This is a genomic window from Mesonia ostreae, from assembly GCF_031845265.1.
Classification (GTDB): Bacteria; Bacteroidota; Bacteroidia; order Flavobacteriales; family Flavobacteriaceae; genus Mesonia; species Mesonia ostreae.
In genome coordinates, this window is record NZ_JAVRBG010000013.1 from 1 (window position 1) to 91,378 (window position 91,378).

The window sequence follows — 91,378 nt, forward strand, 5'->3', positions numbered from 1 at the left end:
CCCCCGAAATTTCGAGGCTGTTGTAAATAACTTAGCCACCGAAAAGCATTTTTAAGATTTCACTTCGATTTCAGTTTACTCGTAGTTTGGATACATTCCAAAGCTTCTGGGTTATCAAAAATCACTTAGCCATTCAACTCGTTTTATTTTATTTCAGTATAGTCTATGTTGAAATCTTATATTGTGACTATAATTTATTCATTTTATGGGATGTCTTTATTGGCATAAGAATTGTCCTATATACTTTACGTATGATTATACATACACGAAAGTGAATACGAATTCAATTTATAAATAGAAAACTGTTTTTTACTGACAGTTTGACCAAACATAAAACATGGGAAAATCAAATATATTTAGTATGGACAATTTGTCACTGCAAGATATCAATGAAGATGCAGAATTAATTCCGCTAATGACACCAGAAGATGAAGAAGAGATTGATCGTGAGGACTTGCCTCAAGAATTAGCCATACTTCCTTTAAAAAATACGGTATTGTTTCCAGGAGTAGTGATTCCTATTACCGCAGGAAGAGACAAATCTATTACTCTAATTAATGATGCCAATAATGGCAATAAAACCATAGGAGTAGTTTCTCAAAAAGATGACGAGGTTGAGAATCCTGAAGCAAAAGATATTAATAAAGTGGGCGTTGTTGCTAAAATATTAAGAGTTCTTAAAATGCCTGATGGGAATACTACGGTAATTATTCAGGGTAAAAAGAGGTTTCAGATTGAAGAGATTCTTCAGGAAGATCCTTACTTAAAAGCTAGAATTTCTTCTATTCAAGAAGAGAAACCGGCAAAAGACAATGAAGAATTTGGAGCTATAGTAGAATCTATTAAAGATTTGTCTTTACGTATTATTAAAGATAGTCCTTCAATACCTTCTGAAGCCTCTTTTGCGATCAAAAATATAGAGAGTCCTTCATTTCTAATCAATTTTGTGTCTTCTAATATGAGTCTTTCCGTAAAGGAAAAACAAGAATTGTTAGAGATGACTAATTTAAGAAATAGAGCCTTGTCAACTTTGAAGTTTATGAACACAGAGTTTCAAAAGCTAGAGCTTAGAAACGATATTCAGTCAAAGGTGCAGAGCGATATGAGTCAGCAGCAACGAGAGTACTTTCTGCATCAGCAAATGAAAACCATTCAGGAAGAACTTGGAGGGGTTTCTGCAGAGACGGAAATTGAAGAAATGCGACAGCTTGCTAAGAAGAAGAAATGGAACTCAAAAATTGCAAAGCATTTTGATAAGGAACTTAAGAAGATGCAACGCATGAACCCTCAAGTGGCGGAGTATTCTATACAGCGTAATTACTTAGATTTATTTTTAGAATTGCCGTGGGATGAATTCAGTAAAGATAAATTTGATCTAAAAAGAGCTCAGAAAATATTAGATAGAGATCATTATGGACTGGAGGAAGTAAAGCGTAGAATTATAGAATATCTTGCTGTACTTAAATTGAGAAACGATATGAAATCGCCGATTCTCTGCTTTTATGGACCTCCAGGAGTAGGTAAAACTTCTTTAGGAAAATCTATTGCAGAAGCTTTGGGGAGAGAATATGTGCGCATATCTTTGGGAGGACTTCGAGACGAGGCCGAAATACGTGGTCACCGTAAGACCTATATTGGAGCTATGCCTGGTCGAATTATTCAGAGTTTAAAAAAGGCTGGTACCAGTAATCCAGTGTTTGTATTGGATGAAATTGATAAATTAAGCAATAGTCATCAGGGAGATCCTTCTTCAGCTTTATTGGAAGTATTGGATCCTGAGCAAAACTCTGAATTTCATGATAACTTTTTAGAAATGGGATTTGACCTTTCTAAAGTAATGTTTGTAGCAACTGCCAATAGCTTAAATACGATTCAGCCTGCGCTTAGGGATAGAATGGAAATTATTAACATGACGGGTTATACTATCGAAGAAAAAGTAGAGATAGCCAAACGTCATTTACTGCCTAAACAAATTACAGAACACGGACTTAAACCAGCTCAAATTAAATTGGGCAAATCTCAATTAACCAAAGTAGTAGAGGGTTATACTAGAGAATCTGGAGTACGTGGTCTCGAAAAGCAAATTGCAAAAGTTGTGCGTTATGTGGCAAAAAGTATTGCCTTGGAAGAAGATTATAATATAAAAATAACGGATGAAGATATTGTAACCATTTTGGGTCCAGCCCGATTAGAGCGAAATAAATATGAAAATAACGAGGTTGCTGGTGTAGTAACCGGGCTTGCTTGGACAAGTGTAGGAGGTGATATTTTATTTATAGAGTCTATTCTTTCTAAGGGAAAAGGAAACTTAAACGTTACCGGAAATTTGGGTAAGGTGATGAAAGAGTCAGCGACCATAGCCATGGAATACATTAAGTCTAATGCGGAAGAGTTTGGAATTGATCCAGAGGTTTTTTCTAATTATAATGTTCACATTCACGTACCAGAAGGAGCAACACCTAAAGATGGACCTAGTGCTGGTATAACGATGCTTACCTCTTTAGTTTCTTTATTTACACAACGTAAAGTGAAGAAAAGCTTAGCGATGACTGGTGAAATAACCTTACGTGGGAAGGTTTTACCTGTAGGTGGAATTAAAGAAAAAATTCTTGCCGCTAAACGTGCTCATATTAAAGAAATTATTCTTTGTGAAGAGAATAAGAAAGATATTGCTGAGATTAAAGAAGACTACTTAAAGGGTTTGACTTTTCATTACGTGTCTGATATGAAAGATGTATTGGAAAAAGGACTTACGAAGCAAAAAGTGAAAAACGCCAAAAAATTGTAAGCTTCTTCATTTTGGATAAAAATAAAACCCCAAGATAATTCTTGGGGTTTTGCTTTTTTAGAAAATACGAAGCTTATTAATCTGTTTTCATTTTTTCCTTGGTTACTTCTCCATCTTCTTTTTTTACTTTATACTTTGAGTTTTCGGTCTCAATTTTCTTTTTCTCGACGTTTCCATCCTCGTCTCTTTTGATTTTTACATCAGTTTCACCGTCTTTAATCTTTATTTTTTCACCGTCATCGCTAATGTCAATATCAGCATCTTTGCTCACTTCTACACCTTCTACGGTTTTAGTTTCTTTGTTCTCATCTCTGCAGCTTGTAAGAGAGACACTTAAGATTGCAGCTATTGCTAATGTTCTAACTACTTTTTTCATAATACTATATATTTGGTTTGTCCAAAACTAATCGAAAAAACTGACTTGTAAAAGGTTTTAAGTTTTATTTTAGACTCGTTAGACTTTGCCTAATCGCTTCAATTTTTGCTTCAGCATCTGCTAATTTTTGCTTTTCTATAACCACCACTTTCTCTGGTGCGTTATTTACAAAGCGTTCATTAGAGAGTTTTTTGGTTACAGATTTTAAAAAACCTTGTTGGTAATTTAATTCTTCAGTGAGTTTCTTAATTTCTTCCTCAATATCAATAGCTCCAAGCATAGGAATGAAGTATTCATTAGATTTAACACGGTAAGACATGCTATTAGTTTGCTGTTCTTCCACGTAAGAGATCTCTTCTATATTTCCTAATTTAGCGATGATGCTGTCGTAAGAGGTGCTTAGTATTTCGTTATTGATAACACTCATCTGGATGCTATCTTTAAAAGAGATATTTTTTTCTTTTCTGATGGTGCGAACTCCAGAAATGATTTCTTTTACGGTTTCAAAATCTTTAATAAAACTTTCATCTACTGATGTTTGCTTTGGCCACTGGGCAATAATCAATGCTTCTTCTTTACTTCTCTCGCTTATATTTTGCCAAATTTCTTCGGAAATAAAAGGTACAAAAGGGTGTAAAATCTTTAGGTTATCTTCCAAAAGCGCTACAGCACATTGGTAGGTGGTAGCATCTATTTTTTCTCCAAATGGAGGTTTAATCATTTCTAAGAACCAAGAACAGAAATCGTCCCAAACCAACTTATAAGTGGTCATTAGCGCGTCACTAATTCTATATTTGCCGTAATGATCATCTAATTCTGCTAAAGATTTTTGAAATTTAGCTTGGTACCAAGAGATTGCCGTTTTACAATATGCGGGTTGTGTTTTATCTTGGTCTACTTCCCAGTTAAGGATAAGTCTAGAGGCATTAAAAATTTTATTTACAAATCCGCTTCCTTGCTTACATAAATCCTCTTCAAACATTAAGTCATTTCCTGCAGGCGAAGAAAGCAGCATTCCTACTCTAATTCCGTCTGCTCCGTATTTATCAATCAACTTTAAAGGATCTGGAGAGTTTCCTAAGGATTTACTCATTTTACGGCGTTGTTTGTCTCTTACAATTCCGGTAAGGTAAACGCTGTTAAAGGGTTTTTCTCCGCGGTATTCGTATCCTGCAATAATCATTCTGGCTACCCAGAAAAATAAAATTTCTGGTGCCGTTACAAGATCATTGGTAGGGTAGTAGTAATTAATTTCCTTATTATCGGGTTCTAAAATTCCGTTAAAAACGCTCATAGGCCACAACCAAGAGGAGAACCAAGTATCTAAGGCATCTTCATCTTGAGTTAAATCGGCTAAGCTTAGATTGTCATTTTTGGTCTTTTCTTTGGCTAGTTTTAAAGCTTCTTCTTTAGTTTCAGCAACTACATAATCTTCTTTTCCATCTCCGTAGTAATAAGCCGGAATTTGATGTCCCCACCATAACTGGCGAGAAATATTCCAATCGCGAACATTCTCCATCCAATGACGGTAAGTGTTGATGAATTTTTCAGGAACAAGAGCAACCTCTTTATCTAAGACGGCGTCTAAGGCAGGTTGCGCCAATTCCTTCATCTTTAAAAACCATTGATCGCTCAACTTAGGTTCAATAACCGCGCCTGTACGTTCACTGGTTCCTACTTTATTAATATGAGTTTCAGTCTTGGTTAAGATTTGAAGCGTTTCCAATTCTTTTACAATATCTCTTCGAGCATCAAAACGATCTTTACCTTCGTAATGTAAACCGTAGCTATTTAGGCTGGCGTCATCATTAAAAATATCAATCACCTCTAATTGATGTTTATCTCCTAAATTCTTATCGTTTTCATCGTGTGCCGGAGTTACTTTTAAACAACCGGTACCAAATTCTAGATCTACATATTCGTCTTCTATGATAGGAATAACGCGGTTGCAAAGAGGAACAATGGCATTTTTACCTTTTAGGTGAGTAAAACGCTCATCATTTGGATTAATACAAATGGCAGTATCTCCAAAAATGGTTTCGGGTCTGGTGGTGGCAATGCTTAATACGTCATCGCTACCTTCAATGGCATAATTTAAGAAATAAAGTTTCCCTTCTTTTTCTACATGAATTACTTCCTCATCACTTAGGGTCGTTTTGGCTTGCGGATCCCAGTTCACCATTCTATATCCGCGATACACGTGTCCTTTTTGATGAAGATCTACAAAAACTTTAATCACCGATTTAGATAAGTCTTCATCCATGGTAAATTTGGTACGTTCCCAATCACAAGAAGCGCCTAGCTTTTTTAACTGCTCTAGTATAATTCCTCCATGTTTATGAGTCCATTCCCAAGCGTGATCTAAAAACTCTTCTCTACTGAGATCATTTTTATTGATTCCCTCTTCTTTTAGTTTGTTCACTACTTTAGCTTCGGTAGCAATAGAAGCATGATCTGTACCCGGTACCCAACACGCATTGTAGCCTTTTAGTCTAGCTCTACGAATAAGTACATCTTGGATGGTATTGTTAAGCATATGGCCCATATGCAAGACTCCTGTAACGTTGGGAGGAGGAATTACAATGGTATAAGGTTCTTTTTCGTTTACTTCAGAATGAAAATAATCATTTTTCATCCAGTAAGAATACCACTTATCCTCTGTTTCTTTAGCGTTATAGGTTGCAGCAAAAGCCATTTTGGTCTAATTTTTGAATTAAGAATACAAAAGTACTTATATAAACACTATTTTAAAAGATTATAATTTGTTAATATCATTATTTGGTTTAATTGAAAATAACTTTTATTTTAGCCCAAAATTTAGAAATTATGAAAAATCTTATTATTTGTGCAATTGCACTCTTTACTTCTATAGCTGTTAGTGCTCAAGCTGAAATCAAATTTGATGAGGAAACTGTAGATTACGGTACTATTGAATATGGAAGTGATGGTGTAAGATCTTTTACATTTACTAATGTAGGTGATGCGCCTTTGGTAATTAGTGATGTAAAATCTACGTGTGGTTGTACGGTGCCAGAAAAGCCAAAAGATCCTATTGCCCCAGGAGAGACAGGTGTAATTAAAGTAAAGTATGATACCAAGAGACCAGGACCAATTAGAAAGACAATTACCGTTTATGCGAATGTGGAGAGCTCTCAAATTCCTTTAAAAATCAAAGGATATATTAATAAAAAAGATACCAAAAGCGTTTTAGAGAAATAAACGAGACAAGAATATGAAAAGCCCTTTTAAAGGGCTTTTTTTATACCTAATCGTGAAGGAATTTCTTTTATTTTTTGCAAATTTGCGTAAAAACAATTTTATGCCTTCAATATCCTCCAAAGGTCTGGCCATGCCAGAATCTCCTATTAGAAAATTAGTTCCTTATGCTGATGAAGCTACCAAACAAGGGAAAAAAATATTTTACTTGAATATTGGTCAGCCCGATATTAAAACGCCACAAGTAGCTTTAGATGCCGTTAAGAATCATGATTTAGAAATCGTTTCTTACAGTCACTCTGCAGGTTTCTTAAGTTATAGAGAAAAACTTGCCAAGTATTACCAAAATATAGGATTACCTATTGAGGTAGAAGATATCATTATCACTACCGGTGGTTCTGAAGCTTTATTATTTGCTATGGGAAGTGTAACCGATCCTGGGGATGAAGTGATTATTCCAGAACCTTTTTATGCTAATTATAACGGATTTGCTACTTCTGCAGGAGTGAAAGTACTTCCTGTACAGGCAAAATTTGAAGACGGATTTGCCTTACCTCCCGTATCTGAATTTGAGAAATTAATTACCGATAGAACCAAGGCGATTATTATTTGTAACCCAGGAAATCCTACAGGTTACTTGTACACCAAAGAAGAAATGGATCAGCTTTCCGCTTTAGCGAAAAAGTACGACTTATTTTTAATGGCAGATGAAGTGTACAGAGAGTTTGCCTACGAAGGTTTAGAACACTACTCGGTGATGAACCAAAATGGTTTAGAAGAGAATGCTATTATGATTGATTCAGTTTCTAAACGTTATAGTATGTGTGGCGCTAGAATTGGTTGCATGGTTTCTAAAAATAAAGAGTTAATTGCTACTGCGATGAAATTTGCACAGGCAAGATTAAGTCCGCCAACCTTTGCTCAAATCGCAAGTGAAGCTGCTTTAGATACGCCACAATCTTATTTTGATGATGTGATTGAAGAATATGTAGACCGTAGAGATACTTTGATTGAAGGCTTAAGAGCTATAGATGGCGTAAAAGTAGCGAAACCAAACGGAGCTTTTTATTGTATCGCAGAATTACCTGTTGCTGATGCCGATCATTTTGCAAAATGGTTATTAGAAAGTTATGATAAAGATGGTAAAACTGTAATGGTTGCTCCAGCAGAAGGTTTTTATTCTACGCCAAAAACGGGAATGAACCAAGTGAGAATTGCTTATGTCTTAGAAAAAGAGCATCTTGTAGAAGCGATAGATATTTTAAAATCTGCATTGACTACGTATAATGAGGCTCATGGAGCATTATAAAAATTTTTCTTTAAAGGATTATAATACGTTTGGTATTGATGTTTCTGCCAAAGCATTTGTTTCGGTAAGTAGTTTGGAGGAACTAAAAGAAGTTCTTCAGCAAGTTTACGCTCACGAGTTGTTTATTTTGGGAGGTGGAAGCAATATTTTGCTTTTAAAAAATATAGATCAAACCATTTTACATATCAACCTTAAGGGAAAAGCCCTAGAACGGGAAGATGAAAATTATGCTTACGTACGCGCTCATGCTGGTGAAAACTGGCATGAGTTTGTACGTTGGTGTATTGCTCACAATTTTGGAGGTTTAGAGAATTTATCCTTAATTCCTGGGAATGTAGGTACGAGTCCTATTCAAAATATAGGGGCTTATGGGGTAGAGCTCAAAGATTCTTTTGTGAGCTGCGAAGCCATTCATAAACAAACGTTACAAACTAAAACCTTTACTAAGGCAGAATGTGATTTTGGATATCGAAACTCTACCTTTAAAAATGAGAATAAAGATAAATATATTATTACAAGTGTTTTATTCCGTTTAACGAAAAAAGAACACTCACTGCATACGGGATATGGTGCTATTTTAGCTGAATTGGAGAAAGAAAATATTGATACCCCAAGTATTAAAGATATTTCTAATGCTGTAATTTCTATTCGGCAATCCAAGCTTCCAAACCCGAAAGAATTAGGAAACAGCGGAAGCTTTTTTAAAAACCCGATTGTTGATAAGACTGCTTTTGCTAAGCTAAAGGAGAAATTTCCAGAAATACCTTCTTATACTGTTTCAGAAAACGAAATTAAAATTCCTGCGGGCTGGTTAATTGAAAAGGCAGGGTTTAAGGGATATAGAAGAGAAGATGCTGGCGTCCATGAAAATCAGGCTTTGGTTCTGGTAAATTATGGAAATGCAACGGGCAAAGATATTTACAAGCTTGCGCAAGAAATTCAGAAGAAAATTTGGAATGTTTTTGAAATTCGTTTAGAGATGGAAGTAAATGTTATTTCATAAAAAAAGCAGGTTTTGAATTTTCAAAACCTGCTTTTTAAAATTAATGATTAAACTTTTTAATACATTATTTTACTTTCTCATTAAAACCGCATCAATAGAATGCACATAACCATTAGATCCTTTCATATCTGCAGTGGTAACGTGTGCTTTATTTCCTTTAGCATCGGTTAAAACTACTTTACCATCTTCAACGGTCACATCAATTTTACCATCGTTGGCGGTAACTACAGTATATTTCTTATTTTCACTTGAGTTGATAAGATCCATCATTTTTGTAGAATCTATAGCACCTGGAATAATGTGGTAACTTAATACGTCTTCTAATTTTTGTTTGTTATCGGGCTTCATTAATCCTTCAACCGTTCCTTTTGGAAGCTTGTTAAAAGCCTCGTTGGTTGGAGCTAAAATGGTATATGGTCCTTCAGATTCTAATTTAGCTACCATTCCTGCACCTTGCACCGCAGAAACTAAAGTGGTGTGCTTGTCAGAGTTCATCGTTACTTGTGCCAAATTCATATCAGAAGAGTCAGATGTATCAGAATTCATATCTCCATCCTCATGTTTTGAAGCTCTTTCAATTTGTGGATCCACTTCCATGTCCACTTCCTTCATATCGTCGTCCATTCCAACTTCATTCATATCTTTGTTGTTGTTCTTTTTGTCATCTTCACAAGAAGCAAAGGTGAATACGGACATTAATGCTAATACTACTAATTTGTTCAGTTTCATAATTATATTTTTTTGGTTGAATATGATGCTAAGGTATGTGATTAACAAACGTGTATATTTTTAAACTCCCTAAATTTAAGTTAAATAATGTAAATTTTATATTAAATAAATTAAGAGCTTTTCTGTAAGAAAGTATTGTTGTATTTTTGCATTATGAAATTACTTATATTGACAATCGTATTGTTGGGATTAGCTTTCGCTGGAATTGCTATTAAAATTTGGGCGAAAAAAGATGGTAAGTTTGCAGGAACTTGTGCTAGTGAAAATCCCTATCTTAATAAAAGTGGAGAGTCTTGTGGTTTTTGTGGAAAAACTCCAGATCAAGCTGAATGTGCTAAGGAATCAAATTCATAAGCATAAGAATTAATGTTGCAAGTTCTCTTTATTGCATTTCTATGCATTGTAGCAATTAATTTTTCTTATTTCCTTTTTTTTGGAATTTTCTTCTTTTCTTATAAAGAGAGAAAAATTGAGAATGACAATCAAAATTATATTCCAGTTTCTCTTATTATTTGTGCCAAGAATGAGGCATCTTCATTACAAGAGAATATTCCTTTATTTTTAAAACAATCGCATCCTGATTTCGAACTTATTTTAGTGAATGATACTTCCGCTGATGAAACTCTAGAGGTGATGGAAGATTTTCAAAGACAAGATGCTAGAATTAAGATTGTAAACGTACAAAATAACGAGAGATTTTGGGGCAATAAGAAATATGCACTTACTTTAGGAATAAAAAAGGCGATGCATTCGCATTTAATTTTTACAGATGCAGATTGTAAACCAAAAAGCAACGAATGGTTGTCACTTATGGCTTCCCAATTTAGTGAAACAAAAGAAATTGTTTTAGGTTATGGATCTTACGATACCATAGAAAATTCCTTTTTAAATAAAATGATTCGCTATGAAACCCTTCTCACAGCGACGCAATATTTCTCTTATGCGTATTGGGGTTCTGCTTATATGGGCGTAGGAAGAAATTTAGCATATACATCTCAGCTTTTCTATGATCACAACGGGTTTGTACCACATATGAATATTTTATCTGGAGATGATGATTTGTTTGTAAATGCAGCTGCTACATCAAAAAATGTGGCTTTGGTATTAGAGAAAGATGGATTTACCAAAAGTGAGCCTAAAAATACTTGGCAAGAATGGTACACTCAAAAGCGAAGACATGTTTCTACGGCAAGTCATTATAAACCTAAACATAAATTTCTTTTAGGACTCTATTTTGCTAGTCAGGTTTTATTTTGGTTATTAGGAGCTATTCTTTGGATAGCCGATTCTAATTTTGCTTATTGGATCATAGGTTTTTTTATTTTCAAACTTTTCCTGAAATATATAGTAATAGGCAAAGCAGCAAAAACATTAAACGAGAAAGGACTTCTCTGGCTTATGCCTTTTCAAGAAATAGTATTGCTCGCCACACAATTTGGTATATTTGTACATAATTTGATTTCTAAACCCGTACATTGGAAGTAATGATTTGAGAGAAATTGAAGAACATATCGCCAAAGCTAAAGTTGGAAATCAAATTTCCTTTCTTTTTTTGTTAGATTTTTTTTGGAATGATGTCTTTCGGTTTCAATTAAAAAGAACCAATAATGAATACGAAGCAGAAGAAATTACCATACAAACCTTCAGTAGAGCTTTTGACAAAATTTCTACCTACAATAAAGAATATAAGTTCAAAACCTGGTTGATCACCATTTCAAAAAACATTCACATAGATTCTAAAAGAGTAAAATCAATACCTACTTTAAGTGTAGATAAGTCACTCGAAAAGAATATCGTAGACGAGACTCCTTCCGCAGAAGATCAATTAATTACAGAGCAAAATCTAATCAGCTTATTGTTCCATATCAAACAGCTAAAGCCGCATTATCAAGAAGTGATACGCTATCGTTTTTTTGAGGAAATGTCTTATAAAGATATTGCTGAAACTTTAGATGAGCCCATGAACAACATTAAAGTGAAACTTTTGCGAGCCAAAAAATTACTGGCAGAAAGCATCAAAGAACGCGAATAGAAACTTTTTATATTTTCATTTTTAAATGGAATCAATAAGAAATCAATTCCGTACATTATACTTCCAAATTTATTTATATTTGTGACACAAATTTACATTTATGTCTGTTGAAACTTTAGTAAAAGAAAACACAAAACGTACGCCAAAACCAAAATGGTTACGGGTAAAATTGCCTACTGGTAAGAAATACAGCAACCTTAGAAAGTTGGTAGATAAGTATGACTTACATACTATTTGTACCTCTGGAAGTTGTCCTAATATGGGAGAATGCTGGAGTGAGGGTACAGCAACTTTTATGATTTTGGGAAATGTTTGTACGCGTAGTTGTGGATTTTGCGGAGTTAAAACCGGTCGTCCAGAAAATGTAGATTGGGATGAGCCAGAAAAAGTTGCACGTTCCATTAAATTGATGGATATTAAACACGCAGTGGTGACCAGTGTAGATCGTGACGATTTAAAAGATATGGGATCTATTATTTGGCAAGAAACCGTAAAAGCTATCCGAAGAATGAACCCTAATACGACTTTAGAAACGCTTATTCCTGATTTTCAGGGTGTAGAAAAAAATATAGATCGGATTATAGCGGTCAAGCCGGAAGTGGTTTCACATAATATGGAAACGGTAAAACGTTTAACTAGAGAAGTGCGTATACAAGCAAAATACGATAGAAGTTTAGCAGTCTTACAATATTTAAAAGACCAAGGAATAGAAAGAACTAAGTCTGGGATTATGTTGGGGCTAGGAGAAAGAGAAGAAGAAGTGATTCAAACGCTAAAAGATTTGAGAGGTGTAGGTTTAGATATTGTTACCATTGGACAATACCTTCAGCCTAGTAAAAATCATTTACCAGTACAGCAATTTATTACTCCAGATCAATTTAAAAAATATGAAGAAATTGGTTTAGAGTTAGGCTTTAGACACGTAGAGAGTGGCGCATTGGTTCGTTCCTCATATAAAGCTCAAAAGCATTTAACTTAAGCCTAAAGAAAATATGGCTCATAAAATAAAAATCGGGATTAACGGTTTTGGAAGAATAGGAAGAGGTCTTTTTAGAATCTTACTAAAACATCCTAGCATCGAGGTAGTCGCTATAAATGATTTAGCCGATGCCAAAACTTTATCGCATCTTCTTAAATACGACAGTATTCACGGAGTTTTGCCTGCGGAAGTAAGCCATAAAATCGATACTATTTTAGTAGACAAAAAAGAGTATCAACTTCATAATGCTAGCCAGCCTAAAGATATCTCTTGGCCAGAAGAGGTAGAGCTCGTAATAGAATCTACTGGAAAATTCAAAAAAAGAACCGATTTAGAAGCTCATCTTAAAAATAATGTAGAACATGTTATTCTTTCTGTGCCGCCTATAGAAGATGATATAAAAACGATCGTTTTTGGTGTGAATGATGATTTAATTTCAAAAGAAGATCGTATTATTTCTACCGCAAGCTGTACTACAAATAATGCAGCGCCTATGTTAAAAGTGGTTCATGACGCTTTTCGGGTAGAACAAGCCTATATTACAACCGTGCATTCCTATACATCAGACCAAAGTTTACACGATCAACCTCATAGAGATTTAAGAAGATCTCGGGCTGCAGGTCAATCCATTATCCCAACAACAACAGGAGCTGCAAAGGCATTGACAAAAATTTTTCCAGATTTAGCTTCGGTAATTGGAGGGTGTGGTATTCGGGTACCTGTGCCTAATGGTTCTTTAACAGATATGACCTTAAATGTGAAGCATAAAACCTCTATAGATGAGATTAACCAGCTTTTTAAAACTGCTTCAGAAAATCATTTTAAAGGCGTTTTAGAGTATACGGAAGATCCTATTGTCTCGATAGACATTATAGGAAGTCCTTATTCGTGTACGTTTGATGCTCAAATGACTTCTGTTATCGATGAACATTTAGTGAAACTAATAGGTTGGTATGACAATGAATATGGTTACAGTCATAGAATCGTTGACATGATTTTAGCTCTGAAGAATTAAGTACTAATGATAAAATTTCTTTTTCAAAATTTAAATTTGATTTTTAAAGTACCCTCTTTAGTATTACTGCTAGCTCTTTCTTTAGACATAAGCGAGTCAAATAATGAGGTCTCTTTCAATGATTTAAATAAAGAGGAAGCTGTAAAAGACACACTCCACGTCAAAACTCTATTACAAGATAGTTTAAATCATGTTGCGGAAGATTATTACAATTTAGCAATTGAAAATTTTAAAATAAATGAACTAGGTAATTCGTTTCAGAATGCTGGCAAAATGTACGAGATAGCGCAAAAGAATGGAAATCAACTTCAGCAAATAAAAAGTCTTAAGCTATTAAGTTTAATCTATGAAAAGAAGGGCGATCTAGAAAAAGCCTTAGCGTGTTTAAAGCAGGCTAATACCCTAAAAGATACTTATTTTCTTGAAACAGGCGACTCTAGCTTTTTAGGAAATAATTTTCCTATTATAGAAAATAAAATCTTGCAGCTAGAGAAGGTCAATTCTAAGCAGGAAAAAACTTTAAAATTTAATCAATTAGCAATTATATTAAGTGTTTTACTCATTGTTATACTTTCGTTATTTACTCTTTCTCTATATAAGAACAATCAAATACGAGCAGGTGCAAATAAGTTGCTTCAAAAAAAGAATGAAGAACTTTTTGCAGCCAAAGAAAAGGCAGAACAGGCCAGTAAGATTAAAGAGAATTTCCTTTCAACGATTTCACATGAATTAAGAACACCAATTTATGCCGTTACTGGTTTAACGTATTTATTGCTTCAAGAGAATCCAAATAAAAGTCAAGAAGAGCATTTAAACTCTTTAAAATATTCTGGAGAGCATTTGTTGTCTTTAATTAATAATATTCTAGACCTTAATAAATTATCTGCTAAAAAAGTAAAAAAAATCAATACAGATTTTAATTTGAGATTAAAGATGGCTGATTTTTACCAATCGTTTGTCAAAACAGCAAAAGACAAAAGTGTAGAAGTACATATGCTCATTGAAGATCAAATCCCAGAGGTTTTAAACGGGGACATTCTTAAGGTGTTTCAAGTACTTATAAATTTAGTTTCAAATGCGATAAAATTCACGAATAATGGAGATGTCTGGATTCGTTTATCTTTGGTAAACGAAGAAAAGAAGCAAGTAATGCTACGTTTTGAAATTGAAGATAATGGAATTGGAATCGATAAAAAACATCAAAAATCTATATTCAAAAATTTTAATCAAGGCCAAGATGAAACAAATATACGGTATGGAGGCACTGGATTAGGTCTTCCTATTGTAAAAAATCTACTGCTTTTTTTAGGTAGTAAAATTCATTTAGAAAGTGAAAAAGGTAAAGGAGCAAAGTTTTATTTTGATATATCCTTTGGTAAAGCGCAGCAAGGCAAAGGGGTAGTAAAACAACTAGATAAAAATGAACAAGATTTTTTAGAACTTGATATGCTTAAAGTTTTAGAAGGTAAAAGGATTTTAATTGTAGATGATAATAAATTGAATCAAAAAATCACAGAGAAAATATTATTGCGAAAAAATACTATTTGCGACGTAGCTGGAAATGGACAATTAGCTTTAGATTTTGTTCATAAACATATCTACGATTTAATTTTGATGGATATAGACATGCCAGTAATGGACGGAATAGAAGCTACAGAAATTATTCGGAAAAAAGATAGTAGAACGCCAATAATCGCTTTAACGGCCGTAAGCTTAGAGGGAAAAATAGAGCAATTTTTAAACCACGGATTTACCGACGTGATTCCTAAGCCTTATAAAACCGAATTGTTTTACGAAAAAATCTATAAGGTGCTTAAGCTCGCCCAACGAAGTGCTTAATTTCTTGATCAAATTCTTTTTTGTTTTCTAGAAATACCGTCTTAATAGGAAGGTAAAATAATTTTTCTCTTGGAAAATGATCTTTAAGACGCATAAAATCTTTTTCGGTAGTGACCAAAAGTGGTTCTTTTCTTAAAGTTTCTAATTCTTTTTCAGTAAATAAGTGATGATCTGGGTAGGAGTAGTGTTTCACGTCCAATCCGTTTGCTTTTAAATGATGTACGAGAGGTTTGGGTTTGGCAATTCCGGTGACGAGATTAAATTTTTCCATTAATTGTATAGGAATCCGTTGTACACCATTGGTAAAATAATCTTCATAATGAATCCCAGTAAAAAATAACTTCTGATGTGCTTTAATTTTTAAAGATTTCGTAATTTTTATCTTTTCTTCTTCAGAAATAGTTAAAGGACATTTGGTTACAATAACCACATCGGCGCGGTTGGCTCCAAAAGCAGGTTCTCTTAAATTTCCTGCGGGCAAAACGATGTCATTAGAGTAAAGTTCGTGATAAGCGGTAAGTAAAATAGAAAATCCTGCCTTTACCTTTCTATGTTGGTAAGCATCGTCTAAGAGAATCACTTTGGGAGGAGTTCTTTGAGCTCTTAACTCAGAAATTCCATGTTGTCTATTTTCATCTACAGCGACGAATACTTCGGGGAATTTACGCTTAAATTGAAGCGGTTCGTCCCCTACATCTTTGGCTTCATTTTTAACGTCTAGCAATAAAAAACCTTTTGTTTTTCGTTTATAGCCTCGACTTAAAGTACCCACTTGGTGGTCAGGTTTCAGCAAATCAATAAGATATTCAATCATAGGAGATTTTCCCGTGCCTCCCATACTTAAATTCCCAACCGTAATGACTGGAAAATTGTAAGAAGTAGATGTTAGAAATCCCCAATCAAAAAACTTGTTTCGCAGCCCTACAATTATTCCGTAAAGAATAGAAAAAGGAAAGAGTAATTTTCTTAGTAATTGCATAAGACGAAGGTATAATTTTTATATTTACCTTCTAAAGAATTTTTTTATGAAAGTAAAAGAGATTACGCAGAGTTTGGAGCAGTTGGCGCCTCTCGCTTACGCGGAAGATTTTGACAACGTTGGTCTTTTAGTAGGAGATCATGAGCAAGAAGTAAGCGGAGTGCTAGTAAGTTTAGATTGTCTAGAAGCGACCGTAGTTGAAGCCATAGAGAAGAATTGCAACCTGATTGTTGCGTTTCATCCCATTATTTTTGGAGGCTTAAAATCCCTTACTGGGAAATCTTATGTAGAGCGTGTGGTGATAAAAGGGATACAAAATGATATTGCAATTTATGCCATTCATACGGCTTTAGACAATTGTTTTAAAGGGGTTAATGATATGATTTGTCAGCAACTCAACTTAACAAATCGCCAAGTTTTAATTCCGCAAAGCAACACGATTAAAAAGTTGACTACCTATGTGCCAAAAAAAGATGCAGACAAAATATTAGAAGCCTTATTTAAAGCAGGAGCGGGTGATATTGGCAACTACGAGAATTGCAGTTTTTCTTTGGAAGGAAAAGGTAGTTTTTTGCCTAACGAAAAAGCTAATCCAGTAGTAGGAAGAAAAGGAGAGTTACAAATAGAGGAAGAAAAGCAGTTACACGTTACTTTCTCAAAACACGTAGAGCATCAGGTTTTAGCTGCTTTAAAAGCGAGTCACCCTTATGAAGAAGTGGCCTATGAACTCACCAGCTTAGAAAATACAAATCAGCATATAGGAATAGGAATGTTGGGGGAATTAGAAAGCGGAATGGAAGAAAAAACCTTTTTAAAACACATTAAAGAAGTTTTTAAAACGGGAGCTGTTAGGCATTCTCAAGTTTTAGGAAAAAAAATTAAGAAAGTTGCGGTGCTAGGAGGAAGTGGAGCTTTTGCAATTGAAGCTGCTAAAGCAGCGGGAGCAGACGTTTTTATTACTGCCGACTTAAAATACCACGATTTTTTTAAGGCTGAAAATGAGATTCTTCTAGCCGATGTAGGACATTATGAAAGCGAACAATACACAAAAAACTTATTACATTCTTATCTTACGAAAAAATTCCCTAATTTTGCAATCGTTTTAGCACAAAAAAATACCAACCCAATTCAATATAGTTGATTATGGCAAAGAAAAAAGAGGTTACCGTAGAGGAAAAACTTAGAGCATTATACGATTTGCAATTAATAGATGCTCGTATTGATGAAATTAGAAATGTACGAGGAGAGTTGCCTCTAGAAGTGGAAGATTTAGAAGATGAAGTAGCTGGACTAACAAAAAGACTAGAGAAACTAAATTCAGATTTAGAAAAAGTGGATGTGGATATTAAGGGAAAAAAGATCTTAATTGAAGAATCTAACGGCTTAATCAAAAAATATACAGAGCAACAAAAGAATGTTCGTAACAACCGCGAGTTTAATGCAATTTCTAAGGAAATCGAATTTCAGGAACTAGAAATTGAGTTGGCAGAAAAGCACATCAAAGAATTTTACGCTCAAATAGAGCAAAAGAAAGAAGTGATTGAGTCTACTAAAGAGAAGGTAGCAAAAAGACAATCTCACTTAGATCACAAGCAAAGTGAATTGAATGAAATTTTAGAAGAAACGGAAAAAGAAGAGCAAGCTTTGATCAAAAAGTCTGATGAATACAAAAAAGACATTGAGGAGCGTTTAGTAAAAGCATATACAAGAATTAGGGATAATGTAAAGAATGGTTTAGCGGTAGTGCCAATTGAAAGAGGTGCATCGGGAGGGTCTTTCTTTACCATTCCACCACAAATACAAATGGAAATTGCTGGACGTAAAAAAGTAATTACAGATGAGCACAGTGGGAGAATCTTGGTAGATCAAGAATTGGCCGAAGAAGAAAAATTAAAAATGCAAGCTTTATTTTCTAAAATGTAAGTTGCATATATGTTATACCAAAGCCTCTCTGTTTTCCAGAGGGGCTTTTTTTATTAACATAATATTGAGAACTCTTCTTTCTTCTTTCTCGTAATTTTATAGCAGTAAAAACCGAAGCTATGAGAAAATTAGTGTATTTGTTTATGATTACAATAGCTGTGATAGCCTGCCAAGACGATAAAAAGTCATCTTCAAATGAATCAATAGAAGAGATGGAAGAGGAGAGTGGAGAAGTACAAATTGATAAAAATGAGAAAGAGCAGGACTTTGAAGCTAAAGAAGAGGATAAGGAAATGGAAAGAGATGAAGATTTCGTAGGCGATAAAAGTATGTCTTCAAATTCAGAGAACGATCGTCCTGGTCCTTCTGCTCAGTGGACTGGAGAATTTGTAAAAACGAACGCACTAAATACTGCTGGAGCTTGCAGCTGTAATTGTCTAGATATCGACTTTAACTCTACGAGAACGCTCTGTGTAGATGAGAAATCGGAGATAGATATTCAAGTCAATTACGTATTAAAAGACAAACTCGTTCAAGTCCTTTTCCTTAGCGGAAATGGAAATATTGACGATAATAATCCGATTCCTTGGTCAGAATTTGATAAAAACAGCGTAGTAGCGGAAATATCTAGAACCAACAATCAACTGCAACTAGACTGGAAAGGTTTTACCATAGATAAAAAATTAGCAACCGATTATGCTATATTAGGAAAGAAGAATTTAGAAGGAATTTATAAAAGAAAATAAGTTATGAAATTAATACTGCTGGCTTTTGCAAGTGTATTCTTAGCAAATTGTCAAGACAACAATGCGCAAGATAAAAAAAATCAACAATTGGCTAACGCAACCCCGGTAGAGGTGAATGCAACCGAGCAAGGATATGAAAAAGCCTATTTTGCAAGCGGTTGTTTTTGGTGTGTAGAAGCCGTTTATGAAAGTGTAAAGGGAGTTAAGGAGTCGGTTTCTGGATATGCGGGCGGACATACTAAAAACCCGACTTATGAAGAAAGCAACACGGGTAGAACAGGACATGCAGAAGCGGTAGAAATTATTTACGATCCGCAGAAGATCAGTTTTGAGACTTTAGTAGATGTTTATTTTGGATCTCAAGATGTAACACAAAAAAACGGACAAGGACCCGATAGAGGCTCGCAGTATCGTTCTATTATTTTCTACCAAAATGCAAAACAGAAGGAAGTGATAGAAACTAAAATAGAAGCCTTACAGAAAGAGTATAAAAAACCAATTGCTGCTGAAGTGATGCCATTTCAAAAATTTTGGGAAGCAGAAGCCTATCACCAAGATTATAAGAAAAATAACCCTAACAATTCTTATATTTTAAATGTATCTAACCCTAGATTTGAGCGTTTTAAGGCTAAATTCCCAAGCCTTTTAAAGTAGGTTTTTAAAAGAATTTAATGCTGAACGGGTAGGATGTAGATTCGCCATTATTGGCTTTAATTGCATTGATAATTGGATATACAAATGCGACTATTCCTACAATTGCTAAGACTAAAAAGCCTAAGCCAAATAGGAAAATTAGAGGAACGCTAAGAATAGCGTAAATGAATATGCTAATTCTAAAATTGATAATTTGCTTTCCTTGTTCATCCAATTCAAGAACTTTCTCTTTTTGTGTAGTCCAAATAATCAGCGGAACTATTAAACCTCCAATCCCAGTAATATAATCCAACAATTGACTTAGGTGAGTTAGCATTAAAAGCTGACGATCTTCTCTTTTTTCAGTGATAATTTCCATATAATACGTATTTAGCGGTCTATAAGTAAGACGATAAAAAGATGAATTTGTTACATAGCCTTTTTTTTCATTGATGTTTTTTTTAATCTCTAGTCTCTAGTCTCTAGTCTCTAGTCTATTTTCTTGAGTCTATATTCTAACATCTACAAATTAGGCTTAATTCTACAGCTTTATTACCTTTGCAGCATGATTTTAGAAGACACCATTGTAGCCTTAGCGAGCGCCCCAGGAAGTGGAGCCATTGCGCTTATCCGCGTTTCTGGGCCAGATGCCATTCATTTTACAGCACCTGTTTTTGAAGCTAGGAATAAAGTAAGTTTAAATGAACAGGCGTCGCACACCCTACAATTGGGATTTATCAAGAATAAGCACCGAATTATAGATGAAAGTCTAGTTTCTGTTTTTAGAGGAAATCGTTCTTACACTGGGGAACCAACGGTAGAAATCTCTTGCCATGGGAGTCCGTTTATTCAGCAAGAAATCATCAATCTTTTACTTCAACAAGGTTGTAGAGCTGCACAAGCAGGAGAATTTACACTGCGCGCTTTCCTTAACGGAAAAATGGAATTAAGTCAGGCAGAAGCCGTAGCCGATTTAATTGCGAGTGATAACGCTGCCAGTCATCAATTGGCGATGCAACAAATGCGTGGAGGTTTTGCTACCGAAATTAAGAGCTTACGACAAGAGTTGCTTAATTTTGCTTCTTTAATCGAATTAGAACTTGATTTCTCTGAAGAAGACGTAGAATTTGCGAATCGTGATCAATTTCACGCGCTTATTTTAAAAATTCAGAAAACACTTTCAAGGCTTATCGATTCCTTTGCGGTAGGAAACGTACTTAAAAACGGAATTCCCGTTGCTATTGTAGGCGAGCCCAATGTTGGGAAATCTACACTCTTAAACTCTTTACTGAATGAAGACCGAGCCATTGTAAGTGATATTGCGGGAACGACAAGAGACACTATTGAAGATGAAATTTCGATTGGCGGTATAGGTTTTAGGTTTATAGATACAGCCGGAATTAGAGAAACCAAAGATGAAATTGAAGGCTTGGGAATAAAAAAAACCTTTCAGAAAATGGAACAAGCACAAATTGTCGTGTATTTGTTCGATGCCCAAAAAGTAAAGAACGAAAATTTGAGCTTGCGACAAATTAGAACTGAGGTTGAAAAAATCAAGAATCAATTTCCTGGCAAACCACTTTTAATCATCGCTAATAAATCGGATGTATTGAATGCTAATTTAAAAACAGAGTTTTCTAAGGTATTACCAGAGGTTTTATTGCTTTCTGCCAAAGACAAAGAAGGAGTAGACTTACTAGAAGAAAATTTATTGCAATTCGTGAATACAGGTGCTTTAAAAGGCAATGATGCCATCGTAACCAATTCTAGGCATTATGATGCTTTGTTGAAAGCTCAAATAGAGATTAACAATGTGCAAGAAGGAATGAATATGGGCTTAACAGGAGATCTATTAGCCATCGACATTAGAGAAGCTTTATATCATTTTGGCAGCATCTCTGGCGAGGTAAGTCCAGATGATTTATTAGGCAATATTTTTGCTAATTTCTGTATCGGGAAGTAAGTAAAACAGGATTCGCCCATGATGAATCTGTAGTTGAACTTATCCTGAGCGGAGACGAAGTATCTTTGAGATAGGCTTTTTTTTAAAGAATGTATAAAAAGATTTACGCCGAATAAGAAAGGAATTTGTACTCGAACTTATTATAAGCGTTGAGCGATTTGCTCTCGCTGAAATGTGTAATTCATTTTACAGTGAACAAAACCGAAATACTTTTATTGCATTTGAATTTCTAATTTTTCTTAAAAGTTCTAAATCGCGTTAGAAAAATATAAAACGAACCATAAGAAATAAACCCGATGGCGGTAAGAGCCATTAAAATTCTGCCTAATGTAGATTGATCCATAAATGCAAATGCATCTTGCATGCCCTTTATATCGTTGCTACCAGAATAAATACCAGCTCGAAGAAAAAAATAGGAGATGATCAAAACGACAAAAGCACGAGCATAAAAACCAAATCTTCCCATGGTTTTAATGATGCGATGGTTTTTATGTCCCTCTAAATTAAATTGATCTAGTAAGCCTCCTTTAAATGCTCCTACAATTAAAATAATAGCCTGTATAAAAAGAACAATACCAATACCAATAAAAATATAAGAAATTAGCGTTGGATCTAAAAAACTCATGTAGTTTGTTTGAGAACCTCCTTGGTAAGAACTTGTAAATAAGTGATAAAAAGCCATTATGGCAACGACGGTGTAAACCAATCCAGTAGTGAAAAGACCAAATCGGCGTGATTTTGCTTTTCTATCCGAGCCCATATTTTCGGGATCTTTAATACTTTGTAAAAACATCCAAAAAGAATAGCACAATAATCCTACGCCAATAGACAAAAGCATTATTTGTCCAAAAGGTTGTTTTTTAAGAAAAGTGAGAGCTTGACTGGTTCCAGAATTTTTACCCCCCAGTTGTAAAGAGGCCAATAAAGAAAGTACGCCAATTACAACATAAATGATGCCTTTGGATATAAAGCCAATAATGGCAGCGGTTTTATAGGATTTTTTCATTGGTAAAAGTTATTTTATAAAATTTTAAAGTTACAAATAGTGAGAAAATTAGCATATCTTAATTGATGAAAGTCAAAAAATATATCTGGCAAAATCCCTCTGGTTTATCTTAAGATGTAATATGTTCGTAAAAATTGTGATAGACAGCATTTTGAGAATATTTCTGATTCTATTTTTTCTCGACTACTTCCGTATAAGCTTCCGTAAGCAATTTCACAGCTTCTTCCATCTCTTGTGAATTAAGGTGTGCGAAACCTAATCTTAAAGCAGTGATTTCTCGATTTTGATAAAGACAAATACTCGGAATTAAGAGTCCTCTTTCTTTTGCTTTCACTTGTAAACGAGTTAAAGGAAAAAAAACCTTAAAGCGAATCCAAAAAGCCAAACCTGAATCGGGAATAGTATATAATATTTGATTTTTAAAGTAAATATGGAGCAATTTTGAAAACAATTCTTTCCGCTCAGAAATTATTTTTTTAGACTTTCTTTGATAACGATGAATATCTCCCTGAAGAATGATTTCTCCTAAAGCTTTTTCCATCATTACATTTGGTTTGCCAAAAACATTCAGGTATTTTGTCCCTTCTTGTAACAAATCTTTGGGAGCAATGAGAAAATTCATTTGGAAGCCAGGCATGAAAAACCTTCCGAAACTCCCAATATAAATAACGTGATTTCCTCCATCTTTGCTCAGTAGGGACTCCTTCTTGCTTTTTACGAGTGAAAATTCAAAATCGGTGTCATTCTCAATCACAATGAAATTGTACTGTTCCGCTAGCTCTAACAATTGTATTTTACGATTCTCAGAAAGCTCAACCGTGGTTGGATATTGACATTTAGAGTTGATATACACCAAGCGTATTTCACCGGGTTCAAAGTGGCTTGCCACATAATCTATGTCCATTCCTTCCTCATCTACTGGAATAGTTTTTATTTTTGCTCCCGCCTGATTAAAAACCATATTAGATAGGAAGTAGCTGTATTCTTCTACTAATACTACATCGCCCGAATTAATTAATAAGCGTGATAAGATAGAATGGACTTGTTCTAAACCAGCCACAGGCAATAAAAAGTTTCTGGAAAGATGAAATCCTCGAGTTAGGTTTAGATAATAACTCAATTGATCTCTGAAGAACGTACTTCCAATTCCTGTATTTGGTACTGTTCGTGCTTGCTTTGTCCTCCTTAGTACCGATGTGTAAAACCGAACCAACTCTTCGGAATTGATCATGCGATAATCTGGTGTTCCGTCTGTGAAATGAAGTTTTTCTAGACTTCCTTCTAATGGTGTATCCAAAATGAAATCTTTTCTGAAATAAAACGGAGCCTTTTCAGGAGGCTGACCAAAAACTTTAGTTTTCTGCCCTTGATCCATAGAAAATTCAGGGTTTTTCACGAAAGTACCTTGGTTAGGAAAGGCTTTTACCCAGCCTTGTTCCTGTAATTCTTCTAAAGCGGCCACAATTGTTTTTCGATGAACGCGTAGTTCTAAAGCAATTTTTCTACTGCCAGGGAGTTGATCGTCATTCTCTAAAAGCTTACTCTTCACAGCATTAATAAACTGATACACAATTTGCATATAAACAGCCTCTTTTTTTTGGCGATCTATTTTTATAAATGATTGAAAAGCAATATTAACCGGACTACCCATTATTTACATTTCGGACTATCAAAACTAGTGTTTTTATTCAAATATTTGCAGCTGAATTAGAAATAGTATCGTTAAAGAAAAGTATAGATGAAAAAAGTATTAGCTGCTTTAGGGTTCATAATATCCCTTCCCGTTTTTGCGCAACAAAAAGATACACTTCCAGATTGGAAGAATCAAAACAATGAATTGGAGCAAGTGATTATTCGAGGAAACCGACTAGAAACACCTTTTAATCAAGTTTCTAGAGATATCCAAGTGATTACTCAAAAGCAAATTGAAGCCCTTCCAGTAAAATCGCTCAATGAGGTTTTGTCCTATATTGGGGGCGTAGATATTCGGCAGCGTGGTCCTTTTGGAACGCAAACTGATATTTCTATCGACGGAGGAACTTCTGAACAAACCTTAGTATTGCTTAATGGTGTAAAAATGATTGATTCGCAAACGGCTCATAATATGATGAATATTCCAGTTCCTTTAAGTGCTATAGATCATATTGAAGTTTTAAGAGGTGCTGCAGCGAGAGTCTACGGAATAAATGCCTTAACTGGAGCAATTAATATTGTAACCAAAAAAGAAAAATCCTCTTCTATAACTGCAGATGTTCAAGGGGGAAGCTCTTTTAAAAGTAAAGATGAGGGAGACGGTTCGGGAATTTACGGTGGCGGATCTGCTGAGGTGACAGGAATCTTTGGAACTGAAAATCAAAGTCAGCTTTTCTCATTGGCTCAAAGCAATTACAACGGTCAACGTTACAATTCGGCTTCAAAAAGCACGCATCTTTTTTATAATGGAAACTATGATTTTGATAGCAATAATAGCATTCAGGCTATGGCAGGTTATGCATATAGCCGTTTTGGTGCCAACGGTTTTTACGCTGCTCCAGGAGATATAAATTCCGAAGAAATTGTAGAATCTTCTGTTTTTAGTATTTCTTCAAAACATAGATGGGGTAACTTTATACTTTCTCCTAGAATTAGTGATCGTTACGGAGAAGATGATTACCGTTATTTTAAGGATGATCTAAGTAAAGGCAGGTCTCTACACTACACCAACGCGGTGATGCTGGAATTAAATAGTAGTCTTAAAACTTCTATAGGAACTTTTGGGTTTGGTTTGGAGTCGCGTTTAGAGAAAATTAATAGTTCTAATATTGGAAAGCATAAAAGGAATAATCACGGCGCTTACGCGGAATTAAAAAGTAGTTTGGGAGAAAAGATAAGAGGAACGGTGGGACTCTATGCCAACTACAATACAGATTTTGGTTGGCAAACCTATCCAGGTATTGATTTAGCCTACCTCATCAATCATCACTGGAAAGTTTCTACAAGTATAGGATCGAGCCAGCGAATTCCTTCTTTTACGGACTTGTACTTAGATCAACGTCCTGGAAATTTGGGAAATCCATCACTTCAACCCGAAAACGCTTGGAGTTACGAAGGAAATATTCAATATAATAAAGGTAACTTACAGATAAAAACAGGTTATTTTTATCGAAATATTTCTGATTTTATTGATTGGACTAGAGAAGATTCTTCACAACCTTATACCCCCTTCAATTTGGGAAAAAGCAAAATACAAGGGGTTTACGGAAGAGTTCGACAAGATTTTGATTTGGGCAGTCTACAATCCTTCGGTTACGATATGAGTTATAATTATTTGCATCCCACTTTAGAAACTTCCGCAGAAACCCAGTCTAAATATACCTTAGAATCTTTAAAACATCAGTTCGTGGCAGGAATTCATTACCGCATCAGCAACTTTTCGTTTCATCTGAAAAACAGATGGCTAAAACGCGAGCTTTCTAGTGCCTATGATATCGCAGATATTCGGGTTAATTATCAATGGCAAGATTTTCTTTTATATGCAGAAATTACCAACCTTTTTGATGCAGAATACAAAGAAGCCGGCGCTGTCCCCATGCCTACACGCTGGTTTGGGTTGGGGATAAAATATCAATGGGAGACGAAATAAAGGCAGTTTCTTAACAGGTTTTTCATTTGGGATGGATGTTTTTGTAATTTCCTCCGAAAAAAGAATTCAAAATTTATTTGATTGAAAACTCTAGTGCAATTCATTATTTTTTTTACATTATATACGTACTGCAAAAAAATTTAACTTAAAAACGAAAGATTAATTGGTACGAGTTAGATTTTTATAAGAAAAGAAACAGGATGGAAGCAAATAAGGAAAATTTGTATCGGCATGTGAAATTTTTAACCTCCATTTATCCTTACCGTAACTATAAGAATTTGGAAAGTCTTCATCAAGCAGCGAATTTTATTGAAGCAGAGTTGAAGAAAACGGGTTTGCTCACAACCCGACAAGAATGGGAAGCTGATGAAAATACCTATGAAAATATTATTGCTTCTTACCAGCCAGAGAAAACAAAACGCTTTATCATAGGAGCCCATTACGATGTGTATAAGGAACAGCCTGGGGCAGATGATAATGCCAGTAGTGTTGCCGGATTGATAGAAATGGCAAGGATGCTAACTGAGAACAAGTTAAAATTAAATTACGGAATTGACTTTGTTTCTTTTTGCTTGGAAGAACCCCCATTTTTTAAAAAGAAAGAAATGGGAAGTTATATTCATGCGAAATCTATTTACAATAAGAACAAAGAATATATGGGTATGATTGCGCTAGAGATGATTGGTTACTACCACGAAAAAGAGAACTCTGCTGAAAATACCACATCTAATAAAGGCTACTTAATTGTTTCTGGCATTAAGAAATATGATGAATTTAATAAGAAAATCTCTCATTTGTTGAAGGCTAACGGAGGAATTGATTCTCGACGTTTATCTTATGCCAATAATTACCGAAATAATGGACCTTCTGATCACCGTAATTATTGGCAATTGAACGTTCCTGCAGCAATGGTAATAGGAACTGGTGGTCATGGAAATCCAAATTATCACAAAGTTACAGATACCATTCATACTTTAAATTTCGAAATAATGACCCAAGCTGTAAATAGTCTAGCCTACGCAGTATTTAATTTTCTGAAATAAAGTAGCAAATAAAATTATAATCTCGCACATATAGGATTAACGATATTAAAGGAATTAGTATAAAAGATCTTTTTTATAAAGAATATTTACACTTGGGAGAGATTGCAAGTGTTAAGGATTCCTTGATAGCTCAACGGAAAGAGTTCACTATCTTTGCGCCATACCATCATCAAAAAATGTCTATATGATTCTTAAGAAAAATGTTTTATTCTTTTTATGGATAGTTATTTCCGCTTTAAGCGTAAAAGCTCAAGATTGTTTATCTGCAACAAAAGGCGAAGGTGAAAAAGAACGTCAACTCATTGCTGGTAAAATTATGGGGCAGAAGCTGGAAAGTCTTCTTTTTTGGTCGCAAGAGGAGAAAGAAAGGCGCTTCCCAATGATGCAGGATATTTTTCCTAGTATTTCAGTTTCTACTGGAAATCAGTTGTCAAAACTTGAAAAATCCGAAAGTATTATTCCTCTGTGGCAAGATAATACAACGGTATCTTCTTATATGGATAAGAACCATATCCAAGGAATTATAGTGTTAAAAGACAATGAAATAAGGTTGGAGAAATATGCAGATGGGGTAGATCAAAAAACTGTTTGGACGTCGTTTTCTATGGCAAAATCTGTTTCTTCGATGCTGTTGGGTGTCGCCTTAAAAGAGGGCGCTATTGAAAGTTTAGACGATGTTTTACAAAAATATATTCCAGAGCTAAAAGGTTACGATTACGGAAAAGTGACCGTACGCCAATTGTTAACCATGACTTCTGGAATTGATTGGAACGAAGATTATGAGGATCCAAAATCTGATGTAGCCCAAATGTACCAGAATGCTTGTGAAAATAACGAGTCTCATATTTTAACGTATATGAAGCCATTAAAATTTGCACACGAACCTGGTACCCATTGGAATTACAGTACTGGAGAAACCGATTTGGTAGGAATTTTAATTCAAAAGGCGACTGGAAAAAATTTAGCGGAATATCTATCTGAAAAAATTTGGAAGCCTTACGGAATGGAACATTGCGCTTATTGGTTAGCCGATGAATGCAGTAATTTGAATATGGGAGGAAGTGGTCTTTCGGCTAGTTTAAGAGATTATGCACGGCTTGGAATGCTTATGTTGAACAAGGGTGAACGTGGAGAAAAAAATCTTTTTTCTGAAACCTATTTAGAAAATGCCACTTCACTTTTACACGAAACTAACGATCAAGGTGGCGGATACGGTTATCTGTGGTGGCGTTTTAATAACGGAAGCTACGCTGCAGTAGGAATTTTTGGACAGATGCTGTATGTAGATCCACAAAAAGATCTCGTAATTGTGCAATTAGCCGCTTGGCCTAAAGCTTCTTCAAAAAATCTTGTCAAAGAACGACTTGCTTTTATCGAAGCCGTTCGGCGTGTAATCGATTAAAGAAATAATATTAGATTCGTATCTCTTTTTCTGAAACGGAAGTAATTCGATTTAGTCAATTTTATAATCTAGAAATGCTTATCCATCGGTTTTGACATATATTTCATTGAATTTCTGTTTCATTTCAATGGTTCCCAGCATCACTATTTCAGCACCATATGGGAGCAAGCTATCTGCAGATAGTAAAGTTACCACTTTAGCATTCTCTTTTATGGCAATAACCGAAAGGCCTGTTTTACCACCTATACCAGATTCAGCAAGAGATTTTCCCTCTATTGATGATGGTATGGGAATAATAAACAAAGTAATACCTTCCCCAAGCACGGTTAGTTCTTGATTTTTAGAAATAGATAAAACCGCTTCAGCTCCAAGTGTGGCATAACTCAATACAAAATTAGCTCCTGCTTTATGAATGATATCAATATTTCTAGCTTCGGAAATTCGACTTACTATTCTCAGCTCTCTATTTAATTGTCGGCAGTAAGAGGCGAGATAAATGTTCATCGTATCGTCGTGCGTAGAAAGCAATACAGAAGGAGCTTCGAGGATCCCAGCTCTTTTCAACAGTTCGTAATCAGAAGCATCACCAGCAAATACTTGGTTGCAAAAAGGACTTACTTTTTTGCATACCTCAGGATCTTTCTCCACTACGTTTACCAAAACTCCGTTTTTGTGCAAAGATTCTGCGGCTGCTAATCCTACTCGGCCTCCTCCAATTAAAAGCACTGGATTAGGGTTTACGTTGTAATCATCAAAGAGGTTGTCTACATTGTAAAGTTGTTCTTTATTCCCTATAATGACTAGAACGCTATCGTGCGTTAGTTTTTCATTACCGGTGATAGGTTCTAATTTACCTCGATTCCAAATTCCTACAATACTAACTCCAAATTTTTGTCTTAAGTCTGTCTCCCGAATCATTTTAGAAACCAATGGTGTATTGTGAACAGGCAGTTCTGCGATCAACAAATCTTCATATTGCCCTATAGACTGCGACTTTGCATATTGTGCATTAACTCTGTTGGCTAGTTGTTCACCCAACCATTTTTTTAAAGGCAAGACGTGATCAGCACCGCTTAATTGCTGTACATCTACAGATTCTATATCGGTCGCTATGGCAACAATGGGAATCGTAGGAGATATTTCCCTTATGGTGAGAATAATTTTGGTATTTATAATGTCATTTCTATTGACCAAAATTAGTTTTGCCTCTTTAATTCTAGCAAGATTAAAGGTATTCTCATTGTCTAATTCTCCAAATAGTACAGATACTTGATCATCGTGGTATTCAAGAGCTTTATCCATATCATTCTCGATAAGATAATAGGGAATGTTTTCTTGTTTCAATCGCTCTGTAAGATCTTTCGCTATAACATCATACGAACATAACAAAATATGATCTTTTGTTTTGGCAGGAACTTCGCGAGGAACCTTATTTTTCTTTTTTGATTCTAATAGTGGCACATAAAAATGTCTAATAAAGGCAAACGGCAAAACGATGAGCAACATAAAAATACCAGAAAGCAAAACTATTATGCTGAATAATCTGCCAAGATCTGAATGAAAGGTAATGTCTCCAAAACCAAGCGTACTCATAACCGTAAGCGTCCAGTAGAAACCTGTAACCCAAGAATGGTTTTGACCTTCAAGTCCCATTATAAAATGGAAAAGAATAGAATAAACGACAATGACAATTCCTAAAAGAGCCAAAAATTTAAGCAAGACCTTAGAGTTTCTTTTAAAATCTTTGTCGGCCATATAATAGGCTAATTGACTTCCAACAAATTTCATAAGCTAGATTATTAAATAGCAACTTGCAATTTCGTGATTTTAAACTCTTATTTGAAACAAATTACAGCATGTTTTCAAAAGATTACATCCAAAGCGCTTTTTTGGTAACTAATACCTTCAATTTCAACTTTAACTCTTGGTTCTAGACACACTGAATTTTTCCGTTAGCACTACAAAATTCAGCAATCGAGCTGACACAAGCTATAAACTTTCAGGTTGCAAGATTTTTTTTGAATTTTTGAAAAATTCCTAAGAATAATAATATCAAGAAGTCCTGTTTCCAAAAACCTTGTTTTTCAAAATATGCACTACTCTAAAACCAGTCCAACGCCAATTTTTTGCAATAAATACGGGTTATGATCAATAACCAAGACATCGTTTTTCCTGCTTATTTTTTTTAGAATGGTAAATAGTAAATCAATATCAGCATAATGCAATCCAGTACTAGGTTCATCTAATATGTAAAGCGCATCTTTAGTTTGATCTTGCAACCAATTCAGCAATAATAAACGTTGCTTCTCACCCGAAGAAAGAGTCTGCACTGGTTGATCTAAACTAAGATGTGCCAACCCAATTTCTTCTAACTGATTTAAAAACGCAAGAGTGTTAGTAGAGATTTTGCTCATTTCTAACCATTTTTTGACGCCTGTGATCGTCAAAGAGAGTACCTCAGCAATATTTTTTGACCGCACTTTGTAATTTAAAATCTGCGGTTGATAACGTTGCCCTTTACATACTTCACATTTTTCAATCACATTGGCAGCTACATCCAAGCTGGTTTCCAAATAGCCTTTCCCTTTGCAGTTTGAGCACTGGCTACTTTTGGTTTTATAGGAAAAGTCCTTGGCTTTCAAGGTGGTTTCAGAGGCAAAGATTTTGCTGATGTCTTTTAATAAATTCAAATAAGCTACTAATAAAGTAGTTGCGTGGGATCGTAATAGTTTAGGCTCAAAATAATGGACTTCTGAATAGTTCTTCGGAAAAATGATGCGCTCGCAGTTCACAGGCTCATCTGTTTCAATACTCGGCATTAAGATGTCTTTCACTAAGGTAGTTTTTCCTATTCCTGATTTACCAGTTAGGGCGGTGATTCCGCCAACAGGCACTTCTAATGCATCTTTTATTAACGAATGTTTGTTCAGTTTCCGAATACTAATATGTTCTTTAGTAGCTTCAAGTTTAACCGTTTGGGTTGCTGCTTTCAGAAATGGATGACAATCGGCTTGTTGTAAAAAATCCTTTGGACTGCCTTGATACGTTATGTAACCTCCCAATTTACCAGCTCGTGGCCCCAGCTGAACCAATTGGTCACCTGCCATAATAATCTCTTTATTGTGTTCAATCACGATGACCGTATTCCCTTTTTCAATAAGTTCTTTGAGAATATGAATCAAGTCTGGAATATTGTCTTGCGATAAGCCAGCAGAAGGTTCGTCTAACAAATAGGTAATGCCTTTAAGTGGACTATTCAATTGTTTGATGAGTTCCACGCGTTGATTTTCTCCTCCAGAAAGTGTAGCCGATTTTCGGTTGAGTTGTAGATGATCTATGTGCAGTTGTTTCGCTCTTTTAATTGTATTCATCAAATGAGGTTGAATTTTAGCTAAGAATTTTTTCTCGATGACTTCTTGATGATTAGTAGCAGAAAGCCAGTTCTCTAAGACTTTAAAATTCATTGACTTTATTTGCTGAATTGATTTGCCTGCTATTTCAAATGTTAAGCGTTCGGGTTTTAATCCGCTACCATAACAATGGCTGCATTCGCTATACGAAAAGAGGGTGGTGAGTTGTTTTATATTTTTATTTTTCCGAGTTTTAAAATATTCGTCTTGTAAGTAATGAAAGAGACCTTCCCACTTCATACTCAAGGCTTGCGTTCCTTCCCTTGTTTTTGTTTTGTACAACCAAGTAGTTTTCCATACTTTTTCGCCAGTTCCTTGCAGTAAAATTTCTTTTTGTAGGTCGCTTAATTCCTTAAAAGGAGTTTTTAGCGTGAATCCGTATTCTCCTGCTACTTTTTGTAAAACCGCCATATGTTTGCCTGCTGGATCTCCATAATAACCCACAGCTTTGTTGTGCGCAAATAGTCCGCTGGCGATGCTTTTATTTTCATCCAATACAAGTTTATTGAGATCTGGGAGGAGTTCTTGGCCAAGACCTTCGCAAACGGCACATTTTCCCAATTCGTGCGTATTAGAAAAATGACTGGCCGATAATTCTACTCCTTCATATTGCGCCTTTCTCGAAAAGGCGAAGCGCAAGATTTTATCAATCCCTGTTTGCTTGGCAATATCTGTGCGTTGGGAATAATTTTTTTCTTTACGGGTGACGCAAATAGTGGGAGTTAATCCCTCAATATGATCTACTTCAAACTGAAAATTAATTCCCACTCTAGATTGCTGATAACTTGAAAACTGCTTGGTCATTTCTTGTAACCCGAAACCGTGTAGCGTATCAATCACCAACGAAGATTTCCCACAACCTGAAATACCAGTAACCACCGTTAATTGATGTTTGGGTAAGTTTAAATTGAGGTCCTTGAGCGCGTGCGTGCGTGCGCCTTGGATGGAAATAAGATCGCGTTGTTGTGTTATTTCTTCTTTAAGATTAATCGAGGGATATTCCTTCGCATTATTGATAAATGTATCGCAAGAAGATTGAAAAAGCTCGTGACTTTCAATACAAATGATTCCTGCCGTTTGTTGCTTTAATTGCTGCAAAGCTTCTAGCAGCTGTTTTACATTTTGCTGATGCAAGCCTATACTGGGTTCCTCCAGAAGCAGAAGTGTTTTTATCGATTTTTTTGCGAAGTGCTTAGTGAGTTTAATGCGCTGTGCTTCTCCTCCCGATAGGGTGTTTGAAGGCTGTCCCAATTTAATATATCCCAGTCCCAATTGCAGCATTAGAGAAAGTATTTCTTTAATTTTCTTTTCTTCGGAAAAGAAATTATAGGCTTCTTCTATGCTAAGCGCATAAATTTCTGCAACATTTTTATTGTTCCATGTGACTTGCAGTACTTCTGGCTTAAAACGTTTACCATTACACCTAGGACAAACCTGATTGATTGTACCTAGCGCACTCATAGATAAAGTGATAACTCCAGCGCCTTCACAGGTTTCACACCTACCGGTTTTATTGTTAAAAGAAAATGCACTTTTCTTTAATCGTAAAGCTTTCGCTTCAGGTGATTTTGCGAGTAAGTTTCGTATTCTATTTGCTAAGCCCACATAGGTTGATGGATTGCTTCGAGGCGTTTTTCCTATAGGTTGATCGCTAACAGCGAGGAGCGTCAATCCTTTCTTTTCGCAAAAACTGCTGATGTTTTTGAGTAATTGAGGCGTCTTTCTATTCACCACAGTCAACTCCTTTACTCTTAGCTGAAAGTCTTCCGCAGAGAATTTTTTAGGCTGATTTTTAAGTATATTGTGACTCTTATCTGCTCTAAGCGCGGCCAAAGTTGGGCTGTTTAGATCTTTTTCATTTAGAAAATCATCAATTTTTCCGTTAAAAACCACTTCGCCACCATGGATTCCCGCTTCTGGACCTAGCTCTACAATCCAATCTGCAGCCTGAATAAAATTTAAATCATGTTCTACAACCATCACCGTATTCCCTCTACGCAGGAGTCGGTTGAGAATATGTAGTAAATACTTTTGATAGCCTGCAGACAAACCAATGGAAGGTTCGTCAAATACGTATAAAATACCTTGCAATTTACTATTTACCTGATTGATGAGTTTGATACGTTGTCCATCCCCAGATGAAATTTCCATACTTGGGGTGCTTAGTTGGTATTTGTCCATTCCCAGCTGAATTAAGTCGAACAATTTGGTGCAGGTTTTATCTACCAATACTCCTTCACCGGCCTTCAATTCTAGAGATTTTAGCCGATTGTATAAATCGTTTAAGGAAAGTTCCATCCATCCTTGAAAATTCATGCCTTTCCAATTGTATTTTAAATGTTCTGCTTTAATGCGTCCGCCTTTGCAACTCGGACAAACTTTGGAGCTGGCAAATTTTAGGATATTCGGGTTTCTATCTCGCCTTAAAATATCCTGCATTATGGGAAGCATTCCTTTATAAAATCCCTCTTCCCTAGGTTTTGCTTTAATTCCTTTCCAGCGAAGTCTGGATTCTAAACCGTGTTTTCCGTAAAATACTTTAAGACGATCACTTCCATTTAAAACCACATTTTTTTGTTCTTCTGTAAGGGTTTTCCAAGGAATATCAACAGAAAATCCGTGGGCCTTGCACACCTTATTTAATTCTTCTACGGTTATCTGGGAATAGACGATATATCCATTAGGCAGGGTAGTGGTGATTGCGCCTTCTCGAAGGGTTTTATTTTCATCCCCAATTAATTTGTTGAGGTCAATATATTCTGCTTCTCCAATGCCGCGACATACTTCACAAGCTCCTCGCGGATGATTAAATGAAAACAGAGACTTACTCATGATTTCATCAGCAGAATAGCGCGCAAATAGAATTCTGAAGATAGCTGTTAATTCTGAAAGTGTACCAAATGTAGTTTTGATAGACTGAAAACGTTTCGATTGCTCTATTTTGATTACGGGTGGGAGATCTTGTATATCATCCACTTCCGCAGTTGGGATTAATTGCGCATTTTGTTGATTGTATGCGGGAAGGTTTTCTAAAAAATAACGGTAGCCTTCGTTGGCGATGACATCCAGGGCTAGAGAAGATTTTCCAGAACCCGATAAGCCCGTCAACACAATTAATTGATTTTCGGGAATATGTAAATCAATGTTTTTAAGATTATTTTGATGGGCGTTACGAATATGCATATAGAAAAATCTGTTAAAAAATAAATATAGGGAGATTATCCTGGTTTGAAATACATTTATTCAAAACTATATTTTCGCTTTTATTCCTAAAATTAGTTTGGTCTTGTAAGATTTAAATTGTGCAAAACTTAACTTATTGCTTTCCAGGCTTATTGATTGTTATCCGTTTTTTATGTGTTTTCTATAGAAGTAACATGGGGTTTATAGTATTTATCGCTTATTTAAAGAAGAAATGTTTAACCTTTCACGAAACTACTAATTTTTGCTAAATAAAATCCTTACACCGTCACGTTTTGGCGAAGCTGTATTTTTTTTTTGTATTAAAATAGTCTTTAATCCTTTAAAGCCGCTTTATAAAAATGAGAAAAATAGCTCAAATTTCCTTGATTGTTTTGATGTTGCTTAGTTTGGTGACGGTGGATCAGCATCGGCACCTATTGCACTTATTAAGTATATTTGGTTTTTTAGTACTGACTTTTGAAGCCATATGCGAAGAAAACAAAACAAAATTACTTTTTTTTATATGTTTAACGGTACTTTTTATTCCTTGGCTTCAAATAACTGTATGCATTTTATTTTGGAACGTGGTTTATATATTGTTATTCATTTATTTTTCTGTACTACAGCTAAATACGCTCAAAAAAAGGAGAAATACAAGAGATAAAAATGAAGATTGCACCACATAGCATGAGTTGGTTCATAGATTATTTACTCAAGAACAAAGTTTGGTGAAATTCCTACGGTATCTTTTAATCTGTTTAATGATTTGGATCCCTAGTTTTATATTGCTAACATTGGTAAGTACTATGATTATTCTGGTTATGCTTTAGAAAACTTAGAGGTATCTAATTATAATAAAAATGAAGTAAGAATTGGATTTATCGCTCCGCTTTGGTTGTTGTAAGCCTATTCTAATCAATAATTCGCTTCGGAAAGTATTTTTGACTGTTGTTAAATCATTTTTTTTAATCAATATTTAAAATTTACATTTTCAGGTTAGAGTTAGCGGTACATGTGATACATCTCATCAATATGTTCTTTTACTTTATCACGAAACCATTTTGGTTCAAGTACCTCTACCATATTTCCTAATTTTAAAATTTGCATTTCAAATTCATAATTTGGCTTTAAGTGATAAGTAACTTTTCCCCAGTCGGTATCAGTTCCATCAATGCAAATTTGAGATTTGTGTATGGGCAAACTGCGTAAGTATTTCAGCTGATTGTTGTGTGCCTTAATCACAATTTCCTCCGCTTCTTCGTTTTGAGATTCCGAATAATTTAAACCAACCACTTGATCATACTGCTTTAATTGCTCTTTAAAATCCTCAATTTTTTTAGACGTTGATTTTTTTATTTTTAGTGCCGAGAGTCTATCAATTCCAAAATTTCTAATATAGTTTTCACCTTCAGCTACAGCAATCAAATACCAACGATTGGCATATTCTTTAATGCATAATGGAGAAACCGTATACTCTTTTTTGGTTTCGCCATAGTAATTTTCTTTTATAAAGGATAGCTGGTGATGTATGGAAATGGCATGAATTATAGTCTCAAAATGTTCTACTTCTGTAAAAGAAGAACTATCTTCTGGAAGCACCCATTTTTGAAAGGATTTATAATCTTTGATTCCGTTTTCGTAAATTTCTGCCATCGCGGCAAATTTGGTAAACTTAAAAAACTGATTTAAAGCATCTTCATTTTCTTCTAGGGAATAGCCGCGAGAATGATAGTTATAATTAATTACAATGCCGTAATCTAACTCTAGTACTTTTTTATCGCGTTCAAAAGTCCGCTCAGCAATATCTAAATCATAATCCTGAAGCAAGCGTTCTAAAAGTTCTTTTTTTGTAATTTCTGGATGTGATTCAATCAATTTAGCAATATCAGTTAAACGTTTGAGAACTTTATAGGTAGCCATAGAAAAGTATTTACATCAAAAATAGAAGAACAGAAGTCTTAAACAAGCAGTTTTAGGCAAATTCAGAAGAAAAATTTCAAATAATTTTCTAGTCCGACTTTGTGTGGCAGAGTGAGTAATGATGTTTGTACTTGATTATAAACTTCATTAAAAAAAATCCTGCTATGACCAATCATTTTTTACTTCAAGATCAATTTGCCAGCTGGTTGGCATTAAGAAAAGAGAAGCTTTGCATGGAGCCGCATTTTTATACTGCTCAAATAGCTAAGCTTAGTGAAATTCCGCTTTTTGTATCTGCGGAAAGAAATTTATTGGAAATCTTGGAAATTGAGGTGTTATGTAATAATCCTGAAGGTGTTGAAGAGGCTTTATTAAAAACACTAAATAAGATGAAACAAATAAAATTTAAAACCGACTCAAGTATAAACCCTAAAAGATTAGATGCACTGCGCTTGGGCTTGTTAAAGTACAGGTTATTTCTTCATGACTTTATGATGGTTCGAAATATTAATTACCACGATAGGAATAGCAGTTTTAATGATTTATCTGAGGTAAAATGTATAAATCTAGATGCGTTTTTTAAAGAAAACATCAACTATTTAATACCCATTTACCATGATAATTATGTGCATTGTAAATCTAAAATAGATGAAGTATGGCAAGAACTTTTAGCTACCAATACTTGGGAAGGAAAAGAAGCTGGTAACAAACAATCAAGAAAAAATGGAGTTCTAGAAAGCATCCTTGTCAAAACTCAAGCAGAAAAACAGTTAGAAGTTTTAGATGGGGGAGATACCTTGATTATGTTCTCAATTTTACTACACGTGCTTATACAATTTTCTAATGCAGAAAAAGATCTCAAAATTTACGGAATACAACTAAAATCAATATCTCAAAAGTTTAGCATAGAAACCAGGCTAAACGAGCAACGGATATTTACCACATTGCTCCATAGTGAAATAGATAAAGAAGCCAAAACTCCTAAGCAAATATGTAAGGAAATCTCATATGAGTATTCAGAACCAGGTATATATAATGGGTATCATTTTTTACAAACTACGTTTCGGTTTGTACAATTAATTCAAGAGTGCAAAATCCCACAATCGGAAAATCACATTCCAAATATAGATGTTTTTATAAGTAAAGTTTTAAAAAACACTTACATCAAAAGAAAACAACTAATGCCTGAAAATAGGGATAAACTTATTTGAATGAGAGCAATCTCTTATTGAAAAATTTGATGGAGTGGTTGTAGAATTTTTTGAATGAATAGTTGTAATCCCAAATTTAAAAAATAGAGTTTAAATGAAAACAAACATCCACTATCTTGTAGAAGCCAAGTATTGGCGAAGAGAAGTCCCCAATATTCATGACAAATTTTCGGTGGGATTACCTACTGAAGCAGATATAGCCGAAACACATACTAAATTTGAGCATGCTTCTCCGATTGTAGCTAGAGGGGCTGCTTTTAATCATTATTCCAGCATTTTGGATGTTTTGTATGATGGCCTAGAAAAACAACGCACGACCGATGCTCAAGCTCGCATAGATTTACAAAAGTATCTAGATTCTGGGAATGCGTTAGAACTTGGAAATACCACTAAATTTAAAACCTCTCCAGATTTTGATAAGGGTATTGAGATTTATTTGGTGATGGAGAATCTATTAAAAAAGACGGAAGAAAAGTTTCTAATTCACGGCATTCGCTACCTCGATTATCCAGAGCGATTAGATGGAGGAGTAGAAGAATCTCTTCAAGGTCTTATAAAGGAATACACGTCTTATCAGCAAAATGGATATGAAATAAAGAATAATACAGAAGCTTTAAATTTAGAAGATGTTGGTGGTGAAAAAGTAACTATTATCAAAACACCTTTCAACTGGCAAAAACTGGTTTTAGATTATAAAGGCTACGATTTGTGTGATGTTTGGTGAAAGTTTCTTAAGATTTAATTTCAAGGCTTAAAACCAAAACACCTCTCTAAATTTATTTAGAGAGGTGTTTTGGTTTTCTATAAGATCTAAGTTTTAAAGAACTTCTGTTTCTTTTGTAACTTTTTCTTCTGTTTCAGCCTTTTCTATGACATTAAACTTTTCTAATTGCTCTTCTTCCCCTGTAAAATAAGGGAAAACGTCTAGAATTGGAGATTCTGTAATCGAAGGAATTGTATAATCTCCCATAGTTTCTGCCATTGCCGTGGTAGTGTTTTCAAATGCCTCTTTTACGTCATTGGCTTGCACTAGCAGATAAATATTGGTCTTTCTCTCCTTTCCACTTTCTTCATCCAAAGCTACTAAAGAAACCTTTGCTTTAAACCATCGGTCGGAGTTTTCGAAGGGATGCACTTCTGAAAAATTAGCGACCTTAATGTTCATAATTCTAAACTCTTCACTCGTGTAAGCTTTTATCTCTTCGCTAATTCTAGCTTCAGCTTCTGTGTAAGAAACCGCATCCAAAAGATAGGTGTCTGTAGTTATTTTTTGCTCGCCTGTGTCGTGAGTTTTTTTGTATTTCACCTTACATTCATACCAAATTGCGCTCATATCTATTTTTTTAGGATGTCAAAAATAGAATTTATAATATACCTGCTCTTCGAAATGCAGAATAGATATTCACAATTTTTATTTCTTCGTTTGCCAAATCTTTTCTTATTTTTTTTAGCTGAAATTATACTAGAATTAACTACGGAAATATTTCTTGCTTCTTCTTCTGAAGCTTCTTTATTTCAGCAAAAAAAATTATAACATTCAATTTATTTCTATTCTAAAGAAAATATTGAATATCCTCATGGTTTAAATGAATTCAATATATTAAAAACAATCTATTATGAAACTAAAGAAAAAATTACTCGCGCTTTCTTCAGCAATAGGACTCTTACTCGTGATCTTAGGTCTATTTGCTTTTAAAACTGATCTAAATTCAGACAGAGGTTATGTGGTACCAAATGATTCTTGGGAAAACCTTAAAGTGCTTCCTCAAGATATTTCAAAAGACAGTTTGGAATTTCTTATGAATAATTATGCGACTTCGCTGGGCGTAAAATGTAACTATTGCCCTGCCGTTATTAAAAAAGATCCCACCAAACTAGATTTTCCTAGTGATGCTAAAATTGAAAAGGAAATTGGACGTGAAATGATCAAAATGACCAATGAGATTAACGCTATTTACTTTCAGAGGCATTTTCCCGATCCAAAACCAGAGCAAGTAAATGTGTTCAACTGTGTATTTTGTCACCGCGGAACAGCCAATCCAGAAAAGTACTTATCACAAATGGGAGCTATGTATAAAACCTACGATCCAGATAGAGACAACAGAAAAGAAAAATTTCAAGAAGAAATGGGGAAATAAGAATCCGCTATTTTTTAAGACTAAAGACATTAAAAATAGTTGATGATGATACAAACAGTAAAAGAATATAATGCTATCGTTGAACGTGTTGATTCCCTTTTAGAAAATTCAGATAACATTGAAAATAAGGAGGCAAAGGCTTATATTGAATTAAATTTACTGTCAGATCTTGTGGCAGATTATGAAGAACGTACCTACCCTGTAAATAAACCTTCACTTGTGGAAGTGATTAAATTACGGATGGCAGAAATGAATTTAAATCAAAAACGCTTATCAGAACTTTTGGGCGTAAGCCTGCCTGACCGTTAGGCAGGTACTTTGCGTATTAGCGAATATTTAAGTGGTAAAAGTGAACCGCCTTTAAAAATAGCTCGAGAAATAAGCGTAAAACTAAACATTGAAGCTGCCATTGTCTTGGGAGTTTAGCTAGCAATTTTTCATATTAAAAACAGTAATTATCTTAAAGACAAACCTCTTTGTTCGCAAAGAGGTTTTACTTTTTGAAAAATATTGAATTTCACTTATTTTAACTATATTTAGAAGCTTCTAATACACAAGCTTTTGGTTAAAAAATTGCTTTTTTTAATTTTATTTATACAAATTCTCCGTGTTTCTGCACAAGATTCAGAAGAAAGTGATACGCTCTACATTAATTATTTAGGGCAGGAGAAAGGTTTGCTTCAGCTTAACTCAAAAGCGATTGTTATAGATAGTTTGGGTTTTTTATGGGTGGGAACCGAAGATGGTTTGCATAAATTTGATGGGTATGAGTTTAGTCCGCATGTGCATGATCCTAATGACGCAAATTCTATAAAAGATGATCATATTAGAGGTTTGTTAGCCTTAAAAGACACGATTTTTATTGCGTCTAATTCCGAAGGAATTTTAGGATATCAGCTTTCTAAAGAGAAGTATTTTTCTATTCCTATTTCAAAAGATTTGCTAGATGAAAAAATAGCGTATGATGCGTTTTTGCTGAATAAGAATACTGTTCTCTTTAGTTTAAAAAATAATTTTGTCGTTTATAATTTGGTTTCCAAAAAAGCTCAGGCATTTTCCCTTCCGAAGAGAAAAAAAGAAAATTTTATACAAGCCGCAGTAAGCCTAAATCAAGAGAAGTTTTTATTAGCTACTTCCGAAAGTGGAATTCTGCAATTTAATCTTCAGGAAAAAAAGCTAGAGCCATTTGCACTTTTTCAGGATATCAACATCAAGAGTTTGCAGCATATTGAAAATCGGCTTTTTGTAGGAACCAAAGAGGGATTTTCTATTTTTTCTTCTGAAAATACGATGGAGAAAAATGTAGCAACACCCGAGGTAAAGTGTTTTTATCAATTTTCGGAAAATCAAGTGTTTATAGGTACAGAAATGGGGCTTTATAGCTACGACCTCATCCAAAATAAATTAAAAAAACTGATTTTAAAAACGAACAACAAAAATATCTACGGAAATGTAGGTATAAATACGATTGTTGGTGATGAAAAAGGAAATTTATGGATTGGCACCGAAGGAGAAGGAGTGATTTACCATAATCAATATCAGAAGAAATTTAATACTTTAAAAATTAGATTAAAGGAATATCCTAACCACGAAAATATAAGTCCGTTTCAATTTTTGGCTCAGAATGATGATTTATGGATTGGAACAGAGCTGGGAATAGTTAAATATACGGAAGCAACGCAGGAATTTAAGTTGTATAAGCAAGCGGAAAAAGATTTAATTTATGCCATAAGAAAAGACAACCAAGATCGTATATGGGCGGGAGGTTTTGATGCCGGACTTTTAAAATATAATCCAAAAACAGATTCTTTTCAGCACTATGTACATGATAAAAACGATGAATTTTCTATCTCTAATAATGATGTAATTGAAATACTTCCGGTAGACAATCAAACTTTATGGGTGTGTACTTGGACGGGAGGAATAAACGAATTTAATACAGAAACCGAGGAGTTTAAGCCATTATTGATTAATGGCCAAGCCTTAAATAGAGCGAGAATAGCTTTTCAAGACTCTCAAGGTTTTTATTGGTTGGGAACAGATGAAGGCCTTTTTAAATTAAAAGGAAAAAAGCTAGTTACTATCTTTTCCAAAGAGCAAGAGGGTGATAAGCGGCTCATTAACGACCGAGTTTTTGCCATCACAGAAGATAATAATCAAAACATTTGGGTAGGAACCGCGGCAGGAATTTCTAAGATTGAGAATGGCGAAAAATCTATGGCTCACTACGGAAAACAGAAAGGTCTTCCCAATGATTTTATCTACAGTTTGATGGTAGATGGGGAGAATCAATTGTGGATGGGAACCAATTATGGGGTTTCGGTTTTTAATCCGCAAAGTAAAAGCTTTAGAAACTTTACGGAAAAAGACGGACTTCAAAACAATGAGTTTAATGGCAAGGCTGGTTATAAAGATGAAAATGGAAATTTTTATCTTGGTGGAATGCGCGGCATCAATATTTTTAACCCTAAGGATATTAAAGAAAATCCTTATCTACCCAATGTTTATATTCATCAAATAGATTTATTTAATGAACCGATTACGTCTAACGAACTTTATGAAGATCATCTGTACTTTAAAAGTGAGGAAAACGTATTAACGCTGAATTATACAAGTTTGAATTTCTTAAATCCTGAAAAAATAAGTTATAAATATATTTTGGAAAGTTTTGATGAAGATTGGCGAAGTGTAACCCAAGAAAAGAGCACTACCTATACCAATTTACCTCCCGGAGAGTATCTTTTTAGAGTAACTTCTACCAATGATGTGGGGAAATGGAGTGAAAGCTACGACGAATTAAAAATAACCATCGTCCCGCCTTGGTACCAAACAACTTGGTTTAAAATTCTAGGAATTGCAATGATTATTTTACTTTTCTTATTATTTTATTATTCAAAAACAAGAAAGCTAAAAAAGGATAAATTGGTTTTAGAAGATAGGGTAAAGCAGAGAACTTTGAGCTTGAAAAAATCTAATGAAAAATTGAAAACCTCTCATAAAAATCTGGAAGAAAAGAACGACAACATTCAGTTTTTAATGAAAGAATTAGATCATCGCGTAAAGAATAATCTTCAAATTGTTTCTAGTTTTTTAAATATTCAGGCAAACAGTGTTGCGAGTGATAAAGCAAAACAAATTCTGCTGGTGGCAAAGAACAGAATTTCTTCTATCTCCATTATTCACGACTTGCTGTCTAAGGAACAAGAAGAGTTTATTGTCCCCGATTTTATTAAAAATTTCACTGAAAAAATATTAGTTTTATTAGGAAACGAATCTGAAAGGAAGTTTACGGTTGTTTATAATTTACAGGAAAATACACCTGCTGTTAAAGCAAACTCTGTATTGATTGGTCTTATGTTAAACGAACTGATTACTAACGTACATAAATATGCCTTTCCTATATATGATCCTAAAAATAATTTAATAATAGGATGCCAGCTTAAAGATGCTAGTATTCACCTTCAGATAAGAGATAATGGGAAAGGTTTTTCTGCGGAAGACAATTCTTCTTCGTCTCTGGGTTTAGAGATTGTAAGGGAAATGGTAGAGCAATTAAACGGAAATATCACTATAAAATCATCTAACGGAGTTGAAATTTTAATCACTATTCCTTATCACTAGCTATGACCAAACGTATTTTATTTATTGAAGACGAGTTTTTAATCGCAAAAGACATTCAGCTCTTATTACAAAAAGATGAAGAATATCAAGTAGATGTAGCGAAAACTCCTAGTAAAGCTTTAGAATTATATCAAGCTTTTAGATATGATTTAGTCATATCAGACATTAATTTGCAGTGTGAGAAAGACGGGATTGAAGTTGTAAAAGATTTAAAACAAATCCGAACGCTTCCTGTAATTTATTTGACGGCATATAAAGAAGGGTCTTTTCTAGAACGTGCTAAAAAAACCATGCCATTTGCTTACTTGTTAAAACCCTTTCAAGAAGACCAGCTAAAAGTTACAATTCAATTAGCGCTACTCAACTATCAAAATATCTTAGAGGGCAAGCAAGAAGATGAAGAAAATACCAAAAAAATTGAAAACCTTACGACTAGAGAAAAAGAAGTTTTAATCACTTTAGCCACAGGCAAAACCAGCAAAGAAATTGCCGATACCTTATGTGTCTCTTACCACACCGTAGAAAAGCATAAGAAAAATATTAAAGAAAAATTGGGCTTTCATACCATTGCTGAAATGGTAAATTTCACCTTTTCGTCTAAACTATATAAAGTGTATTAATATTTAGCTGTCTTATTCTCTTGATTGGTTTGTTTTAAAAATTCTCTAAGATCTTCATTAGATGTTTTTAAATCCGCTTGACGGAGATACATCATATGTCCGCTATGATAGGTTTTAAAATGCATTCTATCTTTTAACTGTCCGCTAGGATCAATTTGACTCATAGAATATTTAGAATGAAAGTAGGTTGTAGCGCCATCAAAGTAACCCGTTTGAAAAAGAATATGTAGATAAGGATTTTCTGCCATCGCTTTTCGCAAATGCTCTCTGGTATTATTTCCGCGGTTATCCCAAGGATGCACAGGTCCAAACATATTGTATTTTAAATCAGTTTTAAAGTTGAGGTGTTCGCGCATATAATAGTTAATTGCGGGCGTAAAAGAATGCAACCAAGAAGTAAGCTCCGGACTGTAATCTGGTCTGTTTCCAGCTAATTTTCTATCCATTCCTAAATAACGAGAATCTAGTCTACCAATGGTATTCCCTGACTTATCTCTAAGCAACTCTTTCCAGAAAACCGATGAAGGAAGGTCTAAATTATGCTGAAGAATCACTTTTTTAGAGATTCCCGTATAGGTAGCCATTTGGGTAGCAATATTTTCCTTTTCGGAATTGGGGAGAAGAGAGCCTTTGGCTAGAGCCGGAAGTAACATATCTAACGTATATTCTTCTATTTCGGGTAAAATATGTTTTAATTCTTTCTGCTGAAGATTGGGAGATAAAGCTTTATGATACCAAGCTGCTGCCGTGAAATAAGGTAAAAATAGAGATGAGGATAGGGCGGTGTCTGCATCAAAGCTGAGGTAATCTGCCGGAGAGACTAAAATAACGCCATTAAGATACATCCATTGTTGTTCCTGTAATGCGAGAGCAAGACCAGAAACTCGGGTTCCGCCGTAGCTTTCTCCAATGAGATATTTCGGCGAAAGCCAGAGATTATTTCTACTTACAAAATTTTCTAACCAAGCCGCTAAGTATTTAATATCTGCATTGATCCCAAAAAATAAATCTCTGTTGGGCTCTTTGTCATCTATTTTTAAAGTTCTTGAATAGCCTGTATTTACCGGGTTGACATATAAAATATCGGCAACATCTAAAATAGAGTGGGGGTTATCTTTTAATCCATAAGGTTGCATAGGATAACCTTCGTCGCTAATATTTAAAATTTTTGGCCCGGTATAAGCGATATGCATCCAAGCCGAAGCAGATCCTGGGCCGCCATTAAAAGAAATAACTAAAGGTCTGTTGTTTTCTTCTTTCCCCTTCTTTACTTTTTTCTTGTAAAAAGTATAATGTAAGGTGGCCATAGCTTTATTATCGCTATTCCAAACAGGTTGCATCCCTGTTGTCGCTGTGTATTCTACGCTAGAGCCACGAATGTTAGCGGTATGTTGGGTAATGATGGTAGTATCAATAGGGATGGTAATTTCTTGTGCGCTAACTGCAAAGGAAAAGACAATGAATAAAAAAGCTAAGCTTTTAAAATACATGATGCAATGGGTTTATAGTTTGAAAACTTTAAAAATAATCAATTTTGAATAGTTAAAAGGATGCAAATTGATATATTATTAACGGATGCAAAAAGTACAAGTTATACCTTGCAGGAAAATCAAACCAAAACCGAACTATGTCATTACTAACCATTATCTTAAGTATTTTACTACCACCATTAGCTGTTTTTCTAAACCACGGATTAGGAACTAAGTTTCTAATCAGCTTACTTTTAACACTTGTGGGATGGCTACCAGGTGTGATTTATGCCTTTTATGTAAATAGTTAATATTAAAATAGGATTTAATCTAAACAATTCCGTTTGTATTCTTACAAACGGAATTTTATCTCTCAGTCATCTGTGTCCTATAAAATAGATTTAAATATTTTTAAGTCAATTTTAGCAGGTAACAACGGGTTTTTAATTTCAGACATTTGCACGATAGTAACATTCTACAGCGGAATTAAAATGAGTAAATGAGAAAAATGTCAAATTATATAATATTCAAATGACTAGTAAAACTTCAAAACAAAATCTGTAGCTTGGCTTAATTATAATTATATACTGTACTAAACCATCAAATACGATTTTAAAAACAAAAATATGAAGATAAAAATTTTATCAATTGTAATTATTTTGATGCTTTCAGGTTGTAGGGATGATAAAAAAGCTGAAAATCAGATTGATGATAAAACCCAAAGGGTTGAAATTAGCACTAAAAAAAATACAAAAGAAACTTTTAAAAAGATAGATAAGAATATTGTAAAAAAGTTGAATGATACTATTTCTTCAAAAAATCTTAAAACGGAAGAAGAAATTATGAATGCTTATAAGCCAAAGGACTCGTATACAGAAGGAAATTACACTTATACTATTTCAAAGAATGATCTTGGTAATGATTCTCAAGAAATAATATTAGTTGAAGACGATTTATTAGATGATTCCTTATTGGCTAAGAAAACTATAATGATTGTAAAAAAAGAAAATTCAATTTTAAAAGTGGTTTCAATAAAAGAGAATTACAAGTGTCGCCAAAACAGAGGTCATCAAGAATGGAGTGCCGAATTATGTAATTAAAACTACATCTTGCAGCATATATTAAATCGATAAACAGAAGTTTGCGGTAAATCTAACGTCTAATATATTACATTATAGGCTTGGATGAAACGTTTGCACAGATCTTTTTGAAAGAATCTTGACGTAAAATATTCATTTGTTTTTTTGATTGTAACCTTCTTTAAGTTGACCAAAGCAGGATATTTTTGCTAGTCTAAATGACTATTTTTCAATCCTCTTTATCTTTTACTTGTTTGATATTCTTCCGAATCTTGTAGATGTTCTTTTTTTGTTCTTCATTATCACTGTTCATATGATCTATATAGCTATAAATTTGATTGACAGTAATTTTATTCTTCCTAATTTTATCTCTTAAATCTGCTTTTTCAAACATATCAAAAGCGACTCTTTTTAAGAGAGGCTTTAATTTTTCTGAAAGAACATCCATATGTTTTTTTAGTACATAACCTGAAGTTCCCGCAAGAATGGTATTTTCTGCCAATTCTTCATCCTCTATAGACCCAGTGATAAAAATAAAAGGAATGCTTTCATCTATTTCTTTTATGATTTGAAGAATCTCCAAACCTGTGCATGTAGGTAATACATAATCAGAAAGTACTACATCTGGAATGTAATCTTGCAACGCTTGTGAAGTGTCTGCTAAATTATCGACTACTTTTAGCTCAAAATTTTCTACAATTTTTTTAAGATGAAGCCTAATCAATTCCGCTTCCTCTACAACGCCTTCCACCAATAAGATTCTAAGTTTCGTAGTAATCATAAATTAAATCGTGTTAAACATATCATCCTTTAAAAAACACTAGTATTTTAAACAAAGGTAGCAAAGAAAGTCTTTTCTTACGCTATAATTTTTTTTGTGCACTTATTGCCAGAGGAAAAGTATCTTACTTCGACTTTAATTTAAAGTAAAATGTACTTCCTACACCTACTTGAGATTCTACCCAAAGACTTCCTTTATGTAAAGCAACAATCTTTTCTACGTGTGCTAAACCTACTCCAGTTCCTTCATATTTCTCTTTTGTAGGAACTCGGTTAAAAATAGTAAAAATGTTTTTTTGATCTTCTTTTGAAATTCCTATTCCATTATCCATAATAGAAAAGATGTAATAATTGTCTTGCTTAAAAGCTGAAATTCTAATTTCTGGTTCTTTGTCTTTTGCTTTGTATTTAAGAGAGTTGCTTATTAAATTCTGAAATAATAACCGCAGTTCTACTTCGTAGCCTTTGATTTTTGGAAGGTTTCCAGCATAAATTTTAGCTTTGGTATCTTTAATTCTTTTGCCCAAATCGTATTTAACAATTTCTACAATTTCTTGGGTGTCTACCAGTTGTTTTTTAGTGCCTCTTCCAATTCTAGAATGTTCTAGTAAGGCTTTAATTTGTTGCGAAAGTCTATCTGATGCTTGATCAATATAAGAGATGTATTCTCTACCTTTTTCATCTAATCTATCTCCGTAAATTTTACCTAAAATATCACTCCCAAATTTGATGGTAGCCAATGGTTCTTGTAAATCATGAGAACAGATAGAGACAAATTGTTCTAAATCTTTATTAGCACGCTCTAAATCTGCTTTTTGTTTGCTTAAACTCAGTTGAGCCTCCTTTAATTCAGAAACATCTACACAGGTAAAACGATTGCTAATACCGTTTCCATGTTCATCCAGCTCCACGGTAGAACTCATCATAATAGGTATAATATGCCCATCTTTGGTGAGCATTTCTAACTCTACATTCTTTAATTCTCCTTTTTCCTGAAAAACTTTACCAAGTTTTAATGCTTTTAATTGCGCCTCGTCTTCATAAAGATCGAACATATTAGAGCCTATAATCTCTTCTTTCGATTCATAGCCTAATCTTTCTATAGCTTCTAGATTACATTGAACAATTTTTGAAGTTTTGGGATCTACACTAAAATGCATTACGGGATCTTCTTCGTAAAAAGATTTAAATCTTTTTTCGCTCGCCACCAACTTATCTTTAGCGTCTTGTAGCGATTCAATGTCTACAAACGTAATTACAATACCTTCTGCTATGTCGTGAGAGTTGATAAATGCAGAAATTCGTTGCAAGTAGTTTTTACCTTCTCTAGAGACAATATTTCTCTGCAAGGTTTTCCCAGTCTTAAGTACTTTTTTACATCGGTTAATTAGGGTATTTCTTCTATGAACCCCAAAACTATTGGTGAAATTATCAATGGGTCTTCCTACATCAGAAGCGATAAGACTAAAATGCTTCTGAATTGCTGGCGTAAATTTCCGTATTCTTAGACCTTTATCAAGAAATATCGTACCTATTTCGGTGCTCTCTAAAAGATTATTCATATCCGCGTTCAGCTCGGCTAAATCTTCCATTTTTTGAACATTCTCTGCGTTAACGGTATTTATCTCTTCGTTAACACTTTGTAGCTCTTCGTTGGTACTTTGCAACTCTTCGTTAGAAGCTAAAAGTTCTTCATTCGCCGCTTGTAACTCTTCATTACTTGTTTCAATCTCTTCAAGCGAAGTTTTTAATTCTTCTTTTGTTTTGCTTAACTCTTGTTCTAATTCTTGAATGTAATCCTTATGTCTACTAGTGGTAGTAAGAGTAAACGCTTTATCAAATTTAGAATAATCTACCTTTCTCTCTATGAGCGTGACAGTAAAGTGAAGCTCTGTATCGATATCGTTTTCACGGAAGGGTTTTACAAAAATGTTCAGCGCTTTTTTCTCTTCATTTTCCCTGTAAAAAGCATTCTTATAAACAACCTCTTGATTGGTTTTTGCAGCTTTGCGTACACTAGATAAAATGATAGGTTTTAACTCCTCCCCAAGCATATCTAACAAATTGATTGAAAAACCTTGCGTTGGCAGGTTAGCATATTTTCTAAACTCGCCAATGGCTTTTAATATATTGTAATCTGCATCTATGAAAACACTTGCGCTCCCAAAATGATCTAACACAGTTTGGTTGAAGTTCTCTAAAAACCTTCTTCTTCTGGTATTCATTTTAGTTGGTCTTTCTTGAATTCGTTGTCGTTTTAAAGGATGTAATTGATTGGTTGAAGTTTTTAGAGTCTCTGTTTTTAATCTTCGTACAGGAGATATATTTCTAAATATTTTCCACTTTCTATTAATTGCATCAAAATTTTCTCGATGAGTTTGAATACTTTCGCTGGTTCCTAATACTAAAACTCCATCTTCTTCAAGTGCGTAATGAAGAACATTTAAAGCTTTTTTCTGAATACTTGGCTGAAAATAAATCAGTAAGTTTCTGCATAAAACCATGTTCATATTACTAAAAGGCGGATTCTTAATAATATTGTGTTTAGAGAAAACTACCATTTTTCGAAGCTTCTCTATCACTTGATACCCACCAGAAATACTGGAAAAATACTTTTGAAGTAAGAACGGTTCTATATCGCCAACAATACTTTCACTGTAAATAGCATTACTTCCTATATTAAGATGATCTTCTGCAATATCTGTAGCGAATATTTTAACCTCGATATTCTTCTCTTGGCTTTCTAATTCTTCTTGTATAAGTATAGCTAGGGTATAAGCCTCTTCTCCTGTGCTACAAGCTACATCCCAAATCTTTAAGGTTTCTCCTTCTGCAATTTTTGCAACTAAATCTGGTATAACTTGCGTTTTTAATACTTCCCACACCTCTGTATCTCTAAAGAATTTGGTCACCCCAATCAAAAACTCTCTTGCCAGAGCGTTAATTTCTTTCTCATCAGATTGTAAGAGAGTGAAATAGTCATCAAAAGACTTGCATTTACACACATGAATTCTACGAAGTAATCTTCTAGACAGCGTAGAATATTTGTATTCCGTAAAGTCTAAACCCACCTTTTGATCTACTAATTGTAAAATACTAGACATGATGGCTTTATTGTAACTTACCGCTGTGTCTTTACTTAAGAATAGAGATTGAGAAGCTTTAATAAAACTTTTAATCTCGTCCCCCATATCTTCCACAGGTAAAATATAATCTACTAAACCGGTTCTAATAGCACTTTTTGGCATTCCATCAAACTTGGCTTGCGTAGGTTCTTGTACTATTACCACTCCATTATTTTCTTTTATGGCCTTTATACCATTTGTACCATCACTACCAGTGCCACTTAAGATGACGGCAATAGCCTTCTCTTTTTTATAAGGAGCTAAGGATTCTAGAAAAATGTCTATAAGTAAATTTAATTTTTGATTTTTAGGCTTTTCTAAAAGACGTAATCTACCCTCTTCTAAAATTAAATTGTTTGTGGGTGGAATTAAATAAATATGACCAGGTAGGATTTCGCAATTATCTTCAATTTTCTTGATTTTTAGCGAAGTAGATTTCGCAAGAAGCTCTGCCATCATACTTTTGTAATCTGGCGATAAATGCTGAATAACAATATAGCTATTGCGACTGTTTTTAGGCAAATTATTAAAAAACAATTTTAAAGCCTCTAAACCGCCCGCACTTGCGCCAATAGCAATAATGTATGGATCTATAGACACTCTTTTTGTAACACTATTTTGGGCCATTTTAAAAGCAAGATTGAGAGAAAAGTAGTAAAAATACTGAATTTTATAATATAATAATAATAGAAAAACGTATTAAACTAACACATAAGCTTTGCTATCTTTAAGTCATCTATTTTTTGTAAACAATTTCTATTCGGGAATATAGGTTTCCACCAATTTAATATACTCTTTTTTAGCTTGGTCTGGAGTTAAATTTTTTACTTGAAAAATAGCGTTCATTTTAAAAGCCGAAATAAGTTGCTCATCATCTGAATTGGCAACATTATATAAGGTAGAGTCATTGGTGGCTCTTTTATAAAAAGCGTAAAAATGAAGCATTAAATCGGGGGGGAACCTCAATTTAGTATGGGTAGCTTTTTCATATGCTTCTTGAAACTCTTTCTCTAGGAGTGCTTTCTTATCCATACTTTATTTTTTCGCGATAATGCTTACTCCTCCTTTTACTTTTTGATTTAATTTTACGTTGAGCTTTGTGTTTAGAGGAAGATACAAATCTACACGAGAACCAAACTTGATGAATCCACTATCCTCTCCTTGAATTGCTTTATCATTTACTTTGGCATAATTTACAATACGTTTTGCCAAAGCTCCTGCTACTTGTCTATATAAAACTTCTCCAAACATTTTGTTTTTTACTACGACAGTAGTTCGCTCATTTTCCTCGCTAGATTTAGGATGCCAGGCAACTAGATATTTGCCTTCGTGATATTTGCTATAGGTAACCAAACCGTTTACCGGATATCTGGTTACGTGCACATTAATAGGAGACATAAATACTGAAACTTGTAATCTTTTTTCATTAAAGTATTCTTTTTCAAAAACTTCTTCAATTACAACCACCTTTCCATCTACGGGAGAGACAATACTAGAATCACTCACTAGCGTTTTTCTCTTCGGATTTCTAAAAAACTGCACGATGAGCAAGAAGGAAATAGCTGAAACTATTAAAATCGCGCTTTGTAGCCATAGAGGAGTAATAAAGTTATAGCTTAAAGTATTGATAACGATAAAAGCTAACAATGAAAATCCTAATATTTTATAACCTTCTTTATGAAACATAATTTATATAAAAAGTAAATAAGTATAAACAAAAGTACTCGCAAACAACACGCTATCCAAACGATCCAACAAACCACCATGTCCTGGCATAATTGAGCCGCTATCCTTAACCTTTGCCTGTCTTTTAAGTCTTGATTGTATTAAGTCACCGTAAGTTCCAAAGATGCTTACCAAAATGCTAAGAACAATCCATTCTCCGTAGGTAAAAATAGGAATATAAAGTGAAATTACATAACCCGCTACAATACTAAAAAATAAACCTCCCAAAAAGCCCTCTATAGTTTTATTGGGAGATACCCTTTCAAAAAGCTTATTTCTACCAAAATTTTTTCCTACTAAATAAGCAAACGTATCATTAACCCAAATAAGAACAAAGATAGCAATGAGTAAGTTTGGTTGGTATGTACCATCTTTATCAAACGGAATCAAACTTATAAATATAAATGAAGCAATGAGATAAAAAATAACTACAATATATTTCTTTTCTTGAAAAAGAGGAATTTTTCTGACAATAATAAGATCTCTTAGCAACAAGATTTTTACTAGCAAGGTAAGTACTAAAAGAATATTTAATACGTAAATATTAAACTGAAATATGCTGAAAAAGGCAAAAAAGATAATTAGTAACGCGTAAGAAAGATAACTATTTAATTTAAGAAGTTTTTGAAGTTCATGAACGCAAATAAGTCCAAAGATTAGAAACAAACCCCAAAAGGTAAATTTAGAGACGAGAACGGCCGCGATTAATATAACAATATATAGGGCTCCAGATAAAGTCCTCGTTAAGGTTTCTTTCATACTATAGGTCTTCTAATAGCAACAAATATAAGTTTTTAGAAGGACTACCGTAGCTCATAAAATCACTTTCTTTTTTATCTTGAAAAGTTTTAATGGTAGTGATATTAGAAGGAATTTTATTCCGGTTTTTATTTTTAATACCCCTTAAACCTTCTCCAATTGTGTCTATAAGCTGGCTAGTAGATGCTAAGATGATAAAATCTTGCGGTAATTCATCTAATTTTTTTTCTCCTATTTGGTTAGATGAAATTAATAACGCACCTGTATTGGCAATTAGATATTCACATGTGGAAAGAAAAAAAGAAGAATCTGAGTTTTTGTTAAACTCCAATTTAAAATCTTTAAAAGTTGCTTTTAAGTTTTCATCAAAACAACAAACCGAAGAACCTTCTACACCCCAATTATTTTCTTTAAGAATGGAATGAAATGTGTCTAACATTTCATCTCTTTCACTACAATATAAGAATTTGCCGCCATTCTTTTTAAAATTGACCATAAAATTCTCGTCCGTAGGCAACTTTTCCTCGGGCATGAATTTGCTCTGATCTTTTTTATTAGAATCCGCTTTTTTTTCTGATTTAAACCTGAATCCTAATATTTTACTAAATATACTCATATTCAGTGATGGGGTAAATAAAATTAATGTTGCATTAAATCAAATATAAAAAATATAGATTTAGTCTTATGACTAAATCTATATTTTTTAAGATTCTGAAGTATTGTTTTCTTCAATGCTATCTTCCTTTGCCGAAAATACTTCAGCAGATGGAGTTTCTTTTCCTTCTTTCTTGGCGTAAGGTCTATCTCCAAAAATTCGTTGCAAATCGTCTTTAAAAATAACTTCCTTATCCAATAAGATTTCAGCTAACTGCGTAAGCTTATCTTGATGTAATGTCAATAAATCTATTGCTCTTTTATATTGTTCTTCAATGATATTAGAAATCTCTTTGTCAATCAATTCAGAAGTCTTCTCACTATAAGGTTTGGTGAAGTTATATTCACTCTGTCCAGAAGAATCATAATAGGTAAGGTTACCCACGTTTTCATTAAGACCATAGATGGTTACCATCGCTTTTGCTTGCTTGGTTACTTTTTCTAAATCGCTTAATGCTCCTGTAGAAATCTTATTAAAGATTACTTTCTCTGCAGCTCTACCTCCCATAGTGGCACACATTTCGTCCAACATTTGTTCGGTACGAACAATAAGTCTTTCCTCTGGTAAATACCAAGCTGCTCCTAGAGATTGACCTCTAGGTACAATGGTAACTTTCACTAGGGGAGCCGCATGCTCTAACATCCAGCTTACCGTAGCGTGACCAGCTTCGTGAAAAGCAATCGCTTTCTTTTCATCTGGCGTAATAATTTTATTTTTCTTCTCTAGACCTCCTACAATTCTATCTACAGCATCCAGGAAATCTTGTTTTCCTACTGCTTTGTTTCCTTTTCTAGCAGCAATTAACGCCGCTTCGTTACAAACATTCGCAATATCTGCTCCAGAGAAACCTGGTGTCTGTTTCGCTAGGAATTCCGTATCCAATTCATCAGCTACTTTCTTAAGAGGTCTTAAGTGAACTTCAAAGATTTCTTTACGTTCTCTAATATCTGGTAGATCAACATAAATTTGTCTGTCAAAACGTCCTGCTCGCATTAAAGCTTTATCCAAAACATCTGCACGGTTGGTTGCACCAATAACAATCACATTGGTATTGGTACCAAAACCATCCATTTCTGTAAGTAACTGGTTAAGCGTATTTTCTCTTTCGTCATTAGAACCTCCTAGGTTAGATTTCCCTCTTGCTCTACCAATGGCATCAATTTCATCAATAAAAATTATTGAAGGTGATTTTTCTTTTGCTTGTTTAAATAAGTCTCTTACTCTAGAAGCTCCAACTCCAACAAACATTTCTACAAAATCTGATCCAGACAAAGAGTAGAAAGGCACTTTGGCTTCTCCCGCAACTGCTTTTGCCAATAGCGTTTTACCGGTTCCTGGAGGTCCTACCAATAGGGCTCCTTTTGGAATTTTACCACCTAAGGCGGTATACTTTTCTGGGGTTTTTAAGAAATCTACAATTTCTTGAACCTCTTCTTTTGCGCCTTGTAAACCAGCTACATCTTTAAATGAAGCTTTAACATCTGTATTTTTATCAAAAAGTTTTGCCTTAGATTTACCGATGTTAAAAATTTGTCCGCCAGGGCCTCCTCCTCCGCCGCCGCTCATTCTACGCATAATAAAGATCCAAACTCCAATGATTAAAATAAAAGGAAGTAACGACCAAATAAGATCTCCCCAAACATCAGAATGGGTTTCGTTTACTCTTATGGTATCTAGATTGTACTCATTTTTAATTTCATCAAAATCATTTTCAAAATTTTGAAGATCTCCTAGTTCAAAGGTGTAATTTGGAGTTTCACCGCTAGGTAGAATTTCTTTTTCTTTGTTTTTTTGGTGCTTAGGTAGTTGCTCTGCTTGCTCGGTTAGGTAAACGTTAGCAGTTCTTTTATTAATAACTACTACTTTTTTTACTTCTCCTTCTTTCAGAAAAGATTCAAACTCAGCGATATTCGTTTTAGCTGGTTCATTAAAACCGCTTCCGCTAAAGAAATTGATTCCTAAAAAGATAAGTATAATTCCCGCGTAGATCCAATACGAATTGAATTTAGGCTTATGACCGCCTTCGGGCTTTTTTTTGTCTTGTTGCTTAGCCATTATGTAAAAGTGCTTGTAATTTAGTAATTTGTTTGTATTGTGGTAGATTTGGCATCTCCCCAAAGGCCTTCAATATCGTAAAATTCTCTAATGTGTTTTTGAAAAACGTGAACTACAACATTTACATAATCAATAAGGACCCATTCGGCATTTTCTGTGCCTTCCACATGCCAAGGCTTGTCTTTTAAAGACTTGCTTACTCCTTTTTGAACAGAGTTAACAATAGCGTTTACTTGGGTGTTGGAAGTACCATTACAAATTACAAAATAGTCACAAACCGTATTTTCAATCTCGCGAAGATCTAGTATGCGTATGTCATTACCCTTAACATCTTCTATACCTTTTATGATTTGCGTTAGGAGTAGGTCTGTGTTATTTTCAGTTTTTATCATTAAATTTATTTATTTTGTGCAAAGTTATTATTTTTTGCTCTTTTTTTGCATTGTTAACAAAAACTTATCGTTCTATTATCAACACTTTTTTTATGAAGAGTATCAAAGTCCGTACCACCCCATCTACTAATATCTATTTGCGTGAATTATATCGTGCCAATCCTAACATAAAAAACTGTTATGTAGTTGCCGAAAATCAAACGCAGGGAAGAGGACAAATGGGCGCTAATTGGAATTCAGAAAAAGGTAAGAACCTAACCTTTAGCGTTCTTTTAGACGGTTTAAATCTTAAAATAGAAAACCAGTTTAAATTAAGTGCTATTACTTCTTTGGCAGTTTTAAAGGTGTTAAAGAGGTTGGGCGTTCTTAATTTAAAAGTAAAATGGCCTAACGACATATTGGCAGATGGATTTAAAATTTGTGGAATTCTTATTGAAAACATTTTTGGCAATCAAAAAATTAATACTGCAATCATTGGAGTAGGGCTTAATGTAAACCAGATAAATTTTGATACTTTGTACAGAGCTTCTTCATTAAAAGAACTTACGGGCATTCATTATGATTTGGACAATGTGCTAAAACAATTGGTGCAACAGATTGAAAATGATATCTATGAGTTTTTAACATTTTCTCACGAAGCTATTTTAGAAAAATACCACAAACATTTGTTTAGAATGGAAAAGGCTTCTACTTTTCAATTTCCCAACGGAGAGCGAACTACGGGCATCATAAAAAAAGTCTCCCAACAAGGTTTGTTAGAAATCTTGTTTGAAGACGAGAAACTAAGCTCTTTTGAAATCAAAGAAATTAGGCTGCTTTATTAAAGCTTAGCCATGTTCTCACATAGGGCATTGATAAAGTTTTTTAATGGAATTTTAATCATCATGGCCATCATAGCATTAAACTCTCCTTCAAAAACAAGTTGTACTTCGCTTTCTTCGGAAGAAATTTCAGCAATATTTGCGGTAAGCGTAAACGGAAGCTTTTCACTTCTTGCGCCCAAAATTACTTGATGGAAAGGAGTTGTGTCCTTGATAAGAAGTTTAATTTCTGGCATTCCTTTAAGTTGAAACAAAAAACTATCCTCACCTTTTACCTCAAACTTTTGTATAGAATTGGGCATAATGCTTTCGTAATTTTTTACTTCGGTAAGAAAATGGAATAATTCTTCCTGACTTTTATTGACCTTATTTTTTTCGCTTTCTAAGTGCATATTTATAATTTTGGACTCCAAGTAGAAGGATTATTTCTCCAATCTTGAAGCGTTTCTAGCTCTTTTCTGTTTAAATAATTATTTTCGTAGGCTTGCTCTATAAGCGCAGAGTAGTCACTTAACGTGTGTACTTCTAAATGCTCTTTTTCAAAATTTTCTTTTGCTACATCAAATCCGTAAGAGAAAATAGCAAGCATTCCTTTTACATTGCAATTCGCACTCTTTAAGGCTTTTACCGCATTAAGACTACTGTTTCCTGTGCTAATTAGATCTTCAATTACCACGACACTTTGTCCGCCTTCCAAATGACCTTCAATCTGGTTTTGTCTTCCGTGTTTTTTAGCTTCCGGTCTCACGTATACAAAAGGAACTCCTAAATATTCAGCAACAAGCATCCCAATTCCTATGGCTCCAGTAGCTACACCTGCAATTACATCGGCTTTGCCATAAATTTTTTCTACTTGTTTGGCCATATGGTCTCTTACAAAGTTACGAATGGGCGGATAAGATAAAATAATTCGGTTATCGCAGTAAATGGGTGACTTCCATCCACTAGACCATGTAAAAGGTTCTTGCGGGTTTAATTTAATTGCTTTAATTTGCAACAGTAATTCAGCTGTTTTTTTGGCAGTTTCTTTATCTAAAATCATTCTGTAAATGTATAAAGTTTTTGTAAATGATATTCCATTAATTCTTTCGACAAAGAAAGATATTGGAAATCAATATACTTCTATCCCAATTAAAACGGCGAAGATAAAACGTATTATTAAAAAAGTAAGTAAAGGAGAGCTTTTTTATGTAAATCTTTATCACGAAAAGGAAGATGAGTTGCTTGAAATTTTAAAAACTAAATTAAAAACGATTGTAGCTGGCGGCGGATTGGTATACAATGAAAAAGGAGAAATTTTATTTATTAAGCGTAAGGGAAGATGGGATTTGCCCAAAGGTAAGGCTGAAGATGGCGAAAGTATTGAGGAGACTTCCTTAAGAGAAGTAGAGGAGGAGACCCAAGTAGAAGGTTTAGAGATTACCAAATTTTTACAAGTGACGTATCATATTCTAAAACGAAATGGAAAATACAAATTGAAGGAAACGCATTGGTTCGAAATGAAAACCTGTTATAAGGGAGAGCTAGTGCCTCAAAAAAATGAAGGTATTAAAAAAGCGAAATGGAAAAACTTTGAAAAAAGTCAAAAAGCGCTTCAAAAATCCTATGAAAATATTAAACTACTTTTTCCTAAAGAGTATTTAATTCAGCATCCTAAAAACCGGATACACTAAATGGGCTTTTTCGTAATTGGGACTTTTCTTATGAATCCAATCCAATTGCGCATACCAGTTATTTCTAAAGGCTTTGTCTTTGGCTTTTTTGTCTTCAAAGGCTTTCTTTACGGAAGGGTTTTCTTTTAAGAAAGAAAGTGCTATGTCTTCAAATACATACGGAGAGAAACCTTCTTTTTGCTGAAGAATGGTGTCGAAAAAATTCCAATTAAAAAAAGAATCTACTGCGGAAGGCTCTAAAGTCTCTAGCAAATATCGCATTCCAGCTTGGTGCGTAGGAACAATCATATCTCCTTTTCTAAACTTTACTCTTTTAACGGAGGCGGTAACGCTAGTATTTTTGTGAAGGTAATGTCCTTCATAGGGAGTAGATGAAGTCTCAAAATTTTTGATTCTATAAACCTCTACTTCCATGAGGCTATCTTTTTCTAAAGTCTCGAAATCTATCTTATTTGCTAGAAGCCGGTCTTTAATTGCCCACCATCCTTGCGGAATCACATAAGCTTTTGGAATAGAAATACTGTCTTTCGCTTGGAAATAATCATAATACGAGACTTCTTTATGAAACGGTTTCTCTTTATTGTATTTAAGTCGGGATAGCTGAGTGACTTCACTTTTAAGCTTTTCAGCTTCATAGCCTTGAAAATCGATGGTGGTAAGCGTGTCCTTATTCACCGCATAATTAATAGGGTAGAATTTCGAGTCTTCAAAGTACTTTTGATTTTCAGCGCGGAGTTTTTTAATGCGACCTTCGCTATTTTCAATAATATCTATACAAGTGGTCATCAATTCATAGGTGCTTTCTACTCGCTGTTGATAAGGCTTTAACATGTGGGTTTCTATCATCAACCCCAGTGTGTTCCATAAAGTGGTATATCCTGTAGAATATCTAGGAGTATCGAGAAATTGAGAAAAACCTTTTTCGGGCACTTCATTAAATACATTTACATACGGAGTTATGGGAATTCCTTTTACAGCCAAACTATCTTCCAATTGGATCATAAGATTCTCTTTCAGGTATTTTCCCAAAGAGCCTCCCAATCTATTGTGTTGCGTAAGAAGATGTGTTAGCGTATATTGATAATCTGCGCCATTGCTTACATGGTTGTCAATAAAAACATCTGGATTCACTTGATGAAAAATTTCCGCGAAAGCGAACGCATTTTTAGAATCCATTTTAATAAAATCGCGGTTGAGGTCATAATTTCTAGCATTTCCTCTAAAACCGTATTCCTTAGGTCCGTTTTGATTGGTGCGAGAAGTACTGTTTCTATTTAATGCGCCTCCAACATTATATATAGGTATGGTTGCAATCACCGTATTTTTTGGCGCTTTTAAAGAATCCTGAGCAAATTTTCTCAACATGATCATAGTAGCATCTATCCCATCACTTTCTCCAGGATGAATACCGTTATTAATGAGTAAAACGGTTTTGTTTTTATGAATAGCACTCCAGTCGAAATTACTTTCTGGATCGTAGACAACTAAATGCAAAGGCTCCCCGCTATCTGTAATTCCAACCTTTTTCATTTGGATAGTTGTAAAAGCGTCGTCTAATTGAGTATAAAAATCTATAACTTCTTTATAAGTTCCCGTTTCTTCACCATTCGATTTTTCGAAGGTGGTAGATAAGTCATATTCTTTAGTGATTTTGTATTTTGATAGGTCACAGCTGGTTATAATGACTATAGTAAGGATTAAGATGCTTATGTTTTTCATAAAGGATAAAATTTCAAGTGAAAGCTATTGAATTATGAAACTAAATTAGTAATTTAGGCGCTTACAAACTTATAAACCCGAATTAAAATGAAAAAAATTACTTTATTGGCAGCTGCTTTTGCAGTGTCTACGTTTATGAATGCACAAGATGTTTTATCTCACTCTGTAGATAATTCTTTTATGGAAACTGGTTCTGTAGCATGTGCAGCGGGTGGAGGAACTCCACAGGCAACTTCTAGTGCAAACATTTTTTATAGATCTTATACTCCATCAGATTTTGGATATACAGGTGACTTTAATGTTGAAGGATCTGATTTCTTTATATCTTTTTCTGATGTAGGGGGAACTAATCCTACACATGATTATACGGTAAGATTTTATATTGCTGATGCTGCTTTCCCAGGAGGAAATTTAACTGAATTAGCTTCTGTAGATCTTCAAGCGACTGTTGAAGATGATGCAATGAAAATTGAAGCTAGATTAGATGATGTATTAACTTTATCAGCAAGTCAAGAAATTATTATTGGTCTCGATATTCCTGCATCTCCAGAAGCTCCAAACAATTTAGATATGAGAATAGGTATTAATGCGGCTGGACAAAATGCTCCAAGTTATCTTTATGCTGAGGGTTGTGGTATTACTACTCCAACACCTGCGGCTGACGTAGGAGACTTCCCTAACAATAATATAATTTTAGATTTAGTTGGAACTGGTACATTAGCAGTGGATAGTGCAATTGCTGCGCAAGTTTCTTTATACCCTAATCCAGTGAACAATGTATTAAACATTACTGTTCCTTCTTCTATTCAAATTGAAGGTGCTATGATGTATGATATCTTAGGGAAAGGTACGCAAGTAGAAGTTTCTGCTAATAATACTATCAATACTTCTTCTATAGCTTCTGGTGTTTATTTATTAACCATCAATACTAATGAAGGAAACATTACTAAAAAAGTAGTGAAGCAATAAGCTTTAAAACTTTTAGATATTTTAAAAGCTCCCATTAGGGAGCTTTTTTTATGACTATACTTATGTGATTATCGTAGATTAATTTGTTATTCATTAAGACTTCACTCGTACAGCATCTGGTACCAACATCGTATAATCCCCTTGGTTTCTAATCACATCTCTTACGATAGAAGAAGAAATATAACTTTTACCACTTGAAGTTAAAAGGAACACAGTTTCTATTTGTTCTAATTTTCTATTGGTATGCGCAATGGCTTTTTCAAATTCAAAATCTGCGGGATTTCTAAGACCTCTCAAGATGAAAGGCGCATTTTCTTTTATGCAAAAATCTACTGTTAGACCTTTATAGGTTTTCACTACGATTTTTGGCTCATCTTTAAAAGCTTCTTCTACAAATTGTCTTCTTTCTTCTAAAGAAAACATATACTTCTTGTCGGCATTAACGCCTATAGCTAAGATTACCTCATCAAATAGCTGAAGGCTACGTTCTATAATATCATAATGTCCTAAGGTGATAGGATCAAATGATCCTGGAAAAACTGCTTTTTTCATCGTAGTATTGTTTTTCTTGAAGTTACTAAATTATTGAGAAAGAGTTTCTTTCTACTGAAGAGTATTCTCTATAACGCTAGTAAACAAATCCTTTAATGTGATTCCGGCTGCTTTGGCTTGTTGTGGTAAAATGCTAGCCTCACTTAAGCCAGGACATGTGTTTACTTCTAGGAAATGAGGTTCATTATTATGAAAAATGAATTCTGCTCTCGTTAAGCCCTTTAGTTTTAAAGTTTTAAAAATTTTAATGGCTTGTCGTTTAACTTCTTCCGTTTGTTCTTTAGTGATGTTTGCTGGTGTAATTTCTTGAGACTGTCCTAAATATTTTGCTTTATAATCAAAAAACTCATTTTCAGAAATAATTTCAGTAACAGGTAAAGCTATTATTTCTCCATTATAATTAATTACTCCTACAGAAACCTCTGTGCCATCCAAAAAGGATTCTATAATCACTTCTTCGTCCTCTTGATAAGAGAAGTGAATTGCTTCTAATAATTCCTGTTTCTTTTTTACTTTTGAAATTCCGAAGCTACTTCCTGCTTTATTAGCTTTTACAAAACAAGGTAAACCTACGGTATCGATAATTTCATCCTCTAATATTTCATCTCCTTTATTGATAAAATAATTGCTAGCTGTTTTGATGCCATACGCTTTTAAGATACTAATACAGTCCCGTTTATTAAAAGTTAACGCAGAGGAATAATAGTCACAAGAGGTTTGCTTCATTTTAACCGTTTCTAAATAAGCAGCAAATAAACCGTCTTCTCCGGGAGTACCGTGAATAATATTAAACACTGCATCAAAATTAACTTTTGAACCTTCAATAGTGGTAGAAAAATCTGATTTATCTATTTGGTATTTCTTGCCATTATCGGTAAGTACAAACCATTCTTCCTTTAATATATGAACCTTAAAAGCTTCGAACTTTTCTTGGTCTAAATAATCGTATACAAGTTGACCACTTTTTATAGAAATTTCGGCTTCGTTGGAATATCCACCCATAGCGATGGCGATCGTTTTCTTTTTCATAAAATCATTATTGGATAATATAATAATATCGCTTGTTAAATCTCTACAAAAATAAGGGTGTTTTTATATCTTTGCTCCATAATTTGTCAAAATAATGAGCTTCATAAAATTTTTATTCAGTAGAGTGTTTTTAATCCAATTGGGTATAGCGCTCGTAGTTATTGTTCTACTCATATTTGGTGCCTTGAGATGGTTAAATTATACGACAAATCACGATCAACGAATTGAGGTTCCTAATCTTTCTAAGCTTTCGTTAGATATTGTAGATAAGAAGCTAGAAGGACTAGAATTAAAAAGAGAAATTTTAGATTCTGCCAATTATAATCCAGATTATCCAAAATATTCTGTGATAGAACAAGTGCCTAAGCCGGGGAGTTTGGTGAAAGAGAATCGAAAAATCTACTTAAACTTAAATCCTTCGGGATATAATAAGATAGAAATTCCTAATCTTTTGGGAAGGACTCAGCGACAGGTAGAACCTACTTTAAGATCTTTAGGTTTCGAAATTGGCGATGTCACCTACAAACCCAATATCGCTAAAAACGCAGTATTAGAAATGAGGCACAAGGGTAAAACTGTAAAAGAAGGCGATGAACTTATGAAAACTTCTGTTATTGACTTGATTCTAGGTGATGGAACTCGTAACTATAATAGCGAAAATTAATATCTATTTTTATGAGTAAGCAAGAAGAAAACAGCAATGATGGAAATGATGAGCTTTATGAGCACTATCATTTTGTAGCCTCAAAAGGACAAGAACCTTTAAGAGTAGATAAATTTTTAATGAATTTTGTAGAGAATGCTACTCGAAATAAAATTCAGAAGGCAGCAAAAGACGGAAATGTTTTTGTCAATGGAGTTGCCGTAAAACAAAATTATAAGGTAAAAGCCGAAGACGAGGTTAAAGTAATGTTTGAGCATCCTCCATACGAGTCTTTGCTTACTCCAGAAAATATTCCTTTAGATATTGTCTATGAAGATGATACCCTTTTAGTGGTCAATAAACCCGCTGGAATGGTGGTTCATCCAGGTCATGGAAATTATTCTGGAACCCTTATTAATGCTTTAGTATACCATTTTGATAACTTACCCAACAATAGTAGCGATAGACCAGGATTGGTTCATCGCATAGATAAAGATACCAGTGGATTACTAGTTGTGGCAAAAACCGAGCAGGCGATGGCCCATCTTTCTAAACAATTTTTTAATAAAACCAGTGAAAGAGAGTACGTCGCTTTAGTTTGGGGAAATGTAGACGATGAAGAAGGCACCATAGAGGGAAATATAGGAAGACATCCCAAAAATAGATTACAAAATACGGTTTATTATGGAGAAGATGCAGACAACGGAAAACATGCCGTAACGCATTATGAAGTAATCGAAAGATTTGGTTATGTAACGCTAGTCAAATGTAAGTTAGAAACGGGTAGAACGCACCAAATTAGAGTCCATATGAAACATATAGGGCATACTCTCTTTAATGACGAGCGTTATGGAGGAGAGCGAATTTTAAAAGGAACTTCGTTCACCAAGTACAAACAATTTGTAGACAATTGCTTTAAAGTACTACCAAGACAAGCTTTGCACGCCAAGACTTTAGGTTTTGAACACCCTACTACTAAAGAGTGGATGAGTTTTAATTCTCCAGTGCCAGAAGATATCGAAGCCTGTATAGAACGTTGGAGAAATTATGCTAAAAATCAAAAAGAGGTGTTGGAGTAGGGCAATCTTTTTTTTGCAAAAAAAGCCGGGCTATTCGCTATATCTTTTGTTGCGCTAAGCTTCACAAAAGGATGCCGCTGCTATCCCTATTGCGAATCAATTTTATAAATGCCTTTATATAAATTCCAAATTAGGAAGACTAACCTGTTTCTTTTATAAGTCTTATCTTTATCATAAAAAGACATATGAAAATTCTTGTTTCTCCAGCTAAATCTCTTAATTTAGAGAGCGATTTACCTACAAAAAAATATACCCAACCTCAATTCTTAGAAGAAGCTATTCAAATTAATAAGAAGTTGGCGAGGCTTACTAAAAAAGAGATTGCAGACTTGATGAGCATCAGTCAAAAGTTAACCGATTTAAACTATTATCGGTATCAAAATTTTGAAGAAAAACATCTGGTTAAAAATTCTAGACCTGCTATCTATATGTTTGATGGTGATGTGTATTCTGGTTTGGATGCCTACAGCATCCCAGAAGATAAAATAGATAGACTTCAAAGCGATTTGCGTATACTTTCCGGTTTGTATGGAATGTTGAGACCATTAGATCTTATGCAGCCTTACCGATTAGAAATGGGAACCAAATTACCTATTCATCACAATAAGGATTTATATGAATTTTGGAAAGAAAAACTAACCGAAGCTCTAAATAAAGAAATGTCTAAAGATGAGTTGCTTATCAACCTAGCAAGCAACGAATATTTTAAGGCTATTCACAAGAAAGAGCTGAAAGGAAAACTAGTAAGTCCTGTTTTTAAAGATTTTAAAAACGGAAAGTTAAAGATTATTAGTTTCTATGCGAAAAAGGCTAGGGGATGTATGGTTAGGTATATTCTAGACAAAGATGTACATACACTAGACGATCTTAGGGGCTTTAACTATGATGATTATCGTTTTAGTGAAAAGGAAACTGAGAAGGAGCTGGAACCTGTATTTATAAGATAAAAAAAAGGCTAAAACTTAATGTTTTAGCCTTTTTAGATTTTAATTCATCTGCCACTTAAATTTGTTCAAAATCTTGAGTAGTGTTTTTATCTGCTTTTCTAACGTTAATGGCATTACCATCCTCATCAATTACAAAGGCAACAAACTCTAATTCTTCTGCATTCTCCACATTGGCAGGAACGGATATTGAATAGCTTTTGGTGTATACATCATTTTCAAACTCAGCTTCAGGAATAAGGTCTCCCATTAAGCTAGTGAGCGTTTCTCTTAAAACGTGATTATGTTCAAAATCTGGTACAGGGTTTACTGCACCATAATAGTTGGTATAATTTTTCTGAGGATAAATCAATCCGTTTTCTAAAACATATACTACCAGTTTCAGCTGATTAAAATTCTTAGCTTTTTTAACTCTTACATCTATACTGATGTTTCCATTTGAAATTTCATTATCGATAGCTAAACCTAACTTAGGGTTCTCTCCTTGGCTAAGATTAAGCACTTGATTAACGTTTTCTGGCTCGGGGCTAATCCACAGGGTTTTTCTATTTAAAAATCCTTTTGGATAACCTGCAGCATCTAATGTATTCTCTAATTCTGAAGCGTCATAATTAAAAGGATCATATGTACCGCTATTAGGGTTAGAGCTATCTCTGTGTATGGCAACTGCAACTGCATTATCTGTATTAGAGAATACTTCTTCAATTGCGTGCGCTACACGAGTACAATACCCGCACCAAGTACCTGTATAATCTTCAATAAGAACTCTCTTTTTAAAGTTCACTTCAGAACCATCATGGTAGGTTATGATTAAAGCTTCAGAGAAAAAATTATCATATTCCGCTTTAGCGATATATTCACCAGGGATAGAAGACGTGTAGGTGTTTCCTTCTATTAACTCGTCGTTAATATAAAAAGAGGTTTGCGCCGTTACATCTTCTCCTTGCTGAGTTGCTTTTAGAATAACCGAATTGTCTATAAGACTAGTGGTATTATTTGCCGTAATAAGAATAGGCTGCTCTGAAGGTAAAATGTCATAACTCTCAGAACAACTGTAAATCAAAGTTATAGAGAGTAATAAAAATAAAATGGATTTGAAAATCTTCATAGAATGAATTACTTCTTAATAATTTTAGTAGATGCTTGTTTTCCGTTAAGCGTTTGGAATTTAACTAAATACACACCAGCAGTTAATTGTGATGCATTTAATTGATTTGCTCCTTGCTCAAAGCTTTGGTTGTCAACTCTCTTTCCGTTAAGGTCATAAACAGCAACGTTAATTCTTTCGTTCGTATTAAAAGAAATGTTGTCGGCAATGATTGAAGAGTTTAAGGTTACTCCTAAGCCTTCCATAGAGAAGTTTGAAGTACTTAAACTAGAATCATATAAGTACGTGAATGTAACCAAATCTCCTAATTCATTTCCGTTTTCATCTACTTCATAGAATCTAAAGGTGTAATCAACGGGAGCTTCTGTATTGTCTCCTGGATAACTACTAAAAAAATGATCAAATTGTCCATTGTCACCACCAGGTTGTAAAATTAAAGGGCCATTAAGTGGGTAGGTGTTTCCTATTGCAATATTTGCATAACACGTTCCTCCCACACAAAACTGTAAATTACTTCCTGAAGCATTATTCATATTAACCACTTCGGCTAGAATACGAACGGCTTCATCCCCTTGGTTTGTGATAAAAATAGGTAACTCTATTCCTAATTCTGAGTAAGAGTAGGTTTCATTATTTACAATTGGAGTATCGTTTTCTTCCGTAATAATGATTTGAGCGTTACTGTAAGTAAATGCGCAAAGCGCAAGAATAAATAGGTTTAATTTTTTCATAGTATTTGGGTTTTTGAAAAACACAAGGGTCTAAACAGCAATACTGGGTAAACCCTTATGGTTAATTATAATTTATTTTAAGATAAGCTTCGTTGTTTTTTGCATGTCGTTAGATTCCACTTTAACAAAGTAAATTCCAGTTTCTAAAGAAGATAGGTTTACTTCCTCATTAGCCTTAAGATCATTTTTGGTAAAGACTTGCTTTCCTGTAAGATCAAATACATTCATAGTGTAATTATCTAACTGACTAACAAAAATACTTCCGTTAGAAGGGTTTGGATAAATAGAAATTTGAATGTCATCAAAATTCTCTGTCGCTAAGGTAGTTACATTAAAGGCCGATCCTCTTACAAATTCTGATGTAAAACTTGGTGCATCTTCATTATATACAGTTACGCCGTTAGAAACAATTTCAATACCGGCATTAGGGTTACTTCCCCAACCGTCTCCCCAGTTGTCTAAGAATACTACATCGTAACAATCAGTTGATGGAAGGTTTACTTCGTGAATTTTTGTGGTGTTTGCATTAGATCCACCTCCGTTAGGACTTCCAGAATATGGTCCATAACTTTCAACAACATTACCAGCACTATTTCTAATTTCCCACGAAATTTCTGTAGGATAATTATCAGTTCTTACTTTAACAGTGATGTTATTTGAAGCCTCCTCAGAAACAATAAAATCGTACGCTCTTGTAGTCATTTCTGTTGTAGTATTGTGAGGAGTTTGACCGTTAATTCCAGTTAATTCAGCAGTGTATGTAGCATTTAAATCTATACTTACATCTTCAAAAAAAGCAGAGTCGTGCTCAAATTGGTTTACATTTCCTGAAAAGCTTGAAGTAGCTATTACTGTACCGTTTTCTTTTAAAACTACAGTAGCATCGGTAATATTGTTATTTCCATAGTTTGTAATGCTGAAAGGAATATTTGCTGTAGTACTACAAACATAAACCTCATCGCTTATTAATTCTAACATACCGTGGTTTGGAACACCAGTTACATTGTTACCTCCACAAAAATTTCCAACTCTAGTTAATACTTCGCTTGGTGTAAGGTAAGCAGTTTGAGAGCTATTTACAGTTCCAACTTCATACACTGTTTGATCTGTAGAACAAATACCAAATAGAGTAGGGTAGTAGGCAATTTGATAACTACTTGCAATACTGGCGTCATCTATAATTGGATATGGAGTATTTGCTAACCAATCACCTTGCGATGAACCTGTTTGTCCCATTAAATCTGCCATCGTAGTTTGAGCGTCTCCTTCAATAAAAAGAACAACTATCTCGTCAGATCCGGGTGCAGCATAAGCATAATGTAATTTTTTTAAAGTTTCAGCTTGATGAAAACCCCAACAAGGACCACACCAAGTAGCAGAAACATCCATAACAATATTTTTACCTTCACTTAAGTAAGTAGATAAAGAATGAGAATTTCCATCAACATCTGTTGCCGTAAAATCTGGAGCAGTAGAGCCGTTAGCTATTTGAGCTTGCGCAAATAAGCCTGTGGCTAAAAAGGCTAAGCTAAGTAATAATTTTTTCATAAGTTTTAAGTTAAATTTTTAACATTTACAAATATATAGTATTTATTAATTAGATGAATAAAAAAAGACCTTGAACTTTGTGATTTTCTTTATAATATTGACTTATTATTATATATTTGCTCGCTATTAACAAAAATTTAATACCCCATGAAAAATGTATTTTTCCTTATTTGCTGTTTGGTTGCTACCGTTTCTCAAGCGCAATCTCAAATGCCAAATGTTCAACTAAAGAATTTAGATAATAATTATCAAAATGTATATAAAGATTATGCAGCCAAAGATAAAGTTTATGTGTTTTCATTTTGGGCTACGTGGTGTGCACCCTGCATTAGTGAGTTAGAAGCAATTAAAGAAAATTATGCAGCTTGGCAAGAAGAAGTGGATTTTGAAGTAGTAGCCATTTCTATTGATGATTCTCGAACTATGAGAAGAATTAAGCCCATGATAAACGGAAAAGGATGGGAATATGAAGTTTTATTGGATACCAACCAAGAACTTAAGAGAGCCCTTCAAATTAACAATATTCCTCATGTAATTGTAGTTAAGAATCAAAAAGTAGAGTATGTTCATAATGGATATGCAGAAGGTGGAGAAGAAGAATTATTCGAAAAGATAAAATCTCTTTAATGGTTAAGAAAATTATTTTTTTATTGGGCGGAGTGATAGCTTTATCTACTTCTGCCACGGCTCAAGATACTATTAATGAACCCAATAAAATACAAGGAAGATTCTTTGGTGGAGTAGAGTCCAATTCGCAATACTATGTAGATGATCCAAAATTGGGAGACTTTTTGTACGAAGACCGCTTTAGATCTAACAATTATATCAATGTAAATTATAACTACGGAAGGTTTACTGCAGGAATTCAAGTGGAAGCCTATGAGAAAAATGCGCTTTTAAATTATAATCCTAAATTTAAAGGAACAGATTTAGCTACTTTTTATCTAGATTATAAATCAGAAAAACTAGACATTACTGTTGGTCATTTCTACGAGCAATTTGGGAGTGGATTAATCTTGAGAACTTGGGAAGACAGAGCTTTAGGAATAAACAATGCGCTTCGCGGAGGACGCATTGAGTTTAGACCTAATAACAATATAAGTTTAAAAGCACTTTACGGAAGACAACGCAGTGGGTTTACCGTGTCTGACGGTCATATTTTTGGATTCGATTCTGAATTTTACCTAACCGATTACCTTAACTTCGAAAAATCAGACTTATCTGTTGGAGCTTCTTATGTAGGAAGGTATGAAAAAACCGATATTGAAAATCCGCAATTTTCTGAATTAACGAATGCCATGGCTTTTCGCTTTAACTTTTTTAGAGGTTCATTTTACGCCAGTGGGGAAGCCAACTATAAAACAGAAGATGCAGTATTAAGCGCCCAAAATGATATTAATGGAGATTATGTGAAACCTGGAAGCGCTTATTTGTTAAACTTCGGTTACACTAAAAGTGGATTGGGAATAGACGTCACTTTGAGACGTTTAGAGAATATGGGATTTTATTCAGAACGTGTGCCAGAGAACTTAGGGGATAATAATACAAGTCTTAATTATAACGATAGAATTCTTAACTATCTACCTGGTTTAACCAAACAACATCATTCTAATCTGGCAAATATTTATGTATATCAAGCTCAGGCAAATGTAAGTTATTTGGGCGTAGATAAAATGAAAGCTGGGGAGACTGGCGGACAAATAGATGTTTTTTATAATTTCAAAAAGGGAACTGCACTTGGCGGAAAATACGGGACTAAGGTTGCGGCAAACGTTTCTAGTTGGTACAACCTACCGGGCGAGTATAGATTTTTTCCGCAGGAATATGACACCAAGTTTTTGGGAGTAGCTCAAAAATATTTTTCTGATTATAACTTAGAAGTGAAGAAAAAACTCTCAGAGAATTGGAGGTCTGCTTTTTATTATGTGCATCAATATTATGACAAAAGCTTGATTGAAGGCGGAGATGTGGTTAATGCAGATGTTTTAGCGTTTGAAAACACATGGGCCTTTGGTGAAAAGCAATCGATACGACTAGAGGTAGAGCATCTTTGGGCCGATGCCGATAGAAAAAATTGGGCAGGAGGAACTTTAGAATATAACTTCAATAGAAATCTTTCTTTTTATGTTTGGGATATCTATAATTATGGAACCGATAAAGAATCAGAAAAAAATCATTACTATAATTTTGGAGGCGCTTATCGTTTTGGAGCATGGAGAATAGCTGCAAATTACGGCCGCCAACGCGGAGGTTTAGTTTGCGTTGGAGGGGTTTGTAGGTTTGTACCAGAAAATACAGGCTTTACTTTGAACGTTTCTACATCGTTTTAATAGAAAATAAATCAGAATTAGATATAAAACCCAGCAAAAGTTTTGCTGGGTTTTATTAATTTTAAAACGACATCACCAATTTATTGTAGTATTACTCATCTATCAATTTCATGCTAAAGCTAATAATACCAGCGTTAATGGTTCCGCTTTCTAAGACTCCATTTTTGTAGGCGTATTCGTTTACATTGTTCTTGTCATTTGTTTTTTCGTACACATGTTCGCCTATTTTTTTTAAAGAATGAAAAGTTCCGTTTTCTTCAGAATAAACTGAGTGAATTCCAACAGGTTCTTCTAGCATCAACATTACTGCAGAATACGTGATGTCGCTTTTTAGTTCGTTTATTAGCTTTTGATCTTCATAATACTGGTAAATTCCATCCTTTAAAATGGTTTGCGTATCGCTTCTTTTATCTCCTTTTACCTCAATGAGAACTTTAGCGTTGCTAAGTTTTTTCTTATTAAAAACGACTAAGTAGCTATAATCCACTACGATTTTAGAAAATAGTATTCTTGTATTGATATGGGTCTGATTTTGATAGATACTTCTGTTTCCTTCAACAATCTTTGTTACCTTTAACGTTCCTATTTCTTTTTTATGATAAAACAATTGGTAGGTTAAACTTTGGGTTTGGCTAAACGCCGAAAAATAACCAAGCATCAATAAAAATATAAGAATAAAAGTTCTTTTAAACATGTGCAAATTTTGTTAACTTAGAAGATATACATTATTACATTGAATAAAAAATTTCACGATTAAAAATGGAAAATTTAAAAATAATTGAAGATAGAGAAGATGTAAGTTTACTAGTCCATAAATTTTATGAAAAAGTAAGACTTAATGAAGAAATAGGTCATTTTTTTAATGAAACCATAGATGATTGGGATGAGCATTTAGAAAAACTAACCGATTTTTGGGAAAGTAACTTGTTTCGAGTGAATAAATTTACTGGAAGGCCGGGATATGCACATATTAAAGTAGACCAAAAATTTAATCATAGTATTGAAGCAAAGCATTTTGGCGTGTGGCTCAACCTTTGGTTTGAAACCATCGACACTTATTTTGAGGGAGAATTAGCAGATAAAGCTAAATATTTTGCTAGAAACCTAGGGAGTAATTTTCATATGAAAATCTTTGCTGCAAGAGGTTAAAAGAATGTAAACGAAAGGTGGTTATTTTAAAATAGTATTAGCTCCAATCCTTTTCTTCCAATTGAAATAATTGATCTGTTTCTACATCTAATACTGTGGCTAGCTTTAGCGCTAGCACTGCAGAAGGCGAATACTTCTCCAATTCAATTGCATTTATAGTCTGTCGGGTTACTGCAACTTTTTCTGCCAAGGCCGCTTGTGTTAAACCTTTAATAGTTCGCTGTACTTTGATAGAATTTTTCATGAGTTATTTCGCTTTACGGAAATTAATTCCTTTTGAAAGAAGAGAATAAAAAGAATCAATGTGCTTAACATATTTAGAATTAAAACGCTAAAGAAGGCCAAGTTGTAAATGAAAAATATGGCTAGAATAAGAATGGCATAATTGCAGTACACGGCTTTAACTAAAGCGCTCAATCTTAGATTAGAAATATATTCGTCTTCTATTCTTTCTTTAGAAAAAGCGAATAAAATTCCACTTATAATTACTATAATAGTCAACAAATCGTACCACATGTTGGTTTCAATCCAACTAAAATAGACTGTATCTTTTAAGAATTCTGTAGAGACCATAGCAAACATAGAAGTTTCAAACATAGATGGAGCCCAATCCATTAGCGTCGTCACTATCAATGTACCAAAGCAAAGAATAAAAATAAAACCGCTTAGTTTTTTTACACGATGAGGAAATAAGTACGTCAATTTCATAAGAATAAGTTTTTTAGTTCTTATAAAAGTAATATAAATTTTACTAAATGTAAACTATATTTTACATTTCGATCCGATTTTTTGGATACTTATTTCGTATCAATAGATTATATAAAATAAGGTGTATGAATGTTCAATAGATGTAGCCAAAAAAATTCTATTGAAGCTAAATCTATTTCCGCGAAAGCGAAATAAATACTGAAGCCTTAATTCATCAAAAATGAATTATTCAAATTCTTGGCAATCCTCTGTAGGGACGTAAACTCCAGCCGCTTGTTGGTATACCAAAGTAGCGCCTAAATGGCCCACGTACATTAAAAATCCGTTTCCAATCAGTAGAAGAATAAGGGTAAGTCTTTTTACCCAAAGAGCTAAAGTACCAAGTTGTTGAGAAAAAAAATAGCATATAAGATCTAGCATCACAGCAACGGTAAAGATCCAAGTCGTAGTATAGGCAAAATTCTCATGATCTTTAAGAATGGTAGGATCGCAAAGTGTTCTAGCCACAATCCCATCGGCTAGATTGCCCGTGTAGATTGCAACCCAAGAGCCAATAACGCCTAGAAGCAATAAAATGCTTCCTCCCAAGCGAAAGGTTTCTCTCTTATAAAAAAGAGCTATACATTTAAACACTAAAGCTGTAAAAAGTAAAGCTATGGGAAAATGAACGGACAGAGGATGGAAAACCTCTGACCGCCAAAATTCTGGTAAAGCATTCATAAAGATTACTCCATAATTTTTACTGAAATAGGATCTAATCTATTTCCGGTTTTCTCTACCGTAACTTCTACCTTTTGATTTTCTTTCAACATAGAAAAATCTACAGTTTCGCCGTTTTTGGTTAATTTCGTGGCTTCGGTAAAATAAAGTTCAAGGGTTTTGTTGTCATCGGTAGTGACATAGATTTCTGTCTTCTCGACTTCTACCTCTTTTACTTTTCCTTGGTATGTTCCAGATTCTACTACATCTGTGCTTTCGCCACATGCTACAATAAATAGAAGACTAAACGTAAATAAAATGGTTTTAAAAAATTTCATACTATTAAGTTTTGATTCACCCAAATATACATATTGATGATTAAATCTCTAAATCTTATAAAAATTATTGGGACTGAAATTTTTTTATGTGTAAATTGACATGAAATTATCAGTATTAATTTTACTATATGAACTTTATAAAAAATCAATCTATTGCGGTTCTCTTTCTAATCTTTTCAAGTAATGTAGTTGCGCAAACTTTTTCTCCGTCAAGCGGAAATGATTTTTGGAGAAAAGTACGTTTTGGAGGAAGTATAGGTCTCAATTTTGGCAATGGTTACTTCGCGGGAAGCATTGCCCCAAGTGCTATTTATCCTATTAATGAATATTTTTCTGCAGGTGCCGGACTCAATTTCAGCTACGTAAAAGATAATAATTATAGAGCGACGGTTTACGGGGGAGGCGTTTTGGGAATTGTAACTCCAATCCCTCAAGTTCAACTCTCTGTAGAGTTTGAGCAATTGCGAGTAAATAGAGAGATAGAATATTACGGTATTACAGTGAGCGATGATTTTTGGCATCCTGCCTTATTTCTGGGTGCAGGATATAATACAGGTCCAGTAACGGTTGGCGTACGTTATAACGTCATATATAATGAAGATAAATCCATTTACGGAAGTGCTTTTATGCCTTTTGTACGTATATATTTTTAATTAAAAGAACTCATTTTATGAATGCACACGAGATAGATTACCAAATTTTTGGAGAAGAAATGCAATATGTAGAAATAGAACTAGATCCTCAAGAGGCGGTCATAGCCGAGGCAGGTTCATTTATGATGATGGATCAAGGCATACAAATGGAAACCGTTTTTGGTGATGGTTCTGGTAAAGACGAAGGTTTCTTCGGAAAACTAATGGGAGCAGGGAAACGGGTGCTTACTGGCGAGAGTTTGTTTATGACTCTTTTTTACAATAACATTCCAGGTAAAAAGAAAGTCAGTTTTGCATCGCCTTATCCTGGTAAAATTATCCCGATAGATTTAGATCGTTTTAATGGAAAATTCATCTGTCAGAAAGATGCATTTTTATGCGCGGCAAAAGGAGTTTCTGTAGGGATTGAATTTTCTAAACGCTTTGGTAGAGGTTTCTTTGGTGGTGAAGGATTTATCATGCAAAAACTAGAAGGCAACGGAATGGCTTTTGTCCACGCCGGCGGAACTACGGCGGTAAAAGAACTCGCTGCGGGAGAAAAATTGCGTGTAGATACGGGCTGTATTATTGGTTTTGATGCAACGGTAGATTATAATATTGAGTTTGTAGGCGGTATAAAAAACACACTTTTTGGCGGAGAAGGGATGGTATTTGCTACCTTAACAGGACCAGGAACCGTTTATATACAATCTTTACCTTTTAGCAGATTAGCGAGTAGAGTTTTTGCTGCAGCGCCACAAGGAGGCGGAAAAGATAAAGGCGAAGGAAGTATTTTAGGTGGTTTGGGTAATCTCTTAGACGGAGATAATCGTTTTTAAAAACCATTAATCATTTAAAAAAAAGCCTTAAAAAAAACCTGAATTCGCTATTTCTTCGGAACAGCGAATTCAGTTTTTTTTTGTTGAATAGAATTTTTTTTTGAAACCTATTCAAAATAAATTTTTCTAGCGGAAGGTATTTTATTTTGACTAAAAAAAACGAATGTTTTTCGTATAAAAGAGAGGAATTAAAATTAAATTTTGTCTCACTTCTAACTTCTAACGCCTATTCCAATTTCTCAATTTTTATAAAAACAACGTCCTCTTTTCTATCGGTGTAAATGTAATGGTACTCATCGTTTAGAAAAGCCAAGCTTTCATTTTTCACCTCTTTATTGTCGCTTAGTTCTTCAATATATTTTTCGGCATCTACTTCTCTAAATTTAGTTTCTAATGAAGCATCTTTCAAAAGCTCTAAATCTTTACTGATTACAAATGAAATAGAAGTAGATTCTTTCTTTTTTGTATAAAGCGCATCTATATCTAAAGAAGAAATATTAGGTCCCATCATCATATTCATTTGTTGGTGCTGTTGTATATGCATTTGATGCATCATCATATGATGGTGAAACCACCACATATTATGATACGAATAGTTCTGAATATTCACATAATCCATGCGTACTGCAAGATTACCTTCTTGGGTTTCATTTACGGTAAGGGTAGGCTTATTTTTAAATTTTCTAGATTGCTTGATAAAATCTTCTCTTTTTTCTAAATCATTTTCGGCGAAAGCCATTTCTTGTTGCAATGAAAGACGCTTTTCCTTTTTACCAGATTCGATATCAAAAACATTCATTTCTACATCTTCTTTACCAGAATTAACCACAAAAAGCTTGTCGTCATTTACGTAAGAGTTAGATTTCTTTAATTTTTCTAATGCGGTAGATTTGTAGTTTTTAAATTCAAAAGCCTGCTCTGCATTGGGATTTATCTGTAAAGTTTCTACTTCATCGTCTTCTTTTTCGTCATAAACTAGAAGCAGTTTATCACCCTCAAAATAGGCTTGAGATTTGGCGATAGAACCATTCTTTACAAACTCACGGGTGTTGATTACATCTACATCAGTTTTAAAAATGTCTTTCACCTTATCTTGTAAGTCTTTTGGCGTTGCTAGTTCTTTGGTAGAAGAAGAAGTGGAGTTTTCAATATGTGTAAACGTCAAATTTCTTCCTTTTCTATCTGCTTCCACAAAGATGCTTTTATTTTTTTGTTTAAAGATAAATTCGGGTTTTTCTACATCTTGCGTTTGGTTTCGGTTTAGATGCTTTCCTGTGCTAAGATCAATATCATCTATAGATAAATTACCATCTTCAAAATTAATCAACGTGAGTGTAGTTCCGTTGGTATGAAAAGAAATTAATTCGGGTTCATCTTCAAAAGATAAACTACTTAATTCTGTAATATTTTTTTGTTCATCTACATAGAAAGGAATCACTTGTTGCTGCTTTGTATTCTTATTCTTCACAAAAAGAAAATGTACACTAGTACATTTGTTAATATCAATAGACATGGTACGGTTAAACTTTTGGTGTTTTTTTAAAGCATATTTAAAGCCATCAGTAGCAAAAACACTTGTACTTATTAAAAAGACGAGGTAAAGTAGTAATTTTTTAATCATAATAGTTTGTAGGTTTTAATAGAAATAAATCTAATTAGAGTTTAATAATAACAAAAAATTCACTTAAAGTTAAGAAGTTGCTTAAAATCTCAAGGTTTTATAAAAAAAAAGTTGGGTGTCCTATAATAATTATAGATATTTAAGCGATTCATTTACTTATACGCACAACCAATGAAAATTAATAAAGTTTTAGTCGCCAATCGAGGCGAAATCGCCATTCGTATTTTTAGATCCTGTACCGAAATTGGTCTACGAACCGTAGGTATTTACACGTTCGAAGATCGATATTCCTTACATCGTTATAAAGCCGATGAGGCCTACCAAATAGGAGAAGATTCAGAGCCTTTAAAACCCTATTTAGATATAGACAAGATTATTGCCGTGGCTAAAGAAAATGGGATAGATGCCATTCATCCTGGTTACGGATTTCTTTCTGAAAACGCCGATTTTGCCCAGGCTTGTAAGGATAATGGTATTATTTTCATTGGTCCTAAAGTTTCTATTTTAAAAGCTTTAGGCGATAAAATTATGGCCAAAAAAGTGGCAATAGATAATAATATTCCTATTATTAAAAGTAATGAAAAAGAATTAGAAAATGTTGATATTGCTTCCGCGGAAGCAAAAAAAATAGGATACCCTATCATGCTAAAAGCTGCTTCTGGCGGAGGCGGTAGAGGAATGCGCGTAATAAGATCCGAAGAGGAGTTGCGCCAAGCCTACCCAGAATCTAAGCGGGAAGCCGCCAATGCCTTTGGAGATGATACCGTATTTATAGAAAAATTTGTAGAAAACCCAAAGCATATAGAAATTCAGTTGTTGGGAGATAACCACGGAAATTTAGTCCATCTTTTTGAACGAGATTGCTCGGTACAGCGTCGCTATCAAAAAGTGATTGAGATAGCGCCATCTTATGGTTTAAAAGAAGAAACCAAAAACAAATTATATGAATATGCCTTAAAAATTGGAAAAGCTGTAGACTATAACAATGCAGGGACGGTAGAATTTTTGGTAGATGAAGATGGTAGCATTTATTTTATTGAAGTAAACCCAAGAATACAGGTAGAACACACGGTAACCGAAGTAGTCACAGGAATAGATGTGGTAAAAGCCCAACTATTTATTGCGGGTGGATACCGCCTAGCAGACGAACAAATTAAAATTCCTTCTCAAGATAAAGTAGAGGTTAAAGGTTTTGCGGTACAATGTAGAATCACAACGGAAGATCCTAAGAATGACTTTAAACCAGATTACGGAGTTATAACTACCTATAGAAGTGCTAATGGATTTGGAATACGTCTGGATGCGGGAAGTGTATATCAAGGTGTAAGCGTTTCTCCGTTTTTTGACTCTATGTTGGTAAAATTAACCGCCAGTAGTAGAACTCTAGATGGCGCTTGTAGAAAAATGCGCAGGGCTTTAGCCGAGTTTAGGGTGCGTGGTGTAAAAACCAATATGGCATTTTTAGATAATATCCTCAACGACGCTACGTTTAGAAAAGGAGAAGTGACCGTTAACTACATTAAAAATACACCAGAACTTTTCAAATTTAAAGAACCTAGAAACCGAGCCACCAAAATGGTGAATTTCTTAGGAAATGTGATTATAAATGGAAATCCAGATGTAAAAACCATAGATTCTACTAAAAAACTAGTAATTCCTGAAATTCCAAAATTTGATAAGCAACAAGCATATCCTAAAGGAACGAAAGATTTATTGACAGAAATGGGACCAGAAAAATTTTCTCAATGGCTTAAAGCCGAAAAGAAAATTCACTTTACAGACACGACAATGCGTGATGCGCACCAAAGTTTATTGGCCACCCGTATGCGAACCACAGATATGTTAAGTGTTGCAGAAGGTTTTGCCAAAAACCATCCCGAAGTATTTAGTATGGAAGTTTGGGGAGGAGCCACTTTTGATGTTTGTATGCGTTTTCTTAAGGAAAATCCTTGGGAACGCTTGCGCTTATTGCGGGAAGCGATGCCTAATGTTTTGTTTCAAATGCTAATTAGAGGTTCTAACGGAGTGGGTTATACCGCTTATCCTGATAATCTCATCGAAAAATTTGTAGAAGAAGCTTGGGAGAACGGGGTTGATATTTTTAGAATTTTTGATTCGCTTAACTGGATGGAATCTATTGCGCCTTGTATAGAATACGTAAGAACCAAAACCAACGGAATCGCCGAAGGAGCCATGTGTTATACTGGAGATATTTTAGACCCTAAACGCAGCAAATACAACCTAGATTATTACTTGCGTTTGGCAAAAGATATTGAAAATGCAGGAGCACATATTTTGGCGATTAAAGATATGGCAGGTTTATTAAAACCTTACGCTGCCGCGGAATTGGTTTCGGCATTAAAAGCAGAAGTTAATATTCCTATACATTTACACACCCACGATACTTCATCCATACAATCTGCTACTTACCTTAAAGCGATTGAAGCTGGAGTAGATGTGGTAGATGTTGCTCTAGCGGGCTTATCTGGCTTAACCTCTCAGCCTAATTTTAACCCGATGGCAGAAGCTATGCGTCATCAAGAGCGCGAAAATAAAATAGATATGCAAAGTTTAAATGCTTATTCTAATTATTGGACGACGATGCGCGAATATTATTATCCGTTTGAATCTGGTTTAAAATCTGGAACGGGAGAAGTGTATCGACATGAAATTCCTGGCGGACAGTATTCCAACTTAGTACCACAAGCAGAATCTCTTGGTTTAAAAGACCGTTTTAACGAGATTACCCGTATGTATAGCGATGTAAACCAATTGTTTGGAGATATTGTTAAAGTGACGCCTAGTAGTAAAGTAGTGGGAGATATGGCTCAGTATTTAGTGAGTAATAATTTAACGATTAAAGATGTACTCGAAAAAGGAGAAAGCATCAGTTTTCCAGAATCGGTTAAAAGTTTTTTTAGAGGAGATTTAGGTCAGCCTGTAGGCGGATTTCCAAAAGACCTTCAGAAGATTATTTTACGCGATGAAGCTCCGTATACCAATCGGCCAAACGCTCATTTAGAGCCAGTAGATTTCGAGAAAGAATTTAAAGAATTTCAAGAGAAATTTACCAATGGAATGGATAGAGAGTGGGAAATTACAGATTTCTTATCTTATAAACTCTATCCAAAAGTATTCGAAGACTTGTACAATCACTATGTGAAGTATGGGAAAGTGATGCATATTCCTACCAAAAATTTCTTTTACGGAATGCAACCAGGAGAAGAAATTATTGTAGAACTCGATAAAGGAAAAACACTGTTAATTACTTTAGTTTCTGTTGGAGAAGCCGATGAAGAAGGAAAAATCACTGTATTCTTTAAAATAAACGGACAGACGAGAAATGTAGAAATTCAGGATGCTTCCATCAAAGTAGAGAAGGTAACGCATACCAGAGCAGAAAAAGATAACGAGAAGCATGTCGCGGCACCTTTACAAGGTTCGCTTTCTGAAATTATGGTAGAAGAAGGGCAACAAGTGAAGAAAAACGAGCCTTTGTTTGTCATTGAAGCCATGAAAATGGGAACCACAATCACAGCCAATACCGATGGGAAGATTAAAAAAATCTACTTAAAAGAAGGTACGATGGTCTTTAGTGAGGATCTTATTGTAGAGTTAGAGTAGAATGGATAAGTTAACTATTTAAGAAATATTGTCCGATTAAGATATAAGACGTAAGATGTAAGACTTGCCCGCATCGAAACAATACGGTCGAGCAGACCACTTTTCCGTAAGACTTAATACGCAAGAATGCACCAATCTAAAACCACCATTAAAATTATCTTTAATTAATTTTATGGTGGTTTTAATTCCGTTATTTTAAACTTCTAGTCTTTAGTCTCTAGTCTAGCAGCGCAACGGTCTAAAATCTAATAACGAAGAGGTCTAGTATCTAAGAACGAAGTGATCTAGCCTCTAACGTCTAATATCTAACAAACCTATGTTTAAACATCAACATCCTTATCCGCCTTTTATTCCAAAAAATGCCACCAAACTGATTGTGGGCACTTTACCGCCACCAAGGTTTACTACGGGAAATTTTAAACCCGATGATGTTAATTTTTGCTACGGAAGTAGGGACGGACAATTATGGAAAATTATAGAAAGAATATTTAAGCTTGATCTTACCTATAACAATTCCGCGGAAGCGATAGAAGAACGAAAAGAGGTATTAATCAAAAATAATATCGGTGTATGTGACATGGTAGAATATGCCTATAGAGAGAAAATTGACGCTTCAGATATTGGCATGCAAAGGCCGGTTTTAAGAGATATGATTGGGATTTTAAAAAAACACCCGCAGGTAGATACCCTGTTGTTTACGGGAGGAAATAGCAAGAATGGCCCCGAATATTTTTTTAGAAGGCATATTAAAGGTTTTAGAGATATTCAACTAAAGAAAGTGAGCTTGGAAGTGCCAAGAATCCATCAGTTTTTGCTGGAGGGGCGATTAATCAAAACGGTTTCTTTAACGGCGCCCTCTGGAGCTGCCAATCGCGCTGTGGGAAGTATGGGGCTTTATAAGCAAATGAAACTCAAGAATCCAGAATTAGATACCATAGATTTTAGGGTGTTACAATACGAACCTTTCTTTAGGGAATAAAAAAAGTCCTCGATGATCATCGAGGACTTTTTTATACATATTTTAAACTTTAAAAGCTTACTTCGCTTTTTTCATTCCTTCTTCAATCATTCCATAAAACTGGTCTAACTTAGGAAGAACAATAATTTTTGTTCTACGATTAGCTGCTTTTCCAGCAGAGGTTTCGTTACTATCTACGGGAACATATTGACTTCTACCCGCTGCGGTCATTCTTGCAGGATCTACATCAAAGTCATGTTGTAAGATACGAACAATAGAAGTAGCTCTCTTAGTACTTAAATCCCAGTTGTCTTCCATACAAGAATTTTTAATTGGCACAGAATCTGTATGTCCTTCTACCATAAATTCGAAATCTTTCTTGTCTTTCACTACTTTCGCAACTTTACCTAGCACTTCTTTTGCTCGGTTAGAAACTTGGTAGCTTCCGCTACGGAATAATAATTTATCTGAAATAGATACGAAAACGACTCCTTTCTCTACATTAATCTCAATATCATCATCATTAATATTACTTAAAGCACCTTTTAAACTGGTAACTAGAGCTAAAGTAACCGAGTCTTTTTTATTGATGGCATCCCGCATAGTTTTAATCTGCAAGTCCTTTTCTTTCATACTCTCTAAAGAACGCTCCAAGTTTTCTGCACCTTTTTTAGATAAAGTAGATAAATCCCCTTGAGCATTTAAAAGCGCAGAATTGGTGTTTTTAAGTAAGTTGATTTGATCTTTTAGACTATTTACACGATATTCCTTATCTTCTAGACAAGTATTAAGTTTAATCGTAGCTGTATTTAATAAATCTTGAGTGTCTTGTTGCTTGGTTTCCATCGCTTTGTATTTCTTAGAAGAAACACAAGAAGAAAATAAAAAAACAGCAGATGCTGTCAATAAAAATATACGTTTCATAACTTTATAGTTTATACTATTTGAAGATTCAAAGCTATTAAAATTGCAGGACGCCTTATAACAGATTAACATTTTTATAACTTATGAGAGCTCATGGAACTTTTTTTGTCCTTTTATAAAGTACTTCCAAACGATTGAGAACAAGAAATCACCGCTTTCAGAAGGTTTTATAAATTTTCTTTTTTTCTGAATACGGAGAAAATTTTTGTAGAAACTCCCATGTGCTTTTAGGATGGCTAAGAAGTGTTTCGGCTTTCCTTGAACTAAAAATTGAATTCCGGCAACCGCATCTAATAGCATTCTAATAAATATAAGCAAGTAGGCTTTGAATCCAGGAACATTCTTTAATATGTTGTAAAGCGAGTTTCTAAAATTATAGAAGGTTTTCTTGGGATTCATTACGTTGAGCGTGGCTCCGCCTAAATGATAAATGCTAGAAGCTGAGGTATACCAACATTGGTAACCTCTATTTTTAATGCGCCAACACAAATCAATTTCTTCTTGATGCGCAAAATAGTCTTCATCCAAACCGTTTACTTCCTCAAAAACGCTTCTTCTAATCGCTAAGCAAGCGCCGCTCGCCCAAAAAATCTCTTGATCATTATCGTACTGACCCCTATCTTCTTCTAAGGTATTGAATATTCTTCCTCTGCAATAAGGATAAGCCAATCGGTCTATAAACCCGCCAGCAGCTCCGGCATATTCAAAATGTGTTTTCTTTTTATAATCGAGAATTTTGGGTTGAATAACAGCAATTTTTGGAGAAGAAGTAAACATTTTCTCTATAGGAGTAAGCCAGTTTTGCGTAACTTTTACATCGCTATTGAGTAAGATAAAAATATCTTCTTTCACTTTCGCTAAGGCATCATTATACCCTTTTGCATAGCCACCATTTACGTTATTCTGAATTATTTTTACCTGCGGATAATGTCGTTCAACAAAAGAAATAGAATCATCTGTAGAGGCATTATCGGCTACATAAACTGTGGCTTGTGTGGAATGTTTCACTACTGAAGGTAAAAACTGTTCTAAAAGCGATTTTCCGTTCCAATTTAAAATTACTACTGCTATGGTCATACATTTATCTTAACTAGAGAAATCTGGAATGTCTTGTAAAAAATCATACTTTTCTTCTTCATAATTCAATTGGCAAAAGTAATGATTCAATCCGTTAGTAACCATTAAATAGCGTGCTTTTAAAGCCATATTGTAGCGGGCAATTTGATCGAAGGTGTCTTGGGTAATTTTTACAGAAGGCGCTTTGCATTCTACAATAAGCTGTAAACTACCTTCCTTATAAAAACCCACGACATCGTAACGTTTTATTAACCCGTTAAGTTTAAGCTGTTTTTCTACGTTGATAAGCTGTAGCGGATATTTTTTTTCATGATGTAAAAAATGAACCGTATGCTGCCTTACCCATTCTTCTGGCGTAAGAATGATGAACTTTTTACGGATAACATCAAAAATAGACACTTTATTTTCGTTATTTTTGAAGCGAAATTGATAAGACGGAAAATTGAGCTTGTTCATAAGCTTCAAAGAAAACAAATTTCTAGCGTTTCCGCTTTAGCGAAATACAATTTTTTATCTATGGAATTAAAATCGCTTTTACAGGATATAAAGCAGCGAAAATTAAAGCCTATTTATTTTTTAATGGGAGAGGAGCCGTATTATATCGATAAAATATCTGAATTCTTAGGAGAAAATATCTTAACGGAAGATGAGAAAGCTTTTAATCAAACTACATTGTACGGAAAAGATGTAAATTTAGATGAGGTGTTGAGTACAGCAAAACGTTTCCCTATGATGGCCGAATATCAAGTGGTGATAGTGAAAGAGGCACAAGATATGTCTCGGGAGATTTTAGCACAAGCAGATAAGAAAAAAAACCAATTAGAGGCTTATGCTGAAAATCCGCAACCGACCAGCATATTAATCTTTTGTTACAAATATAAAAAATTAGACAAGCGTAAAAAAGTGTATAAGGCGATCGCTAAAAGCGGAGTCATATTTGAGAGTAAAAAAATCTATGAAAATCAAATTCCTACTTGGATTAGAGATGAGGTAAAACGACGTGGTTATTCCATTTCACCAAAAGCAACTCATTTATTGACAGAGTTTTTAGGAAATGATTTGGCTAAAATCACCAATGAGATTGATAAATTGGAATTAATTTTAAACGGAAGAAACGAAATCACACCAGAGATTATTGAAGAAAATATAGGTATAAGTAAAGACTTTAATAATTTTGAATTGCAAAAAGCATTCGGTACTAAAGATTTTACTAAAGTCTACCGCATTATTGATTATTTTTCTCAAAACCAAAAAAACCATCCTATAGTGCTTACCATTCCTATTCTTTATAATTTTTTCTCTAAAGTATTATTATACCACGGCTTAAAAGATAAGTCTAAGGGGGGCGTAGCGAAAAGCCTAAAAGTGAATCCGTTTTTTGTAAGCGATTATAGTGTTGCGGCCAACAACTATCCAATGCGACAGGTAAGCGGAATAGTCACTACTTTAAGAGAAATAGATATGAAAAGTAAAGGGGTTGATGCGGCTTCTGCCACACCAGCAGATTTATACAAAGAACTCCTTTATAAAATACGCTCGTAGATGACAAAGTTTAAAACTTGGGTGTCTGCAGCACGATTAAGAACTTTGCCACTTTCTATAGCCGGAATATTGGTAGGAACTGCATTAGCGCGATTGGAAGGCCATTTTTCGCTAAGCATATTTATTTTAGCTCTATTAACCACATTGGGCTTACAAGTGCTTTCTAATTTTGCAAATGATTATGGAGACGGCGTAAAAGGCACCGATAATGAAGATAGAATTGGTCCTATGCGAGCCATACAAAGCGGAATCATCTCTCATCAAGAAATGAAAGTAGGAATGATTCTCGTAAGCGCATTTAGTTTGGTGATGGCGTTGTTATTAATATATACCGCTTTTGGGAGTGATAAATTTTTATATTCCATTCTATTTTTTCTCTTAGGATTAGCTTCCATTGCAGCAGCGATTAAATACACCGTAGGAAAATCTGCTTATGGTTATAGAGGTTTGGGAGACGTATTTGTCTTTATCTTTTTTGGGTTAGTGGGTGTTTTAGGTTCTCATTTTTTATACGTGCATTATTTTCATTTTATTAACTTGTTGCCAGCCGTTAGTATTGGTCTATTAAGCACCGCAGTATTAAATCTTAATAATATGCGAGATCAAGAAAGCGATACCAAAGCTCAAAAAAACACATTGGTCGTGTATATGGGAGCAGCTAAGGCAAAAAAATACCATTATGTGTTAATCATTTTGGCCTTTCTAGGTCTGGTATTATTTATTCTTCATTCAAAAAACTATTTGTTAGCTGTTTCTTTATTAGGCTTTATTCCGTTATTTATTCACTTAAAAACAATTGCCAAAAATACAAGTCCGGTGTTATTAGACCCCGAACTTAAAAAAGTAGCGCTAAGTACTTTTGCTATCGCTTTACTTTTTCTAGTATTGAGCTTACTTTAAAATTAAAAGAGACCTTACAGATTTTAATAGCTGTAAGGTCTGGTAATTTTAAAAATTTGTGTGGTTGATTAGACAAAACAAACTGCCAAAAATGTTATATAAATGTGAAGCATTTAGACATTCATTTCTATTTTAGTAAATTCCATAAAAATTAGAATCATGAAAATTACATTTTACGGACAGAATAGTCTAGGATTAGAAATAGACGGAAAGCACATTATTGTAGATCCATTTATCACAGGTAACGATTTGGCAAAAGATAAAGTAGATATTCAGCAATTAAAGGCAGATTACATTTTAGTTACGCACGCGCATCAGGATCATACCTTAGATGTGGAAGCAATTGCTAAAAACACGGGCGCTATCATTGTAAGTAATTTTGAAATCGCCAATCACTTCGAAGCTAAAGGTTTTGAAGTGCATCCTATGAATCACGGTGGTTCTTGGGAATTTGATTTTGGAAAAGTAAAATATGTGAATGCTATTCATACCAGCTCATTTCCAGATGGAAGCTACGGCGGCCAACCCGGGGGATTTGTGATAGAAGCAAACGAAAAATGTGTGTATATTGCAGGGGATACTGCTTTAACGATGGATATGAAGCTCATCCCTATGCGTCACCAAGTAGATTTAGCGGTTTTACCTATTGGCGATAATTTCACTATGGGCGTAGATGATGCCGTAATTGCTAGTGATTTTATAGAATGTGATAAAATTTTAGGTTGCCATTACGATACGTTTGGGTTTATAGAAATTGACCATAAAGTAGCTAAAGAAAAATTTGAAATGAAAAAGAAAGAACTCCATCTTTTAGAGATAGGAGAAAGCATAGAAATTTAATGAAAGCACGCTATCAAAAACTTAATTTAAATTTTAAACGCCCCAGTGGAACTTCTCGGGGCGTTCTTACGACCAAAGAAACTTGGTATTTAATTCTAGAAAAAGAAGGTAAAAGAGGAATAGGTGAATGCGGAATCCTTCGCGGATTAAGTATAGACGACCGTCCAGATTATGAGCAAAAGCTTCAATGGCTTTGTGAACATATTCATAAGAATCCAGCTTTTCTCTTTACGGAATTAAAAGAATACCCGTCCATTATTTTTGGATTGGAAATGGCTTTGAAATCGCTAGAAAGTGAGCATCCTCATATTCTTTTTCCTTCTCTCTTTACGGAAGGAAAAAAAGGAATTCCTATCAACGGACTAATTTGGATGGGGAAGAAATCTTTTATGAAAGAGCAAATTCAGGAGAAAATAAAGCAAGGTTTTAGTTGCATTAAACTTAAAATTGGAGCTATAGATTTTGAAGCAGAAATGGAACTTCTTCGGTACACTAGAAAAGAGTTTTCTGCCAATGATATAGAGTTACGCGTAGATGCCAACGGAGCTTTCCTACCAGAAGAAGCCTTGGAAAAATTACAACGCCTAAGCGAACTAAATTTGCACAGTATCGAGCAACCCATCCGCCAAGGGCAACTACAAGAAATGGCTAGGTTATGTGAGGTAACTCCGTTGCCTATCGCCTTAGATGAAGAATTAATAGGAGTTTTTAATACTTCCGATAAGGAAAAATTAATTCAAGATATTAATCCGCAATATATAATTTTAAAACCGAGCTTAATAGGTGGGTTTCAAGGAATGGATGAATGGATTTCTCTAGCAAACCAAAATGATACACATTGGTGGATCACAAGCGCTTTAGAAAGTAATGTAGGTCTTAATGCCATTGCACAATACACCTTTTTGCAAGGAAACACGATGCCACAAGGTTTGGGAACGGGAGGTCTTTTTACCAATAATATCGAAAGTCCTTTGGAAGTAAAAGGCGAAAATTTATTTTACAATCCCATGCAATTTTGGGGAATTAACAAGCACCCATTCTAATGTTTATAGAACAAGCATATCGCGGAAAGCACGATTTTTGGTTATATTTAGTAGGCTCATTAATTGTAGCATTAGCAGCGACCATAGGACAAATTCCGTTAACCATTGCTATTTTTCTAGATCGAGGCCTTGATGTGGTGGGAATGTCGCAAACCGAGTTGATGCAAAGCCTAGATCCTAATCTTTTAATCTTCTTGTTATTATTGTCTTTTGCTGTTGGTTTTATAGGCCTAAAGTTGGCTGTAAAATACCTACACCAGATTAGTCTTATGAAAATTACCACCACCCGTAAAAAAATAGACTGGGGAAGAATTTTATTAGGATTTGGTTTAATAGCTGTATTTTCTTCGGTGTCTATTTTGATAGATTACCAGAGCAATCCAGAGAATTATGTATGGAATTATAAACCCATGCCTTTTCTTATTCTTTGTCTCATAGCCATTGTGATGGTTCCTATACAAACCAGTTTAGAAGAATATATTTTTAGAGGTTATCTTATGCAGGGTTTTGGTATGGGAACAAGACACGAATATTTTTCTATAGGATTAATCGCCACTCTACTCATATCGCTCATTCTTTTTGGAGCTAATTATTTATATGATTTAGACTTTGGTGAAAATGCTTTAATTGCGTTGGTATCACTAATAATTTTTGTTGGGATTCATATGTTTTTACAGGCAAGAAAAGTGTATGATAAATCATCTTATATAAAATTTAATAACTCGTTTCAGTTTAAATTTACGCCTTTGATCATCACTTCGCTAATCTTTGGATTATTGCACTTAGCAAATCCAGAAGTGGGAAAACTAGGCTATACCATTCTATTTTTCTATATAGGAACTGGATTGTTTTTGGGAATTATTACTTTAATGGATGAAGGTATGGAGCTTGCTTTAGGTTTTCATGCGGGGAATAACCTTGTCGGAATTATTTTAGTCACCGCAAATTGGACTGCATTTCAGTCGGAGTCATTGTTGAAAGATGTGGCGGAACCTAGCATTGGTTTCGATGTTTTCTTGCCTTTATTAATCGTTTATCCTATTTTTTATATCATTATGGCAAAAATGTACAAGTGGAATAACTGGAAAGAAAAGCTTTTTGGTAAGATTAAAGCTCCTCTAGAAACTAGAACACCAAATTAAAAAAGCTTATTCTTTTGAAAATCTTAACTTTACACTGAATAACAAACCTTGGTTATGGTAGAAAACACATTAGATTTTACGCAAATACATCAAGATTTTCAATGGAGAGGGAGTTCACTAGATGTGGTTAGCCTTAAAGAATTAGCGACTTTATATACCGAAGAAGGCGAACCCTATGAAGAAGAAATAGGAAAGTTTTTCTTAGACTGGTTAGATGATAAGGACTATGTTGAGGTGCATACTTCTGGCTCTACGGGGGCGCCCAAAATTATTCAAATCCGTAAAGAATGGATGTTTAATAGTGCCAAAGCAACGGGTAAATTTTTTGAGTTATCCGAGAAAACCACTGCTTTATTATGTTTGCCAGCTACCTATATTGCAGGAAAATTGATGGTGGTACGTGCCATGGTTTTAGGTTGGCATATAGATAGTGTACCGCCAAAATCTAATCCGCTAGACCAAGTTTTTAAACGTTATGATTTTTGTGCAATGACGCCATTTCAATTGGATAATTCCTTGGGAAGACTGCATTTGGTTTCTAAACTTATTGTGGGAGGCGGAGCTATTTCGCTTCCGCTGAAAGCACTTGTACAAGATTTACCTACGAAAGTTTACGAAACCTACGGAATGACTGAAACCGTAACGCATATTGCGGCAAGACGCGTGAACTCTGCAAAAAGTAAGCAAGGAGAGATTCCGTTTAAATTATTGCCAAATGTGAGTGTGAGTGTAGATGAACGCAATTGCTTGGTGATCAAAGCTCCTGGAGTGGCAGCAGCACCTATAGTTACCAATGATGTAGTTGAATTAGAAACGTATAAAAAGTTCTATTGGCGCGGAAGGATAGATCACGTAATCAATACCGGAGGTGTCAAAATTTTTCCGGAGCAGGTAGAGCGAAAGTTAGCAAATACAATTCTGCACAGGTTTTTTATCACATCTCTTCCCGATGACGCCTTAGGAGAAAAAATAATCTTGTTTGTAGAAGCTCCGTTTTCTGAAGAAAGCTTAGAAGAACTTACTCAGCAAATTAAAGAGATAGATGAAATAACAAAATTTGAAAAGCCTAAAAAAATCTATTTTGTTGAAAAATTTGAGGAAACCCACACGGGGAAAATCCATAGAATTCATACGCTCAAAGCGAGATTGGATTAGAGTTACGGTTTTGATTTGTTCTTGTATAATTAGGTTTACATCAGTAGCAACGAATAATTTATAAAGTTTTTAATGAATTATTTTATACCAAGCTCTTTTAATTATGCTAGTATTACTTTTCTATAATTAATGAAGTTAAGTAGGTTAATTTTTTCTATAATTAGCCTCACTTAAAAAACAAGGTATGTAATGATTGCTAGATTCAAGTAATAAACGCAACTGTATTATCCTGATATAGGTTGACCATTTTTGGGTTAAAATTTCATTTAATATTATTGTAATTTCACACGAAACAT

83 protein-coding genes are annotated in these 91,378 nt (G+C 34.4%); 46 read left to right on the forward strand and 37 right to left on the reverse strand.

Annotated features, from left to right (window positions below; translation table 11 throughout):
* Positions 1–337: 337 nt before the first annotated feature.
* Entirely contained in the window at positions 338–2,788 is a 2,451-nt protein-coding gene (gene lon, locus RLT85_RS12120; protein WP_311402313.1) for an endopeptidase La, read from the forward strand.
* A gap of 76 nt (positions 2,789–2,864) precedes the next feature.
* Here lon and RLT85_RS12125 read toward each other — a convergent pair whose 3' ends face one another.
* The gene (locus RLT85_RS12125; protein ID WP_311402314.1) at positions 2,865–3,164 is read right to left on the reverse strand and encodes a hypothetical protein; all 300 of its coding nucleotides are present in this window, start codon (positions 3,162–3,164) and stop codon (positions 2,865–2,867) included.
* A gap of 64 nt (positions 3,165–3,228) precedes the next feature.
* On the reverse strand, positions 3,229–5,859 hold the full coding sequence (locus RLT85_RS12130; RefSeq protein ID WP_311402315.1) for a valine--tRNA ligase: 2,631 nt from the start codon (positions 5,857–5,859) through the stop codon (positions 3,229–3,231).
* 131 nt (positions 5,860–5,990) lie between these two features.
* Here RLT85_RS12130 and RLT85_RS12135 point away from each other — a divergent pair, with 131 nt between their 5' ends.
* The 3 genes from RLT85_RS12135 (at position 5,991) to murB (ending at position 8,692) form a co-directional block, all read left to right on the forward strand.
* The gene (locus RLT85_RS12135; RefSeq protein ID WP_311402316.1) at positions 5,991–6,383 is read left to right on the forward strand and encodes a DUF1573 domain-containing protein; all 393 of its coding nucleotides are present in this window, start codon (positions 5,991–5,993) and stop codon (positions 6,381–6,383) included.
* Positions 6,384–6,483: 100 nt separating this feature from the next.
* Positions 6,484–7,689, forward strand: coding sequence for a pyridoxal phosphate-dependent aminotransferase (locus tag RLT85_RS12140; RefSeq protein ID WP_311402317.1), 1,206 nt, complete (start codon positions 6,484–6,486; stop codon positions 7,687–7,689).
* Positions 7,676–8,692: a UDP-N-acetylmuramate dehydrogenase gene (murB, locus tag RLT85_RS12145; protein WP_311402318.1), complete on the forward strand. Its 1,017-nt coding sequence runs from the start codon at positions 7,676–7,678 to the stop codon at positions 8,690–8,692. The genes RLT85_RS12140 and murB overlap by 14 nt, the downstream gene beginning before the upstream one ends.
* A 69-nt stretch (positions 8,693–8,761) precedes the next feature.
* On the opposite strand, the gene RLT85_RS12150 is transcribed toward murB, so the two are convergent.
* Positions 8,762–9,421 (reverse strand): fasciclin domain-containing protein, encoded by a 660-nt coding sequence (locus RLT85_RS12150; RefSeq protein ID WP_311402319.1) that lies wholly within the window; start codon positions 9,419–9,421, stop codon positions 8,762–8,764.
* A 153-nt stretch (positions 9,422–9,574) separates the two neighbouring features.
* Here RLT85_RS12150 and RLT85_RS12155 point away from each other — a divergent pair, with 153 nt between their 5' ends.
* From RLT85_RS12155 to RLT85_RS12180, 6 genes are all read left to right on the forward strand, one after another.
* Positions 9,575–9,775, forward strand: coding sequence for a membrane or secreted protein (locus RLT85_RS12155; RefSeq protein WP_311402320.1), 201 nt, complete (start codon positions 9,575–9,577; stop codon positions 9,773–9,775).
* A gap of 12 nt (positions 9,776–9,787) precedes the next feature.
* Positions 9,788–10,906 carry a glycosyltransferase gene (locus RLT85_RS12160; protein WP_311402321.1) on the forward strand — a complete coding sequence of 373 codons (1,119 nt, stop codon included), beginning with the start codon at positions 9,788–9,790 and terminating at the stop codon, positions 10,904–10,906.
* A gap of 67 nt (positions 10,907–10,973) precedes the next feature.
* Complete coding sequence (locus RLT85_RS12165; RefSeq protein ID WP_311402322.1) at positions 10,974–11,453, forward strand: RNA polymerase sigma factor; 480 nt, start codon at positions 10,974–10,976, stop codon at positions 11,451–11,453.
* Between the two features lie 100 nt (positions 11,454–11,553).
* Positions 11,554–12,432: a lipoyl synthase gene (gene lipA / locus RLT85_RS12170; protein ID WP_311402323.1), complete on the forward strand. Its 879-nt coding sequence runs from the start codon at positions 11,554–11,556 to the stop codon at positions 12,430–12,432.
* 13 nt (positions 12,433–12,445) lie between these two features.
* The gene (gene gap, locus RLT85_RS12175) at positions 12,446–13,447 is read left to right on the forward strand and encodes a type I glyceraldehyde-3-phosphate dehydrogenase (protein ID WP_311402324.1); all 1,002 of its coding nucleotides are present in this window, start codon (positions 12,446–12,448) and stop codon (positions 13,445–13,447) included.
* Between the two features lie 36 nt (positions 13,448–13,483).
* On the forward strand, positions 13,484–15,286 hold the full coding sequence (locus RLT85_RS12180) for an ATP-binding protein (RefSeq protein WP_311402325.1): 1,803 nt from the start codon (positions 13,484–13,486) through the stop codon (positions 15,284–15,286).
* On the opposite strand, the gene lpxK is transcribed toward RLT85_RS12180, so the two are convergent.
* Positions 15,261–16,265: a tetraacyldisaccharide 4'-kinase gene (gene lpxK / locus RLT85_RS12185; protein ID WP_311402326.1), complete on the reverse strand. Its 1,005-nt coding sequence runs from the start codon at positions 16,263–16,265 to the stop codon at positions 15,261–15,263. The two genes, RLT85_RS12180 and lpxK, sit on opposite strands and share 26 nt — an antisense overlap.
* 46 nt (positions 16,266–16,311) lie before the next feature.
* Between lpxK and RLT85_RS12190 the strand changes: the two genes are divergently transcribed.
* From RLT85_RS12190 to msrA, 4 genes are all read left to right on the forward strand, one after another.
* The gene (locus RLT85_RS12190) at positions 16,312–17,406 is read left to right on the forward strand and encodes a Nif3-like dinuclear metal center hexameric protein (protein ID WP_311402327.1); all 1,095 of its coding nucleotides are present in this window, start codon (positions 16,312–16,314) and stop codon (positions 17,404–17,406) included.
* Positions 17,407–17,408: 2 nt separating this feature from the next.
* Positions 17,409–18,188, forward strand: coding sequence for a zinc ribbon domain-containing protein (locus RLT85_RS12195; RefSeq protein ID WP_311402328.1), 780 nt, complete (start codon positions 17,409–17,411; stop codon positions 18,186–18,188).
* A gap of 119 nt (positions 18,189–18,307) precedes the next feature.
* Entirely contained in the window at positions 18,308–18,934 is a 627-nt protein-coding gene (locus RLT85_RS12200) for a hypothetical protein (RefSeq protein ID WP_311402329.1), read from the forward strand.
* Between the two features lie 3 nt (positions 18,935–18,937).
* Positions 18,938–19,588, forward strand: coding sequence for a peptide-methionine (S)-S-oxide reductase MsrA (gene msrA / locus RLT85_RS12205; RefSeq protein ID WP_311402330.1), 651 nt, complete (start codon positions 18,938–18,940; stop codon positions 19,586–19,588).
* A 4-nt stretch (positions 19,589–19,592) separates the two neighbouring features.
* Here msrA and RLT85_RS12210 read toward each other — a convergent pair whose 3' ends face one another.
* On the reverse strand, positions 19,593–19,946 hold the full coding sequence (locus tag RLT85_RS12210; protein WP_311402331.1) for a DUF4870 domain-containing protein: 354 nt from the start codon (positions 19,944–19,946) through the stop codon (positions 19,593–19,595).
* 186 nt (positions 19,947–20,132) lie between these two features.
* Here RLT85_RS12210 and mnmE point away from each other — a divergent pair, with 186 nt between their 5' ends.
* Positions 20,133–21,530 (forward strand): tRNA uridine-5-carboxymethylaminomethyl(34) synthesis GTPase MnmE, encoded by a 1,398-nt coding sequence (gene mnmE / locus RLT85_RS12215; RefSeq protein ID WP_311402332.1) that lies wholly within the window; start codon positions 20,133–20,135, stop codon positions 21,528–21,530.
* A gap of 229 nt (positions 21,531–21,759) precedes the next feature.
* On the opposite strand, the gene RLT85_RS12220 is transcribed toward mnmE, so the two are convergent.
* Positions 21,760–22,536, reverse strand: a complete 777-nt coding sequence (locus RLT85_RS12220; RefSeq protein ID WP_311402333.1) for a DUF1206 domain-containing protein — start codon at positions 22,534–22,536, stop codon at positions 21,760–21,762.
* Between the two features lie 169 nt (positions 22,537–22,705).
* The gene (locus RLT85_RS12225; RefSeq protein ID WP_311402334.1) at positions 22,706–24,187 is read right to left on the reverse strand and encodes an aminotransferase-like domain-containing protein; all 1,482 of its coding nucleotides are present in this window, start codon (positions 24,185–24,187) and stop codon (positions 22,706–22,708) included.
* An 87-nt stretch (positions 24,188–24,274) separates the two neighbouring features.
* Here RLT85_RS12225 and RLT85_RS12230 point away from each other — a divergent pair, with 87 nt between their 5' ends.
* From RLT85_RS12230 to RLT85_RS12240, 3 genes are all read left to right on the forward strand, one after another.
* On the forward strand, positions 24,275–26,158 hold the full coding sequence (locus RLT85_RS12230) for a TonB-dependent receptor plug domain-containing protein (RefSeq protein ID WP_311402335.1): 1,884 nt from the start codon (positions 24,275–24,277) through the stop codon (positions 26,156–26,158).
* Between the two features lie 200 nt (positions 26,159–26,358).
* A complete protein-coding gene (locus RLT85_RS12235; RefSeq protein WP_311402336.1) occupies positions 26,359–27,201 on the forward strand; it encodes a M28 family peptidase in 843 nt (280 codons plus the stop codon).
* 184 nt (positions 27,202–27,385) lie between these two features.
* Complete coding sequence (locus tag RLT85_RS12240) at positions 27,386–28,603, forward strand: serine hydrolase domain-containing protein (RefSeq protein ID WP_311402337.1); 1,218 nt, start codon at positions 27,386–27,388, stop codon at positions 28,601–28,603.
* Positions 28,604–28,681: 78 nt separating this feature from the next.
* Here the strand turns inward: RLT85_RS12240 and RLT85_RS12245 are convergent, their stop codons facing one another.
* Positions 28,682–30,391: a potassium channel family protein gene (locus RLT85_RS12245; RefSeq protein WP_311402338.1), complete on the reverse strand. Its 1,710-nt coding sequence runs from the start codon at positions 30,389–30,391 to the stop codon at positions 28,682–28,684.
* A 308-nt stretch (positions 30,392–30,699) separates the two neighbouring features.
* Positions 30,700–35,196, reverse strand: coding sequence for an AAA family ATPase (locus RLT85_RS12250; protein ID WP_311402339.1), 4,497 nt, complete (start codon positions 35,194–35,196; stop codon positions 30,700–30,702).
* A gap of 359 nt (positions 35,197–35,555) precedes the next feature.
* On the opposite strand from RLT85_RS12250, the gene RLT85_RS15100 reads away from it, so the two are divergent.
* A complete protein-coding gene (locus tag RLT85_RS15100; RefSeq protein ID WP_375712355.1) occupies positions 35,556–35,882 on the forward strand; it encodes a DUF6804 family protein in 327 nt (108 codons plus the stop codon).
* A 316-nt stretch (positions 35,883–36,198) separates the two neighbouring features.
* Here the strand turns inward: RLT85_RS15100 and RLT85_RS12255 are convergent, their stop codons facing one another.
* Positions 36,199–37,116, reverse strand: a complete 918-nt coding sequence (locus tag RLT85_RS12255; RefSeq protein ID WP_311402340.1) for a helix-turn-helix transcriptional regulator — start codon at positions 37,114–37,116, stop codon at positions 36,199–36,201.
* 164 nt (positions 37,117–37,280) lie between these two features.
* Here RLT85_RS12255 and RLT85_RS12260 point away from each other — a divergent pair, with 164 nt between their 5' ends.
* Together RLT85_RS12260 and RLT85_RS12265 are read left to right on the forward strand one after the other, a co-directional pair.
* On the forward strand, positions 37,281–38,327 hold the full coding sequence (locus RLT85_RS12260; RefSeq protein WP_311402341.1) for a hypothetical protein: 1,047 nt from the start codon (positions 37,281–37,283) through the stop codon (positions 38,325–38,327).
* A 94-nt stretch (positions 38,328–38,421) separates the two neighbouring features.
* Complete coding sequence (locus RLT85_RS12265) at positions 38,422–39,051, forward strand: hypothetical protein (RefSeq protein ID WP_311402342.1); 630 nt, start codon at positions 38,422–38,424, stop codon at positions 39,049–39,051.
* Between the two features lie 93 nt (positions 39,052–39,144).
* Here the strand turns inward: RLT85_RS12265 and RLT85_RS12270 are convergent, their stop codons facing one another.
* A complete protein-coding gene (locus RLT85_RS12270; protein WP_311402343.1) occupies positions 39,145–39,660 on the reverse strand; it encodes a DUF4494 domain-containing protein in 516 nt (171 codons plus the stop codon).
* Between the two features lie 283 nt (positions 39,661–39,943).
* Between RLT85_RS12270 and RLT85_RS12275 the strand changes: the two genes are divergently transcribed.
* From RLT85_RS12275 to RLT85_RS12290, 4 genes are all read left to right on the forward strand, one after another.
* Complete coding sequence (locus RLT85_RS12275) at positions 39,944–40,465, forward strand: c-type cytochrome (protein WP_311402344.1); 522 nt, start codon at positions 39,944–39,946, stop codon at positions 40,463–40,465.
* Between the two features lie 45 nt (positions 40,466–40,510).
* The gene (locus RLT85_RS12280) at positions 40,511–40,774 is read left to right on the forward strand and encodes an XRE family transcriptional regulator (RefSeq protein WP_311402345.1); all 264 of its coding nucleotides are present in this window, start codon (positions 40,511–40,513) and stop codon (positions 40,772–40,774) included.
* 264 nt (positions 40,775–41,038) lie between these two features.
* Positions 41,039–44,086: a ligand-binding sensor domain-containing protein gene (locus tag RLT85_RS12285; protein ID WP_311402346.1), complete on the forward strand. Its 3,048-nt coding sequence runs from the start codon at positions 41,039–41,041 to the stop codon at positions 44,084–44,086.
* A 2-nt stretch (positions 44,087–44,088) separates the two neighbouring features.
* Positions 44,089–44,706 (forward strand): DNA-binding response regulator, encoded by a 618-nt coding sequence (locus RLT85_RS12290; protein ID WP_311402347.1) that lies wholly within the window; start codon positions 44,089–44,091, stop codon positions 44,704–44,706.
* On the opposite strand, the gene RLT85_RS12295 is transcribed toward RLT85_RS12290, so the two are convergent.
* A complete protein-coding gene (locus RLT85_RS12295; RefSeq protein ID WP_311402348.1) occupies positions 44,703–46,196 on the reverse strand; it encodes a S10 family peptidase in 1,494 nt (497 codons plus the stop codon). The two genes, RLT85_RS12290 and RLT85_RS12295, sit on opposite strands and share 4 nt — an antisense overlap.
* Before the next feature lie 137 nt (positions 46,197–46,333).
* Here RLT85_RS12295 and RLT85_RS12300 point away from each other — a divergent pair, with 137 nt between their 5' ends.
* Both RLT85_RS12300 and RLT85_RS12305 read left to right on the forward strand, forming a co-directional pair.
* Positions 46,334–46,486 (forward strand): YqaE/Pmp3 family membrane protein, encoded by a 153-nt coding sequence (locus RLT85_RS12300; protein ID WP_311402349.1) that lies wholly within the window; start codon positions 46,334–46,336, stop codon positions 46,484–46,486.
* A gap of 315 nt (positions 46,487–46,801) precedes the next feature.
* Entirely contained in the window at positions 46,802–47,275 is a 474-nt protein-coding gene (locus RLT85_RS12305) for a hypothetical protein (RefSeq protein ID WP_311402350.1), read from the forward strand.
* Positions 47,276–47,483: 208 nt separating this feature from the next.
* Here the strand turns inward: RLT85_RS12305 and RLT85_RS12310 are convergent, their stop codons facing one another.
* From RLT85_RS12310 to rsfS, 8 genes are all read right to left on the reverse strand, one after another.
* The gene (locus RLT85_RS12310) at positions 47,484–48,035 is read right to left on the reverse strand and encodes a response regulator (RefSeq protein WP_311402351.1); all 552 of its coding nucleotides are present in this window, start codon (positions 48,033–48,035) and stop codon (positions 47,484–47,486) included.
* A 124-nt stretch (positions 48,036–48,159) separates the two neighbouring features.
* On the reverse strand, positions 48,160–51,786 hold the full coding sequence (locus RLT85_RS12315) for a chemotaxis protein CheB (protein WP_311402352.1): 3,627 nt from the start codon (positions 51,784–51,786) through the stop codon (positions 48,160–48,162).
* A gap of 129 nt (positions 51,787–51,915) precedes the next feature.
* Positions 51,916–52,191: an acyl-CoA-binding protein gene (locus RLT85_RS12320; RefSeq protein WP_311402353.1), complete on the reverse strand. Its 276-nt coding sequence runs from the start codon at positions 52,189–52,191 to the stop codon at positions 51,916–51,918.
* Between the two features lie 3 nt (positions 52,192–52,194).
* A complete protein-coding gene (locus RLT85_RS12325) occupies positions 52,195–52,845 on the reverse strand; it encodes a phosphatidylserine decarboxylase family protein (RefSeq protein ID WP_311402354.1) in 651 nt (216 codons plus the stop codon).
* A 3-nt stretch (positions 52,846–52,848) separates the two neighbouring features.
* On the reverse strand, positions 52,849–53,643 hold the full coding sequence (locus RLT85_RS12330; protein ID WP_311402355.1) for a phosphatidate cytidylyltransferase: 795 nt from the start codon (positions 53,641–53,643) through the stop codon (positions 52,849–52,851).
* A 1-nt stretch (position 53,644) separates the two neighbouring features.
* On the reverse strand, positions 53,645–54,175 hold the full coding sequence (locus RLT85_RS12335) for an LUD domain-containing protein (protein WP_375712356.1): 531 nt from the start codon (positions 54,173–54,175) through the stop codon (positions 53,645–53,647).
* 171 nt (positions 54,176–54,346) lie between these two features.
* On the reverse strand, positions 54,347–56,353 hold the full coding sequence (ftsH, locus tag RLT85_RS12340; RefSeq protein WP_311402357.1) for an ATP-dependent zinc metalloprotease FtsH: 2,007 nt from the start codon (positions 56,351–56,353) through the stop codon (positions 54,347–54,349).
* A gap of 20 nt (positions 56,354–56,373) precedes the next feature.
* A complete protein-coding gene (gene rsfS / locus RLT85_RS12345) occupies positions 56,374–56,745 on the reverse strand; it encodes a ribosome silencing factor (protein WP_311402358.1) in 372 nt (123 codons plus the stop codon).
* A 92-nt stretch (positions 56,746–56,837) separates the two neighbouring features.
* On the opposite strand from rsfS, the gene RLT85_RS12350 reads away from it, so the two are divergent.
* Positions 56,838–57,569, forward strand: a complete 732-nt coding sequence (locus RLT85_RS12350; RefSeq protein WP_311402359.1) for a biotin--[acetyl-CoA-carboxylase] ligase — start codon at positions 56,838–56,840, stop codon at positions 57,567–57,569.
* Here RLT85_RS12350 and RLT85_RS12355 read toward each other — a convergent pair.
* Together RLT85_RS12355 and pyrE are read right to left on the reverse strand one after the other, a co-directional pair.
* Positions 57,566–57,958, reverse strand: coding sequence for an SRPBCC family protein (locus RLT85_RS12355; protein WP_311402360.1), 393 nt, complete (start codon positions 57,956–57,958; stop codon positions 57,566–57,568). The genes RLT85_RS12350 and RLT85_RS12355 overlap by 4 nt on opposite strands.
* A 2-nt stretch (positions 57,959–57,960) precedes the next feature.
* Positions 57,961–58,608: an orotate phosphoribosyltransferase gene (gene pyrE, locus RLT85_RS12360; RefSeq protein ID WP_311402361.1), complete on the reverse strand. Its 648-nt coding sequence runs from the start codon at positions 58,606–58,608 to the stop codon at positions 57,961–57,963.
* A gap of 7 nt (positions 58,609–58,615) precedes the next feature.
* On the opposite strand from pyrE, the gene RLT85_RS12365 reads away from it, so the two are divergent.
* A complete protein-coding gene (locus tag RLT85_RS12365; RefSeq protein ID WP_311402362.1) occupies positions 58,616–59,239 on the forward strand; it encodes an NUDIX hydrolase in 624 nt (207 codons plus the stop codon).
* Here the strand turns inward: RLT85_RS12365 and RLT85_RS12370 are convergent.
* Positions 59,207–60,958, reverse strand: coding sequence for a M14 family metallopeptidase (locus RLT85_RS12370; protein ID WP_311402363.1), 1,752 nt, complete (start codon positions 60,956–60,958; stop codon positions 59,207–59,209). The two genes, RLT85_RS12365 and RLT85_RS12370, sit on opposite strands and share 33 nt — an antisense overlap.
* An 87-nt stretch (positions 60,959–61,045) precedes the next feature.
* On the opposite strand from RLT85_RS12370, the gene RLT85_RS12375 reads away from it, so the two are divergent.
* Entirely contained in the window at positions 61,046–61,927 is an 882-nt protein-coding gene (locus tag RLT85_RS12375) for a T9SS type A sorting domain-containing protein (protein ID WP_311402364.1), read from the forward strand.
* Between the two features lie 93 nt (positions 61,928–62,020).
* Here the strand turns inward: RLT85_RS12375 and coaD are convergent, their stop codons facing one another.
* Together coaD and RLT85_RS12385 are read right to left on the reverse strand one after the other, a co-directional pair.
* Positions 62,021–62,479, reverse strand: a complete 459-nt coding sequence (gene coaD, locus RLT85_RS12380) for a pantetheine-phosphate adenylyltransferase (RefSeq protein ID WP_311402365.1) — start codon at positions 62,477–62,479, stop codon at positions 62,021–62,023.
* 51 nt (positions 62,480–62,530) lie between these two features.
* On the reverse strand, positions 62,531–63,508 hold the full coding sequence (locus RLT85_RS12385) for a D-alanine--D-alanine ligase (protein WP_311402366.1): 978 nt from the start codon (positions 63,506–63,508) through the stop codon (positions 62,531–62,533).
* Positions 63,509–63,602: 94 nt separating this feature from the next.
* Between RLT85_RS12385 and RLT85_RS12390 the strand changes: the two genes are divergently transcribed.
* From RLT85_RS12390 to yaaA, 3 genes are all read left to right on the forward strand, one after another.
* On the forward strand, positions 63,603–64,172 hold the full coding sequence (locus RLT85_RS12390; RefSeq protein ID WP_311402367.1) for a PASTA domain-containing protein: 570 nt from the start codon (positions 63,603–63,605) through the stop codon (positions 64,170–64,172).
* A gap of 11 nt (positions 64,173–64,183) precedes the next feature.
* A complete protein-coding gene (locus RLT85_RS12395; protein ID WP_311402368.1) occupies positions 64,184–65,230 on the forward strand; it encodes an RluA family pseudouridine synthase in 1,047 nt (348 codons plus the stop codon).
* Between the two features lie 185 nt (positions 65,231–65,415).
* On the forward strand, positions 65,416–66,177 hold the full coding sequence (gene yaaA / locus RLT85_RS12400) for a peroxide stress protein YaaA (RefSeq protein ID WP_311402369.1): 762 nt from the start codon (positions 65,416–65,418) through the stop codon (positions 66,175–66,177).
* Between the two features lie 55 nt (positions 66,178–66,232).
* Here the strand turns inward: yaaA and RLT85_RS12405 are convergent, their stop codons facing one another.
* The 3 genes from RLT85_RS12405 to RLT85_RS12415 all read right to left on the reverse strand — a co-directional run bounded on the left by RLT85_RS12405 (position 66,233) and on the right by RLT85_RS12415 (position 69,561).
* Positions 66,233–67,282: an Omp28-related outer membrane protein gene (locus tag RLT85_RS12405; protein WP_311402370.1), complete on the reverse strand. Its 1,050-nt coding sequence runs from the start codon at positions 67,280–67,282 to the stop codon at positions 66,233–66,235.
* 8 nt (positions 67,283–67,290) lie between these two features.
* The gene (locus RLT85_RS12410; RefSeq protein WP_311402371.1) at positions 67,291–68,013 is read right to left on the reverse strand and encodes a T9SS type A sorting domain-containing protein; all 723 of its coding nucleotides are present in this window, start codon (positions 68,011–68,013) and stop codon (positions 67,291–67,293) included.
* A 72-nt stretch (positions 68,014–68,085) separates the two neighbouring features.
* Positions 68,086–69,561, reverse strand: coding sequence for a peroxiredoxin family protein (locus RLT85_RS12415; RefSeq protein WP_308863622.1), 1,476 nt, complete (start codon positions 69,559–69,561; stop codon positions 68,086–68,088).
* 147 nt (positions 69,562–69,708) lie between these two features.
* Between RLT85_RS12415 and RLT85_RS12420 the strand changes: the two genes are divergently transcribed.
* Entirely contained in the window at positions 69,709–70,188 is a 480-nt protein-coding gene (locus RLT85_RS12420) for a TlpA family protein disulfide reductase (RefSeq protein ID WP_308863623.1), read from the forward strand.
* Positions 70,188–71,891 (forward strand): DUF6029 family protein, encoded by a 1,704-nt coding sequence (locus RLT85_RS12425; RefSeq protein WP_311402372.1) that lies wholly within the window; start codon positions 70,188–70,190, stop codon positions 71,889–71,891. The genes RLT85_RS12420 and RLT85_RS12425 overlap by 1 nt, the downstream gene beginning before the upstream one ends.
* Before the next feature lie 91 nt (positions 71,892–71,982).
* Here RLT85_RS12425 and RLT85_RS12430 read toward each other — a convergent pair whose 3' ends face one another.
* Positions 71,983–72,585, reverse strand: a complete 603-nt coding sequence (locus RLT85_RS12430; RefSeq protein ID WP_311402373.1) for a DUF6134 family protein — start codon at positions 72,583–72,585, stop codon at positions 71,983–71,985.
* Positions 72,586–72,650: 65 nt separating this feature from the next.
* Here RLT85_RS12430 and RLT85_RS12435 point away from each other — a divergent pair, with 65 nt between their 5' ends.
* Complete coding sequence (locus tag RLT85_RS12435; protein WP_311402374.1) at positions 72,651–73,040, forward strand: group III truncated hemoglobin; 390 nt, start codon at positions 72,651–72,653, stop codon at positions 73,038–73,040.
* A 37-nt stretch (positions 73,041–73,077) separates the two neighbouring features.
* Here the strand turns inward: RLT85_RS12435 and RLT85_RS12440 are convergent, their stop codons facing one another.
* From RLT85_RS12440 to RLT85_RS12455, 4 genes are all read right to left on the reverse strand, one after another.
* Positions 73,078–73,284, reverse strand: a complete 207-nt coding sequence (locus RLT85_RS12440) for a helix-turn-helix transcriptional regulator (protein WP_311402375.1) — start codon at positions 73,282–73,284, stop codon at positions 73,078–73,080.
* On the reverse strand, positions 73,281–73,748 hold the full coding sequence (locus RLT85_RS12445; protein WP_311402376.1) for a hypothetical protein: 468 nt from the start codon (positions 73,746–73,748) through the stop codon (positions 73,281–73,283). Before RLT85_RS12445 ends, RLT85_RS12440 begins: the two co-directional genes overlap by 4 nt.
* Positions 73,749–73,973: 225 nt before the next feature.
* A complete protein-coding gene (locus tag RLT85_RS12450) occupies positions 73,974–74,468 on the reverse strand; it encodes a DUF2231 domain-containing protein (RefSeq protein WP_311402377.1) in 495 nt (164 codons plus the stop codon).
* A 5-nt stretch (positions 74,469–74,473) separates the two neighbouring features.
* Complete coding sequence (locus RLT85_RS12455; protein WP_311402378.1) at positions 74,474–74,785, reverse strand: hypothetical protein; 312 nt, start codon at positions 74,783–74,785, stop codon at positions 74,474–74,476.
* Positions 74,786–74,913: 128 nt separating this feature from the next.
* On the opposite strand from RLT85_RS12455, the gene RLT85_RS12460 reads away from it, so the two are divergent.
* Entirely contained in the window at positions 74,914–75,438 is a 525-nt protein-coding gene (locus RLT85_RS12460) for an alpha-ketoglutarate decarboxylase (RefSeq protein ID WP_311402379.1), read from the forward strand.
* A gap of 17 nt (positions 75,439–75,455) precedes the next feature.
* Positions 75,456–76,256 carry a TIGR00266 family protein gene (locus RLT85_RS12465; protein WP_311402380.1) on the forward strand — a complete coding sequence of 267 codons (801 nt, stop codon included), beginning with the start codon at positions 75,456–75,458 and terminating at the stop codon, positions 76,254–76,256.
* Between the two features lie 226 nt (positions 76,257–76,482).
* Here RLT85_RS12465 and RLT85_RS12470 read toward each other — a convergent pair whose 3' ends face one another.
* Entirely contained in the window at positions 76,483–77,877 is a 1,395-nt protein-coding gene (locus RLT85_RS12470) for a hypothetical protein (protein WP_311402381.1), read from the reverse strand.
* A 171-nt stretch (positions 77,878–78,048) separates the two neighbouring features.
* Between RLT85_RS12470 and RLT85_RS12475 the strand changes: the two genes are divergently transcribed.
* Positions 78,049–81,501 (forward strand): pyruvate carboxylase, encoded by a 3,453-nt coding sequence (locus RLT85_RS12475; protein ID WP_311402382.1) that lies wholly within the window; start codon positions 78,049–78,051, stop codon positions 81,499–81,501.
* A 316-nt stretch (positions 81,502–81,817) separates the two neighbouring features.
* Positions 81,818–82,480, forward strand: coding sequence for a uracil-DNA glycosylase family protein (locus RLT85_RS12480; RefSeq protein ID WP_311402383.1), 663 nt, complete (start codon positions 81,818–81,820; stop codon positions 82,478–82,480).
* A gap of 57 nt (positions 82,481–82,537) precedes the next feature.
* On the opposite strand, the gene RLT85_RS12485 is transcribed toward RLT85_RS12480, so the two are convergent.
* The 3 genes from RLT85_RS12485 to RLT85_RS12495 form a co-directional block, all read right to left on the reverse strand.
* Positions 82,538–83,383 (reverse strand): OmpA/MotB family protein, encoded by an 846-nt coding sequence (locus RLT85_RS12485; RefSeq protein WP_308863637.1) that lies wholly within the window; start codon positions 83,381–83,383, stop codon positions 82,538–82,540.
* An 81-nt stretch (positions 83,384–83,464) separates the two neighbouring features.
* Positions 83,465–84,460: a glycosyltransferase family 2 protein gene (locus RLT85_RS12490; protein WP_311402384.1), complete on the reverse strand. Its 996-nt coding sequence runs from the start codon at positions 84,458–84,460 to the stop codon at positions 83,465–83,467.
* Between the two features lie 9 nt (positions 84,461–84,469).
* Positions 84,470–84,916: a type I restriction enzyme HsdR N-terminal domain-containing protein gene (locus RLT85_RS12495; RefSeq protein ID WP_311402385.1), complete on the reverse strand. Its 447-nt coding sequence runs from the start codon at positions 84,914–84,916 to the stop codon at positions 84,470–84,472.
* 60 nt (positions 84,917–84,976) lie between these two features.
* Here RLT85_RS12495 and holA point away from each other — a divergent pair, with 60 nt between their 5' ends.
* From holA to RLT85_RS12525, 6 genes are all read left to right on the forward strand, one after another.
* Complete coding sequence (gene holA, locus RLT85_RS12500; protein WP_311402386.1) at positions 84,977–86,002, forward strand: DNA polymerase III subunit delta; 1,026 nt, start codon at positions 84,977–84,979, stop codon at positions 86,000–86,002.
* Positions 86,003–86,902, forward strand: a complete 900-nt coding sequence (gene menA / locus RLT85_RS12505) for a 1,4-dihydroxy-2-naphthoate octaprenyltransferase (protein WP_311402387.1) — start codon at positions 86,003–86,005, stop codon at positions 86,900–86,902.
* A gap of 159 nt (positions 86,903–87,061) precedes the next feature.
* Positions 87,062–87,742 carry a metal-dependent hydrolase gene (locus RLT85_RS12510; protein ID WP_311402388.1) on the forward strand — a complete coding sequence of 227 codons (681 nt, stop codon included), beginning with the start codon at positions 87,062–87,064 and terminating at the stop codon, positions 87,740–87,742.
* On the forward strand, positions 87,742–88,785 hold the full coding sequence (locus RLT85_RS12515; RefSeq protein WP_311402389.1) for an o-succinylbenzoate synthase: 1,044 nt from the start codon (positions 87,742–87,744) through the stop codon (positions 88,783–88,785). Before RLT85_RS12510 ends, RLT85_RS12515 begins: the two co-directional genes overlap by 1 nt.
* The gene (locus tag RLT85_RS12520; RefSeq protein WP_311402390.1) at positions 88,785–89,927 is read left to right on the forward strand and encodes a CPBP family glutamic-type intramembrane protease; all 1,143 of its coding nucleotides are present in this window, start codon (positions 88,785–88,787) and stop codon (positions 89,925–89,927) included. Before RLT85_RS12515 ends, RLT85_RS12520 begins: the two co-directional genes overlap by 1 nt.
* 54 nt (positions 89,928–89,981) lie before the next feature.
* On the forward strand, positions 89,982–91,082 hold the full coding sequence (locus tag RLT85_RS12525; protein WP_311402391.1) for an AMP-binding protein: 1,101 nt from the start codon (positions 89,982–89,984) through the stop codon (positions 91,080–91,082).
* The last annotated feature ends 296 nt before the right edge of the window (positions 91,083–91,378 follow it).

What these genes read in the sequence shown, in the direction of transcription:
- lon (WP_311402313.1), top strand. Translation starts at nt 338, where the DNA reads ATGGGAAAATCAAATATATTTAGTATGGACAATTTGTCACTGCAAGAT.
- RLT85_RS12125 (WP_311402314.1), bottom strand. Translation starts at nt 3,164, where the DNA reads ATGAAAAAAGTAGTTAGAACATTAGCAATAGCTGCAATCTTAAGTGTC.
- RLT85_RS12130 (WP_311402315.1), bottom strand. Translation starts at nt 5,859, where the DNA reads ATGGCTTTTGCTGCAACCTATAACGCTAAAGAAACAGAGGATAAGTGG.
- RLT85_RS12135 (WP_311402316.1), top strand. Translation starts at nt 5,991, where the DNA reads ATGAAAAATCTTATTATTTGTGCAATTGCACTCTTTACTTCTATAGCT.
- RLT85_RS12140 (WP_311402317.1), top strand. Translation starts at nt 6,484, where the DNA reads ATGCCTTCAATATCCTCCAAAGGTCTGGCCATGCCAGAATCTCCTATT.
- murB (WP_311402318.1), top strand. Translation starts at nt 7,676, where the DNA reads ATGGAGCATTATAAAAATTTTTCTTTAAAGGATTATAATACGTTTGGT.
- RLT85_RS12150 (WP_311402319.1), bottom strand. Translation starts at nt 9,421, where the DNA reads ATGAAACTGAACAAATTAGTAGTATTAGCATTAATGTCCGTATTCACC.
- RLT85_RS12155 (WP_311402320.1), top strand. Translation starts at nt 9,575, where the DNA reads ATGAAATTACTTATATTGACAATCGTATTGTTGGGATTAGCTTTCGCT.
- RLT85_RS12160 (WP_311402321.1), top strand. Translation starts at nt 9,788, where the DNA reads ATGTTGCAAGTTCTCTTTATTGCATTTCTATGCATTGTAGCAATTAAT.
- lipA (WP_311402323.1), top strand. Translation starts at nt 11,554, where the DNA reads ATGTCTGTTGAAACTTTAGTAAAAGAAAACACAAAACGTACGCCAAAA.
- gap (WP_311402324.1), top strand. Translation starts at nt 12,446, where the DNA reads ATGGCTCATAAAATAAAAATCGGGATTAACGGTTTTGGAAGAATAGGA.
- lpxK (WP_311402326.1), bottom strand. Translation starts at nt 16,265, where the DNA reads ATGCAATTACTAAGAAAATTACTCTTTCCTTTTTCTATTCTTTACGGA.
- RLT85_RS12190 (WP_311402327.1), top strand. Translation starts at nt 16,312, where the DNA reads ATGAAAGTAAAAGAGATTACGCAGAGTTTGGAGCAGTTGGCGCCTCTC.
- RLT85_RS12195 (WP_311402328.1), top strand. Translation starts at nt 17,409, where the DNA reads ATGGCAAAGAAAAAAGAGGTTACCGTAGAGGAAAAACTTAGAGCATTA.
- RLT85_RS12200 (WP_311402329.1), top strand. Translation starts at nt 18,308, where the DNA reads ATGAGAAAATTAGTGTATTTGTTTATGATTACAATAGCTGTGATAGCC.
- msrA (WP_311402330.1), top strand. Translation starts at nt 18,938, where the DNA reads ATGAAATTAATACTGCTGGCTTTTGCAAGTGTATTCTTAGCAAATTGT.
- RLT85_RS12210 (WP_311402331.1), bottom strand. Translation starts at nt 19,946, where the DNA reads ATGGAAATTATCACTGAAAAAAGAGAAGATCGTCAGCTTTTAATGCTA.
- mnmE (WP_311402332.1), top strand. Translation starts at nt 20,133, where the DNA reads ATGATTTTAGAAGACACCATTGTAGCCTTAGCGAGCGCCCCAGGAAGT.
- RLT85_RS12220 (WP_311402333.1), bottom strand. Translation starts at nt 22,536, where the DNA reads ATGAAAAAATCCTATAAAACCGCTGCCATTATTGGCTTTATATCCAAA.
- RLT85_RS12225 (WP_311402334.1), bottom strand. Translation starts at nt 24,187, where the DNA reads ATGGGTAGTCCGGTTAATATTGCTTTTCAATCATTTATAAAAATAGAT.
- RLT85_RS12230 (WP_311402335.1), top strand. Translation starts at nt 24,275, where the DNA reads ATGAAAAAAGTATTAGCTGCTTTAGGGTTCATAATATCCCTTCCCGTT.
- RLT85_RS12235 (WP_311402336.1), top strand. Translation starts at nt 26,359, where the DNA reads ATGGAAGCAAATAAGGAAAATTTGTATCGGCATGTGAAATTTTTAACC.
- RLT85_RS12240 (WP_311402337.1), top strand. Translation starts at nt 27,386, where the DNA reads ATGATTCTTAAGAAAAATGTTTTATTCTTTTTATGGATAGTTATTTCC.
- RLT85_RS12245 (WP_311402338.1), bottom strand. Translation starts at nt 30,391, where the DNA reads ATGAAATTTGTTGGAAGTCAATTAGCCTATTATATGGCCGACAAAGAT.
- RLT85_RS12250 (WP_311402339.1), bottom strand. Translation starts at nt 35,196, where the DNA reads ATGCATATTCGTAACGCCCATCAAAATAATCTTAAAAACATTGATTTA.
- RLT85_RS15100 (WP_375712355.1), top strand. Translation starts at nt 35,556, where the DNA reads ATGAGAAAAATAGCTCAAATTTCCTTGATTGTTTTGATGTTGCTTAGT.
- RLT85_RS12255 (WP_311402340.1), bottom strand. Translation starts at nt 37,116, where the DNA reads ATGGCTACCTATAAAGTTCTCAAACGTTTAACTGATATTGCTAAATTG.
- RLT85_RS12260 (WP_311402341.1), top strand. Translation starts at nt 37,281, where the DNA reads ATGACCAATCATTTTTTACTTCAAGATCAATTTGCCAGCTGGTTGGCA.
- RLT85_RS12265 (WP_311402342.1), top strand. Translation starts at nt 38,422, where the DNA reads ATGAAAACAAACATCCACTATCTTGTAGAAGCCAAGTATTGGCGAAGA.
- RLT85_RS12270 (WP_311402343.1), bottom strand. Translation starts at nt 39,660, where the DNA reads ATGAGCGCAATTTGGTATGAATGTAAGGTGAAATACAAAAAAACTCAC.
- RLT85_RS12275 (WP_311402344.1), top strand. Translation starts at nt 39,944, where the DNA reads ATGAAACTAAAGAAAAAATTACTCGCGCTTTCTTCAGCAATAGGACTC.
- RLT85_RS12280 (WP_311402345.1), top strand. Translation starts at nt 40,511, where the DNA reads ATGATACAAACAGTAAAAGAATATAATGCTATCGTTGAACGTGTTGAT.
- RLT85_RS12290 (WP_311402347.1), top strand. Translation starts at nt 44,089, where the DNA reads ATGACCAAACGTATTTTATTTATTGAAGACGAGTTTTTAATCGCAAAA.
- RLT85_RS12295 (WP_311402348.1), bottom strand. Translation starts at nt 46,196, where the DNA reads ATGTATTTTAAAAGCTTAGCTTTTTTATTCATTGTCTTTTCCTTTGCA.
- RLT85_RS12300 (WP_311402349.1), top strand. Translation starts at nt 46,334, where the DNA reads ATGTCATTACTAACCATTATCTTAAGTATTTTACTACCACCATTAGCT.
- RLT85_RS12305 (WP_311402350.1), top strand. Translation starts at nt 46,802, where the DNA reads ATGAAGATAAAAATTTTATCAATTGTAATTATTTTGATGCTTTCAGGT.
- RLT85_RS12310 (WP_311402351.1), bottom strand. Translation starts at nt 48,035, where the DNA reads ATGATTACTACGAAACTTAGAATCTTATTGGTGGAAGGCGTTGTAGAG.
- RLT85_RS12315 (WP_311402352.1), bottom strand. Translation starts at nt 51,786, where the DNA reads ATGGCCCAAAATAGTGTTACAAAAAGAGTGTCTATAGATCCATACATT.
- RLT85_RS12320 (WP_311402353.1), bottom strand. Translation starts at nt 52,191, where the DNA reads ATGGATAAGAAAGCACTCCTAGAGAAAGAGTTTCAAGAAGCATATGAA.
- RLT85_RS12325 (WP_311402354.1), bottom strand. Translation starts at nt 52,845, where the DNA reads ATGTTTCATAAAGAAGGTTATAAAATATTAGGATTTTCATTGTTAGCT.
- RLT85_RS12330 (WP_311402355.1), bottom strand. Translation starts at nt 53,643, where the DNA reads ATGAAAGAAACCTTAACGAGGACTTTATCTGGAGCCCTATATATTGTT.
- RLT85_RS12335 (WP_375712356.1), bottom strand. Translation starts at nt 54,175, where the DNA reads ATGCCCGAGGAAAAGTTGCCTACGGACGAGAATTTTATGGTCAATTTT.
- ftsH (WP_311402357.1), bottom strand. Translation starts at nt 56,353, where the DNA reads ATGGCTAAGCAACAAGACAAAAAAAAGCCCGAAGGCGGTCATAAGCCT.
- rsfS (WP_311402358.1), bottom strand. Translation starts at nt 56,745, where the DNA reads ATGATAAAAACTGAAAATAACACAGACCTACTCCTAACGCAAATCATA.
- RLT85_RS12350 (WP_311402359.1), top strand. Translation starts at nt 56,838, where the DNA reads ATGAAGAGTATCAAAGTCCGTACCACCCCATCTACTAATATCTATTTG.
- RLT85_RS12355 (WP_311402360.1), bottom strand. Translation starts at nt 57,958, where the DNA reads ATGCACTTAGAAAGCGAAAAAAATAAGGTCAATAAAAGTCAGGAAGAA.
- pyrE (WP_311402361.1), bottom strand. Translation starts at nt 58,608, where the DNA reads ATGATTTTAGATAAAGAAACTGCCAAAAAAACAGCTGAATTACTGTTG.
- RLT85_RS12365 (WP_311402362.1), top strand. Translation starts at nt 58,616, where the DNA reads ATGTATAAAGTTTTTGTAAATGATATTCCATTAATTCTTTCGACAAAG.
- RLT85_RS12370 (WP_311402363.1), bottom strand. Translation starts at nt 60,958, where the DNA reads ATGAAAAACATAAGCATCTTAATCCTTACTATAGTCATTATAACCAGC.
- RLT85_RS12375 (WP_311402364.1), top strand. Translation starts at nt 61,046, where the DNA reads ATGAAAAAAATTACTTTATTGGCAGCTGCTTTTGCAGTGTCTACGTTT.
- coaD (WP_311402365.1), bottom strand. Translation starts at nt 62,479, where the DNA reads ATGAAAAAAGCAGTTTTTCCAGGATCATTTGATCCTATCACCTTAGGA.
- RLT85_RS12385 (WP_311402366.1), bottom strand. Translation starts at nt 63,508, where the DNA reads ATGAAAAAGAAAACGATCGCCATCGCTATGGGTGGATATTCCAACGAA.
- RLT85_RS12390 (WP_311402367.1), top strand. Translation starts at nt 63,603, where the DNA reads ATGAGCTTCATAAAATTTTTATTCAGTAGAGTGTTTTTAATCCAATTG.
- RLT85_RS12395 (WP_311402368.1), top strand. Translation starts at nt 64,184, where the DNA reads ATGAGTAAGCAAGAAGAAAACAGCAATGATGGAAATGATGAGCTTTAT.
- yaaA (WP_311402369.1), top strand. Translation starts at nt 65,416, where the DNA reads ATGAAAATTCTTGTTTCTCCAGCTAAATCTCTTAATTTAGAGAGCGAT.
- RLT85_RS12405 (WP_311402370.1), bottom strand. Translation starts at nt 67,282, where the DNA reads ATGAAGATTTTCAAATCCATTTTATTTTTATTACTCTCTATAACTTTG.
- RLT85_RS12410 (WP_311402371.1), bottom strand. Translation starts at nt 68,013, where the DNA reads ATGAAAAAATTAAACCTATTTATTCTTGCGCTTTGCGCATTTACTTAC.
- RLT85_RS12415 (WP_308863622.1), bottom strand. Translation starts at nt 69,561, where the DNA reads ATGAAAAAATTATTACTTAGCTTAGCCTTTTTAGCCACAGGCTTATTT.
- RLT85_RS12420 (WP_308863623.1), top strand. Translation starts at nt 69,709, where the DNA reads ATGAAAAATGTATTTTTCCTTATTTGCTGTTTGGTTGCTACCGTTTCT.
- RLT85_RS12425 (WP_311402372.1), top strand. Translation starts at nt 70,188, where the DNA reads ATGGTTAAGAAAATTATTTTTTTATTGGGCGGAGTGATAGCTTTATCT.
- RLT85_RS12430 (WP_311402373.1), bottom strand. Translation starts at nt 72,585, where the DNA reads ATGTTTAAAAGAACTTTTATTCTTATATTTTTATTGATGCTTGGTTAT.
- RLT85_RS12435 (WP_311402374.1), top strand. Translation starts at nt 72,651, where the DNA reads ATGGAAAATTTAAAAATAATTGAAGATAGAGAAGATGTAAGTTTACTA.
- RLT85_RS12440 (WP_311402375.1), bottom strand. Translation starts at nt 73,284, where the DNA reads ATGAAAAATTCTATCAAAGTACAGCGAACTATTAAAGGTTTAACACAA.
- RLT85_RS12445 (WP_311402376.1), bottom strand. Translation starts at nt 73,748, where the DNA reads ATGAAATTGACGTACTTATTTCCTCATCGTGTAAAAAAACTAAGCGGT.
- RLT85_RS12450 (WP_311402377.1), bottom strand. Translation starts at nt 74,468, where the DNA reads ATGAATGCTTTACCAGAATTTTGGCGGTCAGAGGTTTTCCATCCTCTG.
- RLT85_RS12455 (WP_311402378.1), bottom strand. Translation starts at nt 74,785, where the DNA reads ATGAAATTTTTTAAAACCATTTTATTTACGTTTAGTCTTCTATTTATT.
- RLT85_RS12460 (WP_311402379.1), top strand. Translation starts at nt 74,914, where the DNA reads ATGAACTTTATAAAAAATCAATCTATTGCGGTTCTCTTTCTAATCTTT.
- RLT85_RS12465 (WP_311402380.1), top strand. Translation starts at nt 75,456, where the DNA reads ATGAATGCACACGAGATAGATTACCAAATTTTTGGAGAAGAAATGCAA.
- RLT85_RS12470 (WP_311402381.1), bottom strand. Translation starts at nt 77,877, where the DNA reads ATGATTAAAAAATTACTACTTTACCTCGTCTTTTTAATAAGTACAAGT.
- RLT85_RS12475 (WP_311402382.1), top strand. Translation starts at nt 78,049, where the DNA reads ATGAAAATTAATAAAGTTTTAGTCGCCAATCGAGGCGAAATCGCCATT.
- RLT85_RS12480 (WP_311402383.1), top strand. Translation starts at nt 81,818, where the DNA reads ATGTTTAAACATCAACATCCTTATCCGCCTTTTATTCCAAAAAATGCC.
- RLT85_RS12485 (WP_308863637.1), bottom strand. Translation starts at nt 83,383, where the DNA reads ATGAAACGTATATTTTTATTGACAGCATCTGCTGTTTTTTTATTTTCT.
- RLT85_RS12490 (WP_311402384.1), bottom strand. Translation starts at nt 84,460, where the DNA reads ATGACCATAGCAGTAGTAATTTTAAATTGGAACGGAAAATCGCTTTTA.
- RLT85_RS12495 (WP_311402385.1), bottom strand. Translation starts at nt 84,916, where the DNA reads ATGAACAAGCTCAATTTTCCGTCTTATCAATTTCGCTTCAAAAATAAC.
- holA (WP_311402386.1), top strand. Translation starts at nt 84,977, where the DNA reads ATGGAATTAAAATCGCTTTTACAGGATATAAAGCAGCGAAAATTAAAG.
- menA (WP_311402387.1), top strand. Translation starts at nt 86,003, where the DNA reads ATGACAAAGTTTAAAACTTGGGTGTCTGCAGCACGATTAAGAACTTTG.
- RLT85_RS12510 (WP_311402388.1), top strand. Translation starts at nt 87,062, where the DNA reads ATGAAAATTACATTTTACGGACAGAATAGTCTAGGATTAGAAATAGAC.
- RLT85_RS12515 (WP_311402389.1), top strand. Translation starts at nt 87,742, where the DNA reads ATGAAAGCACGCTATCAAAAACTTAATTTAAATTTTAAACGCCCCAGT.
- RLT85_RS12520 (WP_311402390.1), top strand. Translation starts at nt 88,785, where the DNA reads ATGTTTATAGAACAAGCATATCGCGGAAAGCACGATTTTTGGTTATAT.
- RLT85_RS12525 (WP_311402391.1), top strand. Translation starts at nt 89,982, where the DNA reads ATGGTAGAAAACACATTAGATTTTACGCAAATACATCAAGATTTTCAA.